The following is a 115,343-nucleotide window of genomic DNA, read 5'->3' as shown; positions in this document are numbered from 1 at the left end:
CATGGGTCATGATTGACTCGGCAGGCGAGCATGTGATCGGAGATATTGGATTCAAAGGGAGACCAGATCCTGAAGGCAACGTAGAGATTGGGTACCATGTGGTTGCTTCAGAAAGAAATTACGGTTATGCTTCTGAAGCCGTTCAAACTCTTTGTGAATGGGCTTTTAACCATCCAGAGGTCGAGGGAATTGAAGCGCAGTGTGATAAAGATAATATTCCTTCACAGAAAGTGTTGATTAATAACGGATTTAATCATACCGGAAGAAGTATGGATATCCTCGTGTTTAAGAAAGAGAAAAAGATTCATCAAAAAGAAAATACGATGAATAAAGAATTTTAAAAACCTGAAGCGTCGCTTCAGGTTTTTTTCTTCTTTATAGTTTGTAATTCCAACGAATGATGCCCGCTTCCTTAGCGGAATTAAAAGCAATGACAACGAGCGGACCTAGGATGAATCCGAGGAGTCCGATTAATTGTAAACCTAAATACATGGCAATCAATGTAGCAAGTGGTGATAACCCGATGTGTCTTCCCATGACCTTCGGTTCGACGGTCCTTCGGATAGCAAGAAGGACAATGGCCAGCAAACCAAGTTTTGTACCAATCGCAATATCACCGACAATAAGCATATACACAGACCATGGACCAAGAATGACAATGGAACCAATAATAGGTATGAAGTCAATCGCCCATATGATCAACGACATGATTAAGGCGACATCGGGAGCGATCCATAATAAACCGATCAATGATACGACGAATATAACAATACTGACAAGAAATTGTGCTTTTAAAAACCCGAACACGACATAGGAAAGACGTGCGTTCATGAATTTCACTTTTTCCGAAGTCGCTTCTGTGAACTGATCGTGCATCTTATCCCTCAGACGTGGTAGTTCAAGCATGAACAGAAATAAGGCGATTAAATACACGAGAAAACTTACGAGCAGTTCTGGTATTTTAGCAGCTGCAGCGGCTATGTTGGACAGCTGCAGCTTTTCAGAAATGGCCGTGGTCGTCCTGTCGATCGCATTCATCATTTCTGTTGTCACTTTATCTACGAATTCTTTAGGCATGGATTGGGAAAAACTAGCCATGTGTTTTTCCCAATCCAACAGCACATTATTGATTTGATTGATGTACTGGGGCGCATTATCTGCCAATTGCACGATTTGAGTGACGGCACGGGTTACAGCGAATGTTCCTAAGAGTCCAAGAAAGACAAGGAACAATAGGAATACAATCGTAACGGACATTTTCCGATTGATACGGAACTTGAACTGAAAGAACCTTACCGCCGGATTTAAAAATAGTGCTGTAACAAAAGCTAATATCAATGGAATAGAGACAGGTAAGATGAAATACCCTGCAATGATGAGTAAAGCGGAGATTAAAATTAAAATCCACTGTTTTTTTGATAGATATCGGAACAATTTATGTACGCGTCTCCTTTCCCCATAGGCCAATCCTAAATGCAGTCTTTACTTCCTTTTAAAAAAGTCGCTCACCATACAATGATGTGCGACTGTTGTTCATCCGGTAAGCGTGGATGATTAATTATATACGGCGATCGGAATCCGTGGACAGTTCTTCGACTTTCTTAAGAACTTCCTCGTTTTCGTTTTCTTCCGCCCATTTTTTCAGCTTGTCCAGGACCACATGTTCAGGCACTTGACTGTGGTATTTTTTCGCAGGTTCGCTTACTTTGGAAACCAATGATTTTGCTTTGGAAATGATACTGTCGGTAAACCCTTCCTGATGACCATATTCCACACCGTGTGGGTAGTAGTGGCGACCTAGAAGCGGTTTCATTAAACGGACAACAGCATCTCCCTTATCTATATCCCCTTCAAGGGCAAATCCCTGAATACGGATATAATAAGTGATGTTTTTTTCTGGAGCGGGTATTTTATAATCGTATGTGACGCGCTCATAATCCCACGATCCTCCGAGGATGAATCCATTACTTTCCATGATTTCTGTCAATGGCTTATAGTCTACAACCAGACCTTCAATCCCAGTACCTTCTAATTTCATTTGTTCCACCTCGCAATTGTTATGTAACTTACCTCATTTTAGTATGAAAAGGTAATGCTTGCAATTTTGACATGACAAATGTCCTGCCATACGTTTAATATCTGTGATTACGTTCTCATTATACTATAAAAGGAAACCGGATGCATGTAATAAATTCGGTAAAAAGGGGACAATAAACATTGATCATGATTAATGAGGAGGATCTTTCATGAAAAGTGTAAAAGATATCATGACAAGCGATGTCTCCATCTGTCATACGAATGACCAGTTGAGTGACGCAGCTTCTATGATGAAAGAAAAGAATGTCGGCGCTATTCCTGTCTGTGATGATCAAGGAAACCTGATGGGTATGGTAACGGACCGTGACTTGGTTATTCGTGGATATGCAGCGAAAAAACCTGATTCCACACCGATTCAACAAGTGATGAGTGATCGCATGTACAGCTGTACACCGGATTGTTCATTAGAAGAGGCGAGCAGAATCATGGCTGAGCACCAGGTACGTCGTCTACCTGTAGTAGAAAACGGGAAACTGTCCGGTATCCTTTCTCTAGGTGACTTATCGACAGAAGAAATGTCCGACCATGCTGCGGGTGTTGCATTGCAGGATATCTCTGAACGTCCAGAGCTTCACTAATTACAATGGCCTGCTTCATTGGGAGCAGGCTTTTTTCTAATGAATGGAATGAATCATCTCTTTCTAATCATAGCCCCCAATCAAGCCGCTTATACATAAAACAAATGGGTCTTTAACGAGGTGTCCGATATGATGAAAAAATCCGTATTCTTATCTTTGGTTATCCTTTTTTCTGTTGGTTTGTTCCTCCTGTTGAATCCTCCTATAGAAAAACAAGTGGTCAAAGAGTTTTCAAAACCGGCCCTAGAAACGATCGGCCAGCCCGAGTCCGGTAATGAAGCGGGATTTTTCTCGTTTCGTGGTTTATCCTCCAGTGCTTTACTGGAGGAAATGGGAGAACCGCTGAGGAAGGATTCCAGTGAATACGGATATGACTGGTGGGTATATGGCTCGGATGAAGAGGTCGACATGCAGTTCGGTATTCAGGACAGAGAAGTGGTGACAGGGGTTTTATTTAAGAAGGATGCGGGGCCCGTTCGTGTCCATGATTCTTATGAAGAGGTCGCTACCTCTTATCCCTTTGAATCTTCCTATCGTCTGGATAGTGAAGGAGCTTATACCTTGGAGCTGACAGAAAAGGATATCGCTGAAAGGCCTGTGATTTCTTTAGGCGATCGCTGGTCAGCTCAGTTATACTTCGACAACGTAACTAAAGAAATCTTTGCGATACGGATGTTGAGAAATGATGTTCTTCTCAAACATCAACCTTACAAAATCGTCTATCGAGGCACTCTTCCTTTACAAGAGGTGTTGGACAAGAAAGCATGGAGCAGAATTGAAGATGGCATGGAAGCACAAATCCTATTGATTACCAATGGCGTCCGTGCTATCCATGATGCCAGTCCACTGTTAGAACATGAAGAAGCCTCTTTCGTTGCTTATGGACATAGTCGGGATATGGATCAGAATAACTACTTTTCTCATTATTCGAAAAATGGAGATGGTCTGAAGGAACGGTTGGGTGAAATCTTATATGTGCGAGCGGGTGAGAACATTGCCTCTCAATACGTAGACGCCACCGCAGCGGTCCATGGGTGGCTGAACAGTCCAGGGCACAGAAAAGCTCTTCTTGATCCTCATTACACACACCTTGGTGTCGGCGTTCACGGTCGGTATTATACTCAGAATTTCTTGACTGTCCCATGAACGCCCGTTTCTTTTCTGCATAGGCTATACTGTAGTTCTTACAGTGAGGTGTAAAAGGGATGAGTACAAATGAATTGCACCCGAGCGTCCAGCAGTTCAAAGCCTTTGTCAACAAACACCCGAAAGTAAAGGGACAGTTGAGGAAAAATCATAAATTGATCCAAAGTTACTACGAGAAGTATATGATCCTCGGCGAAGATGACCCTTTCTGGGATTCCCTTCCATCTGCAAAAAAGGAAAACTCGACAGCGAAGATGGACTGGATCAAACAGCTGGGTGGTCTCATGGAAGACATCAATTGGGAAGAGGTTTCAAGACAAATCGATGAACTGAACGGAGCAATCGGCCAATTTCAACAGCTGATCACCAACGTCAAAAAAGAGTCAGGGAAGAATCAAAAGGAAATGGAGTACCCTTATTACTAAAAAACAGGGCAGGTGGAAAAGATCTTTCATTTCCATCTGCTTTCCTATTTGATAAGATAGAAGATGGAGGTGGACATGTACTATGCTAGCTACAATGGAGATTGTCGATCTGCTGGACCACTCGGAATCGATTGGGCAGATGGTCATGCATTCAGAGACCATGCAAGAATACCAGGACGCTAAATCAGCTCTTGAGAATGATAAAGAGGCGCAAAGGCTCATTAAAAGCTTTGCAGATATGAAAGAACACTATGAGGATGTGCAGCGTTTCGGACGTTATCATCCCGATTACAATACCATCATGAAGAAAGTCCGCTCCGTAAAAAGAGAGATGGACATGCATGAAACGGTAGCTCACTTTAAAAAAGCTGAACGCAATATCCAGAAACTGCTGGATGAAATCAGCGAAAGTGTAGCTTTCAGTGTAAGTGAGCAAATCAAAGTGCCGAAAAATGGCATGGCCCTTACCGACACAGGTTGCAGTGGCGGATGCGGAAGTGGCGGCAGCTGTGGTTGCGCATCTTAAGGATTAGTGAAACGAATACAGTCGTCGCATAAGTTCCCACAGCAGAACATTTTACGCTGGGGAACTAAAAAGCGGACGCGATAAACATAGAGCGCCTGATTCTTGCGTACATAGCTCATCGCAAGGGTCAGGCGTTTTCCTTTCATCGCTTTAGATGCACACCACTTTAAAATCTCTTCTATATCTTTTTTTGTCGTCCCTTCTTCCGGTTGAAGATAGACGAAAGGGATTCCCGCGACCTTTTTTAAAACCACCCCATTGATTTTATCCGATTTTTGTAAGAGCTCTTCAAAAACAAGGGATGCCCGTTCATGGTCTGTGAGCATGAACACCAACCTCCTCATTGCCGTAAGCGGGGATATTTGGTAAACTGACGTTAATCTATTATGTTCGATGGGGAGTAGAGTCAAACAATGATCCGAACTAAACGACAAGGACTAATCGTATATTTTCAACATATGAAAAACATCCGACAGATTAAGAAACATGGACATTTGATTCACGCATCTAAAAAAATGAAGTATGCCTTATTGTATGTGAATCAGGAAGATATCGAGTTTAAAATGGAAAAACTTGAACGCTTACCTTTCGTTTCCCGTGTTGTGCCTTCCTATAAACCGGATGTTCGCACGGAATATGAAGGAGCGAAGCCCGACAAAGCCAAACAGTACGATTATAAGATGGGTATCTGACTTCAAAAAAAAGCGTCCGCTCTAAAACGGACGCTTTTTTTAATTGTGTAAAGTACAGGGTGAACCTGTTTCAGCTTAGTGGTGCAATGAATTTATTCATTCGTAGAATTCCAATTAAATGCTGATAAAAAAGTTCGGTCTCAGGAAAAAGGTTGGAAGGTTTAATAGTGAATTCTGCGATTTCCTTTCCTGCCTGCTCGACCATATCTTTATACATCTCAAAGCGTTGATTCGGCTTTTCGTGCGGGTTGGGGATGCCTTCCCTGCAAATATAAATCGGCTGAAATTTATCATGATACGCAGGTTTCATCACTAAAGATAAGGAAGCGACCGGTTCGCCGTTTTTTTCACTGTAAAAAGCGATGGCATGCTGGATCCGTTCAGGCATCCGCGTCCCAAGGTCGATGAGTTCATAAATATCCGCATAGCCTTCGCCAAGTTCAATAAATTTTTGTATCATAGATATGTACACCCTTTCTAATCAGTTGTGATATTCATTAATTACTAGTTATTCAAGTATATGACAGGAGCGTTGAAGACTCAGTTTCGAGATGTTTTTCGGGGTTCGTTGCTGTATTGGGCGTAAGAGGTGGTTGGAAAGCGAGCTATTCCCCGCAGCCCCCACTCCACTCAACAAAAGTATCGAAACTGAGTCTTCTACAATCGGGAGCTTATCTGCAATAAACATTGAGATATAAGAGAGTAGTCTATTAAACAATCAAATTAAAGGTAGCACGAAAGCTTGTGCATGTAAATTGGAAAAGGAGGGGAGAAGGGTGAAGCTCTTATGGATTCCGCTTACTTTACTTCTCAGTGTGTCCACCCTCATGCTCCTTTATCATTGGGACCGAGCAGAAGCGGGTAGCAAAGACGGCAATAGACCATCAAATTTGGACGTTACCATGACAGTCAAGGAGAATAAGCTCCAGTTTGGCTATACATATGAACATTTAAAGGCAGGGATCTACACGCTCGAGACACCGGAAAAAGCAACAGCAATTGCGTGTTCGCAACAAGGAGGCACATGTCGTATTACGAACCAAGAAAATCCAGAAATGATCTTAGAGAAGGAAGGGGAAGTTCTTGTTGATTATACAATGCCGATGCCTGAGAATGAGGTCATCAACGACTGGATGTTAGTTTTGAAAAAAGAGGGACGTGTGGTGCAGCTTCCCTTTTCATTGACCATTCAGGATTTTGATGCCATGAAAAAACCATGGCTTGTACCTGCCGAAAAGACAAGTGATATTCAGATGGAGAACCTTCGCTATTACAAGTTCTCTTCCATGGACGAATCAATGCCTCTCACAAGAAAAGAGGGAGTCTCCTCATGGGAGGAAGAAGACAGTATAGTTACATATAAAACAGGGACAGAGCTTTCTGCCGAAGTCAAACAGGAGTTGCGAAATTTTCTGGCGTTGACTGATTCCGTTTTGATTCAGCTTGATCAGTCCGCTACTAAAGTATCCGAGAAACTTATGGAGGTTGAAGGAAGAGATGTTAAGGGGATGCGAATGGAATACGGATTGGAACATTTGAGAAATGTCACCGCAGAGGAAAATCCTTGGGAGATAAAGATTCTAAAAGATGTATTTACAAAAAAGAAAACAAAAATGGCGAAGGAAATAGACGCATCGCTGTCAGATGAAGAGTTGGAGGAGTGGGAAATACGGCTGATTCAAGCTGAAAATATAGATGATTTAGGAGTATTTCTTGATGAAGAACTATCCGTTGTATTTGGAGCAGATATCTCCTATTTCCAAAACTATAAGGCGCCTACAAAAGATAAACTGCACTACGCAGAAGCGCAGCGTGTCTTTGAGGATGATCAGTTAGTCACTGATCACTTCGTTCATTATCATGGCTCACCATATCTTTCGTTAACTGATATCAGTCGTAGGATGGGTTTTGAACTTACGGAAATAGAACAAAGGTCGGTTTATCGTGTAGAAGTCCCAGGAAAGGAATATCGCTTTTATGTCGACCAACCGACGTTTGTCGTCAATAAAGAGAGTTTCGGGATGGGAGAGGATTTATTAATCATGGTAGAAGATACTCCCTATATAAAATGGCAGGACCTTCAGCAGTTATTTGATATGAACCTCACGACCCGCTGGAAATAATCGCAAAAAAATAGGGTCGCCCATCACGGGCGACCCTGCTTTTCTGTATCATCAGAGATGAAACAAAAAAGTAAAGGGAGAGGAGAAACCGGAGGAAGAGCTTATGGGGATGTAAGCCTTCTCCGTTTTCAGAAGCAGTATCATCCGCTTCAAGTGCTAGTATGTACCTTGCTGAACCACCTTATTCATTGAATTGAAAAAAATGTTCGAGAAGCGAGGTTGGTGTGTTCTGCCCGCGCACTTCTTCACCCTGTCAAACCGGTTCCAGTGCCCAGACACTCGAGACATAAGCAATTCTGCTCTGTGGGAAAGAGCCCCACTACGCAGCTTTGCTTATGCTTGTCGTGTCTACCGGGGCACTTCCACACCCTATACTTCCCTGCAGTGTTTGTTTTGTGGTAGGATTATGGGGAATGATGACAAGTGAGGTGTACAGGATGCGAGTGATTGCTGGTGAATTTAAGGGACGTCCATTGAAATCTGTCCCTACGCATAAAACCAGACCGACGACAGATAAGGTGAAGGAAGCGGTCTTTCATGGAATTGGGCCTTTTTTCGAGGGCGGTAAAGCGCTGGATCTGTTTGCTGGAAGCGGTGGTCTTGGAATCGAAGCTTTAAGTCGAGGTGTGGAATCGTGTGTGTTCGTCGATCAACAGCAAAAAGCAATTCAGACCATTTATGAAAATATAAAAACGCTTGATATCAATGAGCGGACAGAAGTCTTCAAAACCGATGCTATGCGAGCGATCAAGGCAGCTGGGAAACGGGGATTGACATTTGATTATATTTTCCTGGATCCACCCTATAAGAAGTTCTCATATCAGGACTTAATGGAAGCGCTTTTAGAATTTGACCTGGTGGGAGAACAGGCGATCATCGTTTGTGAACACGATGCTTCAGAAGTAATCCCTGAAGAAGTAGGGCGTATGAAGCGTATGAAAACTGATCATTATGGGAGTAATATCGGTGTATCGATTTTTGAGTAAGGAGAGAAGGGTATGACACGTATTGCGATTTGCCCGGGAAGTTTTGATCCCGTTACATATGGACATTTGGATATTATCCGAAGAGGGGCCAAAGTCTTCGATCACGTCATCGTAGCGGTCTTTAACAATCAGAGTAAAGCTCCTCTATTTGATGTGAACGAACGTACGAAATTATTGGAAGAAGTAACCAAAGATATGGACAATGTTTCCGTGGATGCCTGCAGTGGGCTCTTGATGGATTATGCTGAGGAAAAAGGGGCTCATGCCATCATTCGAGGTTTGAGAGCTGTGAGTGATTTTGAATATGAAATGCAGATCACGTCCATGAACAGGAAGCTGAATGAGGATATTGAAACGTTTTTCGTGATGACGAACAATCAGTACTCTTTCTTGAGTTCAAGCATCGTCAAAGAGGTAGCTAAATACCGGGCCAATATCAGTGACCTTGTTCCACCGCCTGTAGAAAAGGCTCTATCAGAGAAATTTTAAGAAGAAGTAAAACGATCTCTACGGATTACACACGTAGGGATCGTTTTTTGGTTTTCCGCTCACTATTCCATTTTACTGCGATCATCAGCATGATCATGATCAGTGTGATCGGTGGTCCATAATGATTGAAAAATTCGAGAATGGGTGTGGTGAAGTTCTCGTTAGGGTTCCAGATCGGCATGCTTTGTTGCTGAAAGGGACGGTAGATGAAATACAGCACATAAATCAGCCCAGCGGCAACAATCCCATGAGCAATCCTTGCTAATGCATAGGGTTTGAAGCGAATGTCAGTTTCTGCGAGAATGCTTGCGATTTGAGCCTGGATTGAAAATCCATGAAAACCGAGAATGAAGCTTACGATTAAAAGCTGGGCGAGCAATGGTTCATGTGTTTCGGTAATCGCGCCAATGCCGGTTGTTAATTCCAACATGCCAGCTGTAAAAGGAACATGGAAGGTTTCCGGCAATCCTGTATAGAAGAGCAGGTGCGAAAAAATATGAATAGCTCCTGTTTGTTTTAACAATTCCGTGAGTACGGAAAAAAGCATGATAAATCCACCAACCATTAGAAGCGTGTCCACAGATCGAGTGACCGCATCCCCCATCAATTTCCCCAGTGTCCGGCCATCCTCTAATCGGGATTGGTGCATCTTACTGAAGGCATCTTTCCATGAAGCAGAAGCCCGGTCCATGCTTCTTTCCTGATCATTTCTTTTATAATAACGCATGCCGATGCCCACTAAAAAATTCCCTCCATAATGGGCGATGGCAATGATGACACCTAGGCTGGCATCGTGGAAGAATCCTACAGCAATCGCCCCGAAAATGAAAAGCGGACTGGAAGCGTTTGTGAATGCAACAAGTCTTTCAGCTTCAGCGCGGGTCACTTGTCCTTTTTTTCGCAGGTCTGCTGTCCATTTCGCTCCAGACGGATAGCCGCTTGCCATTCCCATTACCCAGACGAATCCACCACATCCGGGTACATTAAACAAGGGTCTCATAAACCGTTCACTAAGAACCCCGAGCCCATGGACCACACCGAATCCGATTAAAAATTCTGCCGTGATAAAAAAAGGTAAGAGAGAAGGGAAGACAATTTCCCACCAAAGATCAAGGCCCCGCAGACTGGCGGATAAGGCATCACGTGGATATAGAATCAAGGAAATCGCAAGCGCTGTAGCGAGGAGCGTCAATGCGACGGTTTTCAATTTGGAAATCGAGAACGCCTCCTTAGAGATGGCTGTTTTCTGTACTTCTCATCATAGGAATAGTAGAATGGGTATAGATTTCGACGCGTAATCACAGGTTGTCTTATTCCATGTGTACGCTCATAAGGGAATGGTTTATTCCATAAAATAAACCACATGTATGAAGGAGGAATGACGAGTGGCGAGACCAAAGATCGGATTGGCTTTAGGTTCTGGAGGGGCGCGGGGTTTTGCCCACTTGGGTGTTCTAAAGGTCCTTCGTGAACATGATATTCCCGTTGATTTCATCGCAGGAAGCAGTATGGGGGCGCTCGTCGGCTCTTTTTTTGCTGCCGGACAAAGAATTGAAGATATGTATAAACTCGCCTTTACGTTCAAACGAAAGTATTATTTGGATTTCACCGTTCCCAAAATGGGATTTGTGGCAGGGAAAAGAATTAAAGAATACATCAGACTTTTCACATTCGGTAAGAACATCGAGGATTTTCAAACACCGATGTCCATAGTCGCAACGGACTTGTATGCCGGAGAGAAAAAAATCTTTACGACAGGTCCTGCCAGTGAAGCGGTCAGAGCCAGCATTGCGATTCCGGGGATTTTTGTCCCTGAAAAAATTAATGATCGTCTTTATATTGATGGAGGGGTCATTGACCGTGTTCCTGTCTCTGTAGTGAAAGATATGGGGGCAGCATTTATTATTGCTGTGGATTGTGCGCATTTTGATTCCGATCCAAACATCAATTCCATCTATGATGTCATCACGCAGAGTATTGATATTATGCAGGATGAATTAGTCACAGCGATCGGCGTATCCTCTGATGCTGATGTGATGATTAAACCGGATGTATCCAAGTTCAGCTCCCGGGCTTTCACCAAAATCCAGGAAATCGTAGAGGCGGGGGAGAAAGCAGCGGAAGAAGTCATAGAAGAAATAAAGAAGAAGCTCGCTGCGTGGAAGGAGCCAAATGACGAATGAAAGCAAATCGTAAACTGATTATCACCGGAATCATAACCGTACTTATCGTGGCATTCCTGGGGGCCTTCCGCCTCCCTTATTATATTTATAAGCCGGGAACAGCGGATGCGCTGAATGACATTGTCAAAGTCGATGGCGGCTTCGACAGTGAAGGGGACATGCACCTTGTCACCGTTCGTGGTGGACAAGCGACACCTGTTCAATGGGTCCTTGCAAAGGTCCGTCCATTCCATCAAATTTACCCGTTAGAAGACATTCGTCCGGAAGGGGTGTCGGAGGAAGAGTACTTTCATGCGCAACTGCAAATGATGGAATCTTCTCAGGAAGCTTCCAAAGTCGTCGCCTATCAAGCAGCCGGCAAAGAAATTGACATCAACTACGAAGGGGTTTATGTCATGAATGTAATCGAAGGGATGCCGGCTGAAGAGATTTTAGAAACCGGCGACCAGATTGTGAAGGTCGACGGCGAGGACATTCAAGAAACGAGCGACCTGATCGACTATGTGAGCAACAAGGGCGAAGGGGAGTCTGTAATGCTCACCATTGTGAGAGATGAGGAAACAATCGATCGGGAGCTTGAACTTGCCCCTTTCCCTGACAATCCTGATAAAGTCGGTGTCGGTATTTCACTTGTGACCGATCGAACGGTGGATGTGAAACCAGAAGTCAAGGTCAAAAGTGGTGAAATCGGTGGTCCAAGTGCAGGGCTGATGTTCTCCCTGGAAATTTACGATCAATTGACAGAACTTGATATCACCAAGGGTTATGAAATTGCAGGTACCGGAGAAATCAACTATGAAGGCCAGGTAGGCAGAATCGGGGGCATTGATAAAAAAGTGGTCGCCGCTTCTGATCATGGGGCTGAAGTTTTCTTTGCTCCAAATGAAGAGGGAAGAGAAGGGTCGAATTATCAAATTGCCAAAGAAACAGCGGAGCAAATCAATACAGATATGAAAGTTGTCCCAGTGGATACATTCCAGGATGCTATAGATTATCTGCAAAACTTAGAACCGAAGAAGGAAGCATAAAGAAAACAGCCGTTCCCATGGAGGAACGGCTGTTTTTTATTATTCTATGGAGAAGTATAAAAAAGAGTCAACCGTCCTGCACTTCGACTTCATCTTTCAACTTCTGGAAGTTCCAATCCTATGTGATGTCAGAGGCAGACAAATGAAGCTTCGTTTAAGCGTGGATGACAGGAGGACCGTATTCCCTGTTCAGTTGCTCCACTCTGCGTTCAGGAGTTAAAACACTGTAATAGGCAGCAGCAGCTCTTGATTCCAAATCCAACATTTCATGATCCAACTGCTGTGGCTGGGTGATGAGTGGAATAGAGGTTTCTTTTTTCACCTTGCGTAAATATTTTTTTCCGGTATCCGACATGCCGAGAATTCTTGCATAAGGAGGGGGGGTCTCTCTTAAAAGAACACGAGCCTCTTGTTTGTCTGTTCCTACAAGGATATGGGCAAGGGTTCGCTGAAGTCTTGTCCACGTGTACCTCTTTGTCTTTAAAGAAGATATAAACTGATGGAACGTTGCCGCCTCCTTGACGGTCCTTTTCAATCGATATTCCAAACCTTCATCCACACCGTGGAAACAGCGGAGGGTACTTTCCTCCATGGTCATGATCTTGTATTGAAGCAGGTGAAAGTAAGCTTCCCAGTCGTGCCAGCGTCCGAGGTTGTCCTTATATTGATGTAAAACATCGACCGTTGAGGGGGGAAGGGAACTTTCAGCCTTCTCTGTCATGTCACTTTCTTTGAATAATTCTTTCCGAATACTTGTGGCGCTTGCAATTTTTCCTTGAATTTCTTCATCGTGGTAGTGATTGTTCTTCCGTAAAACGGTTAGTGGTTCCACATCAGGTGCATAAGTGAGAAGTTGTTTCACGTAACTATAACCAAGAATGTTGTTCGGTTGAGTCAGGTCAATGGAACCGGAGGGAAAAGCAATGGATTCATACCCAAGTCGTGATGCCTCTGGATAGGCATACCCTTCATTCAAATATCTTCTCACGGTCACATCATACTCTTCCTGGTGTTTGTTCATATGCTCAAAGGCCTCTGTGAATGCAGCGATCCTGCCGTTTTCACTCCCGAAACAAACGCTGTCCACTCCGACTTCTGCAAGTGTCTGGATAGCCCCCTGGCTGAAATAATCGCTGTGTTGAACCGCATAAAGGAAAGGAAGCTCAAGTACAAGGTCTGCACCACCACGAAGGGCGGCTTTTGTCCGATGCCATTTATCGATGATAGCAGGCTCTCCTCGCTGTAAAAAGTTCCCGCTCATGATAGCGATCATGCAATCCGCTTCTGCATGTTTTTTCGATTCTTCCAAATGATAAAGATGTCCATTATGAAAAGGATTATATTCAACAACAACTCCGCATGATTTCACAAAAGATCCTCCCATCTGATTCTTTACTATTGAACAAGTGTTTGGTTTATTTTATCATGATACTATGGAAATTTCGCATTCCTGACCGTGAATTATGAGAAACTTATAAAAACCGCACGAGAATAAGGATATGCTGTAAAGAAAAAATATTGACAAATCAGCGAAATCCTTTTACAATAACTCTTGTTGCCATGAGGTGATAACTATGAAATTTCCTCTACAAAAACTCAAACAGACAGGTGATGAGCCGTTCTACTTTGAGGATGACGTAGATATTCGCGAATTAGCACAACTGAACAATGACATTCGCAGGATTTCCCCTGTTCATGTCAAAGGTCAAGCAATGACTCGAGGAAATGATATAACGGTAACTTTTTCAATTGATGGAGAAATGGTGTTGCCTTGTGCCCGAACGTTAGTTGATGTGACTTATCCATTTCACATTGATGCTCTGGAGGCATTTAATCTGTCACCTTACCATACAGAAGAAGATGACTCTGAAGTTCATTCCGTGAATGGAGAAGTGCTTGACTTAACGCCTTATATCAAGGAAAATGTACAGTTGGAGATTCCGACTCGCGTTTTTTCCAATGATGATGAGGCTCATGAAGCAGCCCCCCAGGAAGGGAAGGGCTGGCAGGTGGTTACAGAGGAACCAGAGGAAAAGAAAGTGGATCCTCGAATGGCTAAACTGCAATCATTATTAAATGAAGAAGAGAACGAGTAAAACAATATGTTATGGTTCTCAGAAATCCCTTAAAGGAGGTGTACAACATGGCAGTACCTAAGCGTAAAACGTCTAAGAAAGTCAAAAACCAACGTCGTACTCACAAGAAACTTCACGCACCAGGAATGGTTCAGTGTGATAACTGTGGCGAGTACTCAAAACCACACCATGTTTGCAAATCTTGTGGACAATATAATGGAAAACAAGTGGTGAACGACTAATTTTGAGTTCATCAAAGAAAGGCCTGACATCAGTCAGGTCTTTTTTTATATCCACCTCTTCCACTAACGCTCCCTTTAGTGGAAGACTCAGTTTCGAGACTTTTGTGTAATTCTAGGGGCTCTGGGAAACGATTCGCTTTCCATGGGGCGGGCGGTGAGCCTCCTCAGGCTACGCCTTCCGGGGTCTCACCTGTCCCACTTGTCCCATAGGAGTCTCACCGTTTCCCTCCGCCCCTTTACCTTATAAGTGTCTCGGAACCACTTCTAAAAGGGTCAGCTTGAATGATTGAGGGAAGTGGATGATTCGAACACCTGTATTCATAAACAAGGTTCCAATTCTTCTCCCCTATGCGGGCATATAGTTCGTTCTATCAAGCATTTGCGTATGCTAAACGTCAATGAGATAGAGTTTAAATCATTCACTTCTCATATCCATACAAGCTGATTTTTAAGTAGTGGTTTCGAGAACCATACTTGGTTAAGGGGCGGAGGGGAATAGCGAGACTCCTGCGGGAAAAAAGTGCTTGGTGAGACCCCACAGGACGCAGTCCGAGGAGGCTCACCGCGCTCCCGCGGAAAGCGAGCTATTCCCCGCAGCCCCTATCCACCCACCAGAAGTCTCGAAACTGAGTCTTCCACTAAAGGGAGCTTTAGTGGAGGATGGTTTATTTCTTTTTTAATAGATAAAAGCCAAAAGCGACCAGGGCAAGTGGCCAGAAGCGTTCGATTAATTGGAAAACGCCCTGGATCCATTGAAACCACGTAGGATTTGTAGGAGCGAACATGGCAAACAGTCCGATGCCGAGAAATAAAAGGGCAGGAATCAGTCCATTTTTTGTTTTCCTATAATGCAATAGAAAAGCTACCCCGAGAATAATAAAGTACATACCCCAATGATCGCGCCAAAAAGGAAGATGATCAACGGCCGTGAAATGCAAACCGAAACCAGTTAAAATCACACCAGTGAACAAGGAAGAATGGTCTTTTGTCCAATAACTATGTAATAGGAAGGCGACACCTATGAAAATTACTAGAGTGGGCCATGAGTAAAATGGGGCTAGTATGGGAATATTGAGATGACGAAGGAAATAGTAAACGCCCAACCCGATGAATAATAGTCCAATAAGGGAATTTTGCTTATTCAGTGTAATCACATCCTTTCCTATTTTACAAAAATGTCGGATCCTTGCGATAATGCGTAGGTTTTGGTATATTACAAACGGATTATAATTTAAAGTTTTTCTAAATAAATCGTTATTATTTTCTATACCAACTAATTTCATCCTATCATAAGGGATTCAAAATCTGTTCATATTTCGAACGAAAAATCGATCTGATTTTGTGATATACTAATGGATATGTGATAAGTCTTGAACGTTTAATGGGGGTAGATGAAATGCACATTTTAGCTATCGGTCTTAATTACAGAACAGCCCCTGTGGAAATTCGCGAGAAGCTCACATTTTCTGAGGATAAGCTCACAGAAGCTATGCAGCACCTCAACATACAAAAAAGTGTTTTGGAAAATGTGATTATTTCTACATGCAACCGAACGGAAATCTATGCGGTTGTGGATCAAATCCACACAGGCCGTTATTATATCAAACAGTTTCTGGCCGACTGGTTTGACATCGACAAAGAAGAGTTCTCTCCTTTTCTTTCCATTTATGAAACCGACGGAGCGATTGAACACCTGTTGCGCGTCACGGCAGGACTGGATTCTATGGTTCTTGGAGAAACTCAAATTCTCGGTCAAATGAAGCAGGCATTCCTGCAGGCACAGGAAGCAGGAACAACAGGAACGATCTTCAATCAGTTGTTCCGCCAGGCGGTAACCATGGCGAAAAAAGGCCATAAAGAGACGGAAATCGGTGAAAACGCTGTATCTGTCAGCTATGCGGCGGTAGAGCTTGCTAAGAAGATTTTTGGTGATCTTGTACACAAGCATATCGTTATCCTGGGTGCAGGAAAAATGGGAGAATTAGCAGCTAAGAACCTTCACGGCTCTGGTGTGCGGAAAGTTTCGGTCGTCAATCGCACATTGGCTAAAGCTCAAAACGTAGCTGATCAATTCAATGGACAACCGCACACGATGGACGAGCTTGAAGGTGTGTTGGAAGATGCTGATATCGTCATCAGCTCTACAGGTGCCACAGATTATGTCATTACAAAGGAAAAGATGGACCCTATTCATAAAAAACGAAAAGGGAAGCCTCTCTTCTTTGTAGACATTGCTGTTCCAAGAGATTTAGATCCGGCAATGGAAGCTTTGGAAAGTGTATTCTTGTATGACATTGATGATCTGCAGGGAATCGTAGATGCGAATCTTGCTCTTCGTAAACAGGCAGCAAAAGAAATTGAGATTATGATTGAAGCAGAAATTGTAGAGTTTAAGCAGTGGCTGCAGACGATTGGTGTGGTTCCTGTGATTTCCGCTCTTCGCTCAAAAGCTTTGAATATACAGGCAGAAACGATGAAGAGTATTGAAAGAAAGATGCCCGAGCTTACCGATCGCGAACGGAAAGTGCTAAGTAAGCACACAAAGAGTATCATCAATCAAATGTTGAAAGAACCGATCTCTCAAGCCAAAGAAATGGCAGCTCAGCCGGATTCAGAGGAAACCCTGCGTTTATTCACTCAAATCTTTGGTATTGAAGAGCAGGTGAAAAAAGAGGCGGAAGAACAAGAAAAAAAGAACAGCGTGAAGGTGAAGAACGATACAGAGGCCAGTGATTCCATCTCCATCATCAGCCCTGTAGCCCATTCATAAGGTGGAAATGAAATGCTTGAATTCAAATGGGTTTACGAACTTATCCTTTTTCTATATGGATTGAGTATCATTGGATACTTCATCGACTTTGTACAAAATAACCGGAAGGCGAATATAACTGCCTTCTGGTTACTTAGTATGGTTTGGGTTTTGCAAACCTTCTTTTTACTCTCGCAGGTTTTTGTCAAAGATGACTTTCCAATTATGACGGTTTATGATGGATTATATTTTTATTCGTGGATTTTAGTGACGTTCTCCCTCATCATTAATCGTCTTTTTAAAGTGGACTTTCTTGTATTCTTCACCAATGTGGTCGGTTTTTTGATTATGATCATCCACATTTCTACGAGAGCACAAAATGTCTTGGAAAACAGGGGAGTGGCTCTTGTTAATGAGCTCCTTGTCATCCATGTCAGTTTAGCGATTATTTCTTATGGGTTCTTTACCTTATCATTTATCTTTTCTGTCATGTATTTACTGCAGTACCGTTTATTAAAGAAAAAGAAATGGGATGCCAAACTATTTCGTCTTGGTGATTTGACGAAGTTGGATCACTTCTCTTATGTTTCCATCATATTAGGGGTCCCACTGCTATTAATCGCCATTATTTTAGGGGTTGTTTGGGGATATGTCTCTACGGCCGTGTTTTACTGGTATGATTCTAAGACACTCGGGTCGTTACTTGTACTAGTCGTCTATGTCGTTTATTTGACGCTGAGAGTCATAAAAGGTTATCAGGGACGGACGATCGCCATATTCAATGCAGCAGCATTTCTGTTTCTATTGATCAACTTCTTTTTATTTGGTTCATTATCTAACTTTCATTTTTAGTTTTGAGGAGGAAATGTTTTGAGAAAAATTGTCATTGGATCACGCAAAAGTAATTTAGCGATTACACAAACAGAATGGGTGATCGAACAGTTGAAACAGATCGATCCATCCTATGATTTTGAAATCAAACGGATCTCAACAAAAGGGGACCAAATCCTTGACGTGACCCTTTCTAAAGTAGGCGGCAAGGGGCTCTTCATCAAAGAGATTGAACAGGCGATGTATGATGGTGAAATTGATATGGCTGTTCATAGTATGAAGGACATGCCGGCGGTTGTTGCAGAGGGCTTGATGGTGGCGGCTGTACCGATTCGTGAAGATCACCGGGATGCTTTTGTATCGAATGGCAATGTTGCTCTTAAAGACCTTCCGGCTGGAGCAATCGTTGGAACAAGCAGTTTGAGACGCGGTTCCCAAATCAAGGCTGTACGCCCGGACGTTGAAATTAAATGGATCCGCGGAAATATAGACACACGTCTTCGAAAGTGTAAGGAAGAGGATTACGATGCCATTGTTCTCGCAGCTGCAGGCCTAAAACGTATGGGCTGGGATGATGATGTTGTAACCGAATATTTAGAGCCTGATGTCTGTGTGCCGGCTGTCGGGCAGGGAGCGCTTGCCATTCAATGCCGCGAAAACGATTCAGAACTACGCGATTTCCTAAAAAAATTGAATCATGAGTACACCGAAACCACGGTTTCCGCTGAACGCAAATTCCTCCATGATTTGAATGGAGGCTGTCAAGTTCCGATTGGTGGTTATGCCTACCGTAAGGGAGAGGAAATTGTCTTGACAGCGCTTGTCGGAACGCCTGATGGAAAGACCATCTTGCATGAAACGGTTTCTGGTACAGATCCAATTGAAGTAGGGAAAGAAGCAGCAGATCGTTTGAAAGCTCAAGGGGCTCAGGAAATTGTGGATCGTGCTAAAGAGGAGTATGACCAATAATGCAGCCATTGCAGGGGAAGCGAATTCTCGTGACGAGAGGACAGTCCCAGGCACGCTCATTTATTGACAGAATAGAAGCAGAAGGCGGGTGTGTGTATCATACTCCCCTTCTCTCCTTCCAATTGAATGATTCTGAATCTCATCAAGAGGTTTTGAAACGACTTCACGACTATTCCTGGGTGTTTATCACAAGCGCGAATGGCGTGGAGTTTTTTTTCGAGCTTCTTAAAAAGTACAAGGTGGAGGTTCCGCCGTCCCTTAAATTTTCCATCATTGGATCGAAAACTGAGAACCGTTTAAAAGGTTTTGGAATAAAGGCTGACTTCATCCCTTCTAAATACCATGCGTCTTCGATGGGGAGAGAATTCCTTGCCCGCTACCCTCAACCTGGTCCGATTTTGTACATAAGAGGAAATCGTTCAAGAGACGCTCTTCCCCGCATGTTTGATGACAAGGGTGTATTTTTCCATTCCATGACTGTATATGATACGCTACTAGTGGAAGAAAAAAAGACTCAACTCCTTGCGTGGATTCAGGAACGGAAGATTGATGCATTAACCTTTACAAGTCCGTCGACCGTACGCGCCTTTGTCTCTATGGTCGAGAAAGAAGGGCTTGGGATCCCCTGTTTTTGTATCGGTCCGACGACAGCCAAGGAAGCAGAAAAATGTGGGTTTACGAACGTTCACGTCCCGGAACAGTTCACTATCCCCCATATGTTAAAACAGATGACTTACTATTTTTCTAACGAAGGGAAAAGATAAATATGAAAGATTTGCAGTTCAAACGCCACCGTCGCTTGCGCCGAACGGATTCCATGAGAGCGCTTGTAAGAGAGACTCATCTTCGTACAGAAGATTTAATCTATCCGATTTTTGTGGTAGAAGGAGAAGACATCAAAAATCCAGTGGGTTCGATGCCAGGCGTCCACCAAGTTTCCCTTGATCATTTGAATGAGGAAATGGATGAGCTTGTACGGCTGGACATTAAGTCTGTGATTGTCTTTGGTGTTCCTGCAGAAAAAGATGACGTAGGAAGTCAAGCCTATCACGAGGAGGGGATTGTGCAGCGTGCGATCGGTCAAATTAAAGAAAACTTCCCTTCTCTAACCGTGGTGGCCGATACTTGTCTATGTCAATATACCGATCATGGCCATTGTGGAATTGTCCGTGACGGGGATATTGCCAACGATGAGTCTTTGACTTATATTACAAAAACAGCGGTGACGCAGGCGAAGGCAGGTGCTGATGTCATTGCTCCATCCAACATGATGGATGGTTTTGTTGCAGCTATTCGTCAGGGGCTTGATGAAGAAGGGTTCAGCCACATTCCGGTGATGTCATACGCGGTTAAGTATGCTTCATCTTTTTATGGCCCATTCCGTGATGCAGCTCACAGTTCTCCTCAATTTGGTGACCGCCGTGCCTACCAGATGGATCCAGCGAACCGCCTGGAAGCATTAAGAGAGGCTGAGTCAGATGTAGAAGAAGGGGCAGACTTTTTGATTGTTAAACCCGCACTTGCTTACCTTGACATCATGCGAGAAGTGAAAGATCGTTTTAACTTGCCACTGGTCGCCTACAATGTCAGTGGTGAATATTCGATGATTAAAGCGGCGGCACAAAATGGCTGGGTCAATGAAGAAGAAATCGTACTTGAAAAACTGACCTCTATGAAACGGGCAGGCGCGGATCTAATTATCACTTATTTCGCTAAAGACGCAGCTCGTTGGTTAAATCAATAAAGAGGACAGAAAGGGTGTCGGAGAATGAAAACATTTGATCGTTCAAAACAAGCCTATACGAAGGCAGTAGAATTAATGCCAGGTGGAGTGAACTCTCCAGTACGTGCATTTAAATCTGTCCAAATGGACCCGATTTTTATGGAAAAGGGGGCAGGTTCAAAACTGTATGACCTTGATGGCAATGAATATATCGATTATGTCTTAAGTTTTGGCCCCTTAATTTTAGGTCATGCCGATGAAAGGGTGACAGAAGCTTTAACCAAAGCCACGGCCAATGGAACAAGCTTCGGTGCCCCTACAGAAATGGAAAACGCATTGGCGTCCCTGGTGAGAGAACGGGTGCCTTCTATTGAGATGCTGCGTATGGTGAATTCAGGCACAGAAGCCACGATGAGCGCCCTTCGTGTGGCTCGTGGATACACTGGCCGCGACAAGATTTTGAAATTTGAAGGGAATTACCATGGCCATGGAGACTCCTTGCTGATCAAAGCAGGCTCTGGTGTAGCGACTCTTGGACTGCCAGACTCTCCTGGAGTTCCGGAATCTATTGCACAAAATACGATTACCGTTCCTTATAATGACTTAGAAAGCGTCCGCTATGTCTTTGAAGAATTCGGAGACGATTTAGCTGCTGTCATTATTGAGCCTGTCTCAGGAAACATGGGAGTCGTTCCGCCAAACGAAGGATTCCTGCAAGAGCTAAGAACATTGACGGAAGACAATGGAACGGTTTTGATCTTTGATGAAGTTATGACTGGTTTCCGAGTTGGGTACCACAGTGCCCAGGGTCACTTTGGTGTGACTCCTGACATGACATGCCTTGGAAAAGTAATTGGAGGCGGCCTCCCTGTAGGAGCTTATGGCGGAAAGCGTGAAATCATGGAACGGGTCGCTCCAGTCGGTGACATCTACCAGGCGGGTACGCTTTCAGGGAACCCGCTGGCCATGACAGCCGGTTATGAGACGATTTCGGCTATGACGGAAGAAGCGTATGCTTCCATCAATAAAAAAGTAGACCGTTTAATTGAGGGTTACGAGCAAGCCGCTGAAAAACACAACATTCCACTGACAGTAAACCGCGCAGGTTCAATGGTCGGTTTCTTCTTCACAAACGAACCTGTTACGAACTTTGAGACAGCCAATCAATCGGATTTAGAAATGTTCACGCGTTATTTCCAGGGAATGATAGAAGAAGGTGTGTATTTGCCACCTTCCCAATTTGAAGGATTGTTTTTATCCGTCAAACATACGGATGACGATATCGAGAAAACGATTCAAGCAGCGGAGAAAGTCTTTTCAGAAATTAAATCGAAGTAATAAAAGCGCATGGGGTCTCCTCATGCGCTTTCGTTATGTATATTACTCTAACTTCCGCATAAGGTGATAATAGAGAAAAGTGTTTATTACCTTAGGGAGGGGACCGTACTTTGCAAAACAAACAAAATGTATTCTCATTTTACTTAGATGAATCCATATGGTTCAAGGAAGGACAGGGCGTACGCGAGTTAATTGGCATATCACTAGAGCCTGAAATCACTATTGAAGAACTTGGAGATGAGGTCCGGTTGAAAGGAACGGTCGATCTGGCGGGCGAGTACATTCCTACTGGAAGCGGGGATGCCTTGGATGAAAGTCCTCTTGCCGCTTCTGTACGAACCATGGACTCGGTCGAACCATCTGAAGAAGGGGTTCATACGTTCCAGCATTCTTTCCCAGTGGAAATCACTGTTCCTTTGGAAAGAGTATCGAATTTAGAAGACGTGTTGATCGACATCGAAAGTTTTGATTATGAACTTCCGGCCAATCGTCAACTTCGTCTTCATGCTCATGTGAATATTAACGGCCTGGAAGAAAAACAGCAGGAAGCATCGAATGAACCGAAGTTCGATGAATCAGCAACGATCGGCCCTGTCAATTTCCAAGAACAAAGTCCAAATGAATCGACGGTTCTGCCGGAACGTGAAGCACCTATTTTCCGGATTGAGGAGAAAGAGGATGAAAGTGAGCATGAGGACGACGGCCGCTGGTTTTATAAAAAATCACAAAGCTTCCCGGAATTTTTCGGTCATGCGCAGGAAAATAGTCAGTTAAAACCGGAAGAGCCTTCTTATGATAGTGCGAGTTGGGGAGAAGTCAGTATCGAAGAGTCCAGTAGTGTAGAATCCAGCAGTGAAGAGTCCGATCAAGAGAGTGCTCAGGCACCTGGAGGTATGGACGGGATTAAACAAATCTTCAAACACCTCTTCCCGAACAGAGAGGACACCTATACACAAATGAAAATGTATATCGCCCAGGAAGAAGAAACATTATCCTCGATTGCGGAAAAGTATGACGTATCTGTGAAACAATTAGAACGAGTCAACGATTATAAAGACGATGTTTCTCCTGGGCAGATTGTGTATATTCCGAACTAAATCCATTTATATTTGAAAGCGAGATACAAACCGAGGACCAGGCCGAGGAGGAAGATATCGAAAGTAGTCGGGAAGATGATGGTTCTAAGCGCCTGGAAAATAACGATGGGAAGCAAAGATTTTTCAATAACAAACAACCATGTCCTGCACCAAGGAGGCAGACGGTAACGATACAAACGACTCATTAAGGGCACCTCTTTTCATTGGAGGATATAGGCTCCTGGGCAATCGGCTCAGGGGTTTTCGCCTTTTTCTTTGACGTAGTTGACTAAATGCCTCTTTTTTATATACAATATGTAATATAGTCTTTATACGTGAAATGCTTAGATAGGGAAGAGTACATGAACAATTCCTTCAGAGAGGAAAACAGTCGGTGAGAGTTTTCCAGGAACCCTGTTGATGGAAGGTCGCCCTTGATGCAGCTTCTTTGAACTTAGAGTAGAAGAAGCCGGTTAGAAGCCGTTATTTTTTATTTGAGTGTACAGGAAGAATTTCCTGTAAATTAAAGGTGGTACCACGGAAATGAAACCCTTTCGTCCTTTTTTAGGATGAAAGGGTTTTTTTATATTTATAAAGAGAATAAAAGGAGGAAGATCCAATGAATCAACAAGATCTTTCAATGCCCACTAAGTACGATCCGGCAGCTGTTGAAAAGGACCGCTATCAGTACTGGGTGGATGGTAAATTTTTTGAAGCTACAGGAGATAAAAACAAGGAACCTTATACAATCGTCATTCCACCACCGAACGTAACAGGGAAGCTGCACCTCGGCCATGCGTGGGACACGACATTACAGGATATCCTGACACGTGTAAAGCGGATGCAGGGATATGATGTACTCTGGCTCCCGGGCATGGACCATGCGGGGATTGCTACACAGGCAAAAGTAGACGCAAAACTTCGTGAAGAAGGTATTTCGCGTCATGATCTTGGTCGTGAAAAATTCCTAGAAAAATCCTGGGAGTGGAAGCATGAGTATGCGAAATTCATCCGTGCCCAGTGGGAAAAGCTTGGACTTGGACTTGATTATTCACGCGAACGTTTTACACTTGATGACGGTCTGTCTGAAGCTGTTAAAGAAGTGTTTGTCACTCTTTATGAAAAAGGCCTGATTTATCGTGGGGAATACATTATCAACTGGGATCCTGCCACGCAGACAGCTTTGTCAGATATCGAAGTGGAATATAAAGACGTGCAAGGTGCGTTTTACCACATGCGTTACCCTTTGAAAGATGAGGAAGGAACGATTGAGATTGCGACCACGCGTCCGGAGACGATGCTTGGAGATACAGCCATTGCCGTCCATCCTGAAGACGATCGCTACAAGCATCTGATTGGTAAGAAGGCGATTCTGCCGATTGTTGGCCGTGAAATTGAAATCGTTGCTGACGATTATGTTGATATGGAATTTGGTTCAGGGGCTGTTAAAATCACTCCAGCTCACGACCCTAACGACTTTGAAATTGGAAACCGTCACAAGCTGGAACGAATTCTTGTTATGAATGAAGACGGGACGATGAATGAAAATGCAGGCAAGTATAAGGGTATGGATCGCTTTGAGTGTCGTAAGCAAATCGTAAAGGACCTTCAGGAGAATGGTGTCCTTTTTGAAATTGAAGAACACATGCACTCAGTTGGACATTCTGAGCGAAGCGGAGCGGTTGTTGAACCTTATCTTTCTACTCAATGGTTCGTTGACATGAAGCCACTTGCTGATGCGTCCATCGACTTGCAAAAGGGAGACGATCAAGTACAATTTGTTCCTGATCGATTTGAAAAGCCGTATCTTCACTGGATGGAGAACACCAGAGATTGGTGTATTTCGAGACAACTTTGGTGGGGACATCGTATCCCGGCCTGGTACCATAAAGAAACGGGAGAAATTCATGTCGGTAAAGAAGAGCCGAAAGATCCGGAAAACTGGAAGCAGGATGAAGATGTCCTCGATACTTGGTTCTCGTCCGCCCTTTGGCCTTTCTCTACAATGGGATGGCCTGACGAAAATAGTGAGGATTATAAGCGCTACTTCCCGACAAACGTACTCGTTACAGGGTATGACATAATCGGATTCTGGGTAAGCCGTATGATTTTCCAATCTCTAGAGTTCACTAATGAGCGTCCTTTCAATGATGTCCTTATTCATGGTCTAGTTCGTGATGCTGAAGGTCGTAAGATGAGTAAATCTCTAGGTAATGGTGTCGACCCTATGGATGTCATCGATAAATACGGAGCGGATTCTCTTCGTTACTTCTTATCTACTGGTTCATCTCCTGGTCAGGACTTGCGTTTCCATTGGGAGAAAGTAGAGTCAACGTGGAACTTTGCTAATAAGATTTGGAACGCTTCCCGCTTTGCGTTGATGAACATGGGCGACTTGAAATATGAAGACATTGATATCACAGGTGAAAAATCAGTAGCCGATCAATGGATTCTGACTCGTCTCAACCAGACGATTGAGCAAGTGACGACAAACATTGATAAATATGAATTCGGTGAAGCTGGCCGTCATCTTTACAACTTCATTTGGGATGATTTCTGCGATTGGTATATCGAAATGGCGAAGCTTCCGTTATATGGAGAAGATGAAGCGCGTATCCATACGACACGCTCTATCCTCGCCTATACACTAGATCAGACCATGCGCATGCTTCATCCATTCATGCCATTTATCACGGAAGAAATCTGGCAGCACCTCCCTCATGAAGGAGAATCTATTACACAGGCTTCATGGCCGGTAGTAAGAGAAGATTTCCATAATGAAGAAGCGGTCGAGGAAATGAATCGTCTTGTATCCATTATCCGTTCTGTTCGTAATATCCGTTCAGAAGTCGATACACCAATGTCCAAGGAAATTCAGTTGATGATCCAGGCAAAAGACGATACCATCGTCAAAGAGCTTGAGAAGAACCGCGATTATCTAGAAAGGTTCTGTAACCCAAGTGAACTGACGATTGCCACAGACTTGCAGGCCCCTGAAAAAGCGATGTCAGCCGTTATTACTGGAGCTGAACTATACCTTCCATTAGCAGGCTTGATCAACATCGAAGATGAAATCAAACGTCTTGAGAACGAGTGGAAGAAATGGGATCAGGAAGTCACACGTGTTCAAAAGAAACTTTCCAACGAAGGCTTCGTAAGCAAAGCCCCGGAACATGTCGTTGAAGAAGAACGTAAAAAAGAAACAGATTACCTTGATAAACGTGCTAAAGTAGAAGCGCGAATCAAAGAGTTAAAAGCATAAAGAAAGGGGGAGGGTATTCTACGGAGTACTCTCCTTTTTTGAAAAGAGGGAATGGAAATGGAGTATGAAGAAGCAATTGATTGGATTCACTCTAGAGAGAAATTCAAAGTGAAGCCAGGGTTGAAACGAATGGAGTGGATGATGGAGAGGCTTGATCATCCAGAGAAAAAATTCAGGTCTGTCCATATCGCAGGAACGAACGGGAAAGGCTCTACGCTTTCTTTTCTACGTTATATCCTCCAACAGCAGGGAACGTCTGTAGGAACCTTCACTTCTCCTTACATTGAGAAGTTCAATGAACGAATCAGTGTTGATGGTCAAGCCATTCAAGATGAAGATTTAGCTGAATTCGTGCTTAGAGTTAAACCTCTCTCTGAAGAACTAGGGCAGACGCATTTAGGAGAACCAACGGAATTTGAAATCATAACAGCGGTAGCCATGCTTTATTTTTCCGAGACCCCACTTGATCTTGTGTTGATTGAAACAGGCCTGGGAGGACGATTTGACTCTACCAACATCCTCACACCTGTTCTATCCCTCATCACAAATATCGGACATGACCACATGAATGTTCTGGGTTCTACAATAGGAGAAATTGCGGAAGAAAAAGCGGGCATCATCAAACCTGAAATCCCGGTAGTTACTGGTGTGAAGCAGCAGGAAGCTATAGAAGTAATCACTCAGAAAGCAAAGTCCTGTCATTCGAAGGTGTTCAGACTTGGCCATGACTTTAATTTCACTCATCAATCCAGTAGTGATGATGGAGAAAGTTTTGTTTTTGCAAATGAAACGTTCCATTCTGAAACGTTTGTCAGTCAAATGAAAGGGCCTCACCAGGTAGAAAATGCATCGTTGGCCATTCAGTCTGCTGAAGTATTAAGAGCTCTTGGAATCCAAATAGATCGAAATCTTTATGGAAAAGGGGTTGCGTCTACACGGTGGCCCGCAAGGTTTGAGAAAGTGATGGACGCTCCTTTGACCATTATAGATGGCGCCCACAATGAAGAGGGGACGAGCGCTCTTGTAGAAACAGTGAAACGCCATTACGCGGATCAAAAGGTTGTGCTCGTTTATTCTGCATTAGAAGACAAGCCTGTTAAAAAAATGTTGAAACAACTGGGAAGTGTGGTCGACAAAGCTTATATGACAACTTTTGAATTTCCGAGGGCTCTCAAAGGTCATGAGCTCGCTGAATACTCGGATATCGCCGAAACCGTCGCTATTGAAGATTATAAACAAGCCATACAGCAAGCCTCTGAACAAGTGGGAGAAGACGGCATTCTGCTCATTACAGGCTCCTTGTATTTCATTTCTCGAATAAGGGAATATTTTGAAATTAAAGAAAATTCAAGGTAATATGATGATATTCTGAATATTCTTATGGTAAAATGGTCTTATTCTTGTGAGGGTCTTTAGGGCGGGGGTGGTAGGATGACAAAGCAAAAGAAATATGCAATTTGGTTCGTGTGGGCATCCACTTGGCCTGCTGGTTTGGTTTACTTGTACTTGTGGTTATCCCCTGTATTTGAAGGAAGCAGAATAGAGATCGCAGCATTTATCATCCTTGCTTCGATCGTTGCTTTATTTCCGCTGCAAATCGGAGACCACCCCGTCTTTTTTACGCAGGGGATTGCATTTGCCGTTTTTTTATATTACGGACTTTTCATAGAAATCATCGTTTCCCAAACAGCGATTTTAGCATTGATGGCTAAAATGAGGATTGGAAGAACCAATCTGCACCGTTTACCGATCAATTTGTTTATGTTTCTACTGATTTCCGTAGTATCTGCTGGCCTTTATTATGCTCTTGGGGGCACACACGGCCCTTCCGCTGTGAATGATATAGGTGATGCACTTCCTATTGTGAGTTATGCACTCTCACAAATTATTCTCAACCAGTTTTCCATAACTTTCGTAGCCAAAGTTCTTTATCGTAAAGAGATGAAATGGCTCGATAAAGGTTTTGCCTGGGAAGTGTTAACATCAAGTCTTGTCCTGCCTGTCGGCTTTATCCTTTATATGGTTTTTTCAGAATTTGGTATTAGTGGGATTTTCTTTGTCGGCATTCCTTTTATTTTTATTTCCGGCATGCTGATGCTTTACCATAACAGCAATCAAGTGAATACTTATTTAAAAAAGACGAGTATCATCGGCCATGAACTGGCAGGAAAGCTCGGAGTGAAAGAAGTGCTGGATATTTTCGTCGATCGATTGAGCGAACTCCTTCCGGTGGACTATATCTATGTTTATGATGTGAATAAAAAGAAACGGATGGAGCTGATCCGTTTCTTTGATCGATCGGGAGAAATCGATTTTCCAAACATCCAACTATCCAGGGGACAAAGCATAAGTGGCAACACATGGTTGGAGGGTAAGAGTGTCTTTTATAAAAAGAAATCAGAATGGTCACACTTAGAGAATCAATATACCCCGGATCGTGCTGAAACCGTTTTGTCTGTACCCGTGGAGAGGAATGGGGAAATTGTTGGGATCATTACTATTTATTCCATTAAAAAGCGTGCTTTTTTACAATTTCAGTTCATGATTTTGAATATACTAGGCAACTATTTAGGTGTGGCGATAGATAATGCCAGACACTATGAGAAAACGAAAGCAGAGAGTGAGCGTTGTGCTCTTACTGGCTTATACAATTATCGTTATTTTGAAGACTACATTGTGAACGTCTTTGAAATCAATCAGCGTCAAAAAAATAGACATCCCGTCTCCCTCGTATTATTGGATATTGATCATTTTAAGCGTGTAAACGATACTTACGGACATGAAAGTGGCAATGAGATCCTTGCTTCGCTGGCGGAGAGAATACAAGAGGCGTCAGCTGGACGAGGGACACTTGCGAGGTATGGGGGAGAAGAATTTGTACTGCTTTTGCCGGGTTATTCCGAGAATGAAGCAGTAGAAGTAGCTCATTCCATACGAGCGGGTATTATTGAAAAACCTTTTGATTCATTTGTCCATATGCATGACTCACCAGAACCCGTCTCTATTTCCGTAACGGCGAGTATAGGAGTAGCTACGTGCCCTGACCATTGTGAAGAAGCTATTGATTTAATTCGTCAGGCGGATCGGGCGATGTACATCGGCGCGAAACAGAAAGGCAGAGATCGCGTGGCCAGTTATAAAGAACTGATTCAAACTGTTCAATGATTAGAATTGGACAGTTTTTTTGTGTGATTCGTAGGTAATTTGTCGAATTATCCCAGGACAAAGTCCTATATTTACGATATAATTTTGATAATAGATGCCAATTGGAGGAGAAGGCGGATGCCGGATTTTAGGAAGGAAGAAGCATTTTCGCTAGTAGAAGTGGTCGTAGCTATGGCCTTGCTGCTTGTCATATTCATTGTATCGACACAAATCGTCATGAATACGCTGACACAATCAAATACGATTAATGAGGACTTTACGACGATGGAAATAGCTGATGGGGTACTGAAAGCCTATCAATCTAAATCTCTGGAAGATTTGGACGATAAAAAAGGCAAGGGGGAAATGGTCGTGAACATTCCTGATCTGCTGGAATTGCCATCTGCTGCAAATATCGACCAGTATGAAGGCCGAGTGCTGGTGACAGAACCTGATAAGACTGGTTTGAGTAACTATTTAACGAAAATCGTCGTTACGGTATCGAAAAATCGTAAAGAGACTCAAATAGAAGGATATGTGGAACGATGAACATGAAAAGTGAAAAAGGAATGACTTTAGTAGAGCTCCTTGCAGTCGTCAGTCTCTCAATGATCGTTATGGTGGCCGCTTATCATGCCTTTTACTTTGTCACAGGTGCCGTGGAAACCTCTTCTGCAAAAACTGAAATTAGAAAAGAAGCGAATATACTCCTCTTAAGTTTAGAAGAAAACTTGATTAATGTGGATGAGGTTGAACCCACAAACAATCTGACGGGAACTTTTCAAGCTTTCACCGCCACTTCCACTCGTTTAGGTGACATGGATGAAGATTCAACGTTTACTTACATAGATGAAACAACAGATGTTTCCATTCAGAATGGTCATTTACTTATAGATGAAATTCAGCAAAATAGTGAAGATACGGACTTATCCAATACAACGTTCGAATTGGATGGCAGTAAACTGACCGTCCTTTTAGAAATTTCTAAAGAAAATACAGATGAAACGTACAGTCTGGTTAAAATCTTCCGCTTAGGGACTGAGTGATGTTAATGAGAAACCTTTGTAAAAATGAAGACGGTTATGTTCTTGTTACTGTTCTTATCATGTTCGTCATCTTCAGTATTTTAGGCTTGAGTTTGATGAGCTATACCATTGGTTCTCAACAGTTTTCTTCCGCAAATACTGATTTTATCGAGACGAAAGCGGAAGCTGAAATGACCGTGCAGGAAGCGCAGGCTCAGATTATGAAAGGTATCGATGAAATCAATGATGATCTGACTGAAACGACCCCTGGTCTTGGAGGTGTGATCAGCAGAATCAATCGTGTGATTCATCAGGTGGAGAATGAGTTAGGTGAGGAAGGGCTTATCAGGAAAAAGATTCTCAAAGATGGTCAGAACGGTGTTTTTCTACAAAGGATTGATATAGAGGTGCCTGTAGAAGATTCAAGTAAAACGCTGGTCCGCACATTTACGGTTTCTACGATTGCTGATGTATTCAGGTACGGAGCTGTAACTCCAGGAAACATGCGCTTAAACGGAGCTCCTTTTATTAAAGGGGATGTATTTGTTGGAAATGATTTAAGGTTACATAATCAAGCATATTTCATTTCTGGGTATGGTCGATGGGCGAATACCTCCTACCCATCGATCCAGGGGGACTTGTCGGTAAAGGGACGGTATGAGAGCCCGGGGTGGTTTTGGAATTGGAGACTATCAGAACAGGACTTGGACTCTTACTTTGAGATTAAACCTAGAATAGTAGATGAACACCCTGATGTGGCCGCGTTAGAAGTATTAGGCTACATCAGGGAAAAAAGAAACGATCCAATGGGCGATATCACATCAAGAGCGTATCCTGGCAACATGAATGAGATTGATGGTTATCAGGTTATTAAAAAAGGTTATGAAAGACAGGGGAAATCTCCAAAAGCTCCTGATCAGTTTTATGGCGATACCTATATACGTGGGGATTTAAAATTACACGGCTCCCATTTGAAGGTAGATGGAAATTTAATCGTGGACGGTAATCTCACTATTGAACCGCAAGGAAACGATGCGTCCTCTCTCACCGTTGATGGTTCCATTTATGTCCATGAGAATGCGGACTTAACTGGAACGGTTACATTGCCGGAAGATCGATTCATGTATATTAATGGCTATCCCAAAAACGGGAATTGCAATGGAAATAACTCTCACAATAATAAATGCGGGGTTTACATAAGTGATCTCACCTTTCAGGGAAGTCTTTACACAAATCATGAAGTTGATATAAGGGAAGATTTGAATATGAACGGGACTCTTTATACTCGTTTGGGTGGACGAATAGAAAACTTGTCTAATGAAAGCGGCGGTACACTCGTTGTGGTAAGTGAAGGAGAATTAAGAATTGCCAACAATAATTTGTATAACAGTGAACCGAAAGTTATCAATGCATTCTTTTATACGAATAGTGACTTGGATATCTATGGGGTTGGCTCTAACTTGAAAATTCGTGGAGGTGTATATGGAAGGAATGTAACGTTAAATGCCGTTAAAGGTTCCACCAGTGATGAGTATTTTGCTGGTTCTACTAATTTCTCAAGTAGTAGTGACCCCTTGTATGTAGAGAAGAATCAGGATTCTCTAAGTCCTCAATCATCCAGGTTGACCATAGAGTATGCTCAGGAGCTTATTCTTAACCCGCCTGAAGGTATACCTACGGTCGATAAAGTCACAGTAAAAGAAATCGATCAACACTTTTACAGTCCATGAAGGGAGGAAATAAATGAATGACAGATCTACTTGTATGGTTCGTAACGGTTGGTGTCGCATTGATTGTTTTGCGGTATATTCCTATGAACCTGCCTATGAAGGGTCGGATGATCGTGTGGCTCACAGGATCATTGATTAGTTCATTAGCGCTGTTAGCTACGATCACCTATACGTTCTGGATGGGAATTCTAGCCGCGCTTGTACTTGGGGTTGTGTTTGCCGTATTTCTGCAGGAAAAAGCTCCTCGGGCATTTGCAGTTGGACAAGAGACTACAGAAGAATCATCAGATGAGAAAAAGATTCCTCCTCAAATGGAAGACTATGAGAATCGGTACCGTAACGACAATGATGACGAACACCTTATAGAAGATGACGAGTTATCAGGGAGACAGACGGATAAAGGGCCTGTTCAGGATGAGAATTTCCCACAAGAAAATCTTGAAAAGAAAGAAGAAGGAATTCTTGTTCCTGAAACAACTGAGGTGGAACGTTCAAAATCAAGCGATTCTAAAGATAATTTGGATGAGTATGAAGAGCCCATTCAAGAAGAGGAATCGCATGATGGCTTCTATATAGAAGATGTAAAAATGCAGGGAGATGTGTTCGGATGGGCCGGCGATGATGAATCTTTGTTATTAGATGAAGAACTTTCACGGTTACGAATGGAAGAACAAAGTGTAGTAGATGGAGAGAAATTTGAGGATTCCGAAGATGTTACAGAAGAGGAGTTAATGGCGGAAAGAAATCTCCAATTGGATATGGAAGAACACGGTCCAAAAGATAAAGTTTCCAAGTCTGAAGAGCTTCCACGTGTTAAAGAGGATACACAAGAAAGCATTGTGGAGGATGATTTAGAATCTGAAGAAGAAATCATAAATGAAATCTACGAATCAACAAATTCTGACAATGATATTACCCGGGAAATGAGCGATCAGGACGAAGAAATGGCTGTAGATCATCAGAAATCTATCTTATCCTCACCCATAGATCAAGATTTGGATGCGGATATGGAAGATAATGTGGATAGCCTTTCACTTGAAGAATTGAAAGCCGATGAAGCGTTAAGGAAGCAGCTGCTTGAGTTGATGATTGAGAAAGATGATCTTGATCGCAAGCAGGATGAACTATTGGAAGGGAAACAGGCAACAAAAGATATCGTGAACTCCCAGGGTGAGACCGTTGTCACAGAAGGTGCAGTTTTAACTAAAGACGGAATCGATCAATTGAAGAGGTTCGGTCCGAGTGTCATGGTTGAATTGAGCATGAATGTGAAGTGATTCCGTAGGATTTATAGGAGGTGTTCCTAATTGAAACAAATACCGAACCTTAAATTGATTTCATTGGTAGTTGCTGTTGGGATGAGTATGTTTCTTTTTACGATGGGAAGTTCAGCGGCTATTCAATATGTCACTACCGGAGAACGCCTCCCGGAGAATACCGTTATTGCTTCCGTTAATGTATCAAAGAAAAGTAAAGAAGAAGCGGTACAACTGTTGGATGAAAAAGTACAGCATTGGAAAGATAACCAATCGATTATTGTGAAACTGGATGGAAAAGAACTCGCTGTTGATCCGGGATTGCTCCAATTTAATGTAGTTGAAACGGTTGAACAAGCTATCCAAACAACCAATCGAGATCTGCAAATCACCATTGATGAGTCTTATGTGTCGGACATGAAGTCTCATATGAATGATTCACTGGCTTCTGAATTTTCTCAGGAACAATTCATTGAAACTGTGAAAAGGGATGCAGCACAATTGGATGACTCCCGTTTAGAGTATCTCGCCTATGATTTTGTAAAAGGGGATACAGCTTCGCTCTACGAGAGCATAGGTGAACAGACGCTCGCCGTTCCACAAGAAACGAGCATGGACCGAGCTGTGAAGTTATTTGGCGGAAAAGAGCTTGAAGACGGGGCAGTCTTTTCATTCAACCATTGGTTAAATAATGATGGGGTTTACGATGAAGTTTCCCTAGATGTGCTGGCCTCTGCCATCTATGGAGCTAGTGTGAATGCCGGGATGATCATCCAGGAAAGACATATCAGCCACCGGTTACCAGAATACGCAGAACCTGGCATGGAAGCGAATGTGGATCTTAACCAAGATCAGGATTTGAAAGTGTACAATCCTTTTTCAGGAGACTATCAACTTTCGGTAAGTGTAGAAGCTGGAAATGTGGAGGTTCAATGGATGGGATATCCGACAGCCTCAGATTACCATGTCCAAGTGTTAGAACGTGAAGAAATATCTCCTAAAACAATCATCCAATATTCTTCTCTTGTCCAAAGGGGGACATTCAATCTTTTACAAGAAGGTGAAAATGGCGAGCTTGTCTCGGTCTATCGTGTGGATCGATCTTTATCCGAAGAAGTGAAGGAGTTCATTTCTGAAGACTATTACCCGCCGGTAGCTAGAGTGGAGGAACACCCGCCTGGTATGGAAGAAGGCCTTGGAGACGATCCAGACTCTGTAAAAGAAGAAAGCAGCTCTCATTCAAAAAATGGAAAAAAGGATACCGACAAAGATGATAGTGAACGGGACGCCAAAAATCCCGAATCCTTGCAAAAGAATGAGGATGGCATTTGGGAGGTTGTTCCTAAAGATGAATCTAAGTAATGGACAAAAAGGGTGAGCCGGCCATGATTAAGAGAAAAAGATTAGGTGATTTGTTAAAAGATGCGGGGATTATTGAAGAGAACCAGATTCAAGAAGCGTTGGATAGTAAAAAGCCGGACCAGAAGCTGGGGGATGTTCTTGTAGAAAAGGGTTATGTGACGGAAAAGCAACTGATTGAAGTCTTGGAATTTCAACTGGGGATTCCGCATGTTTCTTTGTTTCATTTTCCCATTGACCCTCATGTGATTACGATCGTAAGCAAAGACTTTGCTATTCGTAACCTCCTGGTTCCTATTCAGCGAAAAGGCGAGGCACTGACAGTAGCTATGGCGGATCCGATGGACTATTTTTCGATTGATGATTTGAAGATTTCCACAGGGTTCAAAATTTCCCCGGTTATTGCGACGAAGCATGAGATCCTTCAGGCGGTTAACCGTCATTACAATTTGAATGATACTAGTCTTGTGGAAAATGCAGAGGATACGGAAGAAGCGCCTGCCATTAAACTAGTGGACCAGTTACTTCAGGCAGGTGTCCAATTGAAATCAAGCGACATCCATATCGATCCCCAGGAATCGCGGGTTTTAATCCGTTACAGAATTGATGGGGTTTTAAGAACAGAACGAACATTACCCAAGTCCTTCCAAAACAGTTTGATTGCCCGTGTGAAAATTATGGCTAACCTCAATATTACAGAAAACCGCCTGCCGCAGGACGGTCGTATCAAGACGAATGTCGATCGGTCTCCCGTTGATTTGAGAATTTCAATCCTGCCTACGGTGTACGGGGAGAAAATCGTGATCCGAATTCTTGATCTTTCAAATGCTTTGAGTTCAATCGAAGACCTCGGATTCAACAAAATGAATGCTCAAAAATATAAACAATTAATTGAACAACCTTCTGGCCTGATCCTGATTACAGGTCCGACGGGTTCTGGGAAATCTTCTACTTTATATGCCTCCTTGAATCGTTTGAATACAGACGATGTCAATATTATTACAGTAGAGGACCCTGTAGAGTATCAAATCGAAGGACTGAACCAAGTGCAGGTGAATACATCTATCGGTCTGACTTTCTCGAAAGGACTCCGTTCGATTTTACGTCAGGACCCTAACGTTGTCATGGTCGGTGAGATCAGGGATTCGGAAACAGCGGAAATTGCCATTCGAGCTTCTTTGACCGGGCATTTGGTTTTAAGTACGTTACATACGAACAGTGCTATTGCTACGATTCCTCGTTTGTTCGATATGGATGTGGAACCTTATCTCGTTGTTTCTTCTCTCTCAGGTGTGGTTGCTCAAAGGTTAGTCAGAAAAATATGCCGTGATTGCAGACGATCCCACGACATTACGGAAATGGAGAAAAAACAGTTTCAAAAACGTGGAATGACGGCAGACACAATATACAAAGGAGCGGGCTGTGACAGCTGTCAAAATACAGGGTATCGAGGTCGGATGGCTATTCAGGAAGTGTTAGTCATTGATGATGAAATCCGTACGATGATGATGAACAACGGAAGTATGGACCAAGTCCGGAGGTACGCATTGAAGCAGGGGATGCTTTTCTTATTGGATGATGGTTTGTTGAAAGTGAAGCAGGGATTGACGACGTTAGAAGAAGTGCTTCGCGTCGCAAAAGTCGACTAGCGAGGTGGTAAGACATGAAAGAAACATTTGATCAGCTCCTGACGGTTGCCAACGAATATGAAGCCTCTGATATTCATTTAACCGTCGGGGTGCCTCCAATTTTTAGAATACATGGTCAGTTAAGGAAGTACGGAAAAAATCCGCTGAAACCGGCAGATACAAACGGGATGGCGGAGGCGATCTTATCTGAGGATTTACATAAACAGTTGATCAGCAACCGTGAAGTGGATGTATCCTACGGGATTGCGGGAGTTTCGAGGTTTCGTATCAATATTTACTATCAAAGAAACTGTCTCTCGATGGCTGTCAGGATTGTACCACGGGAGATTCCTACGATCGAAGATCTGCACATGCCTCAAGTGTTGAAAAAAATAAGCAGCTATGCGCAGGGGCTTGTACTTGTTACAGGGCCTACAGGATCAGGGAAGTCTACAACACTCGCTTCCATGGTTGATTATATAAACCAATCCGCCCGCAAGCACATCATTACCCTGGAAGACCCGATTGAGTACACCCATAATCATAAAAACTGCATTGTGGATCAGCGTGAAGTCGGGTTTGATACGAGGAATTTTGCCAATGGTTTACGCTCTTGTTTACGTCAGGACCCTGATGTCATTCTGGTTGGAGAACTGAGGGATTTTGAGACGATTTCAACTGCCCTGACGGCTGCAGAGACCGGTCATCTTGTATTCGGCACCTTACATACGACCAATGCTCCGGACACCATCGATCGAATCATTGATGTTTTTCCACCAAACCAGCAGGGCCAGGTGAGGGTACAGCTCGCAAATGTTCTGCAGGCGATCGTTTCTCAGCGCTTATTCCGCCGGTTGGATAAAAAAGGGAGACGGGCTGCGGTTGAGATTCTGTTAAATACACCTGCGGTCAAAAATTTGATTCGAAATGAAAAGATTCATCAAATTGAAAATGTCATGCAGACATCCCGGGCACAGCAAATGCAAACCTTGGCGATGTCAATCCAGGAATTGCTGAAAGAGAAAGTCATTGATGAACGGGATGCGGCTCCATATTTAAGAGAAGGGGGCTTATAGCATGCCTTACTATTCCTATCAAGGGCGCAGTCTGCTTGGCAAAGCACAAAAGGGAAGGCTGCGTGCAAATTCCAGGAAAGAAGCCGTCATGTCATTAAAAGACCGTGGCATGACGATCTCGGAAATTAAAGAAATCGATAGTATCTTTCTAAAGGACATCCAAATAGGCAGTCCGGTAAAGTCTAAGGATTTTGTCATTTATCTAAGGCAGTTTTCAACGCTCATGAGAGCCGGAATTTCCTTGCTTGAATCGACTAAAATTCTTGCAAAACAATCCAATAGCCGGGCGTTAAGTGAAGCGCTCTATGATATTAGTGAGCAATTAGAGAGTGGACGTTCTTTTTCTGACGCAGCAGGAGCTCATTCGAAAATCTTTTCAAACTTATTCATCAATATGGTACGGGCGGGTGAAGTTGGTGGGAATCTTGATGATATCCTGGAACGTTTAGCTGTTTATTACGAAAAACAATACGACACAAGGCAGAAAATCATATCTGCTCTAACCTACCCGCTTGTGGTCGGTCTAATAGCGATTGGGATTGTAATTTTTCTATTAACCTTCGTTGTACCAAGGTTTGCAGGCATGTTCGATACGATGGGAGGAGAGCTGCCCTGGATTACTCAGCTCACATTTGGCATGAGCCAGTTTTTCCAGAGCTTCTGGTATGTGGTCATCCTTCTACCTGCGCTTTTCATGATCACTTTTAAACTGGTCGTAGACAGAAATCCAAAGCTGCAGTATACCGTTGATGTTATGAAGCTTAAAATTCCTGTTTTCGGTCCGTTGATTCAAAAAGCCGCTCTAGTTCGAATGACAAGTACATTGAGTTCGTTGATGAACAGCTCCGTCCCTATCTTAAAGTCCCTGCAAGTGACACAAAACGTCGTAGAAAATAAAGTGGTCGAACGAGCAATCATGAATAGCTATCAATCGCTGGAAAAAGGAAACAACCTTTCCGATCCATTGCGGCAATACGCCATTTTCCCGCCCCTGGTCATCCAAATGATGGCTGTAGGTGAGGAAACCGGATCGCTTGATTACATGCTTTCAAAAGTAGCTGAATTCTATGAATCAGAGCTCGAATATACTACGGATCGATTAAAGACGCTGATTGAGCCACTAATGATCTTAGTCCTCGCACTTGTGGTCGGAGGGATTGTAGCGGCAATCGCGGTACCGATGTTTTCGATCTTCGATACCATTAATTAAGAATTTGTAAGAATGTGCAAAAATACTAGTTTGATCACTAAGTATCCTTTATAATGAACATAGGACCTTTTGCTAGTGAAAAAAGTATCACATATCCATTAGCAGAAAATCGAAAGTACTACAAAAAGGAGAGGGAAAATGAAGAAGTTAAGAGAAATGTTGAAGAATGAGAAAGGTTTCACGTTGATTGAGCTTTTGGCTGTTATCGTTATTTTGGGGATAATTGCTGCTATTGCTGTTCCTGCGATAGGAAGTATTATTGGTAATACAGAAGAAGATGCTCATGATGCAAATGCATTATCCCTACTTGAGTCAGCGAGGCTAGCTCATGTAAGTGGCGAGGTTGAAGTTGGAGAAACAGTTACAGCGGTTACTTTAGTTGACCTCGGGTACTTAGATGCAGTTCCTCAAGACCCTGAAGCTGATGGTGTTTATGGAACAGCCCAAGTAGCAGTGGAAGAAGTAACTTCTGAAGAAGAGGGAGTTAATGATCAAGTAAGTTATACCGTTACACTTGGGACTGGTGGAACAGATGGAACAAATTATGTAAGTGGTTTGACAAAAGAAGAACTAAATAGTCAGTAATATGAAGGGGCTGTTAGTTAATACAGAAACAGCCCCAATATAAGCAGGAGTAAAATATGAACATAATCATTTCTTTTTATATATTTTCATTAGGGAGTATCCTTGGCTCCTTTTATAATGTTGTTGGTCTACGCTTACCAAAAAACATCCCATTCACAACCTCGCGCTCTGCTTGCCCACACTGTACCACTCCTTTACAACCAAGAGATCTGATCCCTCTATTCTCTTACCTCATATCCAAAGGTAAATGTAGACATTGTCAGCATTCCATCTCAATTACATACCCACTCACTGAGCTGATTACGGGCTTCCTGTTTTTATTAGCATACATAAACCTGGGTTTATCATTGGAATTTGCAGGCTCAATTCTATTGATCTCTTTAGCGGTTATAGTAACAGTGAGTGACATCAACTATATGCTTATACCAAACAAACTTTTGTTATTCTTCGGCCCAAGCTTTATCATCTTCCGAACACTCCAGCCGTTGCAGCCATGGTATGACTCCGTATATGGCGCTCTAGCCGGCTTTGGGATCATCTTTGTGATTATAGTCCTTAGTAAAGGTGGTATGGGAGCGGGAGATATGAAACTTTTGGGAACGTTAGGGATCCTTTTGGGTTTAAAGTTAACGTTGCTAACTTTATTTTTAGCCACGTTAATTGGTACGGTTGTCAGCTTGACATTGTTGAGCTTCAAAGTGATAGGGAGGAAAGATCCCTTTCCTTTCGGCCCTTCGATTGTGCTGGCTGCGGTCATCAGTTACCTTTTTGGATTTAATTTGCTGCAATTTTATTTTGAAACGTTTTTCTTAGGAGGAGGGGAGACCATTGTTTCGTTTTTTTAATACCAGTGGTCGAGTGAATTTTGTAATCAAAAATCATTGCATTCGCTATGTGTATTCGAAGTCCGGCCATGCGGGTGAAATGGATGATATGGGTGAAATTGTTCTTCCTCCTCACGTGATGGAGGACGGGAAAGTAAAAGATGTCGGTGAGCTTACTAGAATCGTTGACAACTTCGTTGAGAATAAGGGCTGGAGCAAAAAAACACTTTATTTTACGGTGCCGGATCACTCGGTTGTTGTCCGTCCTTATGATGTACCGGTTCATCTGAAGGACGATGAAATCAAAGGGTATTTATATATGCAATTGGGGGAAACCCTCCATCTCCCTTTCGATGACCCTGCCTTTGATTATAGTGTCCTTGGTGAAAAGGGGGAGTATAAAAAGCTGCTTCTGTTCTCTTTTCCGGAAGAGCAGATTCGAATGCTGGATCAGGTGTTCAATGGTGCCAAGCTTAAAACGAAAGCGGCTGATATTAGTGCCCTGTCTATTTATCGTTTGTATGAGTATTTGGAATTGACCTCAGAAGGAGAACACTTACTATTGATTGACTGGAATTTGGATGGGTGTGTGCTGACGGTCTTTAACGAACATGTACCAGCATTTATCAACCACACTAGAAGTCCGCTTACCATGACATTATGGAAAAGGGAAAACGGTCACTATCTTTGGCAGGGAAATGATGAAGGTCCAACTGAATTTACTTACGATCAGATAAACGAAGTGGAAAGAATTATGGACTTTTATCGATTCTCTGTGATGAATGGGGAAGCCTCGGTTTCTAAGGTCCTTCTAACAGGAGATTGGCCGGAGAATGAACGGGTAAAGGATTTGCTTGAAGAAAAAGGGATACAGGTCGCTGCTTTGAAGGATGCAGACGTTTTCCTGGAATCAAACCAAACTTCCAGTGCTGAATATATGGATGCCATTGGTTTAGCGATTAAGCCATAAAGGACAAAGGCAGGGGATGAGAAAATGATAGTGGAAATTAATTTATTGGAACAAAAAGAAAAGAGAAATATTCTGCCATACATAGCTGTCGCTTTCTTCGCTCTCCTTTTATTCATTATGGCTATCGTGTTCCATGCACAAAAGACAACTTTGGTTAATGAATCTTCTAGATTGGATGAACAGATTTTGCAGGTGCAGAGGGAACAGGAAAACTTGGCCGGCCCATCTGAAGGTGACGGGACGGAAAGGGAACAGTTGAAAAGTTCTCTCCAGGAGCTGAAAAGCACGATTGTGCCTACGGTTCCTGTTGTGGAAGGACTTGTATCGCTGCTTCCTGAGCGAGGTTTTTTTGAATCCTTTGCTTTAACCAGTGCTTCGGAAGTTAACGTGAATGTAAGGTTTGACACAATTCAGGATGTGGCGAAATATACCCATACACTCCTTCAACAATCGTTCATCTCTGATGTTGAATTAGCAGGTGTGGAAACAGATGTGGTGGACGATACAGAGGACCTGTATGATTATCAACCACGGTATGTTGCCAGTTATTATATTGTTCTCGAAGAAGGGACGCTTGCAGCTGAGGGGGTGTCTATCCAATGAAAATTGAATGGAATCGCCGGATTTTATGGATCATCATGGCAGGTTTTTTTCTTGTCATTGCGTTTTACATACTCGGTCAAAGAGTTTTTCTGACTCCCTACAAGGAGCAGGTGGCAGAGCAGGAAGACAGTTTAGCGCAGGAACAAAAAATTCTTTCTGCCATAGAGAGTAACAAGGAAGAAAGTAAAAGAGAACAAATCCTCACTTCACGAACGATTCAGCAACAATTACCAGTCGTTCCTCTCATCGACCAATTGTTGATCGGTCTTGACCGGGCAGAGAATGCTTCAACAAGCTTGATCAACAGTATTAGTATTGCTGATTCAGAGTCATCTCTAACGATAAAAGAACCAGAAGATGAGTTCGTAGATAAAGGTGGAAATAACGAGGAGGCAGAAGGTTTAGATACAGAGGTTGATAAGCCCATAGACGATGAGGCGGAGCAACTGATTGAAGGGCTTCATACCCTTCAGTTCACAGTCGATGTGACGTCCGAAAACTATGATGAAATGCTCGGTTTTATGAAAGAGATTCAATCTTTATCACGAGTAGTACAGATTGAGTCGGTGCAGTTTGACACTCCTGAAAATGAGAATGAACTTGGCTATTCCATCGTCATGAATAGCTATTATCAGCCATTATATGCCGAACTCGCTAATGAAGCACCCCAATACCATTATGGGGGGAGTCCGAATAAGGTAGATCCTTTTGCTGTGGAACAATGGGAAAACATGAGTCCATCTGTGTCTAAAAATACAGAGGAAGAAGAGACACCGGTTGAAGAACAGCGGGACTTTGTAGAGGAAGAAGAGGAAGAAACATCTGATTCAGAAGCTGAGAGTCAGTTGTAGCCAAAATTGTCGAAGGGCTACTGACAAATTTCAGCGTCCTTTTTAAAACTGCTGTGATAGGGTTGGAACAAACCTTGCAGGAGTGATCAAACCATGGATTCCAAAAATAAGATCTCCATTTCATTTCGAAACGAACATCAGCAGGAAACGAAAAATGAAGTTGTTCGGACACAAAAGGAGCAAGCCGCTGCCGTAGAGGAAGATAAGGAAGATGAACGTCCCGCTACCCGGGTGTATCACATTCCTTTTAAAAAGAAACGCTTTTCTCAAACTCCAGTCAGGCCGTTGATCACTACAGCTCTGACTGCCCTTTTTGTCAGTCTTGGTCTAGGGTTCCTGCTTCTTCGTATGTTTGTATCTTTAACGGATTCATCCACGACAGGATCGGAAGCCGTACCTGCGTCTGGGGAAGCGAATCCAAACACGGAAGTGGTCACTTCCCAGCAAGAGGCGGTTTCGGAACTCCCGAGTGGTCCTACACAAACGTTTGAGACGTATATCGTTCAAGCGGGTGCCTTTTCAACAGAGGGGAAGGCTGATGAGTGGCAGAGCAAATTAACGGCTCTGCTTGTGCCCTCGATGGTCTGGCAAAGGGATGGTCAATATTTCTTGTTTGTTGGGAGTGCTCCGAATAAACAGGAAGCGGATCAGATTGCTGGGCGTCTTGCCGGAAAAAGCATAGATACTTATGTGAAGCCTTTTGTTGTAACGATTGATAAAGAAATCCCCACAGAGTTGACCACAGCCATTGAAACACATGAAATGACAGGGTTGTCTGAGAAGGAAAGAAAAAAGCTTATGGATGAAGTCGGCGAGAGTACATTACTTGGACAAGCTTTAAAGGAATGGGAATCCCAGGATGATACGAATATCAATTGGTTAAAAGTTGCTCAGTCATTAGAATAAGGAAAACAGCACGTGATATTCTATGAAAAAGAGAGTTTTCTTAATTGAAAGCTCTTTTTTTATATCTTTTTCTTATAGAAAATGATGTTTTCTATAATCCTCGGTTCATTAAAAATCTTGTACTATAGGAAGAGCCCCATGTTTAGAAAGGATGATATTGGAATGATGCGCTTAGTTTTAGGATCACAGTCTCCAAGAAGAAAGGAACTGCTTGAGCTTGCCGGGTATGAGTTTGATATCCGTCCATCCAACGCTGATGAGGTGATTGAGGAAGGGATGTCCCCCGAAGAAGCTGTCCTCCATTTAGCTAGGATGAAGGCTGAAAACGTAGAGGTCGAGGAAAGTGAAGTGCTTCTTACTTCGGATACTGTTGTAGTTAACAATGGCGAAATCCTTGGGAAACCGAAAAGTGAGCAGGAAGCAAGGAAGTATTTAAGTTCTTTAAGTGATACGACCCACGAGGTTTATACAGGGGTTTGCCTAAAGGCAAACCGGACGGTGGATATGTTCCATGTTAAAACAGAAGTCACCTTTTACAAGTTGTCAGAAGAGGAGATCGATGCTTATATCGAGACGGGAGAGGCCTGGGATAAGGCCGGAGGTTACGGCATCCAGGGGAAAGGATCCTTGTTCGTTGAAAAAATCCATGGAGACTATTACAGTGTCGTGGGTCTTCCACTGTCACGAGTCGCACGGGAACTTAAGAGGTTAGGCATCTTCCCTGGTTGATTCCTTCTTTCATGGGGACATAGAAGGAAAGGATGCGAATCATTGACCCAGACGAGTATAATGATCAAAGATGTTCCGAGGGAGGACCGGCCGAGAGAGCGCTTGATTGAGCTCGGAGCTTCCCATCTATCAAATCAGGAATTGTTTGCCATATTGCTAGGAAGCGGAACGAAACGCGAGTCCGTGATGGAGCTCTCCAATCGGCTCCTTGTCCATTTTGAAGGGATCATGCTTCTTAAGGATGCAACCATTGAAGAGCTTACAGCCATCCGTGGGATCGGAGCGGCTAAAGCCGTTCTGCTCCTGGCAGCGATCGAATTAGGCAAACGGATGCAGAAGATGAAACCTGTGGAACGCTATATGATCAGAAGTCCGGAAGATGGGGCGGACTTTATCATGGAAGAAATGAGAGATTTAAAGCAGGAGCACTTCATCTGTTTGTTTTTGAATACGAAGAACCAGGTCCTTCATAGACAAACCATCTTTATCGGCAGCTTGAATGCTTCGATTGTCCACCCGAGAGAGGTGTTCAAAGAAGCGGTAAAGAGGTCTGCCGCCTCTATCATTTGCGCCCATAACCATCCTTCCGGGGACCCCACTCCATCCCAAGAAGATATTCAAGTCACACGCAGGTTGAAAGAATGCGGGAAGATGATTGGCATCGAATTACTGGACCATCTTGTCATCGGTGATCGTAAATTCATTAGTCTTAAAGAAAAAGGCTATTTGTAATACTATCTAATTATGATCAGGAGCCCTCTAACTAGGAATATTTTTATCTTTTCTACACAATAATTACATGAAACCTCACAAAAACCTCACAACTTATTTAAAAATAGCTAAATAGCTTAATAGGTCAGTGAATAATAGTCCTCATTCTTTCAACAAGAAATATGATTTACTTTTTGAGTAATAATAGGTAACTAACTATATTTTGGTTTTGTCCAATCTCAATCATGTAAATGGAATAGTATATATCATCTGTAAAAGAAGGGGATTAAAAAATGAGTGATAAAAAGTTTAGAGCAAGTCAAGCTCGCGATGTTAGGTTGGTAGGGGATAGAGCTCAAATACGTCCTACTACTTGTTGCACGTCTAGAACTGGACCTACAGGTCCGGAGGGTCCAGAAGGCCCCGCAGGTCCTGTAGGTCCCGCAGGTCCCGCAGGTCCTGCAGGTCCTGTAGGTCCAGAAGGCCCCGCGGGTCCAACGGGTCCCGCTGGAGAAACAGGGTTACCTGGAACAGGTTCAATTATTCCTTATGCTTCTGGTCTTCCTGTAGTAATGACTACTGTAGCTGGTGGCTTGGTTGGTACAACTAGTTTAGTTGGATTTGGAAGTAGTGTTACAGGTGTGACTTTACTCGGGAGTGGTCAAATCGATTTGACTGGTGCAGGAGGTACACTTCTAAACTTTGCTTTTTCAGCTCCAAGAGATGGTACTATTACTTCCATTGCTGCCTATTTTAGTGCTACTGCCTCTGTAACTTTAGTTGGAGATACTACAATACAAGCTCAGATGTATGTATCTGAGGACCCTTCCACTAATATTTTCACGCCTATTCCTGATACACTAGTCTCGCTGTCACCGACAATAACGGCTCCTATTACTTTAGGAGATATTGCACGAGGTTCCTTGTCTAACCTAACTGTCCCAGTATCACAAGGGGATAGACTCCTAATGGTATTCTCTGCCACTGTAGAGGGAATAACCCTAGTAGGAACAGTTGCAGGTTACGCAAGTGCTGGTGTAACAATTAATTAAAGAGTGATTTTTCCTAAGATGTTTCCGTACAAATTAGAGATTTGTACAGGAGCATCTTTTTTCATTTTATTTGTAACATGAGTATAAATCTTCATAGTAGTTGTAGTGTCCTCATGGCCAACCCTCTTCATTATTGTTGCCAAGTCCACTTTTGCTTCAGCCAACATACTTACATGTGTGTGTCTGAAAATGTGGGGAGTAGCTCGTTTCTTTATATCTGTGAATTTGAGCAGCCGGTTCTTTCACTTAGGCGCTTTTCTATAATATCTTTTATCTCCAAAGCTTTATTCATTTCCTTTTTGGAAAATAAAACGGAATTTTCGTCATTGGATGCCTTATGAACACCGACTTTTCTATTCCCTTCAAATAAACCAAACTGAATATAACCAGCTCTTATTCCGGGCTTCTTTAATTGGACACTAGAAATGGAGTTAAGTCGTATAGCTTTTTCTCCCCTGAGGCCAGATGCAGAATTCATCATACCCTTCCTGTCTAAATATAAATATTCTTTATCAATTGAAACTGTAGTTTTTCCGCCGTGTTTAAATTCGAAAACTTCCACTCCAGTCCCACCTTCATACTTATTTATTTTCGTCCTCTTTAATGATCTCCCACATTTTCCTTAGTCTTCTTATATCTTCTTCTTTTGACTTAGGAAGTTCTTTTCCCTATTCATACCAGCACAAGAGGAATTTTCGGAGCCTACACCACATCCTGAAAGCTCAGTCGATAAATACGAGCAGCTTGAAAAAATAGGGAAGCTAAAAGAAAAAGGTATCATAACCGATGAAGAATTTCAGACAGAGAAAGAAAAGATACTAAACAATTAGACAAGAGGTGTAACCAACATGGGCACTATTGATTCAAACGGTTTCGTTCACTTCTTAGTTTACGCAGAAGCATCCGATGGTGTAACCTCATCCACTATTGAAACAGATTATGTGGAATTGGAAGTAACATTGAAATCAACCGCAAATCTGATTCAACGCCCGATTTTCAAACGTACCGCAAACTTTGAAGGGAAAGTGGCAGGAAGTACGGTGGAGAATCCGCATATTTTCAAGGCAGACGGTAATGTTGAGTTAGCTTCACCTGATGCAAATAGATATGAAGCTACAAACGTTGATTTAAATGAGGTGAAAAGTTTAGATGGCGTTGTAAGAAATGTCAATAGAACAGAAAACGGACTAATCCCTCAACAGCTCTTTTCCTTCAACGTTGTTGCTGAAATCGAACGCAAGTTAGGGGAAATCCCTGCAAGTGATAAGGTTCAATGGTGTAAAGATAATGTCAATATGAGGTTTACATGGAGTGGAAAAGGAAGTTCACCTATTGGGAATAACGCACATTTGGATTTTTGGTATACAGATACAAGTGAATGGTACTCAAGTAAATACGGTGGAAAAATCAGAACACATTCCAATAGTAGTATAACAACGTTATCTTTTGGGGCAGATTTATTAGCTAAAATAGATTCAAATGGGTTTACTCATTTTCTTGCATACACAGAAGCATCTGACGGAACCGTACCATCAAGTATTGTAACGGATTATGTAGAACTAGAAATCGAATTAAAACCCGATGCCGATCTGATCCATCCGAACGTCCCACTTTATCAAGTCACACAATCGGAATACGATCAGATTCTTGTGGATTGGGACGAACAGGAAGTTATGAAACGTTATCCTTCTGTCACAGGGATGCAACATGTGCAGAATCCGATGTTGACGGTGGAAGGGAAGAATTTGTTACCACCTTTCTATGAGTGGTTTTCTCTACACTCGGAATCCTCAATTAAATCTCCTTATGAGTTAGAAATGGATTATACGGGTTCAGATGGTAATCAAATAAACAATGTTATAGTACCTGTATCACCTAATAAGGAATACACTTTATCTTTCGAGGAAATAAATGGATATTATCAGATAAAAGCCCTTGATGGTAATAAATCGATTATTTCAGTTTTAGATTCAGGACTAGAACTTACTCAAACCGTTACGACTACTGAAGATACTAGATTCCTAGAAATTCTTGTTTACGGGGTTTCTGCTCAATCAGGGGCAACACTTATTTATAAAAACCCTATGCTCAACTTAGGTTCACAACCCAAACCATTCACACCCTACAACCCATCCCACCTTTACGCACAAGCGAAACTTGGTGCTATCGGTGATGTGAAAGATACGTTGTATCAAGATCAGGGACAATGGAAGTTGAGAAAAGTAGTGGAGAAAATTGATTTAGGAAAACTAGAGTGGTCTCCTTACCAAGAAAAGGACGGATTCGCATTAGTTCTCCAAGATGGTGCTTCAGATAACGTCTTAGAAAACCATTACCCGTTAGTTGAAAAATATAATGGTAAAATTTTGTCTTATGGTTCAACAAGTGGAGGTAATGGTTGGACAATGCCCGACTCATCAAACATTAACGGAATGGGTCAACTAGCTATTACTATTTCATATGAAGATGCAACAGGTTACGACATAGCTACAAGTGCAGGAATTAAACAATACTTTGTTGATAACCCTTATAAAATTTCTTACATCCATAAAGAACCTGAAACGTTGGATGTTGTGGATGTATACGGGTCACCAATGGCGAGTCATACTCACATTAAATATTCCCAACAACTAGGAAAACTGGGAGAATATGAAAATGGTATCACGGAAGAGGGCACGTTCTCATCCATCATCAAAGTGGAGAAGATTGACAGGGAAACAGGAGCTGAAACGAACGTAACCGATTCTTGCACACTGAATCCTGATAAGAATGGATTTACTTCGACTGCTCTGAAGAATAGCGATTTAGTGTGGTACGAGCTCGAAGTGGAAAATGCAGCTGGTGGAACTTTAGACTTCATGTATTATGACAGCCGTTATGTTATTGAAGATGACTCCAACGGTAAAGTGTATAAGTATAAAATTACCGCTAGTGATGGAGTTCCTCAAATAAAATTAGTAGAAATTTGATTAAGATGAAAAATAAATGAAATTAAATCCCATTTCTAATTTCCTTTTTGTTATATTGATACAGAATTACTTAATCAATAGGGGGAATTGACATGGAAGTCAGTGTGTTCTTTGCAGTGGTGGTCTTATTAGCGATAGGACTCTCATTCGTAATAATCGGTTTTGGAGTGCATAGAAAAGGCGCGTTAATTATGCAATTGTTGGGTCATATAGCATTGGTAGCGTCAATATTGTGGACTGGGATGGAAGCAGTGGTAAGCGATGTTCAAAGTGAAGAAGAAGTCGTTGAAGGTATCCTTGCACAAATCAGTTATTATAACTACGCGCTGTATGCTTTATCAGCCGTTTTGTTAGCATCAAAAGGGTTACTCGAGTCTTGGTGGGAGCTAAAAGACACATCCAAATAAGAGAAGGAGCCCTGTATAGGCTCCTTTTTTATTATGGATATATTTATGTTAGGTAAGAGATATTGAAGGGAATATGTGACATTAACATCGGAACTAGGAGCTATCTTCTAGTTTTGAAATTGTTTACTTTCTCTAAGGAGGGGTTGGAAATTAACCAAGGAATCTTTAATGCTATTGAACTTTCTCCGGCCGAGGCTGGGGATGCAAAAGGAATAAGGTTACTCAAGGATAACCTTACTGTTTTAGAGTTAGTGATTAGTGAATCAGCTTTGGCGGATCAAAGAAGTGGTATCGACTCGGACAATCTTTATCCTTGGCTATATGATACAGCAGTTTTAATTGCTGAACATAGAGAAGGAAAAGAACCGAAACGTTATATTTTGACATCATATGATGTGAATAGTGGTAATTTAAATACCACTATTGATCAGATTAAGCAGAAAGATATATAAGAGGCACTATTTTTTAAGAGTCCTATGAAGGGACTCTTTTTTATTGGAGATGAGTTTATGTATGTAAGAGATCTCGAGGGGAATGAATTCGCATTCCAAGCCACCACAACAGTGTCTGCGGAGAAAAACGGAAATCAGGAGTTTTCATGTACAGTTTTTCCTAATAAGGTTAACAGGGAATTCATCAATAATTTAACCGAGATGTGGGAAGTGGTCGATCATGACGATGTCCCATACAAAATCATCTATGCTAAGCCCCAGGGCAAAGGCGACTCTCCTAAAGTTCAAATAAAAGCGATCCCCTTGTTCTTCGACACATTTGAACGGCTGCGAATCTATGAAGAATACAACGAGCATATGACAGTCCAAGAATTCTTCGAGGTCGTTTTCTCTGGAACAGGATATGAAGTAGTAATAGTTGATTCGTTTACTGCTATCCAATGGGAAGGACTTGGTAAAGGATCCACCAGGCTTGAAATGTTTAAGGACGGCCTTACTAGATACAAAGCCGAGTTCAGAATCCAAGGCGATACCATATACTTGGAGAGGCAAATCGGCCGAGACACTTCCTTTATGTTTCGCTATAAGCTCAATGCTTCCAACGTTTCAAAGGAGATAGATGCCTCAAACCTTTACACCTATGCCAGAGGATATGGTGACTACGAGGAAAGGTGGTGAAGCTAATGCTGCTTTAACCAGAGAGTACCGTTCTCCTTTGGCAGATATTATTGGAGAACGTCATGCACCTCCCATTTATGATGGAAGAGTTACTCGGGAATCAACGATGGATGCAGCACTTAAAGAGTTGGTCGATAACAGCTTGAAAATAAGTGTATCATCTGACGTTAATGATTTAAGAAGACAAGGATACCCTCTTGCTCAACCGATGTTGGGCGATAGGGTATTTTTAATAGATGAGAGAATTAACTTGAAGGAGGAAGTACGGGTCCAGGCTATGGCAGTCACGAAAGATTGGAGAGGAAACATCATAGATTTGAAAATCACGATGGGTTCTTCTTCTTTATCGAAGCGACATCAATCCAGTATGCGATCCACCATTAGTAATGTTGAAGATATTCTTTCTGGGCGTAAACAGCTACCTTATAATGCGCTGGATGCTGCTGTCCAAAGAGCGACGAAAGCATTACAATCCGCACAAACGGAGCTGGAGTTTGGTCAAGGTGTAATTGCAAGAGACCCTACAAATCCTAATCGAACAGTCATCTTCAATTCTGCCGGTTTGGGAATAAGCATCGATGGAGGAAACTCTTTTGAAGAAGCCATTACTTACCTTGGAATCAACACGAACCTACTTACAGCTGGTCAGATAAAAACAAACAACATTCAAATCATAGGTGAAGACAACCTTTTCTATTGGGATGGAAATGCATTAAGTGCTATTGATGCAGTAGATCCACAGCGAAGAGTGGACTTATCTCCAGGCCTTTTAGATATAAAACACGGGGCTATAAAAATCACTAGACCAGACGGATACACAGTGATTAATGATGGTATTCTGGAAAATGAATTTGCCTTACAGCCGACTTCTCCTTCTTTTACCAGTGGAAATGTTGGAATTGAAAGCTACTACTACACAACAACAAGGGACACTCCACAAGACTGTGACGCTTTTTTCTTCAAACACCAATCAAGATATGCGAAATTCAGAGTCGTACTTTATTGCGACAATGCTGCTGGTGCAAGAATTTCATTGTGGGAAATTGGTAATGGGGGCGCCCTTTTAGCGCAAACAACCCGCTATGGAACAGATGAAACTACAGCTAGAGAAAATTCGGTTACCTTGACCATAGATTTAGGTGTTCCCGATGGAAGCCAAAGGGGAATCTACTTCCGCCTAAATACTCAACCTGGGGACAGCGCGAGGCCGTTTAGTAAAAGCATGGTTGGAGGGATAACATGTGGCAAGTGTTTGTGAATGTTGACGAACAAGGAAATATATTAGTGGAATACAGTGGTAGGAACATAATTGCTGAAGATCAATATGATTACTTTTTCTTGGTCAACGAGGAGGTGGCCATGCATCTAAATGAGTATAAAGTCAGCTTAAATGGATTTAAACCGTCACTTGTTTTGAAGGGGAGCGCCTTGTAGGCGTATTTTTTATGGCGAAAAAAAGGAGTGACTTAGGTAGGTCACTCCTTAAAGGCTCAGATACGAGAAGAGGTTCCAACCTCCATATGGGGCTGAGCTAAATTGATTATGCAGGAAGTAGTTAATTATTACCACTGCTTCTTGTAGTTATTTACAAAACATTTACACTAGGGGGCTAATAATGGACATGATTATCAACTCAGCAAAGGCTTTAACGCTAGGAGTTTCAGTAGTATTCTCTTATTTATTTGGTGAATGGAGCGTCCTCTTGGGGGCGCTTATTTTCTTTGTCACATTTGATTACGTGACGGGAGTGATTGCGGCAGGTTATGAAGGGAAACTAAATGCTCGCGTTGGATTCTGGGGAATCCCAAAGAAAATCATGGTGTTTGGTATGGTTGCTATCGCTCATGTCATCGACAAGGTTTATGTGGAACAGATAGGGGAGCCACTGGCCATTGGGGAGTTTCAGGTAAGTGTAATGGCAGCGACTATTATTTATTACTTGGTCAATGAGTTTATCAGCATCACCGAGAATCTAGGAAAAATGGGGATGCCCGTCCCTACGCCACTGAAGAGAGCAATTGAGGCTTTTAAGGATAATTCTCACAAGCAAAAAGGGGCGTAAGACAGCCTCACCAACTGACGAAATCCGACATAAAGTATACCGTCTGAAAGGGGACAAAAGTATGGCCAAATTATTAAAGCCAAAGAGTAACTGGAACGGAAAACTGGTGGCGTTGGATGATGGACATGGTATGCAGACACCAGGTAAAAGGACACCTTATATCCCGGAACTTGGAAGGTCCATACGAGAAAATGAGTTTAACCGTAAAGTAGTCGCTTTTCTTTCCGACATTTTGTTAGTGCATGGTTTTAGAGTTTTATTGGTTGCACCTACAGATGTAGACACACCGCTGACCTATCGTACAAATGCAGCAAATAATTACAGGGCAGATATCTATGTATCAGTTCACTACAATGCTATGAGCTTTGATTTTGACTACTCAAATGCTAGTGGTATAAGTGTCCATGTGTTTCCTGGAAATATGAAGTACAACTCTGGAAAGTTGGCTCGATCAGTAGGTAAATACCTACAACGAGGAACCAGACAAAACTGGCGAGGCTACAAGGAGGACAACTTCCATGTTCTGCGCGAGACCAATATGCCAGCAATTCTGACAGAGAATGGCTTTATGGATAACCGATCTGAAGCTCTAATGATGCTGAATGAGGACTTCCAAAAGGAAGTAGCCATTGAGCATGCACAAGGGATTTGTGAATATTTCGGTGTTTCATATAAAGGTACGGACTCTCTTTGGGATAAGGGGTATTTGGAGAGAGGTGACTCTGGTGCCCAAGTGAAGCAGCTTCAGGAAGACCTGCTTTTTCTAGGATATGATCTAGGAGGATACGGAGCCGATGGATCTTTTGGACCGGCTACTGAAAAAGCACTTAAGCAATTTCAAAAAGACCAAAAGTTGAAGCAGGATGGCATATATGGTCCGAATACTAAGGCGGCCATGGATGATGCTGTCGCAGCTTATGAAGAAAAACTGAGGGAGGAATTGATCATGGAAAAGAACATCTTTATTGTGAACAGTTTTAAAGATGTAGCTGCCGTTGAAAAAGCCTTAAAGCGTAATGGTGGTGCTCTGAAGTTTAGATACAATGCTGAGCGTGAAGAAGTGAACGCTACAGATAACATTTTTATTGTGGGAGGAGGAAGAAACGGGCTGAAACTTGGGAAGGGAAAAGTTGTAGATCTCTCTGGGGCTACTGCAGAAGAAACGGCTAGTAACCTATACAAGCACTTCAAGCTTTTGTAAATCGTTTGCCAGCCATATAAGAGTGATGATACTATGTAGTCGCTCTGTAGTAAAAAAATATCACGAACAATGTTCTTACAGAGCAGGTCCCACCTTTCTCCGAGGTGGGCCTTTTTTTATTTTTGAATCATGGCTTTAATGAATTTAATCGCCACCCTCAAGAGTGTGAAGCTCTAACCCTTCATTTAAATCTTTAAGCCCCCACTCCCCATCGATTTCTTTATAGTGCTTTTGCATAATTTTAGCCCAGGCTTCTAATTTCTTTGTAGTAGTATCATCCATAAATGAACCTCCTTTTAGCATCTATCTTTATTTGACATATTTTTATAAATTTCCTCTTAATATTTAAAAATTTACTTTCTTTACATTGTGAAAACGGAAGAACGAACCATGCGCGTTTGCGGTGGATAAGAATGAATAGAGCTTTGAATCTGATAGCAGAGAAAATCAAGTAATCAGAAGGGAAAATAAGGGTTACTGTAGAAATAATACTATTAAAGGAGGGATTATCATGACTGCAGAGGTAAGTATTCTTAATAGAGCTGGAGTGGCACTAGCAGCGGATAGCGCTGTAACAATTGGAGCTAGAAAAGTATATAATTCCGCAAACAAGCTCTTCTCTTTATCGAAATTTCATCCTGTCGGAATAATGATATACGGTGGAGCGAGTTTTATGGAAGTGCCATGGGAAACAATTATTAAGTCGTTTAGAAATCATCTTGGGCAGAGGAAATTCGAGAACTTAAAGACATATAAAACAGAGTTTATTGAATACATATTAAAAGATGAACGACTTAAGAATTTAAACCCTGAAAAAGCTGTTGTACGTCGAACGTTCTCAGAAATTTTGAATATCGTAGTAAACGATGTTCAGACTATAGTGGAGGAAGCACTAAAGGTGGGAACTCGACTTTCTGAAGAGGAAGTTAAAGGCCATTTAAACGAAAGGCTTGGTTCGTTTCTAGAAGATTTCAAGGCCAATCACCAGATAATATTAGATATTGAACAAAGTGACTTTCTTAATATTCACCAAGGTGTAATTAGTCATGTGATACAGGATAAAGTTCTCTTTGAAATTGACGGCGATACAGAAGGCTTACTAAAAGAATTAGCTTTTGAAGGTGTTCGGAGGGATTACTTCACTAATGGATCAACTGGAGTAGTCGTTTCTGGATATGGTGAAGACGAATTATTCCCTTGTATTTATGAAATAAAAACAGATGGTTTCATTTTGGGAAAATTGAAATATTCAAACAATAATGAATGTGAAATTTCATTAGACGATGACAAACCTTCTTCAGCCGTAATTCCATTTGCACAAATGGAAATGGTTTACTCGTTTATGAATGGTATGGATCCGATGCTCCAAAACAACATACAGAATCTTTTGGATAATATCTTTACTAACTTGGATAAAATAATCACAGATCACACTAGCATACAGTTGCCAGAGGAAAAAGTTTCTGAATTAAATAATCTGGGAAATGAAATAAAACAACAAGTTTTTCAAGAAATATCCTCGTTTCAGAATAAAAATTATTCATCACCGGTAGTTGAAATAGTTGACTTTCTCCCAAAAGAAGAAATTGCTGAAATGGCTGAAGCATTAGTGAACTTAACTTCATTTAAGAGAAGAATTTCCATTGACACTGAGACAGTGGGGGGACCCATTGATGTTGCGGTCATTACAAAAGGTGATGGGTTTATTTGGATAAAAAGGAAGCATTATTTTTCTCCTGATTTAAATTATGGATTCTTTCAAAATTATCTAAGGAGTGGTGCAAATGATGATACCTATGATGAGTGAGGAAAGTGGTTCTAAAGAGAAATTTTTTAATTTAACCCCTGAAGAAAAATTGTGGTTTGATTTAAAGGAAAAAGAAAAAGAAGAAGAAACTGAGCTTTATAAAAGAGTTGTCGAAGGATTAAATAAATCTAAGGATAGTAATTAAAGGGCCAACTATCGGCTCTTTTTTTATTGATTTAACAAGGTGATTATGAATAGTGGCTGGCAAAAAACTCACAACACCCTCACAAAACGTAAATGAAATCAGGAAGTAAACGAAAGCATGTTCGGTGAATTAGGTCCTTAACTCTTAAAAATCTCCTTGAAAAAGCTGTACGTGGTTGTAAAAAGTTGACCATATGATATTTGTAACACTATCTATTTTTGTGGATTTTTCGTATAATTGAATAGATGAAAAAGAAAAAGCGCCATTTATAGGATTTCCTTATAAATAGGCGCTTCTTCTAATCATGATTCTATATAGATGCCTAACCCCCGTTGATAGGAAAACGGGTTCTAGAAAGGAAGATATTATTGGGGATTTTTGGATTCTCTCAAGATTTAGGAATTGATTTGGGCACTGCCAATACACTTGTCTTTTTGAAAGGTAAAGGGGTCATTGTGCGAGAGCCTTCTGTTGTTGCCAAAAATACACAAACAGGTGACATTGAAGCTGTCGGAAATGATGCGCGGAACATGATCGGGCGAACGCCAGGTTACATAAATGTTATCCGACCGATGAAGGATGGCGTGATTGCTGATTACGATACAACAGCTCAAATGATGAAATATTATATAAAAAAAGCGTTAAAAACGCGTTCCTCTTTTGCAAGTAAACCAAATGTCATGGTCTGTGTACCCTCTGGCATTACGATGGTGGAAGAGCGTGCGGTCATTGATGCAACGAAACAGGCGGGAGCAAAAGAAGCCTATCCGATTGCAGAACCATTTGCGGCTGCCATCGGTGCAGGACTTCCTGTATGGGAACCAACGGGAAGCATGGTCGTTGATATTGGTGGAGGAACAACAGAAGTCGCCATCATCTCTCTTGGTGGAATCGTTACAAGTCAGTCCATTCGCGTTGCAGGGGATGAGATGGATGACAACATCATTCAACATGTACGCAAAAAATACAACTTGATGATTGGTGAGCGTACGGCTGAAGAAGTGAAGATGGAATTAGGTGGAGCAGGAGAAGTCACTGAAGTTGACGAAATGGACATCAGGGGACGAGATTTGCTCAGTGGTTTGCCGAAAACCATTACGATTCAAAGTGACGAAATTGTAAGTGCTATGAAAGATACGATTGATTCAATTATTGAAACGGTCAAAAACACCTTGGAAAAAACACCCCCTGAACTTGCGGCGGATATCATGGAACGCGGGATTGTCCTTACCGGGGGAGGAGCCTTGCTAAGGAATATCGATACAGTCATCAGCGAAGAAACAAACATGCCCGTATTTATTGCCGATAATCCTCTGGATTGTGTGGCGGTTGGAACAGGAAAGTCTTTGGAGTATATCCATCATTTCCGTTCTCAGCCGAATGTAGCAAGCCGGGCGAAAATGGAGTAGTTTAGCTCGTTATGCCTTCGCTATTTCGTAGAAAAAGACTGATGATTGTATTAGTAGGATTTATCGTACTCGTAGCATTAATCGGCTTTTCAATCCGTGACCGTGATTCGTTAAGCACACCTGAAAAATTCCTGCAGGATTCGATCGGTTGGATGCAAACTGTCTTCCATAAACCGGTCAGTCTTGTGGACAATACCTATGAAAATATTCAAGACATGTTCGGTGTTTATGAACAGAACGAAGTATTGAAAGCGAGGCTTTCTGAATACAAGGGTGTCATTCAGGAAAACCAAAGACTTCGCAGTGAAATTGGCGAACTCCAGCAAACGTTGGATAAGTCCGATAGTTTGAGTGATTATTCCCCTGTTCAGGCAACAGTTATAGCAAGAAGTTCAGACCGTTGGTTTGAGCAGATGACGATCAATAAAGGGGAAGAACACGGCGTTGAAAAAGATATGGCCGTCATGACCAGTGATGGTCTGATTGGGAAAATTAAGTCAGTAGGTGCCTTTCATTCAAGGGTTCAACTATTAAGTGGGTTCGATCGTTCCAACAAAATTTCTGCTTGGGTCGTTCGTGAGGACCAGGATGAAGCCTTCGGTCTGATTGAAGGCTATGACGATGAAACCGGGCGCTTATTACTAGAAGAAATCAAGTTGGACGAAGAGCTCAAGCCGGGAGATACTGTCATTTCATCTGGCTTAGGAGGGGTTTTCCCGAGTAACTTGAGAATCGGAACTGTTGAAGAAGTCGTCAATGATCAATTTGGGCTGACACAAACCGCCTATGTAGAACCGTTTGCCGATTTGTTTGATATCAATCATGTGATGGTTGTCGATCGTACAGCAGAAACAGTGGATCCTGAAGCTGAACAGGAGGAAGAAGCATCATGAGTCGATACTTCATTGCACTCCTATGTTTGTTTTTCTTGATCATGCAGGGGATGGCCATGAGTATGCTGCCGGCTAATCTTGTTTACTCTGATTTGCTTATGACCCCTCATTGGATATTGATCTTCCTTTTAATCATTGCCATTTTCTATGACAAGGATGATACGTACAATGCTGTCTGTTATGGCCTTGCTTTCGGATTATTGATCGATGTTGTCTACACAGGCGTGCTCGGGGTATATATGATTACATATACCCTGATTATTTATACGGTGCATGGTTTAAACAAATGGCTGCATTCCAATTTTTTTGCGGCGTCCTTATTGGCGGTTATTGGTGTGGCTTTAGCTGATACGATGTTGTATATCATTTATTCATTCGTACAAATTACATCCATGACTTGGGGAGATTACGCTCTATTGAGGCTGCTGCCGACCCTGGCGGCGAATATGATCTTCTTCATTCTCTTATATCCACTCGTGAAGGAAAAAGTGTATGCCTGGGGTGAAGAAGCGAGCAATATCTAGTCTGATGGAAATGTTTGAGGTTTGAGGTGAAAGAGCCTATGGCTGCTAATGTTCAAAAGGTGATGATTAAAGGAACGAGGGACGGTCTGACATTACATTTGGATGATCAATGTTCCTTCTCAGCCCTTTTAAAAGAATTGCAAAATCAATTGTCTATGAACGGATTGACAGATGAACATCCGATGATTCGTGTGACGATTAAGCTTGGAAACAGGTATTTGAATGAAGAACAAAAAGAAAAGCTCACAGAGGTTGTCCGGGAAAAGCAGAAGCTCGTTGTTGAAAAGATCGAGTCGGATGTTTTGACGAAAAAGGAAGCTCTTGAGTGGAAAGAGAATACGGAAATCACCCCTGTAGCTAAAACTGTGCGGTCGGGACAGTTAGTTGAAGTCAAAGGAGACCTGCTTTTGATCGGTGATGTGAACCCTGGAGGGCAAATCAAAGCCACAGGCAATATTTTTGTCATGGGAAGTTTGCGTGGAATTGCGCATGCAGGGTTTGAAGGGGATACGAATGCAGTGATCGCCTCTTCCTATATGCAGCCGAGTCAACTAAGAATCGCCGATCAGTTGAGCCGCTCCCCTGATTATGAATCAGAGGGTGTCTATATGGAATGTGGATTTATTGATGAGTCCATGGAAAAAATACGTATTGATCGAATACAAGAAGTTGTAAAAAAGAGACCGGATCTGGTTAGTTTTGAAAGGAGAATGATCAATGGGTGAAGCGATAGTGATTACCTCTGGAAAGGGAGGGGTCGGAAAGACCACGACTACTGCGAACCTGGGGACCGCTTTGGCCTTGCAGAAGAAAAAGGTGTGTCTCGTTGATACTGATATCGGTCTCAGAAATTTAGATGTCGTGATGGGGCTTGAAAACCGCATCATCTATGACATTGTCGATGTCGTAAACGAGCGCTGCAAGACAAAACAAGCCTTGATTACGGATAAGCGTTTTGATTGTCTTCATTTGCTTCCTGCCGCTCAAACATCTGATAAATCTGAAGTGACCCCGGAAGCGGTCAAGGCCATTGTGCAGGAGCTGAAGCAAGAGTACGATTATATCGTCATCGATTGTCCGGCGGGGATCGAGCAAGGGTATAAAAATGCGGTCGCTGGTGCGGACAAGGCGATTGTTGTCACAACTCCTGAGAAATCAAGTGTCCGGGATGCGGATCGGATTATTGGTCTGTTGGAACAGGAAGAAATGGAATCTCCGAAACTGGTCATTAACCGCATCCGCAATCATATGATGAAAAATGGGGACATGCTAGATGTTGATGAAATCGTCAATGTCCTGTCTATCGATCTATTGGGAATCGTGATTGATGATGATGCGGTCATTAAAGCATCCAATAGTGGTGAGCCTGTGGCAATGAAGCCGAATTCAAAAGCTTCTCTCGCATACAGAAACATTGCTAGGAGAATTCTTGGCGAAACGGTACCCCTTATGAAGCTCGATGAAGACCGGGGCGTTCTGGCGAAAGTCAAGAAATTCTTCGGCATGCGCACATAACCATCGTTTCACCTGCCACATTCGGTGGCAGGTTTTTTTATTTTCAATTAATAAACCTCCTCCTTGTCCCATAGACTGATAGAAAAAGGCGTAGAGAGGGGTTTGGTTGTGAAGAAGAACATTCATGATGTACGCAAGAATATAGCCGATCGAAAAAAAAGAAAGATGCATCGTCAGGGGACGAGCCCTCCTGGAGTTTTCTCCCCACCTCAAGATGAAGAAATGCATGGCTTTCCCCCTCTGGTTAATGATTACGGTCATAAACCAGTGAAAAAGGAGAATCAGTCAAATGCGACAAGTCGTTTAGGCATGCAAGTATTCTTCGCTATTTTATTGTTTGCCCTCGTAGCTGCGGGGAAAAATACAGACCTGGCTATTGCGAAAGTTCCAAGTGATTGGGCAGTGAGCCAAATGCAGGAAGAATTCCCTTTTGCTAAAGTGACAGCCTGGTACAGTGACCGTTTTGGAGATCCATTACAGGTCATCCAGCCTGAGGGTAGAACGGATCAAGAACCTCTCGCAATGCCTGTGAATGGAACGGTGACGACTCCTTTTCAAAATGATGGCAAAGGGATTATTTTAACAACGGAAAATGGCTCTCAAGTAAAAGCGGTTCGGGAAGGAACCGTCATATTTGCCGGAAATGATCCTGAGTTTGGGAAGGCTGTAGTTTTACAGCATGAGGATGGAACGGAAACCACTTACGGTTATTTATCATCCATTGATGTCCATTTATATGAACATGTCCAATCGCAAAAGGATTTGGGATCCGTGAAAGCGGAAGAGGGGCAGGCAGCGGAATTCTTCTTCGCCATTGAAAAAGACAATACTTTTTTAGATCCAGTACAGGTGATCAAAGTGAATGAAGGTCCTTAAATTCCACGACCATATCCATATCCACCCCCTCTTCTTTTTGCTTGCTTTGTCCGCTCTGCTGACCGGGGCTATTTATGATTTCATCGTTCTGTTTTCCATAGTCATTGCTCATGAACTGGGCCATTTCCTTATGGCAAAACGGTTTGGGTGGCGTGTAGAAAGAATGGAGATTTGGCTGTTCGGGGGGGCTGTCGTGAGTGAAGAGCACAACACCAGGCCTTTTCGAGAGCAAATGCTTGTGGTCATCGCTGGCCCTTTTCAGCATCTATGGATCTTTGTTTTGCTCATGACTCTTCAATCCATAATAGGCGTACATCCTTTATTAGATGCTGCCTTCTTCTATAATGGAGTGATCTTTCTGTTTAACATGCTGCCGGTTTGGCCTTTAGATGGTGGGAAATTGCTTTTTTATCTTTTAAATCGCTTCTTTGCCTTCAGGGTGAGTCTGGCAGTAGCCCTTAGTTTATCCCTTCTGTTTATGATATTTGCTGGATTTTGGATGTTTACAGGCGGGCGCTGGACGTTAGCCGCCATCCTCCTGACCGCCTTTTTATTCATTGAAAACGTTCTCGAATGGAAGCGGAAGTCTTATACGATGATGCGTTATCTTCTATATTGCACGTATCAGAACAGGGAATCATTAAAAACTAAGTATGTAAACGTTCATCAAGAGACGCTCGTTCGTGATGTGCTGAAGAACATCCACTCCAACCGGCGCCATAAGTATGTATTGAAACATACGAATCCTTTCTATATAGTAGATGAACAAGAGTGTCTCCGGGCTTTTTTTGAACAAAAGAAGCCGCATTTAAAAGTAAGGGACATTGCTGAAATCGCTATATGATGAGGGATGACATGAGAAAATTAGTTTTACATACAAAGGCAGCCGAAAAATCGGGAGTGGTCATTGAAAATGGAGAGATCCATGAATATGTTATTGACCGGCCCGGTGCTGAAAAGCTCGCGGGCTCTATTTTTTGGGGGAAAGTCGAACGGGTGGATCAGGGTTTGGGTGCCGCTTTTATTGACATAGGAGAGGAGAAGTCTGGTTTTCTTAGGAAGGAAATGGTTCCCTGGTGTGAAGGTGAATTATCTACAGCATTGAGTACAGGGCAGAAAGTGATTGTACAAGCCGTTAAGGAACCGGTTGGCAACAAAGGGGCTGTACTGACCGCAAATGTGACACTCCCTGGCTTGTACACCATCTATCAGCCTTTTGCTCAAGGGAAACTTTCGATTTCGCGGAAGCTTGACGACGGAAATAAATCAGAGCTTGAAGCGTTGCTGGAACTGGAATTAAACAATTCCGAAGGGTGTATTATACGAACAGCAGCGGGAGCCGTGGACCCCGGGACGATGATGGAAGAATTAAGAGAACTTCGAAATGAGTGGAAAACGATTGAAAAGAGAGAAATTAATAAACCCGGCTCTTTATGGAGTGAGCCGAGTATCCCTGATGCATTCATTCGTAAATTTCCGGCGACAACGATTCAGGAAGTAATCCTTGATGAAGCGAGCACATCAAAGCGTTTGAAGAAAAAATTTCCTTCATTGGCTAACCGCATCCGCTGGGTAAGTGATGTGGAAGGAAAGCTGCCTGTGTCCTTTTCACGTCTCCAGGAGCAAATGATCAATCCTCTTGTGGAAATGGATAATGGTGTGAGCTTGGTCATCGAAGAAACGGAAGCGATGACTGTCATTGATGTGAATAGCCATAAAGTGAAAGGACGGGCCTTTACAAACTCTCAAGCTCTTGATGTCAATACCCTGGCTGCCAGGGAAATTCAAAAGCAGATCCGTTTAAGAAATTTATCTGGAATCATTCTTATTGACTTCATCTCCATGAAGGATGAGAACAAAGAGAAACAACTCGTCGCAGAAATGAGAAAGCTTGTGAAAGAGGACCCCATGAAAACAAACGTGTTTGGAATGACAAGATTAGGACTTTTAGAAATGACGAGAAAAAGGGAAAGTCCCAGCCTGTCTTCTTTATTCACCAAGCCTAAGGAAGTGAAATTCACGGATGAGACGGCTGTATATCGTTTAGAAAGAGAACTTCTGCAAAGGAGAGAGGCGGAGGCCCTGATGGTTGCTGTTCATCCGACGATTGTGGATTGTAAAAAACGATTGCTTTCTGAGTCGATTTCTAGTAAAATTCCACAGGAGCTGTTTGTTAGACAGGATGCTGACATCTCTGACTATCAAATAGAGCTTGAAGGGTCTATAGACATGATCCGGGAAGCTGTTCAGCGTCGCGGATATCATGTTGACAACTTGTTTTGATCTGTGGTAACATTGTTTTGTTATTCTAGTAGCACTCCGTTGCTACAACCGCACAGAACAGGTTTTAAAACCGATTTCCGGTACCTGAATGGCGAGTCTGAGTATATTGAGGAGGTGCAAGTATGTACGCAATTATTGAAACTGGTGGTAAGCAGGTAAAAGTAGAAAAAGGCCAGGAGATCTATGTTGAAAAAATGGACGTAGAAGCTGGTGAGTCTATCACTTTTGACAAAGTTCTTTTCGTAGGTGGAGGCAACACAAAAGTTGGTGCTCCTTACGTTGATGGTGCTTCTGTAACAGCTAAAGTTGAAAAACAAGGCCTTCAGAAGAAATTGACTGTCTTCAAATACAAGCCTAAAAAGAACTACAAGCGCAAACAAGGTCATCGTCAGCCGTACACGAAACTTGTCGTTGAAGAAATCAACGCGTAAGGTTCGTATCGGATGATACAAGTATCGATGTTTCGCTCGCAAGGAGAAATTACAGGCTTTGAAATATCCGGACATGCAGAAAGTGGACCTTATGGTCATGATCTCGTCTGCGCTGCCGTATCGGCTGTTTCGTTCGGTGCTGTCAATGCTGTAATCAGCCTTTGTGAATTCGAACCTGATGTCGAACAAGGTGGTGAAGGTGGTTATTTAAAAATCACTCTTCCTGAAGATTTGGATGAATCCATTCATGTCAAAGCTCAAACCTTATTGGAAGGCATGCAGGTGTCCTTGGAAACGATTGAACAAGAATACGATCAATATATGAAAATATCCCAACGATAAGGAGGTGAAGACTCATGCTACGTCTTGATTTGCAGTTTTTCGCCCAGAAGAAGGGTGTAGGTAGTACAAAAAACGGTCGTGACTCTGAGTCCAAACGTCTTGGAGCTAAACGTGCAGACGGACAACAAGCAACTGCTGGTTCCATCCTTTACCGTCAACGCGGTACAAAGGTGTACCCTGGTGCGAACGTTGGCCGTGGTGGAGACGACACATTGTTCGCGAAAGTGGATGGTGTTGTTAAATTCGAGCGTTACGGACGTAACCGTAAAAAAGTCAGCGTTTATCCTGTAGCACAGGAAGCGTAAGCGAATAGTCCATCAGCAAAAAAGCCGCGCTTTGCTTTTCGCATAAGCGCGGCTTTTTTTATATCCTTTATTTGCTGTTTAGCAAATAGTTGAGAGTAATGAGTCGCTTTTCTCAGGAACGCGTCTAAGCAGCCCGTCTGGATTCCGTTTTGGCATGAGAGCAATGATTCCTAATAGGAACGGAAAACTTATAAAGATCATTTCGTGTATTTTTTCAGTCACTAATCCTATCACGCGAAATCCTCGAAACTGATCTTATGTTTTAAATTTTTTGTTTCCTTGAATTTTTGCTATACTTTTTATTACTATGGGTTGAACGAGGGAGCTGAAACGATGGAAGAAAAAGAAATCATTGAGCTGCTCAGGCATAAGCGTCATGACTGGATGAATCAAATTCAATTGCTTCAAGGTTACGCTACCCTTGGAAAGCAGGATCGCTTGCTGTCACAAATGGAAGAAATAAAAGAAGAGGCAGAAGAAGAACGGAAATTATTGAATAGTCATTCTCTACATTTTTCTTTATGGCTGCTTTCTTTTAATTGGGTACATAAGACTTACCGGCTACGGTATTTCATAAGGGGAGAAGTTGATTTATCCCGTCATGATCATACATTGTTCGCTTATGGAAAACGGATGATTGAAATCATGGATGGACATATTGGAAATGAAGAACTTTATGAAGGTACATGTACCATCTATGTAGGTGGGCAGGATACGCTTGGATTGAGCTGGGAATGGGAAGGGCTATTTCATAAACCGGAACGTTTGAAAGAGACGCTGAATAAAGAAGGATTTATTGCCACGATTTTTGACAGTAAAGAACTTTCTATTGAAATGACAATAGAATGAAGAGGTGAATAGACATGTTTGTCGATCAGGTGAAAGTATTTGTAAAAGGTGGAGACGGTGGAAATGGTCTTGTGGCTTACCGTCGTGAAAAATTTGTACCAAGAGGTGGACCTGCTGGTGGTGATGGTGGAAATGGCGGTGATGTCATTTTTGAAGTCGATGAAGGTCTCAACACGCTGATGGATTTCAGGTATCAACACCACTTTAAAGCAGCCAAAGGTGAAAACGGGATGAATCAGAAGCAGCATGGAAAAAACGCTGATCCACTGGTTGTCAGTGTTCCTCCTGGGACAACGGTGAAAGATGCAGAGACAGATAAAGTCATCGCTGATTTAACGGATCATAAACAAAGAGCGGTCATCGCTAAAGGTGGTCGCGGAGGACGTGGAAATGCCCGTTTCGCTACGGCCAGGAACCCTGCGCCTGAAATCGCTGAAAATGGGGAACCGGGTGCAGAACTCGATGTAGTCGTCGAGTTAAAGCTGTTAGCAGATGTCGGATTAGTTGGTTTTCCGAGTGTCGGTAAATCAACATTCTTATCGGTGGTAACCGCTGCAAAGCCGAAGATTGCGGATTATCACTTCACCACTCTTTCTCCAAACCTTGGGGTAGTGGAAAGTCAGGACCATCGTAGTTTCGTAATGGCCGATCTTCCAGGCCTTATCGAAGGAGCGCATGAAGGGGTAGGGCTTGGTCATCAATTTCTGCGACATGTAGAACGTACACGATTACTGCTCCATGTCATTGATATGTCTGGAATGGAAGGCCGCGATCCTTATGAAGACTATATAACGATCAATAATGAACTATCATCTTATGATCAACGGTTAGAAAATCGTCCTCAAATCATTGTAGCAAATAAAATGGATATTCCTGATTCTAAAGAGAACCTGGAACGGTTCAAGGAGCAGCTTGGCAATGATGACATTCCGATCTTTTCGATCTCTACAGTTACACGGGATGGGTTGGATGAATTGTTGTATGCCGTAGCAGATAAACTGGATCAAATTCCGAAGCAGGAAGAACAAGTCGAGGAAGTGGATGAACGAGTCATCTACAAATTCGAAAAAGAGGAAGCGCCATTTAAGATTACGCGTGATGATGACGGTGCCTATGTCTTATATGGAGAGAAGATTGAATCCCTCTTTAAAAGAACGGACTTCTCTCATGACCAGTCCATCAACCGTTTCGCTCGTCAGATGCGGAGTATGGGTGTGGATGAAGCACTCAGAAAACGCGGGGCGAAAGATGGCGACACGGTAAGATTGATGGATTATGAATTTGAGTTTGTCGATTAAAGGGGAGGATTTTTCATGGCGGATTACAATGAAAAATTTTATTTAGTCCGTAGCGACATTCTTCCTGAAGCTATGATGAAGACCATTGATGCCAAAGAGCTGCTGGAGCGGGGGAAAGTAGAGTCCATTTTCGAAGCAGTCCAGCAAGTGGGCTTATCCCGCAGTGCTTTTTATAAATATAGAGATGCTGTTTTTCCTTTTCAAGCGATGGTTAAAGAGCAGATGATTACGTTGTTCTTCCACCTTGAAGATCGTAAAGGAACGTTGTCGAATTTGTTAATGACGGTTGCTAAGTCCGGTTGTAATGTTTTGACGATTCATCAGACCATTCCTCTTCAAGGCAAAGCCAATGTGACGCTCTCATTGAATACTTCCGGAATGGAAGACAGCATAGAAAAACTATTGCAGCAACTGCACAAGTTAGATTTTGTAGATCGTGTAGAGATCTTAAGTACGGGAGCTTAATTGGAGGGGAAATCATGACGGAACAACGGATTGGATATTTAGGACCAAAGGGTACGTTTACAAAAATGGCAGTGGATGCTTTGTTTGAAGGTGGAGAGTTCGTGGGCTACGAGAACATTCCTGCCTGTCTGGATGCTGTGGAGGATGGGGAAATCAGTACGGCCGTTGTCCCCATTGAAAATGCGATTGAAGGTTCTGTGCACTTGACGGTTGATTATCTTGTCCATCACGTCAACCAATCAATTATTGCAGAACTGACAGTCCCCATCAAACAGCACCTTCTCGTCCATCCTGATCATGATGGGGAAATTAAGAAGGTATATTCTCACAGCCATGCCATTGCCCAGTGTCACCAGTACTTGCACACCAAGTACCCGAATGCTGAAGTGGAATACACCGCATCGACAGGAAAAGCGGCTGAAGTTGTAGCAAGTGAAGGCCCGGGTGTCGCTGCCATTGCCAACCATTTAGCAGCAGAGCAAAACGGTCTGAGGTTTATGGATACGGACATCCATGATTATGACAATAACCATACAAGGTTTGCAGTCGTCCAGAAGGTCCCTACCACTTTGAAAGTAAAGGATCATCCTGTAACCAAGCACAAAACGACGGTTATGGTTACATTGCCTAAAGATTATGTAGGAGCCCTTCATCAAGTACTCGCAGCCTTTGCGTGGAGAAAAATGAACTTATCAAAAATCGAATCAAGGCCGATGAAAACCGGCCTTGGCAACTACTTTTTCTTGATAGATGTCGATCAACCATACGATCACGTGCTTTTTCCTGGTGTGCAGGCAGAACTTGAAGCGTTAGGTTGTCAGCTGAAGGTGCTCGGAACGTATCCAAGTTACCAGATCGATGTGCCGACCCCTGTGAAATAAGCTTGACCCTCATAACCCCTGAACCCCTTTAATAATAGGGATTCAGGGGTTTGTTTATATTTTTCTTCAAATTATTATAGGCTTTTTCATCAATGTTTTGGCTTGTGTTGCATAGAGTGTTATGAAGCTATTATTGCCTTATTGTTTTTACAGAATTACAGGAAGGGAGTTGCAGATGTGAGAATTCACATTGTACAAAAAGGAGATACACTCTGGAACATTGCCAAGAAATATGGGGTCGACTTTGAACAGTTGAAATCCATGAATACCCAGCTTTCCAATCCTGATATGATTATGCCGGGTATGAAGATCAAAGTCCCTCAAGGTACAAAACAAGTGAAAAAAGAGGCTCCTAAAAAAGAGGCCCCTAAACAACAAGCACCAGCACCTAAGAAGGAAATGCCTTCACAACCACCATATAAAGATACAACACCAAAGCCGATTCCGAAAATTAAAGAAGATGAGAAGAAACCGGCACCTAAAGGTGTCATGGAAAAACCGATGAAGCCGATGCAGCCCATTAACATGAATATGCCGATTACAATGCCGAGCATTGATCAACAGATGCAAAATTATTATACAACTTTCCACCTTCCTCAAATGCCGATGCCGCAGCCGAAAGAAGAATCACCTAAGGAGGCTCTAAAAGAAGAAGTAAAAGGAGAAAAAATGGAAGATGTGAAAGGGATGAAGTCTCCGGAACAAGCTCCAATGCCACAGCAGCCGTATTATCAACCGATGCAGCCAATGCAACAGCCGATGCAACAACCGATGCAACAGCCAATGCAACAACCGATGCAGCCGCAGTTGATGCACACCGACTATTATTGCTGCCCTCCTTATCCAGTGATGATGCCGATGCATATGCCGATGTACCAACAACCAATGCCGATGAATCAGCCTATGCATATGATGGGGGATGAATCAAGCGATGATATGGTCCAAGGCGTGCAAGCCGGTGGGGACTGTGGATGCGGAGGAGAAAAAGGACCGCAGCCATATGGACCGATGATGGGGCCATGGGGGCCGTCTCCATATGGCGCTCAGCAGCCATGGGAGCAGGCACCATATGGTGGGATGCAGCAGCCGATGGGTTATGGTCAGCAGCCACCTCACATGGGATGGGGTCAGCCTCAGCAAGGGTGGGGCCAACCATACCCACAGCAAATGGGACAGTGGGATCCCCAACAGATGGGCCAAGGATATCAACAGCCTTGGAGGGAAGATGATTTAGATGAAAGCTGAACACCGAATGGGCGATTCATACACGGATCGCCTTTTTCAATGGATGCAAACAGAGGAAAAGCTTCCCATTGAATATGAACAGACCATCAAACCGAAGGTGTACAAAGTAAGGTATGAAGGCATGCCATTTATTTTGAAGGGGTATCGGAGGTTTCATGTGATTGAAAAACAAGTAGAGTTTTTTGAACACTGGAACTATGCCTACAAAATAGCTGCAAGCCCGTATCCTTTTTATGATCGTGTCTATACGATCAGTAAACTTGGTTGTGATTGGGCTTTATTTGAACGAGTGGAAGGAAGGCACGCAGATTTTAACCGGCATAAGGATCGAAAACAAGCGGTACGTATTCTGCACCATTTTCATCGAACGACGAAAGGTATTGGTGTATTATCCATTCCTAAAGACCCTTTATATGTCAAATGGGAAAGGCGCTTAGAACAATTTGAAGAAACGAAAGATTTATTCACTGAGTTACGGAAGCGGGAAATGTTTCAGGAACTCCATGCTTGCATGAGCAAACGGTTAGAAGACTTTACCGATCATCCCTGGGGAGAGGTGGAGGAGAAAGCCTGGGACCGACACGAATGGCTGCATGGAGATGTGGCTCATCATAATTTCATTGTAGGCACGGATAAGAATATAAAAATGATTGATTTTGATCTTTTGCATACCGGTCCTCGTTTATATGACCACATTCAACTAGCTCAGCGTTTTTTACCATACGTGGAACTTAGGAAATCTACTTTGCTGCCTTATTTTCCTCACGTTTCAGATAAGGACATCTGGTGGAAAGGAGTCCTCGTTCCCGCTGATCTTTTAAGGGAGTGGCTTTATGGATATCGGCTTAGCTTAAGGGAAGAAGCATCAATGACCCGACATATGAGAAAGTTGGAAAAAGCATGGGAAAACCGGAAGAAGTTTGTCCGATATGCTGAGCATATGCTATGATTAGATATCATATGTGTGAAAGGATGAACAATCCGGTGGAACAAAAAGTTGAAAAAATCGTGTCCTGGCTTCAGGAACAAGTGAAAGAAGCAAAAGTGGAAGGATTAGTCGTTGGAGTCAGTGGTGGAATCGATTCCGCTGTCGTAGCTAATCTTATTAAGAAAGCATTCCCTGATCGCTCCCTGGGAGTCATCATGCCTTGTAAAAGTCAATCCGATGACCAAATTCATGCAAAGAGTGTTGTGGAAGCGTGTGACTTACCGGTTATGACAGTTGATTTGACGGAAACACATAAGGTTATGTTCTCAACCATTAAACAGCAATTGAACGATGCTGGATCTTTCAATGAGGAACAGGAAAAATTGGCTGATGCTAATTTAAGAGCCCGTTTACGCATGAGTACCCTCTATACCATCGCCACTAATCATAAATACTTAGTTGTCGGAACAGATAATGCAGCAGAATGGTACACAGGTTACTTCACGAAGTTTGGAGATGGAGGCGTTGATCTGGTACCAATCGCAAACCTTACTAAAGGTGAAGTGCGGGAAATGGCTGAATATTTAGGTGTACCGGATGAAGTCATCCATAAACAACCGAGTGCAGGGTTGTGGGAAGGCCAGACAGATGAGAACGAAATGGGCACAAGTTATGATATGATCGATCGCCACTTGAAGGGTGAGGAAATTCCTGAAGAAGATCGTAATATCATCGAAGCGATGCATAAACGTTCCGCCCACAAGCGCCAGCTGCCTCCTGCACCACCGAAATAAGCCTGGCGAATATTGACAGACTAAAACATTCTTCTTGAACCCATAGTAAGGGTAAAAGGAGAATGTTTTTATGTGGAAAATCGTTAGTATGCTTATGTTGACCACTTTATTCATGTTTGCGTGTCAGGCGGATGAAACGGCTGAACCGAAGGAAGAAGAATCATCCCCTTACCAACCTCTTGGTTATGCTCAAGATGGAGCGATTGAACGCCGAGGGCAAATTCCTACAGGGAAAGATAGTTATTTTAAACGTACAGCAGAGGAAGAATTCAGAAATGCGAAGTATGGTGAAACCAACCGTTCCCACGACAATGATTTCAATAACGAAGATGCCATGGCTGTCGTGGAAAAAGTGAATGAATTGAAGGAAATCACGATGGCTCAAGCTTATTCGACTGATGATCGCATGTATGTGGCGGTCATGATCAATCCATATGATTTGAGAGATGAAACGATTCCGGAAAAGATAGAAGCTAAGGTGAAGCAAGTGTCGGATAAAGATTTGGTTGTCTATACGAATAACAACAGCTGGGATGAAATGAAAAACTTTAACTCAAGAGACAGGGAAGCACCTGATAAAATCAGAGAAAGATTTAAAAACTTTTTTAATCAATAACAGGGGATAACGGTTCGCTTTCAAGAAAAAAGGGGATTGTGATATATTAGAATGTAGAGTCCATTGCTGATGAAAGATACGCTAAGGGACGATAAAGATTTGTTTGGGAGAGGAGAATGTCCAATGGCTGGCCATTCAAAATGGAGTAATATCAAGCATCGAAAAGGTGCTCAAGATGCGAAACGCGGAAAACTCTTCATGAAGCTTGCTCGTGAGATTTTCATGGCGGCGAAACAAGGAGGCGGGGATCAAGAAACCAATCCTGCGCTGCGTATAGCTGTAGATAAAGCAAGATCAAACAATATGCCGAAAGATAACATTGATCGAGCCATTAAAAAAGCGACCGGCGACCTTGAAGGGGTCAATTATGAAGAATATACGTATGAAGGATATGGTCCTGGCGGGGTAGCAGTCATGGTTAAAGTATTGACGGACAATAAAAACCGTACAGCTGCAGATGTCAGACATGCATTCAATAAAAATGATGGGAATTTAGGGGAGAATGGGTGTGTCTCCTTCATGTTCAACCGCTCAGGTTATCTTGTGATCGACCGGGAAACAACAGAGGCGGATGAAGAAGAATTGATGCTTGAAGTCATTGAAGCCGGTGGAGAGGAAATGGAAATTTCAGAAGAACAATTTGAGATTTATACAGATCCTGAATCTTTTTCTGATGTGAAACAGGCCCTGGAAGCAAATGGGTATGCTTTTACCACAAGTGAAGTGACCATGATACCTGAAACCTATACGGAACTTGGCGAAGAAGGCGTAGAAAAAATGTTGAAGCTGATTGATATGCTCGAGGATAACGATGATGTTCAAGAAGTCTATCACAATCTTGATGCTGATGAAGCAATCCTGGAAAAATTATCGTGATCTCCCTTTGCTATGATAATAACTTCTGTTTCTGGACACACTAGAAACAGAAGTTATTTTATTTAGGGGGGATCCTGTTATGAAACGATGGGCCTGGATTGTTGGATTAACTATAGGCGTGACCGTATTGAGTTGGTCGATGATCGATCAAACTCCACAGAAAACCTTTAAAGATAACACGCCTCAAAGAGTCATCCAGGGTAAGCAGGAGCAAATAGAATCCGTGGAGACATTGGTGAAGCCGGAACCTTTGAAACTGACGGTCATTCTAAAGGAGCATTATATAGATGGTGTGACAGAAACAACAAAAAAAGAAGAAATCATATGGTCTATGATGGATTTTTGGGCTTCGTACGAGGGATGGACGGTTGAAGAACAGCAGTTGGACAAAGTGGTTTTTCAGAGAGAAGTCGATGATATCTCTCCTTTGACAAAACAGACGGGGTATTTCGGATTGACAGAGGATGGCGAGCTAGCCGTCTTTCAAGGTCTTCCTGATCAAGGGAAGGTGATAGAATCCTTTAAACCAGTACCCATTAAGCCGTTAGAAACAAAAAGAGAGAATGAATTAAAACAGGGCATAAAAATCAAGGATCATCGACACTTTGAGCAAGTCGTACGTCAATTTTCCAAACAAGATGAAGTATGAAAGACGTTAAAACAGCCACAAATCATTGTGGCTGTTTTATGCCGTTTCAAAGGGGATCCACGGCTTTTTAGCATGGGCGAACATGTGCTTGTATGTTACAATAGGAAGGATAGCAATAAAGGGTAGAGAGGGAATTTTACAATGATTAGTTACGTGAAAGGTCAGTTGACGACACTCGATGAAGGGTCGATCACTATAGAAACAGGCGGCATAGGATACGAAGTGCTGTGCGCGAATCCATATCATTTTCAAGATTCAATGAGCAAGGAAGTCAAAGTACATACGTACCACTATATAAGAGAAGATAATCAATCGCTTTTCGGTTTCAAGAAAAAAGAAGACAAACAGCTTTTTGCTCAGTTACTAAACGTTTCTGGCATTGGACCAAAAGGAGCACTTGCAATCCTTGGAACAGTGAGTGTACCAGAATTCGTATCGGCTATTGAGCAGGAAGACGATAAATACTTAACGAAATTTCCGGGAGTCGGTAAGAAGACTGCTCGTCAGATGATCCTTGATTTAAAAGGGAAGCTGATTGTCTGGCTTCCTGATGAAGACAATGAGGACACTCTATTCTATCAGGATGATCTGACCTCGAAAGAGAAGCGGGCATTCGTGGACGACGCGGTTGAAGCATTAAAAGCCCTGGGTTATACAGAAAAAGAAGTGAAGATGGTTCGTACAGAACTTGAAAAAGCCAACCATGGCAGCGTGGATGATTATGTCAGACAAGGGCTGCAGTTACTTATGAAATCTTAAGGGAAGGAGGGATGAATGTTGGAAGATCGAATGATATCCGGAGAACAACAGAACGCGGACCAGGAGATTGAGCTTAGTTTACGGCCAGAAACTCTGAAACAGTATATTGGTCAGGATCAAGTGAAAAATAACCTTAGCATCTTCATCGAAGCGGCAAAGATGCGGAATGAGCCCCTTGACCATGCACTGTTGTATGGGCCGCCCGGTTTAGGTAAAACAACACTTGCTTCGATCATTGCTAATGAGATGGGGGTCCAGTTTCGAACGACGGCTGGTCCAGCCATTGAGCGAGCCGGGGATTTAGCGGCTATTTTATCTTCTTTGGAACCAGGGGATGTCCTCTTCATTGATGAAATCCATCGCCTTCCACGTTCTGTCGAAGAAGTTCTCTATCCTGCTATGGAAGATTTCTGTCTTGATATTGTCGTAGGAACGGGGCCGAGCGCGCGCTCTGTAAGACTTGATCTTCCACCTTTCACGCTGGTCGGAGCTACAACGCGGGCCGGTTTGCTTTCCGCGCCTCTCAGAGATCGTTTCGGTGTGCACAGCCGTCTGGAATATTACGATACGAAAGCGCTTTGTTCCATCGTAGAACGGACAGCAGAAATCTTTTCTGTTGAAATCGACGGGGCGGCGGCTGTTGAAATCGCGCGTCGTTCGAGAGGAACACCGAGGATTGCCAATCGCCTGTTGAAGCGTGTCCGCGATATTGCTCAGGTGAAAGGGGAGACAGTCATCAGCAAAGCAACGACACAGGAAGCATTGGAAATGCTTCAAGTAGATGCAGAAGGTCTTGATTTTATCGACCACAAATTGCTGAAAGGGATCATGGACAGCTTCCAGGGAGGACCTGTGGGATTGGATACGATAGCCGCAACCATTGGGGAAGAACCTCAAACGATTGAGGATGTTTATGAGCCGTTCTTGCTGCAAATTGGTTATATCCAACGCACGCCAAGAGGCAGGGTGGTCACACCTAAAGCCTACGCTCACTTCAACAGGGAGGTGCCTGGCTCTTGACGGGGTTTGGTAAAATCTTTATTGTAATAGGGATTGTGTTCATACTGATCGGTATAGTATGGAGCATATTTGGAAAATTGCCAGGCGATCTCAGCTTTAAAAAAGGAAACGTCACGTTTTATTTTCCCATTATGACTTCCATTATTGTGAGCATTGTCCTTTCGTTAATTTTCTATTTCATAAGAAAATTTTGACCGATTACACATAGAATAGGGGATTCACATGGATATTAAGCAATACGATTTTGATTTACCGGAGGAGCTGATCGCCCAAGTTCCATTAGAAGATCGCACGGCTTCCCGGCTCATGGTTTGTGATCGTTCAGAACAAACCATTGAACATCGGCATTTTTCTCAAATCACCGATTACTTAGAAAAAGGTGACTGCCTTGTCTTGAATGACACTAAGGTTTTGCCTGCACGGCTGTACGGTTCCAAAGACGGGACCGGTGGGAAAGTAGAGGTCCTGCTTCTTCATCAAACAGCCCAGGATGAATGGGAAGTGCTGGTCAAACCTGCGAAAAAGGTGAAACCCGGTACAAAGATCATATTCGGAGAAGGAAAGCTTGTAGCCGAATGTACCAAATTGCAAGAGCACGGAGGACGCAAGGTGAAATTTAGTTACGAAGGTATTTTCCTTGAAGTACTGGAATCTCTGGGAGAGATGCCTTTGCCGCCATATATCAAAGAGCAATTGTCAGATAGAGACCGGTATCAGACTGTCTATGCAAAGGAAGAAGGTTCAGCCGCTGCCCCAACCGCTGGATTACACTTTACAGAAGAACTGTTAAAGGATTTGCAGTCGAAGGGGATTGAACTTGCGTATTTGACACTCCACGTAGGGCTTGGTACTTTCCGTCCGGTCAGTGTTGATCAAGTGGAGGAACATGATATGCATGCAGAGTTCTACCAGTTGAGTGAAGACACAGCGAATCAGCTCAATGCAGTTAAAGAAAGAGGTGGAAGGATCATATCGGTAGGAACCACTTCCACGAGAACTCTTGAAACCATCATCCGTGATTACGGGACTTTTAAAGAGGCAAGCGGTTGGACGGATATCTTCATTTATCCGCCTCAGAACTTGAAAGCCATCGATGGTTTAATTACAAACTTCCATTTGCCTAAGTCCACATTAATCATGCTTGTCAGTGCCTTTGCAGGCCGAGACTTTATTTTGGAAGCTTACAAACAGGCGGTAGAAGAAAGATATCGTTTCTTTAGTTTTGGAGATGCGATGTTCATAAAATGATCTTTAGGATCAACAGTGAGAAAGGGTAGAAATCATGGCAATCACATATGAATTGATTAAAACATGTAAGCAGACTGGCGCACGTCTGGGAAAGGTCCATACACCACACGGATCTTTTGAAACACCGATGTTTATGCCTGTCGGTACACTAGCAACCGTTAAGACAATGAGTCCGGAAGAGTTGGAGCGGATGGGTGCACAAATCATTCTCTCAAATACGTACCACTTGTGGCTCCGTCCAGGAGAAGACATCATTGAAGAAGCAGGTGGTCTCCACAAGTTCATGAACTGGAACGGATCTATTTTAACGGACTCCGGGGGCTTTCAGGTCTTCAGTTTGAGTGATCTTAGAAAGATTGAAGAAGAGGGTGTCCATTTCCGGAACCATATTAGTGGGGAGAAGCTTTTCTTATCTCCAGAAAAAGCCATGCACATCCAAAACTCCCTTGGTCCGGATATTATGATGGCCTTTGACGAATGTCCTCCATATCCAGCCGAGCATAAATACATGAAGGACTCGGTAGAGCGCACAAGCCGTTGGGCTGAGCGTTGCTTGGAAGCACACAAGCGTCCGCATGATCAGGGGTTGTTTGGAATCATCCAGGGTGGAGAGTATGAAGATTTACGTCGTCAGAGTGCTCGTGACCTGACATCCATGGACTTTCCGGGTTATGCAATCGGAGGGCTTTCTGTTGGTGAACCGAAGGATGTTATGAATCGTGTTCTCGAATTCACCACACCTCTGATGCCTGATCAAAAACCTCGTTATCTCATGGGAGTCGGTTCGCCGGACTCTTTGATTGACGGCAGCATTCGGGGGATTGATATGTTTGACTGTGTGCTCCCAACACGAATTGCAAGGAACGGGACTCTGATGACTTCTGAGGGAAGACTAGTTGTGAGAAATGCGAAATATGCACGTGATTTCCGTCCCATTGACGAAAATTGTGATTGCCACACATGTAGAAATTACAGCCGTGCTTATATCCGCCATTTAGTCAAAGCTAACGAAACATTCGGTTTCAGACTTACGACTTATCATAATCTTTATTTTCTGTTAAACTTAATGAGGCAAGTGCGTGAAGCCATTAGAGAAGATCGACTCGGTGACTTTAGAGAAGAATTCTTTGAAATGTATGGTTTCAACAAACCAAACGCAAAGAACTTTTAGAAAGGGGGAAAATAAATGGATACATTAGTAGGTTTACTTCCAATTATTCTAATGTTTGTCATTTTCTATTTCCTATTGATTCGACCGCAGCAAAAGAAACAGAAGCAAGTACAACAAATGCAGTCGGACCTCCAAAAAGGCGATAGAGTTATAACAATCGGAGGACTTCACGGAACGATTCATGCGATTGATGAAGGTACGCTTGTGATTTCTGTACAAGATGGTACTCAACTTAAATTCGATCGTTCATCCGTGCGTGAAAAATTGAGCTAATCAAATGCAATCCCGCTACATCATCTTGTAGCGGGATTTTACGTACCGTCATCTCCTCACCGTTTTACGTGGCAGGTTGACTCCTATCATTCCACCAAGCCAGGCCGCAAGAACCAACCCTCCGAAATAGCTTAATTGAGGCAGAGATACCCATGAGTTTTCAAAAATGACTTGAAATAAAATCATCGCACTGACGAAGATCAGCCCGGTCATCCCTCCAGAGAGCCAGCCTTTCTGTTCTCCCTTATAAGCTGCCAGCATGCCACCGATGGCGAGAATGCTTATCCCTGCAACTAGAGCTAACTGATTGAGTGTTTCATATTCCATTCCAGTAAACCTTAATAAAAGTGCTAACACGCCTGCAAATACAATCATTAGGATAAAAATAGATCCGACTCCATACCCCAGGACCCCTGACAATAACTTTTTCATCCCATCCCCCCCTTGATATGCTTGTCACTTTTATCTATATGCATGAAAACTCTATAGATAGAAGCAGATATTTTCCTCTGGACTTGAATAAGTATTAATAAAGTCCGTCCAAAAAGGGGAAGATCTATGTCAACTGTACTTGCAATACTCATTTTTGTAGCTAGCTATGTACTGATAATGACGGAGAAGTTAAACCGTGCACTGGTAGCTGTAGCAGGTGGCGTACTTCTTTTAATGACAAAGATTTATGAATGGGAACAGGCTTTTGGATTTATAGACTGGGAAACCGTTGCCCTCCTTTTTTCTATGATGGTGTTAGTGTCCATCACGAAAAAGACAGGGATATTCACTTTTTTAGCTATTTGGTTAGCACAGCTTGTCAAAGGAAGACCTGTGCCGCTTTTACTCGTAACAGCGCTGTTTACAGCGGTAGGGTCTGCTTTTTTAGATAATGTTACAACGGTTCTCTTATTTGTACCTGTCCTTCTGACTCTCGTCGATCGTTTGAAACTTCCAGCATTTCCTTATTTGATCATGACGATTTTCAGCTCTAATATTGGTGGTACGGCTACGCTCATCGGTGACCCGCCGAACATTATGATCGGACAAGCGGTGGACCATTTCAGTTTTGTATCATTCCTTTATCATCTAGGCCCTGTAGTATTCATTATTTTTGTTCTCGTCACGCTAGGCATCATTCTGCTATTCCGCAAAGGGCTTACGTATGATCATGCCTTAGCGGAGGACTTAATGAGTGTAGATGCGAAAGAATATTTGAAAATGTCGCCGTTGCTCTTTCAATCCATCTCCGTCATGCTTCTTACGATCGGCGGTTTCATGATGCATCCATTTATTCATATGGATATAACGACGATCGCTGTCAGCGGAGCACTATTGCTGCTCTTTTTGTCTGAGAAAGAGCTTGAAGTTGAACATGTTTTTCAGGAAGTCGAATGGGTGACGTTGTTTTTCTTTATGGGCTTGTTCATGCTTGTAGGGGGATTAGAGACGGTAGGTGTGATTGATGAATTAGCAAGAGGAATGGTGTGGATCTCAGGTGGAGATATGCCTATCACTTCGATGGTGATGCTTTGGAGTGCAGGAATCCTTTCAGGTGTTGTCGACAACATCCCATTCGTTGCCGCTATGATCCCTGTGGTTCAAGAGTTGCAGGGATATGGAATGATGAACGTCGATCCTGTCTGGTGGTCATTGGCTCTTGGGGCCTGCCTTGGAGGGAACGGTACCCTTGTCGGGGCATCCGCCAATGTAGTTGTGGCGGGCCTTGCAGCCAGTCATAATAAACCCATTCCTTTTATTAAATTTTCACTGTACGGCTTTCCGGTTTTGATCCTTTCTTTAATCGTATCATCCATTTATATTTGGTTCCGCTATTTGCTTCCATTTCTTTAATAAAACAGGAAAAATAGGTGATGTTAACTAAAGGGAAACCTTTAGGAAAGGTTGTGCTCGGAGTGCTTGTATTCAGCATTATCATTCGCACACTTATCACCTATTTAATCATTCTGCTTGTTTTCCGCTTCATGGGGAAAAGAGAAATTGGTGAACTTAGTGTTATGGACTTGGTCGTATTTATCATGCTGGCTGAAATTGCCGTCTTCCTTATCGAGAATCCGGGTGAGGCTATTTGGAAAGCCATCGTGCCTATGGCCGTTCTCCTTGCCATCCAAATTGGTAGTGCATGGATTTCATTGAAAAACCAGCGATTCAGAAACTGGTTTGACGGCAAGCCTTCCATCATCATTAAACACGGAAAAGTAGATGAGAAAGAGATGAAGCGTCAGCGTTATAACTTCAATGATCTGTTGTTGCAATTGCGCGAACATGGCATTCAACAAGTAGGGGATGTCGCTTATGCGATTCTGGAACCATCAGGAAAGCTTTCGGTATTTGAAAAGAAAGACGATGGCAGCTCTGATTATGCCGTTGTTTTAATTGCTGATGGTGAAGTGCAATATAGTGGTCTTCAAACAATCCGGAAAAATAAACAATGGCTCGTAAATGAAGTGCGAAAGCAGGGGTTCCATTCTTTCAATGAAATATCCTTATGTACCATTAACGACCAGGGCGAAGTCCAAATCGACCAAAACAACGAATTTAAATAACCCCATTCTCTCAAAAGAAGAGAATGGGGTTATTCAACTAAATGGCAGGTTTCTTTAAGACTCAGTTTCGAGATGTTTTTGAGTGGATGGGGCTGCGGGGAATAACTCGCTTTCCGCGGGAGCGCGGTGAGCCTCCTCGGACTGCGTCCTGTGGGGTCTCACCATGCACTTTTTTCCCGCAGGAGTCTCGCCATTCCCCTCCGCCCCTTTAACATGGAAGGTTCTCGAAACCACTACTTAAAAATTCAGCTTGTATGGGTATGGAAGTGAATGATATAAACTCTACACCATTGACGTTTAGCATACGCAAATGCAGATACAACGCACTATATGCCTGGAGGAGAAGAATTTAAACCTTACTAATGAATTCAAGCTGCCCCTTTTAGAAGTGGTTTCGAGACACTTATAAGGTAAAGGGGCGGAGGGAAACGGCGAGACTCCTATGGGACGTGTGGGACAGGTGAGACCCCGGAAGGCGTAGCCTGAGGAGGCTCACCGCCAGCCCCATGGAAAGCGAACCTTTTCCCGTAGCCCCTAGAACCACACAATCGTCTTGAAACTGAGTCTTCAACTAAAGGGATAACGGGTTATGAAAATGAACAAGAAGACAAAAAATAACCGCTATCAGGCGGTTATTTTTTGTTGAAGATGCGGTTCCATGGGATCATTTTTAATTCTTCCATCCGGATTAACCGAAAGACGAACAATAGCACAATGTACAAAACGGAAAGTCCCGTACCCATTGTCAACAATTGCGAAAGAGGTTTACTCTCAAGAAGCCACTGATGTTTCCATTGAAATCCAACGACTCCGATGATTCCGATAACAAGTCCGAATCGAAAGAACATCTGTAAAGGGAAGGAGATGACTTTATATTTCATAAGCACCCCTAAATGCAACAGTGTAACGACAACGACACCCACGACGATGGCAAGAGCAACTCCATGAATCCCGAATTCAGGACGAGAACTTAACCCGACAAGGACAATAAACTTGATGATAGCTCCAATCAATGTGTTCCACATGGCCGGACGAGCAAGGTCCAAAGCTTGTAAGGTTGCTTGAAGAGGTGTCTGGATATAATGAAGTAGAAAAAATGGCGCCATGAACTGAAGCATGAAGGAAGCCTGACTTGTCCCATACACAGTGGTTAGGATGACAGCAGGAAAGATCATGAAAATGATCGTGATGACCCCTCCAGAGGCAATGGATAATCGGATCGATTGCATGATGCGATAAGCAATCGTCTCATTTTTACCTTGAGCTGCAGCTTCACTGATGGATGGTACGAGAGCAATAGAAAGCGCGTGAGTCAAAAAAGTCGGTAAAAATAGCAAGGGCAGCACATATCCTGTGAGCTCCCCATATTGTTTGGTAGATTCAATAGCCGTAATTCCTGCAATAGCCAAACTTTGAGCGACGAGTATTGGTTCAAAGAAGTACGTTAAGGAACCAATGAAGCGGCTTCCTGTCGTTGGAAGAGCGATCGTCATCAATTCGTTAAGCGTCTTCTTGCCCTCATGGATATGCTTTTTCCACGATTTTCGAAGCCGAAAGCTTTTGTGTAGATTGAATTGTCTCAGCATGTACATCAAAGAAACGAATTCACCGATGACAGCAGAGACCATGGCTCCTGCGGCTGCATATTGAACGCCGTAAGGGTAAAGCATTTTTGTAAGGACCACGACTGAACCAATTCTGACAATTTGTTCGATCACTTGAGAGATTGCCTGTGGCTTCATATTTTGTCTTCCCTGGAAATAACCCCGGATAACAGATGATATGGCGATGATAGGGATGATAGGGGTTACAGCCAGCAATGGATAAAGGGCTCTTGAATCAGTCAGGAAATAAGTAGCTACAACGGGGGCTAACAGGAAGAGTCCGATTGTAAACAAAATGCTTAATGACCCCGTAATTGCAAGAGAAACTAGTAGAATGCGTTTGATTTTACTTTCGTTCCGAGTCGCTTCTGCTTCTGATACTCTTTTTGAAATGGCCACGGGAAGACCGAATTGGGTGATGGTTATGGCTAAAATTAATGTGGGTAGGGCCATCATGTAGAGCCCCACACCTTCGGGGCCCATTACGCGGGCAACGACGATCCTGTTAATGAAACCTAGTAAACGGGTGATCAGTCCAGCAGCAACCAGAATCAGTGCACCATGTAAAAAAGTTTGTTTTGACATATGATTGATCCGCCTTCTCAAAGAAATGAAATTCCGCTACAATGAAGTATATGCGTAAGGATGGACAAGGCATGACACCCGTTTACGAAAACCTTAGAGTGAGGAGTAACCTGATGGATCAAAAAAAAGTGGTCACAAGCTGGAGAAATGAACTGAGAACAGTTTTGCAAAGCAAAGTAGAAGAGTTTCACTTATTAGGTTATAAACGTGCGACCGAAGAAGAAGTGTGGGATTGTTTGATCAAGAAAGTTTGGAATGGCGAACCTGAAATGAGACTGCACCAGGTAGTCCAGGATATCCTGCATTTGCAGACCCATACATATACGAGTTATCTGACAACAGAGGCATATCAGAATGATGATCTGCTTGCCTCCATTGAGGCATTGAAGGGTCCTTCGGAATATGAATGAGGCTTCATCTCTTTACGGTGATCAGCTTAAAGTTTTTCCTATTGTTGCGAAAGTTTGAAAAAGTAGTAGAATAGGTACGGGGATTATCAAATATTGTCTATAAGCATTTATACATATTAGCCGATGGATCATCGCATGTGTTCGTACATAAAGGAGGAACAGGACAGTATGGTGAAACGAGGGCGGATCGTAGCCTTTTTTATTGTGGTTTTATTACTGGCTGCTATGATTGGAACGACAGTAACAGGGGTTACCAAAGATATTAAATTAGGATTGGACTTACAGGGTGGTTTCGAAATCTTATACGATGTCGAGCCGTTAGATGAGAACCAGGAAGTGAATGATCAGGTTCTCGAGGCTACAGCACGTTCATTGACGGAACGTGTGGATACACTTGGTATAAGTGAAACAAACATTACTATTGAAGATGGGGGAAGAATTCGAGTACAGCTTGCGGGTGTAGAAGACCAGCAGACAGCAAGAGAACTGCTTTCAACAACCGCTGAACTATCTTTCCGTGGTACGGATGGAAAATTGTACATGGATGGTTCAGATCTTGTTGAGGGAAGTGCTCAGCAGTCCTATCACCCAGATACGAATGAACCCATTGTTACACTTAAAGTTAAAAGTGCTTCTAAGTTCTATGACGTTTCAGAAGAAATTTACAACACTCCGAACAATCCAGATACACCATATCCGGACAATCTTTTAGTGATATGGTTGGATTATAATGAAGAAACTTCTTTCGCTGAAGAGTGGGGCAAAGAAGACCCGGCTTATATCTCTGCACCAGGGTTCCAAGACGGACCTGTTCGTAGTAATTCGGTCATGATCAGTGGGGATTTCACTCAGGAATCCGCTAAACAATTGGCAGATATTCTGAATGCAGGATCGCTACCTGTTAATCTAGAAGAAACCTATTCGACATCTGTCGGTGCTCAATTCGGGGAGCAAGCCATGAACAAAACCATCCTGGCAGGCTTCATTGGAATTGCAGCCATCTTCTTGTTCATGATTGCGTATTATCGTTTCCCTGGGATCATTGCAACACTAACGTTGAGTGTGTACATCTATTTAATTCTCGTGGTCTTCGAATTGATGAATGGTGTCTTGACACTGCCTGGTATTGCCGCCTTGATTCTGGGTGTCGGTATGGCCGTAGACGCCAACATTATTACGTATGAAAGAATTAAAGAAGAATTAAAATCAGGTAAATCTCTTTTATCAGCCTATAAGGCAGGAAATAAGCGTTCCTTAGCAACCATCCTTGATGCGAACATTACAACCTTGATTGCAGCCACTGTTCTTTTCATTTTCGGAACAAGTTCAGTCAAAGGTTTTGCAACAATGTTGATTGTGAGTATTCTTGTCAGTTTCATAACAGCCGTGTATGGTACGCGATTATTCATGAGTTTATGGGTCAAGAGCCGCTTCTTGAATAAGCGTCCGAAATGGTTTGGGGTGAAACCAGAGGATATTCATGATATTGCTGAAGGAGAAGAAGTCGAAGCAACCTTCATGAAACGCAAATTCGATTTTGTAGGACTGAGAAAACGATTTTTCTCGATTTCGATTGTCCTCGTGGTGGCGGGAATACTGGCTCTTGCATTCTTCCGCTTGAATCTTGGAATTGACTTCACCAGTGGTTCAAGGGTGTCGATTTTGTCTGATGGCAATATAACATCAGAACAAGTGGAACAAACGTTGGAAGAAGAATTTGATGTCAGCCCGAAACAGGTCATCATTTCAGGGGACAACAGTGAGATTGCAGTCGCTCGTTTTGATGATGAACTGAGTAAAGATAAAATCGGTGAAATTCAAAGCTACTATGAAGAAGAGTTTGGCAATACGCCGAACGTCAGCACTGTATCCCCGATTGTTGGTCAAGAGCTTGCTAAAAACGCAGCGCTGGCTGTTTTATACGCGTCCATCGGGATCATCATCTATGTTACCATTCGCTTTGAAATCTTCTTCGCTTTAACAGCGATTATTGCTTTGCTGCATGATGCTTTCTTCATCGTTGCTTTCTTCAGTTTAACGAGATTGGAATTCGATATTACCATCATTGCAGCGATTCTTACCATTGTCGGTTACTCGGTGAATGACACGATTGTAACGTTCGACCGGATCCGGGAAAACTTGAGGATGAAGAAGAAAGTGAAATCCTTTAAAGAGCTTGCGAAAGTCGTCAATGACAGTTTAATGCAGACGCTTGCCCGCAGCTTCAATACAGTCCTTACTGTCATTTTCGCAGCTGTGATGCTGTTATTCTTCGGAGCCTCATCCATCACGAACTTCTCGTTCGCTCTAGTCATCGGATTATTGGCAGGTACGTACTCATCCCTGTTCATTGCGTCTCAGCTTTGGCTCATATGGCGTGGCCGCAATATTAAAGATAACCCGATCAATTATGTGAAAAAGAAAAAAACGGACGGACCTCAAGTGTAAACTGGAGGACCTTAAAAGAAGACCATCCTCCTGGAGGATGGTCTTCTTTGGTTATTACTCTTTCTTTCCGGGTATATCAAGTATATAAAGAAACCTTTATGAATGAAGGAGTGTTGAACATATGAAAGGACAAAGCTATCTTATCCTGGCTTTCGTTTTTGCATTAGTCATTGCTATTTTTGCCGTCATTAATGTGGACCCTGTTCAGGTTAATTATTTGTTTGGATCAGGTGAAGCACCTCTGATTCTTGTCATTCTAATATCTGTTTTATTAGGTGGGTTAGCCACAGCATCCGTCGGAGCTCTCCGATACTATAAGCTGAAAAGGGAAAACAGCCGGTTGAAGTCCGAGGCTTCTGCGTCCCCTGCAAGCGTCAAGGATGAAGATAGGAACGTTTCCGATGAGAATGAAACGGCAAATGAGGAGGAAAGTTCTTCATCAAAAGTCACATAATTGCGTTTGCTACCCCTGGTCCGCTCTTGTATAATAGATGGGTCAGGGGTGAACTTATGATACAAAGCAAGATGAAATGGAAATTTACATATAGTAATTCGGAAGAAAGTTCTTCAGTCCTTCCTGGAGTTACTCCACTTACTCAGCAGCTTTTAGAAAAAAGAGGTATCCACAATGCTGAAGCAGCGGATCGGTTCTTAAAGCCTTCGATTGATCAGCTTCACGATCCGATGCTTATGGAGGGGATGGACATTGCCGTGGCTCGTGTGAAAGAGGCCATAGCATCTGATCAATCCGTTCTTGTTTTTGGTGATTATGATGCAGACGGAGTAACCTCTACATCTGTCATGGTGGAAGCGCTCAGAAAAGCAGGGGCGGACTGTGACTTCTATATTCCTAATCGTTTCACAGAAGGATATGGTCCAAATAAAGAAGCTTTTCAATTTGCCTATGATTCCGGCTATTCTCTAATCATAACGGTAGATACAGGTATCGCCGCTATGGAAGAAGCATCTTTTGCGAAAGAACTTGGGATTGATCTAATTATTACGGACCACCACGAAGTCCAGGAGGTTCTTCCTGATGCCTATGCCATCATCCACCCTAAGACGTCAGCGGATTATCCATTCCAGGAATTAGCGGGTGTCGGAGTGGCTTTTAAATTTGCTCATGCTCTTCTAGGCCGCTTTCCAAAAGAGTTTCTTGACCTTGTCGTAATTGGTACGATTGCTGATCTTGTCCCCTTAAAAGGCGAAAACAGGGTGCTTGCATCGATCGGTCTTCAGGCGATTTCTCATTCTGCCCGCCCTGGTATCCAGGCGTTGAGAAAAGTGTGCAGCATAGAAGGGGATATGAATGAGGAAACGATCGGTTTTACAATCGGTCCAAGACTCAATGCTGTAGGGAGACTTCAGGATGCTACTCCGGCAGTCGATTTATTGCTATCGGAAGATCTGGAAGAAGCGGAACAAATTGCAACCTTCATTAACCAGTTGAACCAGGAAAGACAGAAAATCGTTGCCTCCATCGCCAAGGAAGCGGAAGAAATGGTTTCTGTTGAAAATGGGGAAGCTGAGAATGTGATTGTGGTTGCTAAAGAGGGCTGGAACCCAGGAGTGCTTGGAATCGTCGCATCCAAACTCGTCCGTCAATTTGACCGTCCGGCTATCGTCCTGGCTATTGATGAAGAAAAAGGGGAAGCCAAAGGGTCAGCAAGGAGCATTGACGCTTTTGATTTATTCTCCAACTGTATGGAGATCCGCCATCGCTTTATACATTTTGGAGGGCATGCCCAAGCAGCCGGTATGACGCTTGCGCTTGACCAAATCGAAGAGTTACGAAGTGATTTAATTTCCCTGGCTGAGGAAAAGCTATCGGATGACGATTATCAACAAGTCCTGGATATTGAAACAACCGTCGAGTTGGAAGATATATCCCTGAAACAAATTGAGGAAGTCAACAAGCTTCGTCCATTTGGAATGGGGAACCCAAAACCATTGTTTCATCTCAAACATACCCCTAAAGAAGTACGGTTGATCGGAAGTAAAAAAAATCACCTGAAATTCCAATTCCAAAGTCAGCAGTCCCGGCTGGATGGCATTGCGTTCGGGATGGGAGATCTTTATCAGCAAATATCCCCACAAGCCGCATTGGATGTAGTAGGAGAACTTGGAATCAATGAATGGAACGGGCGGAAGAACTTACAAGTGATGATCAAGGATCTCCGTGTGATAGAATGGCAGTTATTTGATCACAGAGGTTCAAAGCATATAGAAAAGAATTTGATTATTCCACCTAACCAAACGTTTGCAGCTGTCAGCTTTCAAGGGAAAGATCAGGCCCCTTGCGATGTTCCTGTCCTTCAGGCAGAGTCAGTGGAGCATGGAGATTCCTATGATGGTCTTCTGATTATCGATCTACCTAAACGCATGTCGGAGATGACCGAGCTTTTATCTAAAATTGAAACTCGTAAAGTCTATGCCTGCTATCATATACAAGAGAGTACTTTTCTAAAAACATGGCCTTCAAGGGACCACTTCAAATGGTTTTATGGTATGCTATTGAAGCGTGGTCGGTTCAACCTTCATGAAGAAGCAGATTTACTTGCCAATCGTAAGGGATGGGACAAGTCCATGGTGGAATTTATTTCTGAGGTGTTTTTTGAACTCGACTTTGTTAAAATAAAAGACGGGATCATTACAGCAGAATCCGAACCTTCTCAAAAAGATTTGCGGGAATCTTCGCTTTATCTTCAAAGAGAAGAACAGCTGCAAATTGAACGTACCTTGTATTATTCCACATATAAAGAATTGAAGAGTTGGTTTGACCAATATATGAACCAGCGTTTTAAGCAAGTCAAGGAGGAAGTAACGAATGGATTATAAAGAGCATATTGCAATCGTTGAAGATTGGCCGAAAGAAGGTGTCCAATTTAAGGACATCACTCCTTTAATGGACAATGGTCCTGCATTCAAAGCAGCGGTTGATGAAATTGTAGAGTACGCAAAAGACAAAGAAATCGATATCGTAGTAGGTCCTGAAGCACGCGGATTCATCGTGGGGTGCCCCGTATCGTATGCGTTGGAAATCGGCTTTGCGCCTGTTCGTAAAGAAGGAAAGCTTCCACGCGAGACGATCAAAGTGGATTATGGCCTCGAATACGGAAAAGATGTGTTAACGATTCATAAAGACGCGATTAAGCCAGGTCAACGAGTACTGATTGTCGACGACCTTCTTGCTACAGGTGGTACAATTGAAGCGACCATCGACCTTGTCGAGCAGTTGGGCGGGGAAGTAGCTGGTTGTGCGTTCTTGATTGAACTCACATACTTAGATGGCCGCAGCAAATTGGACGGCCATGACGTCCTTACTTTAATGCAATATTAATGGAAAGAGTGCCCTTTTCAGGGGCGCTCTTTGTTTTACAATTGATGATCGGGCTTTTCCCTTTACAAGAAGAGTCCTTTTTTTGATAATGTTAATCAAATATACTTTGAAAGTTTTAAAGAAACTAGGGTGATTGAATGGCGAAAGATACAGTTCTAACTGCGGAAGAAGTCATAGAACAAGCGAGTCAGTATTTGAATGAGTCAGATCTGGCGTTTATTCGTCGTGCTTATGAATTTGCTGAAAAGGCCCATAGCAACCAGTTCCGAAAGTCGGGAGAGCCTTATATCATCCATCCCATTCAAGTAGCAGGTATTCTTGTGAACCTAGAGATGGATCCTGAAACGATTGCAGGCGGTTTTCTTCACGATGTCGTAGAGGACACAGATGTTTCTCTTAAGGAAATTGAAGAAGCCTTCAATGAAGAAGTCTCCATGCTGGTGGATGGCGTTACGAAATTAGGTAAAATCAAATATAAATCCAAAGAAGCTCAGCAGGCGGAAAACCATCGGAAAATGTTTGTCGCTATGGCGAAAGACATGCGTGTCATCTTAATTAAGCTTGCGGACAGGCTTCACAATATGCGCACATTGAAGCATCTTCCAGCTGAGAAACAACGTCGGATTTCCAATGAAACATTGGAGATTTTTGCACCTCTGGCTCATCGTCTTGGTATTTCTACAATTAAATGGGAGCTTGAAGATACGGCCCTTCGGTATTTGAATCCTCAGCAATACTACAGGATTGTTCATTTGATGAAGCAGAAGAGGAATGAACGTGAGCATTATATCGAAGAAGTCATTGATGAAATTCGTGGCCAATTAAAAGAAGTAAACATTGATGCGGATTTATTTGGACGGCCGAAGCACCTTTACAGTATCTACCGGAAGATGGTACTTCAGAATAAACAATTCAATGAAATTTATGACTTGTTAGCCGTTAGAATTACAGTCAACAGTATCAAAGATTGTTATGCTGTCCTTGGCATCATCCATACGTGTTGGAAACCGATGCCGGGTCGCTTTAAAGATTATATAGCCATGCCGAAACCTAATCTGTATCAATCTCTGCATACGACAGTAATTGGACCTAAAGGAGATCCTCTAGAGGTTCAAATCCGTACACACGAAATGCATGAAATTGCGGAATATGGAATTGCAGCCCATTGGGCATATAAAGAAGGAAAGCAGACCTCCGCTGAACAATCGTTTGAAGAGAAGCTTACATGGTTCCGTGAAATTCTGGAATGGCAAAGTGAAACTCATGATGCCGAAGAGTTTATGGAATCCCTTAAAGTGGATTTATTTTCAGACATGGTCTATGTGTTTACACCAAAAGGAGATGTGATTGAGCTTCCATCTGGTTCAGTGCCTGTGGATTTTGCCTATCGTATTCATACGGAAGTTGGAAATCAAACGATTGGTGCAAAAGTGAACGGGAAGATGGAACCCCTGGATTATGAATTGAAGACCGGGGACATTGTCGATATCATGACTTCTAAGCATGCGTATGGACCCTCCAAAGATTGGATTAAGCTCGCTCAGACATCACAGGCGAAGAATAAGATCAAGCAATTCTTTAAGAAACAACAAAAAGACGAGAACATTTCTAAAGGGAAAGAGCTTGTCGAACGGGAAATTCGTAATTTCGGGATCCAACCAAAAGATGTCTATACGACAGATAATTTGAATCGTGTATCTGAAAAGTTTAATTTTGCAAACGAAGAGGATATGTTTGCCGCTGTTGGATACCAGGGGATTACAGCCGCTCAAATCGCTACTCGATTAACAGAGAAAATCAGGAAGCGGAAGCAGCAGGAACAAGACCTGGAGCAGACACTGGCTGATGTAAATACCACGGAAATTAAAACCCCGGCAAAAACTGGTAAAAAGGATTCAGGAGTACGAGTGGAAGGGGTGGACAATCTTCTTGTCCGTCTATCCAAATGCTGTAACCCAGTACCTGGTGATGAGATTGTCGGTTATATTACTAAAGGACGAGGGGTATCCGTCCACAGAAGCGACTGCCCTAATGTCCATACCGAAGAAGCTCAGACACGCCTATTACCTGTTAAATGGGAGACCTCAGTCACGGATTCCAAGCAGTATCATGTTGACCTTGAGATCTGGGGATATGATCGCCGCGGCCTGCTTAACGAAGTGCTGCAAGCAGTCAATGAAACGAAGACGAATATTACCGCGGTTTCAGGAAAGTCCGACCGTAATAAAATGGCGACTATTCATATTACTATTTTAATCCAGAATACGAACCATTTGAGAAAGATTGTCGAGCGGATTAAACAAATTCAGGAAGTGTACACGGTTCGTCGTGTCATGCAATAGAAGATAAAGGGGAATCTACGATGAAAGCAGTGGTTCAAAGAGCTGTAAACGCCTCTGTCACCGTTGAGGAAAACGACGTAGGTACCATAGATCGGGGACTTGTCGTTTTATTGGGTGTAAATCATGAGGATACAGAAGAAGATGCACGGTATTTAGCCAAAAAGATTCCATACCTGCGCATTTTTGAAGATAAGGATGGAAAAATGAATCATTCATTAGTTGATTTAGGCGGCCAGATGCTATCGATTTCTCAATTCACATTATACGGAGATTGTCGCAAAGGGCGCCGCCCTAACTTCATGCAAGCGGCAAAGCCTAACCAGGCTGAAGAGTTGTATGAATCTTTTAATCAGATGGTGGAGCAGGAAGGTGTGAAAGTGGAAACAGGAGAATTTGGTGCAATGATGGACGTGAAATTGACCAATTCCGGCCCTGTGACATTAATCATCGATAGTAAAGAACGATAAAAAAAAGCTGTACTCATTTTGAGTACAGCTTTTTTGTTTTTCTAAGCGGTGCGATTGAATTGTGAATGACAATCATTTATTTAGTTGAAGTAATGAGTTAAACCTTCTACGATCCCTTGGCTGGCTTTTATCTGATAAGAGCGCGTTTTAATGGTTTGTTCTTCTCTTGCATCTGATAGGAAGCCAAGCTCCAATAGGACAGAAGGCTTGTTATTTTCCCTGATTACGTGGAAATCGCCTTTTTTTGTCCCTCGATCTCGCAGTCCTGTATAAGAAACGATAGATGACTGCAGCGAATCTGCAAGTGCTTTGTCTTTAGAAGAGTAATAATAACTATTAATCCCTCTAGCAACCACATTCAATGGCGCCGCATTGTAATGCAGACTGATGAATGCATCTGCATTGGAACGGTTCGAATGGAAGGTTCTGATCGTAAGGGAGATGTAATGATCGCTCGTCCGAGTCATCAATACTTTGGCACCTTGGCTTTCTAGTTGGCTTTTTAGAAGGTAAGCCGTATCCAGCGTTAATGTCTTCTCGTAGCTTCCGCCTCTCCCTACTGCCCCGGGGTCGCGTCCGCCATGGCCAGCATCAATCATAATGGTTTTCCCTTTAAGGGAATTTGAAGTAGCTGGTGTTGTGGACGTACTTTCTTGATTGGTCTCTTCTACAATCCATCCAGCCACGTAAGCTGTTTTACTTTCGTAGGAGATCTTGTACCATTGCCCTTCTTTGCTTAAGACTTGAAATTGATCGCCTTTGTGGCCACGACCGACGATTTTATAATTCGTAGATGGCCCGGACCTCAAATTCGTGCCGTTATAATTCAAAGATACATAGGTGTTTTTCGAAGCGGGTGTGTTCGTTTGTTCATTGTCTGTTTCATTTACAAGCCAACCGGCGACCCAACCTGTCTTTCCGCTGCTGTACTTTATTTGATACCAGCGGTCTTTCTTCGCTATGTATTCATAGGTTTCACCTTTACGTATTCTTGTAAGAATCCGCCCTCTTGTGGAGTTTTCACTTCTGACGTTTAGAACGGCTGTTCCTACTTTCACTTTTCCTTTTACGGTTGATGATGGATTCTCATCGGCTTTCTCATCTTTCTCAGGTTCTTGCTTTTGTTTCGCTTCTTTTGTCAGATAGTCTCCATGGACCCAGCCATTTGTGTTTCCTTTTTGAATATAGACCCATTTCCCATCCGACTTCTCGGGCTCTACGGCATCACCTTTCATCAGATACCCTTTGATTTTCCCATCCAGATTCGGAGCGGAACGAATCCTCAGATAATCATACTTTGAATAATGACGGTCGGTTATGTGTTGGTCTGCCTTTACTTTTGTGAGCCATTTGGCGACCCAGCCATCCTTCCCGCTTCGTTGAATCTTGAGCCAATTGTCTTTCTCTTCGATAATCTTGTAGGTTTCACCTGTATGCACCTTACCAATACGGTCGTAATTCGTTCCAGGTCCTGTCCTCACATTCAAGTAATCGACCTGAATGACCGCTTTGTCTGCATACGCGGAAGGAGTCTCATAAAAGGTAAGAACTCCTAAAATTAAAATGAAGAAAATTATGCCTTTTTTCAAAAAATATTCCACCTCCTTGTCAGTCTCCATTCATTATTCGACAAATGACGTAAATATCCTTCTCCATAGGAAAAAGTTTGATCTTATAAATTTGTGGAGATAAACTTGACATAAGGTTAACGGAGATTATATGATTATAATCAATTCTAAAATGATTCGAACAAAACCATTGAGGAAAAAAGTAATCAGTTTCCATGCGCACAGAGAACGAATGCCTTAGGCTGAAAGCATTCGGACGTTATATTCTGATGAAAGACGTTTCTTAGGTTCTACATCGAACTAAAAGTAGGTGTAGACGTACACAGGCGTTAACTGTTTTGAGTGGAGGCTCTTAAAGCCTCAAATCAGGGTGGCAACGCGGGTAATCCCGTCCCTTTTTCGCAAGCGCGGAAAAGGGACGGGATTTTTTGTGGTAAAAAATGGTTTATTTCGTTAGGAGGAGTTTGAGATGAGTATGAATGCCCCTCGTGGTACGCAGGATATTCTGCCTGGTACATCTGAAAAATGGCAGTATGTAGAAGAACAATTAGCTGACCTATGCCGTCGCTATCATTATAAAGAAATCAGAACACCGATTTTTGAACATACCGAGCTTTTCCAACGAGGTGTCGGAGATAGTACAGACATCGTCCAGAAGGAAATGTACACGTTTGAAGATCGTGGAGGAAGAAGCATTACCTTACGACCAGAAGGGACAGCTTCTGTCGTTCGTTCTTTTGTCCAGAATAAAGTCTACGGTTTGCCAAATCAGCCGACCAAATACTTCTACATGGGGCCTATGTTCCGTTATGAGCGACCTCAACAGGGAAGAATGAGGCAGTTTGTGCAGTTTGGTATTGAGGCTTTAGGCAGTGATGATCCAGCTATTGATGCAGAGGTGCTTTCTCTTGCTTTAAACTCTTATAAAGAACTAGGGCTGAAGTCGCTGAAACTAGTGGTCAACAGTCTCGGTGATAAAGAAAGCAGGGAAGCGCATCGAGCAGCTTTGGTCCGTCACTTCGATCCACACCGCGAAGAACTTTGTGCAGATTGTCAAGTCCGGCTTGATCAAAATCCGCTTAGAGTTCTGGATTGTAAAAAGGATCGTGAACACCCGGCAATGGAAACAGCACCGTCCATTCTTGAATATTTGAATGATTATTCCAAAGATTACTTTGAACAAGTAAAACAATACTTGGATGTGATGGACATTGATTACTTTGTCGATCCAAACCTTGTACGCGGACTCGATTATTATAACCACACAGCTTTTGAAATTATAAGTGAAGCGGAAGGTTTCGGTGCCATCACGACATTGAGCGGCGGTGGTCGCTACACAGGTCTAGTTCAGGAAGTGGGCGGTCCTGAAACATCAGGAATCGGTTTTGCCATGAGTATCGAGCGGTTGTTGATGGCTTTAGAAGCGGAAAGCGTTGAACTCCCGACTGATGAGGGATTGGATGTGTTTTTTGTTTCCCTTGGTGATGAGGCGAATCGTGCCGCAGTTAAGTTAACAGATGAATTACGGCGTGCCGGCATTCAAGTGGACAAAGATTACTTAGGGAAAAAAATGAAAGCTCAGTTTAAAGCAGCTGATCGTCTTGGTAGTAAATATGTACTTGTTCTCGGAGATCAGGAACTCGAGAACGGGGTCATTAATGTGAAAAACATGACATCAGGAGAGCAGCAAGAGGTTCCTCTTGGTGAGATCATCGACCATATGAAGAAAGAACTGACAGGAGGCAAATAAGATGGAACGAACAAAATGCGGATCTTTGCGTAGAGATCATCTTGAGCAAGAAGTAACACTTAAAGGATGGGTACAAAAACGCCGCGATTTAGGTGGTTTGATTTTCATCGATTTAAGAGATCGATCCGGCTTAGTACAGGTGGTTTTCAATCCTGAGACTTCAGGTGAAGCATTGGAGAAGGCGGAAAATGTGCGCAGTGAATATGTCCTTGAAGTTAAAGGGACTGTTGTGGCCCGTGACGCTCAAACCATTAATACCAACCTTGGCACAGGAGAAATTGAAGTAGCTGCCAAGGAATTGACGATTCTTAACAAAGCGAAGACACCACCATTCATGATTGAAGATCAATCAGAGGTATCCGAAGACCTTCGACTTAAATACCGCTACTTGGATTTGAGAAGAAAAGAAATGCAGGAGACGTTTAAAATGCGTCACCAAACGACCCAGTCGATCCGTAATTTTTTGAATGAAGAAGAATTTTTGGATATGGAAACACCAATGCTGACGAAGAGTACACCGGAAGGGGCGCGTGACTATCTTGTTCCAAGCCGGGTTCATGAAGGTGAATTCTATGCATTGCCTCAATCTCCTCAGCTCTTCAAACAATTGTTGATGATGTCAGGGTTCGAGAAGTATTACCAGATCGTCCGCTGTTTCCGTGATGAAGACTTGCGCGCTGACCGTCAGCCTGAGTTCACGCAAGTGGATGTTGAGACGTCATTCATGTCAACGGAAGAGATCATGTCCTTGACGGAACGTATGATGAAGCGCGTCATGAAAGAAGTGAAAGGCCAGGATATCGAAACCCCATTCCTTCGTATGCCTTATGATGAGGCGATGGAACGGTACGGTTCCGACAAGCCCGATACCCGCTTCGGTCTTGAATTAGTGAATCTTTCTGAAGATGTAAAGGATTCAGGTTTTAAAGTGTTTAGCGGAGCGGTTTCTTCAGGCGGCCAAGTAAGCGCCATTAATGTGGAAGGAAAAGCTGATGAGTTTTCCCGAAAAGATATCGATAAGATGACAGAAGATGTCAAAGTCTATGGAGCAAAAGGGTTGGCATGGTTAAAAGTGAAAGACGGAGAGTTCAATGGACCGATTGCTAAATTCTTCTCTGAAGACGAGGCTTCTTCAATGAAAGAAAAAATGGCAGCAAAAGATGGCGATCTCCTTCTCTTTGTAGCAGACCAGACTTCCGTTGTTCATGACAGTCTTGGAGCTTTACGTCAAAAGCTTGCCCGTCGATTAGACTTGATTGATGAGACGAAGTTCAACTTCCTTTGGGTAACGGACTGGCCTTTATTTGAGTATGATGAAGATGAAGGACGTTATCACGCCGCGCACCATCCGTTTACAATGCCTGCAGGCGGACGTATGGATGAACTGAAGAAAAATCCAAAAGACGTCCGTGCAGAAGCTTATGACATCGTCCTCAACGGGTATGAGCTTGGTGGAGGTTCCCTGCGTATCTTTGAAAAAGAAATGCAGCAGGAAATGTTTGAGGTGCTTGGTTTCAGCCAGGAGGAAGCAAATGAACAGTTTGGGTTCCTTCTTGATGCATTAGAATACGGTACACCGCCTCACGGGGGAATTGCCTTTGGCCTGGACAGGCTCGTCATGCTTTTAGCCGGTCGTACGAATTTGCGTGATACTATTTTGTTCCCTAAAACAGCTTCCGCTCAAGATCCAATGACGAACGCTCCGGGACCTGTAAGTGAAGCGCAGCTGGATGAACTTCACCTTCAGCTGAAGCCATCTAGTCAGTCTGACTCAGATGAATAAAATGTGTGGGTTAATTGTTGATTCTATTTAGGTTATATGCTAAGATTACATTACAAAATTAAAGAGACCAATCCTGATGTGTACGTTGTTCGAATGTACGTTTTGACCGAACATTTTTGATACGGGAGCCTGGTGTTTCTATATGGAATGCACGCCTCATAACCATCACTGATGGGAGGACGCAAGAAATGTAGAACAGGGCACCCACCTGCCTAGAGCGGGTTCAAAACTCATGATACGACGGCACAATTGGGATTGGTTTTTTTAATTGCCATTAATCCAAAAGGATTTTACATATGAATTGAACAAAAAAGCGTTTCCCGGATAGGGAAACGCTTTTTTTCATGGTCCTGTGAATGGTGGAACAAACATGTGTGTAGATATGATTTTTAGGCACATCCTCCAGCCAAAGTGGCCTGACACTCATGCCTCTATTCTATTTAGCGGGCAAGGTTTTCAAGATTTCCGTTTTTCTCCATACGAAATTGAGGTCGGTAAGCATGTTCAGAATCATCAAACATCACCATTTTTCTAGCACGGTCCATGATCTGAATCAAGGCCTGATAATCTTCTGTCATGGCTTCAAGCTGCCCATTTAATTGCTGGTTTTGTTCGATTAACTCTTTATTCTGACGTTCTAGTTCAGAGAGTCGGTTCTGGAGAGATCCTGAACTCTTACTCTCTTGTTTCAAGTTCGTCAAATAAGAAATGATGTCTTCTAAACGAAGCTCAGGCTGAGTTGGATTCTCTTCCTGGGTCTTAGATACGACAGGCTCAGGAAGTAAGTAGTCGTCATCCTCTTGTTCTGCCTGGTACACAACGGGAGCCTGCGGTCTCTGATAGACAGGCTGCTGTTTCGCTTCTTTCCGTTTTTTCTCTTTTCGTTGTTTCTTCGCAAGCTCAACGGCTTGTTCATATTTCTGTCGTACTTCTGCATTCCATCTAAACCCGCAAGCTGCTGAGGTGCGGTTTAATATATCTCCGACTTCATCAAAAGCTTTTAATTGTGTACTTCCTTCACGGATGTGTCTCAGAACGGTTTCCGCTAATAAAAGGTCATCTTCATGAGACCAGGCATCTTGTCTTACTTTAGGCATATTCACCACTCCTAATTTTATCTGTAAAGATAATAGTTTGTCAGATTTAGTAGTAGTGTAGCCAAGAAGAACTGGAATTATACTCAAGTAGACTTTTGCTTTTTGATTTTGCTATAAACCTGTTCAAGCGCCTGTTCGAATTTTCCTGTCCGTTTTGGTTCATAGTATTGGCGTGTTCGGATGAGGTCGGGAAGGTATTGCTGGTCCACCCACGCATTCTCGTAGTTGTGAGGATACTTATAATCGATTCCTCTTCCTAGCTTTTCTGCTCCTTTATAATGAGAGTCTTTTAAATGTTGAGGTACTTCTCCGCTTTTCCCATTTCTGATATCCGAAAGCGCTGCATCAAGTGCTTTGTAGGCACTGTTTGATTTTGGTGAGAGGGCAAGTTCCGTCACAGCTACTGACAATGGAATCCGGGCCTCAGGAAATCCGATTCGCTCAGCGGCTTCCACGGCAGAAAGAGCCCTGGGACCTGCTTGTGGATTGGCGAGTCCAATGTCTTCGTATGCAATGACTACTAATCTTCTAGCGATACTATCAAGGTCTCCCGCCTCGATTAATCGGCCTAAGTAATGTAGGGAAGCGTCTACATCACTGCCTCTGATTGATTTTTGAAAGGCTGAGAGGACATCATAGTGTGCATCACCATCTTTATCATGGGAGAAGCTTTTCTTCTGCATACACTCTTCGGCAACCTCTAAGTTGATCTCCACAAACCCATTGTCATCAGCAGGCGTAGAAAAAGCGGCAAGTTCCAACCCGTTCAATGCGGCCCGAAGATCTCCATTAGAAGATTGAGCGAAGTGGTTAAGTGCTTCGTCAGTCATTTGGATGTTCATTTGACCAAGACCCTTTTCACGATCTTCCAGTGCTCTTTGAATGGCCTGCTTCATGTGGTCATCCTCCAGCCTGTACAGTTCAAATAAATGACAACGGCTGCGAATCGCGGGGTTTATGGAATGGTAGGGGTTACTTGTCGTACAGCCAATCATGGTTAAACGATTACTCTCCAGGTGGGGGAGAAGGAAATCCTGCTTTGCTTTATCCAGCCGGTGAACCTCATCAAGGATCAATACGAGCTGCCCGTGCATCTTTGCTTCTTCCACAGCAATTTCCATATCCTTCTTCTTATCCGTTACCGCATTCAACGTTTTATGAGGGATATTCAAGCTTTTAGCAAGTGCGGTTGCCATTGATGTTTTCCCTGTCCCAGGTGGACCGAATAATATCATCGAGGCCAGACGTTCAGCCTTGATCATACGGTTGATGGTTTTTCCTTCGGCAACGAGGTGGGACTGTCCGATAATTTCATCTATATTGTCTGGTCGCAAGCGAAAAGCGAGGGGTTGCTGACTCATAGAACATTCTCCTTTTGACAGTTATGACTGTAAGCGTAGAATGATTTTCAGGAAAATGCAAGGGACTTGCCATTCATGCTATAATAGCGTTTGGTATAATAGAGAGAGGAAGATGACCATGACTCACGAAAAGGGGAAAAAGCGCGGAAATTTTATTCGCTGGAGCTTTTTCTTTATCGGTTTAGTCATTCTGGGGCTTGGCATTTCAATGACAATGCAGGTGAAAGAGTTTGGAATTGGACCATGGGATGTTTTTCATTATGGTCTGTTTCTTCAACTGGGTCTTACCGTAGGGACCTGGTCGATTATTGCCGGATTGCTGATCGTTCTGATAAGTTCGGTTTTACAAAAAATGTGGCCGCAAGTAGGAACGATATTAAATATGATCCTCATTGGTGTATTTATTGATTTCTTTAATTGGCTTTTGCCAGAACCTGAAACATTGATTATGCAATTATTCATATTTGTATCAGGCACGTTCGTCATTGCACTTGGGATTGGTGTTTACGTTGCCCCCGACATTGGTGCAGGGCCACGTGACAGCCTGATGTTATGGATTACAAAGACTACCGGATGGAAAGTATCGACAGTAAGGAATGGAATTGAGATGATCGTAGCCGTGGCAGGTTTCGCCCTCGGCGGCCCGGTGGGAGCAGGGACGGTATTCATCGCTCTGTTTCTGGGTACATTTGTAGGATACACCTTACCACAGGCGAAAACATGGCTACAGTTTTTATTAATGAAGGGTGACATGTATGAAGATATCTACCAAAGGCCGATACGGGCTAACCATCATGATTGAATTGGCAAGGAAATATGGAGATGGTCCTATCTCTTTGAAACAGATTGCAAGAGACAATAACCTGTCTGAACACTATTTGGAGCAGTTGATTGCTCCATTACGAAACGCAAGCCTCGTGAAAAGTGTGCGTGGTGCCTATGGAGGCTATATGCTAACGAAAGCTCCTCATGAGATTACAGCAGGAGATGTGATCCGCGTTTTAGAAGGGCCAATCACTCCTGTTGAAGGTATTGAAAATGAAGAGCCTGCCAAACAAGCCTTATGGAAAAGGGTCAGAGATGCAGTGAAGGATGTCCTGGATACTACGACCCTTGAAGACCTGAAGGATCATGTAGACGACCAGACTCAGGATGCTTACATGTTTTATATTTAATGGTTGGAGGTGACAAGATGAAGTCAATTTATTTGGACCATGCGGCGACTTCACCCGTCCATCCCAAAGTAATCGAAGAAATGATGCCCGTTTATCAAGAGGTATTCGGTAATCCCTCCAGTGTGCATCAGTATGGAAGGAAAGCGCGTCGGATTCTGGATGAAGGGCGCAGAAGAATTGCTCAGGGGCTAGGTGCGAATGAGAAGGAAATTGTTTTTACAAGTGGAGGAACAGAAGCAGACAATTTAGCGATCATGGGTACGGCTAGAGCCAATCGTTCAAAAGGCAAGCATATCATTACCACTTCGATTGAACATCATGCTACATTACATGCAGTTGAATACTTGGAGTCTCAAGACTTTGAAGTCACTTATCTGCCTGTGGATGAGCATGGAATTGTCAAAGTGACTGATGTGAAAAATGCTCTTCGTGAAGATACGATTCTTGTTTCCGTTATGATGGTGAATAACGAAACGGGAGCGATCCAGCCCATTGAAGAAATAGCCGCTGAGTTAAAGGACCATCAGGCATATTTTCATTCTGATATCGTTCAGGCATACGGTCTGATGGATTTGGATGTTTCACAACTTGGGGTCGATTTGATGGCGGTTTCCGGTCATAAGATCAATGGACCGAAAGGGATCGGCTTTTTGTATATCCGTGAAGGCACGTTAATTGAATCTCTTCAATATGGCGGAGAACAGGAACGAAAAAGACGAGCGGGTACAGAAAACATTCCGGCCGTTCAAGGGCTGAAGACAGCGGTTGAGATTATAGAATCCGAGCGTTCGACTTATAAAGAGAAATACCTTCATTATAAGCAGCTCTTCCTCCAGACCCTTAAGGAGGAAAACGTTCCTTTTGAAGTGAACGGATCCCAGGAAGAATCGATCGAATCAATCGTGAACATCAGTTTTCCCGGGATGAATGTGGAAACTCTGCTCACGAACTTTGATTTATCGGGCATTGCTGCTTCAAGCGGAAGTGCCTGTACGGCAGGTTCTGTAGAACCTTCACATGTTCTTTCCGCGATGTTTGGTTCCGACCATCCGAAGACCACCAATTCAATCCGGTTCAGTTTTGGACTTGCAAATAATGAAGAGAATATAACAGAATCAGCAAGGAGAGTCAGCCAAATTATCAAAAGGCTGTCTTGATAAAGGAAGGTGTAAGAAATGAAAGATCCTAAAGATACAAGGGTAGTCGTTGGGATGAGTGGCGGGGTGGATTCATCTGTCGCGGCTCTTCTATTAAAAGAACAAGGCTATGATGTCGTCGGTATTTTTATGAAGAACTGGGATGATACCGATGAAAATGGTGTCTGTACAGCTACGGAAGATTATGAAGATGTCATCCGTGTGTGTAATCAGTTGGATATTCCGTATTTCGCAGTGAATTTCGAGAAACAATATTGGGATAAAGTGTTCACCTATTTCCTCGATGAGTATAAAAAAGGGCGGACACCGAATCCGGATGTGATGTGCAACAAAGAAATCAAGTTCAAAGCATTCATGGACCATGCGATGTCCCTCGGGGCAGACTATTTGGCAACAGGCCACTATGCACAAGTCCGTGAAAATGAGGGCACCTATGAAATGCTCCGTGGAGTGGATCACAATAAAGATCAAACATACTTCCTGAACCAACTATCACAGGAAGTGCTTTCTAAAGTGATGTTCCCATTAGGTCATCTTGAGAAAAAAGAAGTGCGTGCCATTGCGGAAGAGCATGGTCTGGCTACAGCGAAAAAGAAAGATTCTACAGGAATCTGCTTTATCGGGGAGCGTAACTTCAAAGAGTTCCTAAGTGAATATTTACCTGCGCAACCAGGCAATATGGAAACGTTGGATGGTGAAGTGAAAGGGAAGCATGACGGATTGATGTATTACACATTAGGTCAGCGTCAGGGACTTGGCATAGGAGGCGCTGGAGACCCGTGGTTCGTCGTAGGTAAGAATGTAACGGATAATATTCTCTACGTTGGACAAGGATTCCATCATGATGCACTCTACTCTGACGGTCTAATTGCTTCTGAAGCGACCTGGACAAAAGGGATCGTTCCCACCGAATCTTTCACGTGTACGGCCAAATTCCGTTATCGCCAGGAAGATAGCGGAGTGACCGTGTACCCGATGGAAGATGGAAAGTGGAAAGTCATGTTTGATGAACCAGAACGTGCCATCACGCCAGGACAGGCAGTCGTCTTTTATGATGGAGAGGTTTGCCTTGGCGGAGCGACCATTGATGTCGTGCTCAAAGAAGATGAAGCGATCACTTATGTAGGATAAAATAAAAAAAGTCATGTCCGTATCTTTTGGACATGACTTTTTTATGAGTAATACTCTTACGTTACAAATGACCGTGAGAGAGGACGACTCTTTCTAATAGAAGTGTTAAAAGAGAATAGTGAAAGGAGAGTTTTGAAGAATGGATAAACTAAAACAAGGAATTGAACAAATGCAGAACCATAATTATGAGGAGGCGGCCAAGCTATTTACGGAGGCCATTGATGAGAATCCAAAAGAGCCTGTCGGTTATATCAATTTCGGTAATCTTCTGACACATATGAACGATCATGAAAGAGCCGAGCGTTTCTTTCATCGTGCCATTGAATTGGATGATACGGCAGCAACTGCCTATTATGGTTTAGGGAATGTATACTATGAACAGGAAAAGTACACAAAAGCCCAGGAGCAGTTCATTCAGGCGATCCAGCAAGGGTTGGATGAAGCAGATGTGCACTTTATGTTAGGGATGACGTTCATTCATCAAGAATACGTGAAGCTTGCTCTCCCTTATCTATTAAGAGCATCAGAACTCGCTCCGAAAGACGTTGATGTCCAATTCCAATATGGCTTATGTCTGGCTCAAAATGGACAGATTGATCAGGCTGAACAAGTCATGAACCATGTGCTACAATTAGAAGAACAACACAGTGATGCGCATTATAACCTTGGTGTTGTAGCTCTTCATCAGGAGAACGCCGGGAAAGCTCTGGAGCATTTTTCTAAGGCATTGGAAATCAATCCAGAGCATATGCTGGCAGCTCATGCCAAGGGGCAAGTGGAACAAGCGTTAAACGAGTAGAGGAGTTCGATGATCATGACTCAACAATCGCTCTTTCAAGAATCAAATGAGGAACGTCCGTATGTCAAAGGGGAGTTGAGTCGGATGATTTTTCACAATGAATCCGAGCACTTCTCGATCGCTTCCATTCATGTGAAAGAAACGAATGAAGCCTTCGATGAGAAGTCCCTTGTGATTAAAGGTCATTTTTCCCCTTTGGAAGAAGGCGAAACTTATCTATTTTATGGAGAATTCAAAAACCATAAAAAATTTGGGCTGCAATATGAAGTAGACATGTACAACCGTGTCCTGCCGGAAACGAAAGATGGAATCGTCCTCTACTTATCCAGTGACCTTTTCCATGGCATCGGAAAAAAAACGGCCGAACGGATCGTGGATGAGTTAGGAGAGCAGGCGATATCCAGAATATTGGAAAACCGTGAGGTGTTGGATGCTGTCCCGAAGCTGCCTAAAGAAAAAGCGGATCAGCTATATGAGGCTTTGAAAGAGCATCAAGGGTTCGAGCACGTCATGATTCATTTGTCACAATATGGATTTGGTCTTAAGCTTGCCCAAAAAATCTATGAAGCCTTTAAGGATCAGACGATGGCAATTATTGAAGAGGACCCTTACCAGCTCGTCTTCCATGTGGATGGCTTCGGTTTTCATCGAGCAGACGAAATGGCAAAGATGCAGAATCTTTCGCACGACCATCCTACAAGGATTCGGGCGGCGTGCTTGTATATGATGCAAAAGAGTATGAGCTCTGGACATGTCTATCTACCGACAGAAGAGTGTCTCGTCCAGGTTGAACAATTGTTGAATCAAGGGTCTGAGCCTGCCATTACTTTCGAGCAGCTGTCTGAGCAAATGATTCACCTTGGTGAAGAACGATTTGTGTATATCGAAGATGAACGCGTCTACCTTCCGACGCTATACTTTGCGGAAAATGGTTTTTGTAGCCATCTGGAACGTATTCAGGAAAAAGAGGTGGAGGCAGCCCATACGCAGGCGGATTTGATGAAAATCATCGGGGACTTGGAAGAAGAGGAAGCGATGAGTTATGGGGAAGATCAGTTCAACGCCATTGAAAAAGCTCTTCATTCCAAATTAATGATTTTAACTGGTGGCCCGGGGACGGGGAAAACTACAGTGATCAAAGGAATCATCCATACGTATGCAGAATTGAATGACCATTCTATCGATCCAGGTGATTATGATAGTGACAAGCCCTTTCCATTCGTCCTTGCAGCACCCACAGGAAGAGCAGCAAAAAGGATGACAGAATCCACGGGACTGCCTGCAAGCACCATTCACCGTTTATTAGGGTGGGATGGGCATGACTCCTTTGAACGCAATCAGAATAATCCGCTGGAGGGGAGTGTGTTGATCATTGACGAGTTTTCGATGGTCGATATTTGGCTTGCCAATCAGTTGTTCCGTGCCATTCCTGATGGTATGCAAGTTTTACTGGTGGGAGACGAAGACCAACTCCCTTCAGTAGGGCCTGGTCAGGTGCTTGCTGACCTCCTGGCTTCTAACACGCTTCCTTCCGTGAAGTTGACAGAAGTTTACCGTCAAAAGGAAGGTTCGAAAATCATCCAGCTCGCTCATGAAATAAAAAACGATGCATGCACCTCTGCCTCCCTAGAAAAAGACCATGATTTCAACTTTATCCCAGCAAGAGAACATCAACTAAGTGATCTCGTGACAAACATTGTTCAAAAAGCGTTGGACAAGGGGAATGACTTGAAGGATATTCAAGTGCTTGCTCCCATGTATCGAACAGATGTAGGGATCCACAAGTTGAATGAAAGCATCCAGCAGACGATTAATCCGAAACATAAACAAAAACGTGATTTGAAACATTTTGAGGTTACTTATCGAAAAGGGGATAAGGTCATCCAGTTAGTGAATCAGCCTGAAGATGGGGTTTATAATGGAGATATAGGAGAAATCGTAGCCATTTTTCGAGCGGAAGAAAACGTCGATGGTGTCGAGCAGGTAGTGATTGATTTTGAAGGAAAAGAAGTCGTCTATCCAAAAAAAGACTTGAACAGTATCATGCACGCGTATTGTACATCCATCCATAAATCTCAGGGCAGTGAGTTTTCTATTGTTATTCTGCCAATCGTACGAAGCTATCGCCGGATGCTGAGAAAGAATCTGATTTATACCGCTATCACAAGATCTAAACAGTCTCTTATTATTTGCGGTGATCGGGAAGCTTTCCTTGATGGTGTGCGCACGACCGATACGAATACGAGATACACACAGTTGAAAGAGAAACTGCAGGAAGAATCAGCTCCTGAAGTGAACACAGAAGAAGAGGAAGAACAGTTGTCACCATACGATTTTATGTAGGAGGGAACGTTTTGGCTCATTCTATCGGGATGTCTGGAAGTACCATCTTGTCTAATCGAGACCGTCTTCCAGAGCTGTTTGGTAAAGGTTTGCCTCATGTGGAAATAGGAGAGTTTGGGGACAGGGATTCCTATCTCTCCTTTTTACATCTAGCTAGAGAGAACGAGGTTAGTTTTGGTATTCATGTTCCTCACTTCAGAGAAAACAGCAAGTATGATCTTCTGGAGGAAGTGAAAATGAAACCATCTGCCGCCAGGAAGTTGTTTGTAGAAGAAGTCAGGGAAGCAGCGCGATCAGGGGCTTCCTATGTTCTTGTCCATTTTCCCTATTTCAAAGGTGAGATGGAGGCTGCGGTTGAAAAGATAGAGGAAGGACTGCAGTTTTTAAAGCACTTGCAGGATACATATGGGGTTCCAATCGTTTGTGAACCAAAACTCGGTCAAAATCAATCACCTGCAGGTATTCAGTATTTGTACGACTTCCCTATGAATCTCTGGGGAAAATATGGTCTGAGTATCTGTATTGATATGGGGGATTATAGGATTGCAGTTGAAAACAATTGGAGAAAGTATGTAGAACCGCTTCTTCCATTTACGAAAGTCGTACATATGCATAATGTCCGTTTTACGGAGAAGGGATATATTTGGACTCCGATTCATCCGGACTTTGAAAAGCAGGACACTGCTTTTGACATGGCTCCATTTTTAGAACTGCTGGCAAAGGGCAGGGACAAATATTTTATCCTCGAGCACACGCCACATACCAGCCCTTCTGAAGAACAAGTGGATGAAGGGATTGTGTGGGTGATGGAACAACTCAAGTAATGTATGAATCTCATTTTCGTGGACATACTATTTGGTAAAAAAAGGAGTATGTCCGATGAGATGTCCGAACTGCAATAATAAGAACCTAGGAAAAATTGGTAACGAACAATACTACTGTTGGAATTGCTGCCTGGAGTTAACGATTGAAGATGGGAAAATAAATATCAACCAAATTGAGGAAGATGGCAGTCTAAGCTCTTTGAATGATATTTTTTATCAGCAAGGATCTTGATGATTCATGAGTGATCGCTCCTCGAAATGGTTACGGAGATTCACCATCTTTTTTATCATCTTACTTTCTCTCTTACTGTTAGCCTGGTTGTTCCCTTATTATGACGGTGTGCTAATTGTCATGGGGAAAGTGCTGCTGCCGTTTTTGCTTGCTCTCGTTTTATCCCTTTTGCTGCATCCACTCGTGCACATGATCGAGGACCTTGGCCTGTCCCGCACAGTCAGCATACTTGTCATTTTTGTGCTGTTCTTTTCCTTGACGGCCTTTGGTTTATATAAGGGTATTCCACGTTTGCTGGATCAATTAAAGCTTTTAAATGAGCACTTGCCTTCCTTGGTTGAATCCTATCAGAATTGGACCAAGCAGCTTTATGCGCAAACAGAAAAATTGCCGGATGGTCTGCATCATGAAGTGGATGCACGCTTTGCAAGCTTTGAAGAATGGGTAAGCGGAAGAGTCTTGGCGCTGCTCGCTGGTCTTAGCGGAATCTTTAATATGATTGTTCTGCTAGCTGTTGTGCCTGTGATGACGTTTTATTTTCTCAAAGACTATAAGAGCATCGGGAAAGCTCTGGTTTTACTACTCCCTTCCAAATGGCATGAGGAATCCAAGCGGTTGGTCAGAGAATTGAATGATTCTCTTGGAGGCTATATCCGGGGGCAGCTATTGATTAGTTTATTCGTTGGTGTACTAGCTACCGCGGGGTTTTGGTTCATTGATTTACCTTACCCTTTAGTCTTAGGGTTAATTGCCGGACTTACGAATATCATCCCCTATTTTGGACCTCTTCTTGGAGCGGGTCCTGCGGTCATTGTTGCTCTTACTGTCAGTGTGAATACTCTCCTTTTCACATTAGCTGTCATCCTGGTCATTCAACTGGTCGAAGGAAACCTTCTCTCTCCATACATCATGGGGAAGAGTATCCATATCCACCCCTTGTTCATCATCCTGGCCTTACTGGTTGGCGGAGAAGTGGCAGGGATCCCTGGACTGATTTTAGCCGTTCCTGTGTTGACCTGTTTAAAAGTAGTAGCCTCTGAAATCCGTACAGGAAGGTTAAACATTGACAGATGAAGATCAGTTATCTATAATTACGCTTAGCAAAGACTATAAGGACGAAAGAACACGATGAAGGAAAAAAGTAGGCGATTTTCTCATGTTCAGAGAGGTGCGTTCCAGGCTGAAAAACGCATTGCATGAAGGTTGTTGAAAGCTATTCCAGAGTGCGGTTAATTCCCGCCGGGGTCATGCCACGTTACAGGCATTCAAGCTGATAGACTTGATTGTCTATAACCAGGGTGGTACCGCGGAAACGAAACCCCGTCCCTGCCGAATTAAAGGCAGGGGCGGGGTTTTTTTGTTCCTCTTCGTCTGGAACGGTCTCTATACTATTGAAGTAATTGAGGAGGTTATTAACAAATGAAATCATTAACATCAGCGGAAGTCCGTCAAATGTTTCTTGACTTCTTTAAAGAAAAAGGACATAGCGTAGAACCAAGTGCGTCACTTGTCCCTCACGAAGATCCTACACTTTTATGGATCAATAGTGGAGTGGCCACATTAAAAAAGTATTTTGATGGCCGTGTCATCCCTGAAAATCCTCGAATTGTAAACGCGCAGAAATCTATCCGTACGAATGATATCGAAAACGTAGGATTCACGGCGAGACACCACACTTTCTTTGAGATGCTCGGTAATTTTTCTATTGGAGATTATTTCAAGGAAGAAGCAATGGAATGGGCCTGGGAATTCCTTACGAGTGACCAGTGGATTGGGTTCGACCCGGAAAGGCTGTCTGTTACCGTCCACCCGGAAGATGATGAGGCTTACCAAATCTGGAAAGATAAAATCGGTCTGGATGAAGAGCGCATTATCCGTATTGAGGAAAATTTCTGGGATATCGGAGAAGGACCAAGTGGGCCGAATACAGAGATCTTTTATGACCGTGGAGAGAAATACGGGAATGATACAAGTGATCCGGAATTATACCCTGGCGGAGAAAATGAGCGCTATTTAGAAATCTGGAATCTTGTCTTCTCTCAATTCAATCACAACCCTGATGATACTTATACACCACTTCCTAAGAAAAACATTGATACAGGGATGGGACTTGAGCGTATCGTTTGTGTTATTCAAGAAACAGAAACGAACTTTGAGACAGATTTATTCCTTCCAATTATCAAAGCAACGGAAAAAATGGCGGATAAAAATTATGAAGACAGTTTTGATACAGATGCTTCCTTCAAAGTAATTGCAGACCATATGAGAACCGTGACTTTCGCAGTCAGTGATGGAGCCCTGCCTTCGAATGAAGGACGTGGTTACGTTCTGCGCCGCCTGCTTCGTAGAGCGGTACGCTTTGCCAAGCAGATCGGAATTGACAAACCGTTCATGTATAAGCTGGTTCCTGAAGTCTCTAAAATCATGGTTGACTTTTATCCGGAAGTGAAAGAAAAAGAAGCATTCATTCAAAACGTCATTCAGACAGAAGAAACACGTTTCCACGAAACATTGAATGATGGGTTGCAGATTCTTTCCAGCATCATCAAACAGGAAACAGAGAAGGGAAGTAACGTGTTCCCCGGAACGGAAGTCTTCCGTTTATATGATACGTATGGCTTCCCTAAAGAGTTGACGGAAGAGTATGTAGCGGAAGCTGGCTTCACTATTGATGAAGAAGGTTTCCAAAACGAGATGCAAAAGCAGCGGGAGCGCGCGCGCAGCGCCCGTCAGAAGACGGACTCTATGCAAGTTCAGGATGGTGTGCTGGGTGACGTTCATGTCGACAGTGTATTCGTAGGTTATGATACCCTTCAAGTTGAAACGGAAATTGTGGAACTGATTAAAGGGAAAGAGTTCAATGGATATGCCGAAGAGGGCGACACGGTTTATCTATTCCTATCGCAGACACCTTTCTATGCGGAGAGTGGTGGTCAAATCGCTGACCGTGGTTTCCTAAAAACGGAATCTGCTGTCGTTGAAGTCACCAATGTCCAAAAAGCGCCCAATGGTCAGCATATGCATGAAGCGGTAATTAAACAAGGTTCTATAGAAAAAGGAGCCGCAGTGAAGGCAGAAGTCGAACAAAGTGGACGTTCCTTTATTGTTAAAAACCATACAGCTACTCACCTTCTGCATCAAGCTTTAAAAGATGTGCTTGGCGAACATGTGAATCAAGCCGGTTCTCTCGTAGCTCCAGATCGCCTGCGCTTTGACTTTTCTCACTTTGGTTCTGTAACGAACGAAGAGATGGAGAAAATTGAGGCCATCGTTAATGAAAAAGTATGGCAGTCCATGCCAGTTTCCATTGAGATTAATTCTATTGAAGAAGCCAAAGCCAAGGGAGCGATGGCCTTATTCGGTGAGAAATATGGCGACACAGTCAGAGTTGTGCAGGTTGGCGATTACAGCCTTGAGCTGTGCGGGGGCTGTCATGTTATGAACACCGCCGAGATCGGCTTATTCAAGATTATTTCAGAGTCCGGAATTGGTGCTGGCACCAGAAGGATCGAGGCTGTCACAGCTAAGGATGCGTATATGTATATGAATGGCAAAGAGGCATTGCTGAAAAAAGCCGGTGAGCAGCTGAAGACGAAGCCCGATCAGGTTCCAGAACGAATAGAAGTCCTTCATAAAGAAATGAAAGACCTTCAAAAAGAAAATGAATCGCTAAGTGCGAAACTTTCGAACATGGAAGCCTCCAACATCCTGGATGAAGTGGAGGAAGTTAACGGTGTGAAGGTTCTTGCTAAGCAAGTGGATGTAAAAGATATGAATGCTCTCAGAACCATGGTTGATGATCTGAAACAGAAACTTGACTCCGGAATGATTCTTCTAGCGGCTCCGAATGGAGATAAAGTTCAATTGATTGCAGGAGTATCGAAGGATTTAGTAGAAAAAGGATACCATGCAGGTCAATTGATTAAAGAAGCAGCTACACGATGTGGAGGCGGCGGTGGAGGTCGTCCTGACATGGCCCAAGCGGGAGGTAAAGACGCTTCTAAAATTCCAGAGGCACTTGAATATGCCAAGGAATACGCAAGTCAAAACGCCTAGTTTTTCCTATCGAAGAATTAGGTATATAATAGAGTAAATACTACAAAGTGCGAGGTGACTGTAATGAGTTCAATGGATAAAACGATGAGGTTCAACTTCTCTGAAGAACCGTTTGATCAAGATGTCCGATCCGTACTTCTATCTGTTTACGGAGCATTACAAGAGAAAGGGTACAATCCGATCAACCAGATTGTCGGATATTTGCTTTCAGGCGACCCTGCATACATTCCTCGTCATCAGGATGCCAGAAACTTAATCCGCAAGATTGAGCGGGATGAGTTGATTGAAGAGCTGGTTAAATCTTACATCAAAGAGAATAAAGAGGGCATTGAATGAAAAAAATAGGATTGGATGTGGGCGAAAAAACGATTGGCATCGCCATTTCGGATGCTTTGGGCTGGACGGCCCAAGGCCTCACCACACTCCGTTGGGACGAGCAGGACTACAATACGGCTAAAGAGCCGCTAAGAGAAGTCATACGTGACCATGACGTGACGGAAGCAGTCGTAGGGTTTCCAAAGAATATGAATGGTACGGTCGGCCCAAGAGGAGAAGCGAGCCAGACTTTCGCCTCATGGCTGGAAGAAGAATTTCATCTCCAAACACATCTATGGGATGAGCGCTTAACAACAATGGCAGCTGAACGCGTGCTGCTGGATGCAGATGTCAGCAGAAAAAAACGGAAAAAAGTCATTGATAAAATGGCCGCTGTCATGATCTTGCAAAGTTACTTGGATTCGAAACAATAAGGAGGACGTTTTAATATGGCACTAGAAAAAGAAGAACGTATCATCATTCCTGATGAAAATGGGGAAGAGCATTTATTTGAAGTTTTGTTCACCTTTGATGTAGAACAAACCGGACATTCTTACATTGCAGTGGTCCCTGCTGAACAAAAGGATGGCGAAGAAGTAGAAGTCTTCGCATTCCGTTACGAAGAAAAAGGGAACGAAGAGGATGACCTTGCTCTCTTCCAAATCGAATCCGATGATGAATGGGAAATGGTTGAAGAAATGTTGAACACGTTGACAGATGAAGATTTGACGTAATGCCAAAAGCCTGTAGCGATCAGCTGCAGGCTTTTGTTATACCTTAAGATGGAACACTATATTTCTTCGATTTGACTCACGAACGCTTGTAGTAAAACCTCGGAATACGCTAGTCCTTGTAGAAAATTAAGGGAATATGTAGAAAGATTCTTTCACTTTATAGTATAATGAACCGGATGAAAGGGGGAAGTCCGTTTGTCTAATTCTGACTTTAAAAATCAATATAAAAAAAGATTGAAAAATAGAATAGAGGAAGCAAGTAAAGTGAGGAAAATCGTGTCAATCATTCTCACGGTCCTGATTCTTGCTCTTTTGATCGGCGGAGTTTCTGGCTATTTATACGTGAAGTCTGCTTTAGAGCCTGTAGAGCCAGGGAATGATAAACAAATCAATGTCGATATCCCTTTAGGATCTTCAACATCTTCGATAGCAAGTATCCTTGAAAAGAATGATATCATCAAAAACGACTTGATTTTCCGTTTTTATACAAAATTTAAGAATGAATCTGGTTTCCAAGCGGGAAATTATCAGTTCACATCTTCCATGACACTGAATGAAATTATTGAGACCTTAAAATCAGGTAAGCTGGTGAAAGAACCTGTGTACAAAGTGACTGTCCCTGAAGGGCGTAACCTGGAGCAGATCGCTGAAGTTTACGCAGAAGACTTACCATTTACTAAGGAAGAGTTCATGGAAAAAGTGAATGATGAATCTTATGTGAAAGAAAAGATGTCTGAATATCCTCAGCTATTGACAGAGGATATATTGAATGAAGAAATTCGACACCCATTAGAAGGGTATTTGTTTGCTGCGACCTATGACGTCTATGTCGAAGATCCAACCATCGATCAGGTTGTGAAGAAAATGCTGGATAAGACACAGGCTGTGGTCCTTCCTTACGTCAATCAGATGGGGAACCTTGAAGGGCTTGAGAATGTGCATGACCTCGTCACGATGGCATCTCTTCTCGAAAACGAAGCGCGTACAGAAAAAAGCCGTAAAATGATTTCCGGCGTGTTTCAAAATCGTCTGGGTAAAGATATGAAGCTTCAAACAGACCCCACCGTGCTTTATGCCCATGGCGAACATAAAGACCGTGTCCTGTATGAAGACCTTGAAATCGAATCTCCATATAATACCTATTATATAACCGGACTGCCAGTCGGGCCGATTTCAAACTTCAATGAGAACTCTCTTCAGGCAGCTGCGAAACCAGAAGAGCATGAGTTTTTCTATTTCCTTGCTGATAGCAGTGGAGAGATCCATTACGCGAGTTCACTGGAAGAACATAACCAACTGAAAGATAAGTATATTAATTAACATGTTTTTAGAAGGAATGCAAAAAGATACTCGCATTCCTTCTTTTTTTTATGTTAAAATAGTGGGGTTGTAAACCGGATGTAAAAATGAATGGAAGGGTGAAACTCGGTGAATCAAGAAGAATATTTGCAGTCATTGCTTTCAGAGCCTTCCAAAGATGTAAAGAAAATGGAATCCGAAGCAGAAAAACAGCGCGTACCAATCATGGAACCGTTAGGAATCGATTTTCTCATGCAGCTTCTCAGGATCCACCAACCAAAAAAAATCCTGGAGATTGGCACAGCTATTGGTTATTCAGCGCTTCGAATGCTGGAAGCTTGCCCAGGTAGTCATATAATAACGGTCGAACGTGATGAACAGCGATATAAAGAAGCCTTGAAGAATATTAAGGCTATGAACGCAGAGGAACAGATCCATGTCATACACGGCGATGCGCTAGAGGTAGCATCTACCATTGAAAAAGATGGTCCGTTTGATTTATTATTTATCGATGCAGCGAAGGGGAAGTATGAAGAATTTTTCCATCTGTATTCCCCGATGGTATCCGATCAAGGCGTCATTCTTTCTGATAATGTACTATTTAAAGGGTTAGTGGCTGACGATTCAGAAGCAAGCCCAAGAATGGCGAAGATCGCTGGTAAGATCCGGAGATTTAATGAATGGCTTGTCCAGCATCCTGATTATAATACAACCATTGTGCCCATCGGAGACGGGGTTGCAATTACGAAAAAGAAACATAAGCACAAATAATTAGATAAGAATGAAATGGATGAAAGGAGCACCCAGGAGCATGAGTGATAAACCAGTAGTGATTGGAGTAGCGGGAGGATCAGGATCAGGGAAAACGAGTGTCACTCGTTCGATCATCCAGCGCTTTACAGATAAGACGTTATTAATGCTAGAACAGGATTATTATTATAAAGATCAAAGTGATGTACCGTTCGAGGAGAGGTTACAAACAAACTATGATCATCCTCTAGCTTTCGATAATGACCTTCTCATTGAGCATTTGGAACAATTGCTTGAACAAAAGCCTGTAGAAAAACCGGTCTATGATTATAAGATGCATACCCGTTCAGATGAAACCATTCATGTCGAACCTAAAGAAGTAATTATCGTTGAAGGGATTCTTGTCCTGGAAGATGAACGTCTCAGAGATCTCATGGATATAAAAGTTTTTGTAGATACAGATGCAGACGTAAGAATTATCCGCAGATTAATGAGAGATATTAATGAGAGAGGCCGTTCACTTGACTCTGTCATCGAACAATATATCAACGTCGTTCGTCCTATGCACTTGCAATTCGTAGAACCGACGAAACGGTACTCGGATATTATTATCCCAGAAGGTGGACAAAACCACGTGGCCATTGATCTTATGGCAACGAAGATCCAAACGGTTCTCTACGAAAAAGGACAAACAGTGACGAAAGAAAATAGTTGAAATACTACCAAAAATCTGGCATAGTTTTCACTAGTAGTTCTAAATCATAATGTCCTCGGGTAAAGTATAGTTAATTATCTTTAATGAGCGTACAGTCGTACTGCTCATTTCCTATATTAAGGACATCATTTTTTCTTGTATTTAAAGGAGTGTATTTGGACCATGGCAGAAGAAAAAAGTTATTATATGACGGAAGAAGGTAAACAAAAGTTAGAAGAAGAATTGCATCACTTAAAAACTGAGCGACGTAAAGAAGTAGTCGAACGGATTAAAATCGCTCGTGGTTTCGGAGACCTATCTGAGAACTCAGAGTACGATGCAGCTAAAGATGAACAAGCATTTGTAGAAGCACGCATTACACAAGTGGAAAATATGATTCGAAATGCAGTCATCATTGAAAATGATAATGCGAATCCCGACACAGTGACAATGGGTAAATCTGTAACGTTCCAAGAGCTTCCGGATGGAGATGAAGAAACATACACGATTGTCGGAAGTGCAGAAGCTGACCCTTTCGAAGGCAAAATCTCAAATGACTCTCCAATGGCTCAAAGCTTAATTGGACATGTTGTAGGTGACAAGGTCAAGGTCGCGACACCAGGCGGGGAGATCGACGTAAAAATCATCACAGTCGAATAATAAAAAAGACAGGGGTTTCCCCCTGTCTTTTTTTATGCCTACATACGGCTCATCTTAAAGTATATGGCAGGATTGTGGAAGACTCAGTTTCGAGATGTTTTCGGGTTCCGTTACCTTATTGGGCGTCGGGGATGGCTGGGAAGCTACTCGCTTTCCTGTGGGGGGAGTGGCGAGCTTCCTCGGGCTACGCCCTGCGGGATCTCGCCGATCTCCTTTCTCCCACGGGAGTCTCGCAGCTTCCCAACCACCCCATCAGATGAAGGGGCTAACGAACCCCTTTCCCAAGTAGGATG

123 protein-coding genes, 1 other RNA gene and 3 other annotated features (1 of these 127 running past the window's edge) are annotated in these 115,343 nt (G+C 42.9%); of the genes, 107 read left to right on the top strand and 17 right to left on the bottom strand.

Translation table 11 applies throughout. The features are described from left to right. A protein-coding gene (locus VKA52_RS02965) for a GNAT family N-acetyltransferase (protein ID WP_160912994.1) crosses the window boundary here: on the top strand, positions 1 to 341 show its 3' portion. The gene continues 199 nt to the left of window position 1, outside the view; 341 of the gene's 540 nt are visible here — the last part of the coding sequence; its start codon lies beyond the left edge, outside the window; its stop codon occupies positions 339 to 341. Between the two features lie 34 nt (positions 342 to 375). Here VKA52_RS02965 and ytvI read toward each other — a convergent pair whose 3' ends face one another. Both ytvI and VKA52_RS02955 read right to left on the bottom strand, forming a co-directional pair. Next, positions 376 to 1,434: a sporulation integral membrane protein YtvI gene (ytvI, locus tag VKA52_RS02960; protein WP_160912996.1), complete on the bottom strand. Its 1,059-nt coding sequence runs from the start codon at positions 1,432 to 1,434 to the stop codon at positions 376 to 378. 124 nt (positions 1,435 to 1,558) lie between these two features. Next, positions 1,559 to 2,038 (bottom strand): YugN family protein, encoded by a 480-nt coding sequence (locus VKA52_RS02955; protein WP_160912998.1) that lies wholly within the window; start codon positions 2,036 to 2,038, stop codon positions 1,559 to 1,561. Positions 2,039 to 2,246: 208 nt separating this feature from the next. On the opposite strand from VKA52_RS02955, the gene VKA52_RS02950 reads away from it, so the two are divergent. The 4 genes from VKA52_RS02950 to VKA52_RS02935 all read left to right on the top strand — a co-directional run bounded on the left by VKA52_RS02950 (position 2,247) and on the right by VKA52_RS02935 (position 4,772). Next, complete coding sequence (locus VKA52_RS02950) at positions 2,247 to 2,675, top strand: CBS domain-containing protein (protein WP_160912999.1); 429 nt, start codon at positions 2,247 to 2,249, stop codon at positions 2,673 to 2,675. A gap of 132 nt (positions 2,676 to 2,807) precedes the next feature. Further along, entirely contained in the window at positions 2,808 to 3,821 is a 1,014-nt protein-coding gene (locus VKA52_RS02945; RefSeq protein ID WP_326314130.1) for a CAP domain-containing protein, read from the top strand. A gap of 59 nt (positions 3,822 to 3,880) precedes the next feature. Further along, on the top strand, positions 3,881 to 4,246 hold the full coding sequence (gene ylbD, locus VKA52_RS02940; protein WP_160913001.1) for a spore coat protein YlbD: 366 nt from the start codon (positions 3,881 to 3,883) through the stop codon (positions 4,244 to 4,246). Between the two features lie 82 nt (positions 4,247 to 4,328). Continuing rightward, positions 4,329 to 4,772, top strand: a complete 444-nt coding sequence (locus VKA52_RS02935; RefSeq protein ID WP_160913002.1) for a YlbF family regulator — start codon at positions 4,329 to 4,331, stop codon at positions 4,770 to 4,772. Here the strand turns inward: VKA52_RS02935 and VKA52_RS02930 are convergent. Beyond that, positions 4,769 to 5,098, bottom strand: coding sequence for a hypothetical protein (locus VKA52_RS02930; protein ID WP_326314127.1), 330 nt, complete (start codon positions 5,096 to 5,098; stop codon positions 4,769 to 4,771). The genes VKA52_RS02935 and VKA52_RS02930 overlap by 4 nt on opposite strands. Before the next feature lie 87 nt (positions 5,099 to 5,185). On the opposite strand from VKA52_RS02930, the gene VKA52_RS02925 reads away from it, so the two are divergent. Continuing rightward, positions 5,186 to 5,464 (top strand): YlbG family protein, encoded by a 279-nt coding sequence (locus VKA52_RS02925; RefSeq protein WP_202412414.1) that lies wholly within the window; start codon positions 5,186 to 5,188, stop codon positions 5,462 to 5,464. Between the two features lie 70 nt (positions 5,465 to 5,534). Here VKA52_RS02925 and VKA52_RS02920 read toward each other — a convergent pair whose 3' ends face one another. Then, entirely contained in the window at positions 5,535 to 5,924 is a 390-nt protein-coding gene (locus tag VKA52_RS02920; protein WP_326314126.1) for a DUF7147 family protein, read from the bottom strand. Between the two features lie 316 nt (positions 5,925 to 6,240). Between VKA52_RS02920 and VKA52_RS02915 the strand changes: the two genes are divergently transcribed. From VKA52_RS02915 to coaD, 3 genes are all read left to right on the top strand, one after another. Continuing rightward, a complete protein-coding gene (locus tag VKA52_RS02915; RefSeq protein WP_326314125.1) occupies positions 6,241 to 7,587 on the top strand; it encodes a hypothetical protein in 1,347 nt (448 codons plus the stop codon). 437 nt (positions 7,588 to 8,024) lie between these two features. Further along, on the top strand, positions 8,025 to 8,573 hold the full coding sequence (gene rsmD, locus VKA52_RS02910; protein ID WP_442788819.1) for a 16S rRNA (guanine(966)-N(2))-methyltransferase RsmD: 549 nt from the start codon (positions 8,025 to 8,027) through the stop codon (positions 8,571 to 8,573). A gap of 12 nt (positions 8,574 to 8,585) precedes the next feature. Next, complete coding sequence (gene coaD / locus VKA52_RS02905) at positions 8,586 to 9,062, top strand: pantetheine-phosphate adenylyltransferase (protein ID WP_160913009.1); 477 nt, start codon at positions 8,586 to 8,588, stop codon at positions 9,060 to 9,062. Between the two features lie 25 nt (positions 9,063 to 9,087). Here the strand turns inward: coaD and ylbJ are convergent, their stop codons facing one another. Next, positions 9,088 to 10,269 carry a sporulation integral membrane protein YlbJ gene (gene ylbJ / locus VKA52_RS02900; RefSeq protein ID WP_326314123.1) on the bottom strand — a complete coding sequence of 394 codons (1,182 nt, stop codon included), beginning with the start codon at positions 10,267 to 10,269 and terminating at the stop codon, positions 9,088 to 9,090. A 178-nt stretch (positions 10,270 to 10,447) separates the two neighbouring features. Here ylbJ and VKA52_RS02895 point away from each other — a divergent pair, with 178 nt between their 5' ends. Beyond that, positions 10,448 to 11,245: a patatin-like phospholipase family protein gene (locus VKA52_RS02895; RefSeq protein WP_160913013.1), complete on the top strand. Its 798-nt coding sequence runs from the start codon at positions 10,448 to 10,450 to the stop codon at positions 11,243 to 11,245. Then, positions 11,242 to 12,273 carry a SepM family pheromone-processing serine protease gene (locus tag VKA52_RS02890; RefSeq protein ID WP_326314122.1) on the top strand — a complete coding sequence of 344 codons (1,032 nt, stop codon included), beginning with the start codon at positions 11,242 to 11,244 and terminating at the stop codon, positions 12,271 to 12,273. The genes VKA52_RS02895 and VKA52_RS02890 overlap by 4 nt, the downstream gene beginning before the upstream one ends. Before the next feature lie 154 nt (positions 12,274 to 12,427). Here VKA52_RS02890 and VKA52_RS02885 read toward each other — a convergent pair whose 3' ends face one another. Further along, positions 12,428 to 13,642: a nucleotidyltransferase gene (locus VKA52_RS02885; protein ID WP_326314121.1), complete on the bottom strand. Its 1,215-nt coding sequence runs from the start codon at positions 13,640 to 13,642 to the stop codon at positions 12,428 to 12,430. Between the two features lie 205 nt (positions 13,643 to 13,847). Between VKA52_RS02885 and VKA52_RS02880 the strand changes: the two genes are divergently transcribed. Beyond that, positions 13,848 to 14,369, top strand: coding sequence for a YceD family protein (locus VKA52_RS02880; protein WP_160913018.1), 522 nt, complete (start codon positions 13,848 to 13,850; stop codon positions 14,367 to 14,369). Between the two features lie 47 nt (positions 14,370 to 14,416). Beyond that, positions 14,417 to 14,590: a 50S ribosomal protein L32 gene (rpmF, locus tag VKA52_RS02875; RefSeq protein ID WP_035505553.1), complete on the top strand. Its 174-nt coding sequence runs from the start codon at positions 14,417 to 14,419 to the stop codon at positions 14,588 to 14,590. A gap of 665 nt (positions 14,591 to 15,255) precedes the next feature. Here the strand turns inward: rpmF and VKA52_RS02870 are convergent. Continuing rightward, complete coding sequence (locus VKA52_RS02870; protein ID WP_326314120.1) at positions 15,256 to 15,744, bottom strand: LiaI-LiaF-like domain-containing protein; 489 nt, start codon at positions 15,742 to 15,744, stop codon at positions 15,256 to 15,258. Positions 15,745 to 15,986: 242 nt separating this feature from the next. Here VKA52_RS02870 and hemA point away from each other — a divergent pair, with 242 nt between their 5' ends. The 7 genes from hemA to spoVID all read left to right on the top strand — a co-directional run bounded on the left by hemA (position 15,987) and on the right by spoVID (position 23,297). After that, positions 15,987 to 17,360 carry a glutamyl-tRNA reductase gene (gene hemA / locus VKA52_RS02865; protein ID WP_160915496.1) on the top strand — a complete coding sequence of 458 codons (1,374 nt, stop codon included), beginning with the start codon at positions 15,987 to 15,989 and terminating at the stop codon, positions 17,358 to 17,360. Between the two features lie 12 nt (positions 17,361 to 17,372). Then, positions 17,373 to 18,191 carry a cytochrome c biogenesis protein gene (locus VKA52_RS02860; protein ID WP_160915494.1) on the top strand — a complete coding sequence of 273 codons (819 nt, stop codon included), beginning with the start codon at positions 17,373 to 17,375 and terminating at the stop codon, positions 18,189 to 18,191. Positions 18,192 to 18,209: 18 nt separating this feature from the next. Then, entirely contained in the window at positions 18,210 to 19,139 is a 930-nt protein-coding gene (hemC, locus tag VKA52_RS02855; protein WP_206945837.1) for a hydroxymethylbilane synthase, read from the top strand. Then, positions 19,139 to 19,903, top strand: a complete 765-nt coding sequence (locus tag VKA52_RS02850; RefSeq protein WP_326314119.1) for a uroporphyrinogen-III synthase — start codon at positions 19,139 to 19,141, stop codon at positions 19,901 to 19,903. The genes hemC and VKA52_RS02850 overlap by 1 nt, the downstream gene beginning before the upstream one ends. A 2-nt stretch (positions 19,904 to 19,905) precedes the next feature. Continuing rightward, positions 19,906 to 20,883, top strand: a complete 978-nt coding sequence (gene hemB / locus VKA52_RS02845; protein ID WP_326314118.1) for a porphobilinogen synthase — start codon at positions 19,906 to 19,908, stop codon at positions 20,881 to 20,883. Positions 20,884 to 20,907: 24 nt separating this feature from the next. After that, positions 20,908 to 22,200, top strand: a complete 1,293-nt coding sequence (gene hemL, locus VKA52_RS02840) for a glutamate-1-semialdehyde 2,1-aminomutase (RefSeq protein ID WP_326314117.1) — start codon at positions 20,908 to 20,910, stop codon at positions 22,198 to 22,200. 110 nt (positions 22,201 to 22,310) lie between these two features. Beyond that, positions 22,311 to 23,297, top strand: coding sequence for a stage VI sporulation protein D (gene spoVID, locus VKA52_RS02835; protein WP_160915487.1), 987 nt, complete (start codon positions 22,311 to 22,313; stop codon positions 23,295 to 23,297). Here spoVID and VKA52_RS02830 read toward each other — a convergent pair. Further along, the gene (locus tag VKA52_RS02830) at positions 23,294 to 23,482 is read right to left on the bottom strand and encodes a hypothetical protein (protein WP_089652686.1); all 189 of its coding nucleotides are present in this window, start codon (positions 23,480 to 23,482) and stop codon (positions 23,294 to 23,296) included. The two genes, spoVID and VKA52_RS02830, sit on opposite strands and share 4 nt — an antisense overlap. Positions 23,483 to 23,612: 130 nt before the next feature. Further along, positions 23,613 to 23,841 (top strand) — a binding site (T-box leader). 54 nt (positions 23,842 to 23,895) lie between these two features. On the opposite strand from VKA52_RS02830, the gene VKA52_RS02825 reads away from it, so the two are divergent. The 20 genes from VKA52_RS02825 to VKA52_RS02730 all read left to right on the top strand — a co-directional run bounded on the left by VKA52_RS02825 (position 23,896) and on the right by VKA52_RS02730 (position 46,197). Next, positions 23,896 to 26,538 carry a valine--tRNA ligase gene (locus VKA52_RS02825; protein ID WP_326314116.1) on the top strand — a complete coding sequence of 881 codons (2,643 nt, stop codon included), beginning with the start codon at positions 23,896 to 23,898 and terminating at the stop codon, positions 26,536 to 26,538. A gap of 51 nt (positions 26,539 to 26,589) precedes the next feature. Then, positions 26,590 to 27,894, top strand: coding sequence for a bifunctional folylpolyglutamate synthase/dihydrofolate synthase (locus VKA52_RS02820; RefSeq protein ID WP_326314114.1), 1,305 nt, complete (start codon positions 26,590 to 26,592; stop codon positions 27,892 to 27,894). Between the two features lie 75 nt (positions 27,895 to 27,969). Next, positions 27,970 to 29,703, top strand: a complete 1,734-nt coding sequence (locus VKA52_RS02815; RefSeq protein WP_326314113.1) for a sensor domain-containing diguanylate cyclase — start codon at positions 27,970 to 27,972, stop codon at positions 29,701 to 29,703. A 117-nt stretch (positions 29,704 to 29,820) separates the two neighbouring features. Further along, on the top strand, positions 29,821 to 30,231 hold the full coding sequence (locus VKA52_RS02810; RefSeq protein WP_326314112.1) for a PulJ/GspJ family protein: 411 nt from the start codon (positions 29,821 to 29,823) through the stop codon (positions 30,229 to 30,231). Then, on the top strand, positions 30,228 to 30,728 hold the full coding sequence (locus VKA52_RS02805; protein ID WP_326314111.1) for a PulJ/GspJ family protein: 501 nt from the start codon (positions 30,228 to 30,230) through the stop codon (positions 30,726 to 30,728). Before VKA52_RS02810 ends, VKA52_RS02805 begins: the two co-directional genes overlap by 4 nt. Continuing rightward, positions 30,728 to 32,437 carry a polymer-forming cytoskeletal protein gene (locus tag VKA52_RS02800; RefSeq protein ID WP_326314110.1) on the top strand — a complete coding sequence of 570 codons (1,710 nt, stop codon included), beginning with the start codon at positions 30,728 to 30,730 and terminating at the stop codon, positions 32,435 to 32,437. The genes VKA52_RS02805 and VKA52_RS02800 overlap by 1 nt, the downstream gene beginning before the upstream one ends. Before the next feature lie 17 nt (positions 32,438 to 32,454). Next, positions 32,455 to 33,714, top strand: coding sequence for a hypothetical protein (locus VKA52_RS02795; protein ID WP_326314109.1), 1,260 nt, complete (start codon positions 32,455 to 32,457; stop codon positions 33,712 to 33,714). A gap of 30 nt (positions 33,715 to 33,744) precedes the next feature. Continuing rightward, entirely contained in the window at positions 33,745 to 35,055 is a 1,311-nt protein-coding gene (locus tag VKA52_RS02790) for a VanW family protein (protein WP_326314107.1), read from the top strand. Between the two features lie 23 nt (positions 35,056 to 35,078). Further along, a complete protein-coding gene (locus VKA52_RS02785) occupies positions 35,079 to 36,701 on the top strand; it encodes a GspE/PulE family protein (protein WP_326314106.1) in 1,623 nt (540 codons plus the stop codon). A gap of 14 nt (positions 36,702 to 36,715) precedes the next feature. Then, positions 36,716 to 37,756 carry a type IV pilus twitching motility protein PilT gene (locus VKA52_RS02780; RefSeq protein ID WP_326314104.1) on the top strand — a complete coding sequence of 347 codons (1,041 nt, stop codon included), beginning with the start codon at positions 36,716 to 36,718 and terminating at the stop codon, positions 37,754 to 37,756. 1 nt (position 37,757) lies between these two features. Next, positions 37,758 to 38,966, top strand: a complete 1,209-nt coding sequence (locus VKA52_RS02775; protein ID WP_326314103.1) for a type II secretion system F family protein — start codon at positions 37,758 to 37,760, stop codon at positions 38,964 to 38,966. A gap of 138 nt (positions 38,967 to 39,104) precedes the next feature. After that, positions 39,105 to 39,551 carry a type II secretion system protein gene (locus VKA52_RS02770; RefSeq protein ID WP_326314102.1) on the top strand — a complete coding sequence of 149 codons (447 nt, stop codon included), beginning with the start codon at positions 39,105 to 39,107 and terminating at the stop codon, positions 39,549 to 39,551. A gap of 56 nt (positions 39,552 to 39,607) precedes the next feature. After that, positions 39,608 to 40,396, top strand: coding sequence for a prepilin peptidase (locus tag VKA52_RS02765; RefSeq protein ID WP_326314101.1), 789 nt, complete (start codon positions 39,608 to 39,610; stop codon positions 40,394 to 40,396). Next, a complete protein-coding gene (gene pilM, locus VKA52_RS02760; protein ID WP_326314100.1) occupies positions 40,380 to 41,345 on the top strand; it encodes a type IV pilus biogenesis protein PilM in 966 nt (321 codons plus the stop codon). The genes VKA52_RS02765 and pilM overlap by 17 nt, the downstream gene beginning before the upstream one ends. 24 nt (positions 41,346 to 41,369) lie before the next feature. Next, a complete protein-coding gene (locus VKA52_RS02755) occupies positions 41,370 to 41,948 on the top strand; it encodes a PilN domain-containing protein (protein WP_326314099.1) in 579 nt (192 codons plus the stop codon). Beyond that, complete coding sequence (locus VKA52_RS02750; RefSeq protein WP_326314098.1) at positions 41,945 to 42,799, top strand: hypothetical protein; 855 nt, start codon at positions 41,945 to 41,947, stop codon at positions 42,797 to 42,799. Before VKA52_RS02755 ends, VKA52_RS02750 begins: the two co-directional genes overlap by 4 nt. A 93-nt stretch (positions 42,800 to 42,892) precedes the next feature. Beyond that, complete coding sequence (locus tag VKA52_RS02745) at positions 42,893 to 43,705, top strand: SPOR domain-containing protein (RefSeq protein ID WP_326314097.1); 813 nt, start codon at positions 42,893 to 42,895, stop codon at positions 43,703 to 43,705. Positions 43,706 to 43,843: 138 nt separating this feature from the next. Continuing rightward, complete coding sequence (locus tag VKA52_RS02740; RefSeq protein ID WP_326314096.1) at positions 43,844 to 44,434, top strand: Maf family protein; 591 nt, start codon at positions 43,844 to 43,846, stop codon at positions 44,432 to 44,434. Positions 44,435 to 44,494: 60 nt separating this feature from the next. After that, positions 44,495 to 45,166 (top strand): RadC family protein, encoded by a 672-nt coding sequence (gene radC / locus VKA52_RS02735; RefSeq protein ID WP_160915604.1) that lies wholly within the window; start codon positions 44,495 to 44,497, stop codon positions 45,164 to 45,166. Between the two features lie 317 nt (positions 45,167 to 45,483). Continuing rightward, complete coding sequence (locus VKA52_RS02730) at positions 45,484 to 46,197, top strand: exosporium glycoprotein BclB-related protein (RefSeq protein ID WP_326314094.1); 714 nt, start codon at positions 45,484 to 45,486, stop codon at positions 46,195 to 46,197. On the opposite strand, the gene VKA52_RS02725 is transcribed toward VKA52_RS02730, so the two are convergent. Both VKA52_RS02725 and VKA52_RS02720 read right to left on the bottom strand, forming a co-directional pair. Then, entirely contained in the window at positions 46,194 to 46,388 is a 195-nt protein-coding gene (locus VKA52_RS02725; protein ID WP_442788818.1) for a tyrosine-type recombinase/integrase, read from the bottom strand. The two genes, VKA52_RS02730 and VKA52_RS02725, sit on opposite strands and share 4 nt — an antisense overlap. A 20-nt stretch (positions 46,389 to 46,408) precedes the next feature. After that, positions 46,409 to 46,759, bottom strand: a complete 351-nt coding sequence (locus tag VKA52_RS02720; RefSeq protein WP_326314093.1) for a DUF4429 domain-containing protein — start codon at positions 46,757 to 46,759, stop codon at positions 46,409 to 46,411. 112 nt (positions 46,760 to 46,871) lie between these two features. Here VKA52_RS02720 and VKA52_RS20760 point away from each other — a divergent pair, with 112 nt between their 5' ends. The 9 genes from VKA52_RS20760 (at position 46,872) to VKA52_RS02680 (ending at position 53,966) form a co-directional block, all read left to right on the top strand. Further along, a complete protein-coding gene (locus VKA52_RS20760) occupies positions 46,872 to 47,027 on the top strand; it encodes an SHOCT domain-containing protein (RefSeq protein ID WP_442788817.1) in 156 nt (51 codons plus the stop codon). Positions 47,028 to 47,045: 18 nt separating this feature from the next. Then, positions 47,046 to 49,166, top strand: a complete 2,121-nt coding sequence (locus VKA52_RS02715) for a hypothetical protein (protein ID WP_326314091.1) — start codon at positions 47,046 to 47,048, stop codon at positions 49,164 to 49,166. A 92-nt stretch (positions 49,167 to 49,258) separates the two neighbouring features. Then, on the top strand, positions 49,259 to 49,573 hold the full coding sequence (locus tag VKA52_RS02710) for a hypothetical protein (protein WP_326314090.1): 315 nt from the start codon (positions 49,259 to 49,261) through the stop codon (positions 49,571 to 49,573). Positions 49,574 to 49,716: 143 nt separating this feature from the next. Continuing rightward, the gene (locus tag VKA52_RS02705) at positions 49,717 to 50,025 is read left to right on the top strand and encodes a hypothetical protein (RefSeq protein ID WP_326314089.1); all 309 of its coding nucleotides are present in this window, start codon (positions 49,717 to 49,719) and stop codon (positions 50,023 to 50,025) included. Positions 50,026 to 50,082: 57 nt separating this feature from the next. Then, positions 50,083 to 50,703: a phage tail protein gene (locus VKA52_RS02700; RefSeq protein WP_326314088.1), complete on the top strand. Its 621-nt coding sequence runs from the start codon at positions 50,083 to 50,085 to the stop codon at positions 50,701 to 50,703. Beyond that, a complete protein-coding gene (locus VKA52_RS02695; RefSeq protein ID WP_326314087.1) occupies positions 50,666 to 51,961 on the top strand; it encodes a hypothetical protein in 1,296 nt (431 codons plus the stop codon). The genes VKA52_RS02700 and VKA52_RS02695 overlap by 38 nt, the downstream gene beginning before the upstream one ends. Beyond that, on the top strand, positions 51,943 to 52,137 hold the full coding sequence (locus VKA52_RS02690) for a hypothetical protein (RefSeq protein ID WP_326314086.1): 195 nt from the start codon (positions 51,943 to 51,945) through the stop codon (positions 52,135 to 52,137). The genes VKA52_RS02695 and VKA52_RS02690 overlap by 19 nt, the downstream gene beginning before the upstream one ends. 181 nt (positions 52,138 to 52,318) lie before the next feature. Then, positions 52,319 to 52,765: a phage holin family protein gene (locus VKA52_RS02685; protein ID WP_326314085.1), complete on the top strand. Its 447-nt coding sequence runs from the start codon at positions 52,319 to 52,321 to the stop codon at positions 52,763 to 52,765. 61 nt (positions 52,766 to 52,826) lie between these two features. Continuing rightward, on the top strand, positions 52,827 to 53,966 hold the full coding sequence (locus VKA52_RS02680; RefSeq protein WP_326314084.1) for an N-acetylmuramoyl-L-alanine amidase: 1,140 nt from the start codon (positions 52,827 to 52,829) through the stop codon (positions 53,964 to 53,966). A gap of 144 nt (positions 53,967 to 54,110) precedes the next feature. Here VKA52_RS02680 and VKA52_RS02675 read toward each other — a convergent pair whose 3' ends face one another. Further along, on the bottom strand, positions 54,111 to 54,248 hold the full coding sequence (locus tag VKA52_RS02675; RefSeq protein WP_326314083.1) for a hypothetical protein: 138 nt from the start codon (positions 54,246 to 54,248) through the stop codon (positions 54,111 to 54,113). A gap of 229 nt (positions 54,249 to 54,477) precedes the next feature. Here VKA52_RS02675 and VKA52_RS02670 point away from each other — a divergent pair, with 229 nt between their 5' ends. The 29 genes from VKA52_RS02670 to yajC all read left to right on the top strand — a co-directional run bounded on the left by VKA52_RS02670 (position 54,478) and on the right by yajC (position 77,568). Further along, a complete protein-coding gene (locus tag VKA52_RS02670) occupies positions 54,478 to 55,773 on the top strand; it encodes a hypothetical protein (RefSeq protein ID WP_326314082.1) in 1,296 nt (431 codons plus the stop codon). Continuing rightward, positions 55,751 to 55,918: a hypothetical protein gene (locus VKA52_RS02665; protein ID WP_326314081.1), complete on the top strand. Its 168-nt coding sequence runs from the start codon at positions 55,751 to 55,753 to the stop codon at positions 55,916 to 55,918. Before VKA52_RS02670 ends, VKA52_RS02665 begins: the two co-directional genes overlap by 23 nt. A 368-nt stretch (positions 55,919 to 56,286) precedes the next feature. Continuing rightward, positions 56,287 to 57,327, top strand: a complete 1,041-nt coding sequence (locus tag VKA52_RS02660; RefSeq protein WP_202412529.1) for a rod shape-determining protein — start codon at positions 56,287 to 56,289, stop codon at positions 57,325 to 57,327. Between the two features lie 41 nt (positions 57,328 to 57,368). After that, the gene (gene mreC / locus VKA52_RS02655; protein ID WP_326314080.1) at positions 57,369 to 58,220 is read left to right on the top strand and encodes a rod shape-determining protein MreC; all 852 of its coding nucleotides are present in this window, start codon (positions 57,369 to 57,371) and stop codon (positions 58,218 to 58,220) included. After that, entirely contained in the window at positions 58,217 to 58,744 is a 528-nt protein-coding gene (mreD, locus tag VKA52_RS02650; RefSeq protein ID WP_326314079.1) for a rod shape-determining protein MreD, read from the top strand. The genes mreC and mreD overlap by 4 nt, the downstream gene beginning before the upstream one ends. A gap of 38 nt (positions 58,745 to 58,782) precedes the next feature. Continuing rightward, positions 58,783 to 59,469 (top strand): septum site-determining protein MinC, encoded by a 687-nt coding sequence (gene minC / locus VKA52_RS02645; protein ID WP_160915458.1) that lies wholly within the window; start codon positions 58,783 to 58,785, stop codon positions 59,467 to 59,469. Continuing rightward, positions 59,462 to 60,259 (top strand): septum site-determining protein MinD, encoded by a 798-nt coding sequence (minD, locus tag VKA52_RS02640; protein ID WP_160915456.1) that lies wholly within the window; start codon positions 59,462 to 59,464, stop codon positions 60,257 to 60,259. Before minC ends, minD begins: the two co-directional genes overlap by 8 nt. Positions 60,260 to 60,367: 108 nt before the next feature. After that, complete coding sequence (locus VKA52_RS02635; RefSeq protein WP_326314078.1) at positions 60,368 to 61,135, top strand: M23 family metallopeptidase; 768 nt, start codon at positions 60,368 to 60,370, stop codon at positions 61,133 to 61,135. Then, positions 61,122 to 61,979, top strand: a complete 858-nt coding sequence (locus VKA52_RS02630; protein WP_160915452.1) for a site-2 protease family protein — start codon at positions 61,122 to 61,124, stop codon at positions 61,977 to 61,979. The genes VKA52_RS02635 and VKA52_RS02630 overlap by 14 nt, the downstream gene beginning before the upstream one ends. 11 nt (positions 61,980 to 61,990) lie before the next feature. Next, complete coding sequence (locus VKA52_RS02625) at positions 61,991 to 63,418, top strand: ribonuclease E/G (RefSeq protein ID WP_326314077.1); 1,428 nt, start codon at positions 61,991 to 61,993, stop codon at positions 63,416 to 63,418. A gap of 36 nt (positions 63,419 to 63,454) precedes the next feature. Next, positions 63,455 to 63,527, top strand: a sequence feature (ribosomal protein L21 leader region). A gap of 13 nt (positions 63,528 to 63,540) precedes the next feature. Continuing rightward, the gene (gene rplU, locus VKA52_RS02620) at positions 63,541 to 63,849 is read left to right on the top strand and encodes a 50S ribosomal protein L21 (protein ID WP_160915400.1); all 309 of its coding nucleotides are present in this window, start codon (positions 63,541 to 63,543) and stop codon (positions 63,847 to 63,849) included. A 12-nt stretch (positions 63,850 to 63,861) separates the two neighbouring features. Continuing rightward, complete coding sequence (locus VKA52_RS02615) at positions 63,862 to 64,191, top strand: ribosomal-processing cysteine protease Prp (RefSeq protein WP_326314076.1); 330 nt, start codon at positions 63,862 to 63,864, stop codon at positions 64,189 to 64,191. A gap of 14 nt (positions 64,192 to 64,205) precedes the next feature. After that, positions 64,206 to 64,496 (top strand): 50S ribosomal protein L27, encoded by a 291-nt coding sequence (gene rpmA / locus VKA52_RS02610; RefSeq protein WP_035509352.1) that lies wholly within the window; start codon positions 64,206 to 64,208, stop codon positions 64,494 to 64,496. 333 nt (positions 64,497 to 64,829) lie between these two features. Continuing rightward, positions 64,830 to 65,345, top strand: coding sequence for a Spo0B domain-containing protein (locus VKA52_RS02605; RefSeq protein ID WP_160915446.1), 516 nt, complete (start codon positions 64,830 to 64,832; stop codon positions 65,343 to 65,345). A 14-nt stretch (positions 65,346 to 65,359) separates the two neighbouring features. After that, positions 65,360 to 66,643 carry a GTPase ObgE gene (gene obgE / locus VKA52_RS02600; RefSeq protein ID WP_326314074.1) on the top strand — a complete coding sequence of 428 codons (1,284 nt, stop codon included), beginning with the start codon at positions 65,360 to 65,362 and terminating at the stop codon, positions 66,641 to 66,643. 15 nt (positions 66,644 to 66,658) lie between these two features. Beyond that, positions 66,659 to 67,108 carry an ACT domain-containing protein gene (locus VKA52_RS02595; RefSeq protein WP_160915442.1) on the top strand — a complete coding sequence of 150 codons (450 nt, stop codon included), beginning with the start codon at positions 66,659 to 66,661 and terminating at the stop codon, positions 67,106 to 67,108. A 14-nt stretch (positions 67,109 to 67,122) separates the two neighbouring features. Further along, complete coding sequence (gene pheA, locus VKA52_RS02590; RefSeq protein ID WP_326314073.1) at positions 67,123 to 67,989, top strand: prephenate dehydratase; 867 nt, start codon at positions 67,123 to 67,125, stop codon at positions 67,987 to 67,989. Between the two features lie 177 nt (positions 67,990 to 68,166). After that, positions 68,167 to 69,234: a SafA/ExsA family spore coat assembly protein gene (gene safA / locus VKA52_RS02585; RefSeq protein WP_160915439.1), complete on the top strand. Its 1,068-nt coding sequence runs from the start codon at positions 68,167 to 68,169 to the stop codon at positions 69,232 to 69,234. After that, positions 69,224 to 70,183 (top strand): aminoglycoside phosphotransferase family protein, encoded by a 960-nt coding sequence (locus tag VKA52_RS02580; RefSeq protein WP_326314072.1) that lies wholly within the window; start codon positions 69,224 to 69,226, stop codon positions 70,181 to 70,183. Before safA ends, VKA52_RS02580 begins: the two co-directional genes overlap by 11 nt. A 35-nt stretch (positions 70,184 to 70,218) precedes the next feature. Then, a complete protein-coding gene (nadE, locus tag VKA52_RS02575; RefSeq protein ID WP_160915435.1) occupies positions 70,219 to 70,956 on the top strand; it encodes an NAD(+) synthase in 738 nt (245 codons plus the stop codon). A 70-nt stretch (positions 70,957 to 71,026) separates the two neighbouring features. After that, a complete protein-coding gene (locus VKA52_RS02570; RefSeq protein ID WP_326314071.1) occupies positions 71,027 to 71,572 on the top strand; it encodes a YhcN/YlaJ family sporulation lipoprotein in 546 nt (181 codons plus the stop codon). A 123-nt stretch (positions 71,573 to 71,695) separates the two neighbouring features. Further along, a complete protein-coding gene (locus VKA52_RS02565; RefSeq protein ID WP_326314070.1) occupies positions 71,696 to 72,448 on the top strand; it encodes a YebC/PmpR family DNA-binding transcriptional regulator in 753 nt (250 codons plus the stop codon). Positions 72,449 to 72,527: 79 nt separating this feature from the next. Next, positions 72,528 to 73,097, top strand: a complete 570-nt coding sequence (locus VKA52_RS02560; RefSeq protein WP_326314069.1) for a BofC C-terminal domain-containing protein — start codon at positions 72,528 to 72,530, stop codon at positions 73,095 to 73,097. Positions 73,098 to 73,238: 141 nt separating this feature from the next. Next, positions 73,239 to 73,856: a Holliday junction branch migration protein RuvA gene (gene ruvA, locus VKA52_RS02555; protein ID WP_160915429.1), complete on the top strand. Its 618-nt coding sequence runs from the start codon at positions 73,239 to 73,241 to the stop codon at positions 73,854 to 73,856. Positions 73,857 to 73,874: 18 nt separating this feature from the next. Next, positions 73,875 to 74,876, top strand: coding sequence for a Holliday junction branch migration DNA helicase RuvB (gene ruvB / locus VKA52_RS02550; protein ID WP_160915600.1), 1,002 nt, complete (start codon positions 73,875 to 73,877; stop codon positions 74,874 to 74,876). Continuing rightward, entirely contained in the window at positions 74,873 to 75,070 is a 198-nt protein-coding gene (locus VKA52_RS02545) for a DUF2905 domain-containing protein (RefSeq protein ID WP_160915428.1), read from the top strand. The genes ruvB and VKA52_RS02545 overlap by 4 nt, the downstream gene beginning before the upstream one ends. Positions 75,071 to 75,098: 28 nt before the next feature. After that, positions 75,099 to 76,124 carry a tRNA preQ1(34) S-adenosylmethionine ribosyltransferase-isomerase QueA gene (gene queA, locus VKA52_RS02540; RefSeq protein WP_326314067.1) on the top strand — a complete coding sequence of 342 codons (1,026 nt, stop codon included), beginning with the start codon at positions 75,099 to 75,101 and terminating at the stop codon, positions 76,122 to 76,124. 31 nt (positions 76,125 to 76,155) lie between these two features. Beyond that, positions 76,156 to 77,295, top strand: coding sequence for a tRNA guanosine(34) transglycosylase Tgt (tgt, locus tag VKA52_RS02535; RefSeq protein WP_160915598.1), 1,140 nt, complete (start codon positions 76,156 to 76,158; stop codon positions 77,293 to 77,295). A gap of 15 nt (positions 77,296 to 77,310) precedes the next feature. Then, positions 77,311 to 77,568, top strand: a complete 258-nt coding sequence (gene yajC, locus VKA52_RS02530) for a preprotein translocase subunit YajC (protein ID WP_089652641.1) — start codon at positions 77,311 to 77,313, stop codon at positions 77,566 to 77,568. A 48-nt stretch (positions 77,569 to 77,616) separates the two neighbouring features. Here the strand turns inward: yajC and VKA52_RS02525 are convergent, their stop codons facing one another. After that, complete coding sequence (locus VKA52_RS02525) at positions 77,617 to 78,000, bottom strand: TIGR04086 family membrane protein (RefSeq protein WP_160915426.1); 384 nt, start codon at positions 77,998 to 78,000, stop codon at positions 77,617 to 77,619. Between the two features lie 126 nt (positions 78,001 to 78,126). On the opposite strand from VKA52_RS02525, the gene VKA52_RS02520 reads away from it, so the two are divergent. Then, the gene (locus VKA52_RS02520; RefSeq protein WP_160915425.1) at positions 78,127 to 79,413 is read left to right on the top strand and encodes an ArsB/NhaD family transporter; all 1,287 of its coding nucleotides are present in this window, start codon (positions 78,127 to 78,129) and stop codon (positions 79,411 to 79,413) included. A gap of 20 nt (positions 79,414 to 79,433) precedes the next feature. Then, positions 79,434 to 80,126 carry a DUF421 domain-containing protein gene (locus VKA52_RS02515; RefSeq protein WP_202412525.1) on the top strand — a complete coding sequence of 231 codons (693 nt, stop codon included), beginning with the start codon at positions 79,434 to 79,436 and terminating at the stop codon, positions 80,124 to 80,126. A 632-nt stretch (positions 80,127 to 80,758) separates the two neighbouring features. Here VKA52_RS02515 and spoVB read toward each other — a convergent pair. After that, positions 80,759 to 82,315, bottom strand: coding sequence for a stage V sporulation protein B (gene spoVB / locus VKA52_RS02510; RefSeq protein WP_326314066.1), 1,557 nt, complete (start codon positions 82,313 to 82,315; stop codon positions 80,759 to 80,761). 113 nt (positions 82,316 to 82,428) lie between these two features. Here spoVB and VKA52_RS02505 point away from each other — a divergent pair, with 113 nt between their 5' ends. From VKA52_RS02505 to dtd, 7 genes are all read left to right on the top strand, one after another. Beyond that, a complete protein-coding gene (locus VKA52_RS02505; RefSeq protein WP_206945795.1) occupies positions 82,429 to 82,725 on the top strand; it encodes a post-transcriptional regulator in 297 nt (98 codons plus the stop codon). 168 nt (positions 82,726 to 82,893) lie between these two features. Then, on the top strand, positions 82,894 to 85,173 hold the full coding sequence (gene secDF, locus VKA52_RS02500; protein WP_160915190.1) for a protein translocase subunit SecDF: 2,280 nt from the start codon (positions 82,894 to 82,896) through the stop codon (positions 85,171 to 85,173). A gap of 121 nt (positions 85,174 to 85,294) precedes the next feature. Further along, on the top strand, positions 85,295 to 85,627 hold the full coding sequence (locus tag VKA52_RS02495; RefSeq protein ID WP_326314064.1) for a LapA family protein: 333 nt from the start codon (positions 85,295 to 85,297) through the stop codon (positions 85,625 to 85,627). Positions 85,628 to 85,683: 56 nt separating this feature from the next. Further along, on the top strand, positions 85,684 to 88,011 hold the full coding sequence (gene recJ, locus VKA52_RS02490) for a single-stranded-DNA-specific exonuclease RecJ (protein ID WP_326314062.1): 2,328 nt from the start codon (positions 85,684 to 85,686) through the stop codon (positions 88,009 to 88,011). Beyond that, entirely contained in the window at positions 88,001 to 88,513 is a 513-nt protein-coding gene (locus tag VKA52_RS02485) for an adenine phosphoribosyltransferase (RefSeq protein ID WP_146812750.1), read from the top strand. Before recJ ends, VKA52_RS02485 begins: the two co-directional genes overlap by 11 nt. A gap of 137 nt (positions 88,514 to 88,650) precedes the next feature. After that, positions 88,651 to 90,855 carry a RelA/SpoT family protein gene (locus tag VKA52_RS02480; RefSeq protein WP_160915184.1) on the top strand — a complete coding sequence of 735 codons (2,205 nt, stop codon included), beginning with the start codon at positions 88,651 to 88,653 and terminating at the stop codon, positions 90,853 to 90,855. 20 nt (positions 90,856 to 90,875) lie between these two features. After that, positions 90,876 to 91,322, top strand: coding sequence for a D-aminoacyl-tRNA deacylase (gene dtd, locus VKA52_RS02475; RefSeq protein ID WP_160915182.1), 447 nt, complete (start codon positions 90,876 to 90,878; stop codon positions 91,320 to 91,322). Positions 91,323 to 91,402: 80 nt separating this feature from the next. On the opposite strand, the gene VKA52_RS02470 is transcribed toward dtd, so the two are convergent. Next, the gene (locus VKA52_RS02470; protein ID WP_326314060.1) at positions 91,403 to 92,911 is read right to left on the bottom strand and encodes an SH3 domain-containing protein; all 1,509 of its coding nucleotides are present in this window, start codon (positions 92,909 to 92,911) and stop codon (positions 91,403 to 91,405) included. Between the two features lie 160 nt (positions 92,912 to 93,071). Beyond that, positions 93,072 to 93,289: a binding site (T-box leader), on the top strand. A gap of 70 nt (positions 93,290 to 93,359) precedes the next feature. Here VKA52_RS02470 and hisS point away from each other — a divergent pair. From hisS to ssrS, 3 genes are all read left to right on the top strand, one after another. Then, the gene (gene hisS / locus VKA52_RS02465; protein ID WP_326314058.1) at positions 93,360 to 94,640 is read left to right on the top strand and encodes a histidine--tRNA ligase; all 1,281 of its coding nucleotides are present in this window, start codon (positions 93,360 to 93,362) and stop codon (positions 94,638 to 94,640) included. A 1-nt stretch (position 94,641) separates the two neighbouring features. Next, positions 94,642 to 96,423 carry an aspartate--tRNA ligase gene (gene aspS, locus VKA52_RS02460; protein ID WP_326314057.1) on the top strand — a complete coding sequence of 594 codons (1,782 nt, stop codon included), beginning with the start codon at positions 94,642 to 94,644 and terminating at the stop codon, positions 96,421 to 96,423. 67 nt (positions 96,424 to 96,490) lie between these two features. Next, a non-coding RNA gene (gene ssrS / locus VKA52_RS02455) (6S RNA) lies at positions 96,491 to 96,683 on the top strand. Between the two features lie 180 nt (positions 96,684 to 96,863). On the opposite strand, the gene VKA52_RS02450 is transcribed toward ssrS, so the two are convergent. Next, positions 96,864 to 97,520 (bottom strand): RsfA family transcriptional regulator, encoded by a 657-nt coding sequence (locus VKA52_RS02450; RefSeq protein WP_160915175.1) that lies wholly within the window; start codon positions 97,518 to 97,520, stop codon positions 96,864 to 96,866. A gap of 83 nt (positions 97,521 to 97,603) precedes the next feature. After that, the gene (locus tag VKA52_RS02445; RefSeq protein ID WP_326314056.1) at positions 97,604 to 98,881 is read right to left on the bottom strand and encodes a replication-associated recombination protein A; all 1,278 of its coding nucleotides are present in this window, start codon (positions 98,879 to 98,881) and stop codon (positions 97,604 to 97,606) included. 118 nt (positions 98,882 to 98,999) lie between these two features. Between VKA52_RS02445 and VKA52_RS02440 the strand changes: the two genes are divergently transcribed. The 9 genes from VKA52_RS02440 (at position 99,000) to VKA52_RS02400 (ending at position 107,616) form a co-directional block, all read left to right on the top strand. Then, positions 99,000 to 99,683 carry a YczE/YyaS/YitT family protein gene (locus tag VKA52_RS02440; RefSeq protein ID WP_326314055.1) on the top strand — a complete coding sequence of 228 codons (684 nt, stop codon included), beginning with the start codon at positions 99,000 to 99,002 and terminating at the stop codon, positions 99,681 to 99,683. Continuing rightward, on the top strand, positions 99,637 to 100,056 hold the full coding sequence (gene cymR / locus VKA52_RS02435; protein WP_089652624.1) for a cysteine metabolism transcriptional regulator CymR: 420 nt from the start codon (positions 99,637 to 99,639) through the stop codon (positions 100,054 to 100,056). Before VKA52_RS02440 ends, cymR begins: the two co-directional genes overlap by 47 nt. Before the next feature lie 17 nt (positions 100,057 to 100,073). Then, positions 100,074 to 101,213, top strand: coding sequence for a cysteine desulfurase family protein (locus tag VKA52_RS02430; protein ID WP_326314054.1), 1,140 nt, complete (start codon positions 100,074 to 100,076; stop codon positions 101,211 to 101,213). A gap of 18 nt (positions 101,214 to 101,231) precedes the next feature. After that, entirely contained in the window at positions 101,232 to 102,344 is a 1,113-nt protein-coding gene (mnmA, locus tag VKA52_RS02425) for a tRNA 2-thiouridine(34) synthase MnmA (RefSeq protein ID WP_206945783.1), read from the top strand. A 139-nt stretch (positions 102,345 to 102,483) separates the two neighbouring features. Continuing rightward, positions 102,484 to 103,143: a tetratricopeptide repeat protein gene (locus tag VKA52_RS02420; protein WP_160915165.1), complete on the top strand. Its 660-nt coding sequence runs from the start codon at positions 102,484 to 102,486 to the stop codon at positions 103,141 to 103,143. A 15-nt stretch (positions 103,144 to 103,158) separates the two neighbouring features. Then, the gene (gene recD2, locus VKA52_RS02415) at positions 103,159 to 105,486 is read left to right on the top strand and encodes an SF1B family DNA helicase RecD2 (protein WP_160915163.1); all 2,328 of its coding nucleotides are present in this window, start codon (positions 103,159 to 103,161) and stop codon (positions 105,484 to 105,486) included. A gap of 11 nt (positions 105,487 to 105,497) precedes the next feature. Next, entirely contained in the window at positions 105,498 to 106,310 is an 813-nt protein-coding gene (locus VKA52_RS02410) for a TIM barrel protein (protein ID WP_326314053.1), read from the top strand. 55 nt (positions 106,311 to 106,365) lie between these two features. Next, positions 106,366 to 106,542, top strand: a complete 177-nt coding sequence (locus VKA52_RS02405; protein ID WP_202412508.1) for a hypothetical protein — start codon at positions 106,366 to 106,368, stop codon at positions 106,540 to 106,542. A 6-nt stretch (positions 106,543 to 106,548) separates the two neighbouring features. Then, the gene (locus tag VKA52_RS02400) at positions 106,549 to 107,616 is read left to right on the top strand and encodes an AI-2E family transporter (protein ID WP_326314052.1); all 1,068 of its coding nucleotides are present in this window, start codon (positions 106,549 to 106,551) and stop codon (positions 107,614 to 107,616) included. 181 nt (positions 107,617 to 107,797) lie between these two features. Here VKA52_RS02400 and VKA52_RS02395 read toward each other — a convergent pair whose 3' ends face one another. After that, positions 107,798 to 107,971 (bottom strand): hypothetical protein, encoded by a 174-nt coding sequence (locus tag VKA52_RS02395; RefSeq protein WP_326314050.1) that lies wholly within the window; start codon positions 107,969 to 107,971, stop codon positions 107,798 to 107,800. On the opposite strand from VKA52_RS02395, the gene alaS reads away from it, so the two are divergent. From alaS to greA, 8 genes are all read left to right on the top strand, one after another. Further along, a complete protein-coding gene (gene alaS / locus VKA52_RS02390; protein WP_326314049.1) occupies positions 107,962 to 110,598 on the top strand; it encodes an alanine--tRNA ligase in 2,637 nt (878 codons plus the stop codon). The genes VKA52_RS02395 and alaS overlap by 10 nt on opposite strands. Before the next feature lie 63 nt (positions 110,599 to 110,661). Next, a complete protein-coding gene (locus VKA52_RS02385) occupies positions 110,662 to 110,934 on the top strand; it encodes an IreB family regulatory phosphoprotein (RefSeq protein ID WP_160915156.1) in 273 nt (90 codons plus the stop codon). Then, complete coding sequence (gene ruvX / locus VKA52_RS02380) at positions 110,931 to 111,347, top strand: Holliday junction resolvase RuvX (protein ID WP_146812767.1); 417 nt, start codon at positions 110,931 to 110,933, stop codon at positions 111,345 to 111,347. Before VKA52_RS02385 ends, ruvX begins: the two co-directional genes overlap by 4 nt. A gap of 15 nt (positions 111,348 to 111,362) precedes the next feature. Then, positions 111,363 to 111,647, top strand: a complete 285-nt coding sequence (locus tag VKA52_RS02375) for a DUF1292 domain-containing protein (protein ID WP_089652614.1) — start codon at positions 111,363 to 111,365, stop codon at positions 111,645 to 111,647. 195 nt (positions 111,648 to 111,842) lie between these two features. Continuing rightward, a complete protein-coding gene (mltG, locus tag VKA52_RS02370; RefSeq protein WP_326314047.1) occupies positions 111,843 to 112,967 on the top strand; it encodes an endolytic transglycosylase MltG in 1,125 nt (374 codons plus the stop codon). Positions 112,968 to 113,135: 168 nt separating this feature from the next. Continuing rightward, positions 113,136 to 113,717, top strand: a complete 582-nt coding sequence (locus VKA52_RS02365) for an O-methyltransferase (protein WP_326314141.1) — start codon at positions 113,136 to 113,138, stop codon at positions 113,715 to 113,717. Positions 113,718 to 113,757: 40 nt separating this feature from the next. Beyond that, positions 113,758 to 114,411: a uridine kinase gene (udk, locus tag VKA52_RS02360; protein ID WP_160915150.1), complete on the top strand. Its 654-nt coding sequence runs from the start codon at positions 113,758 to 113,760 to the stop codon at positions 114,409 to 114,411. 162 nt (positions 114,412 to 114,573) lie between these two features. Further along, positions 114,574 to 115,050 (top strand): transcription elongation factor GreA, encoded by a 477-nt coding sequence (gene greA, locus VKA52_RS02355; RefSeq protein ID WP_160915148.1) that lies wholly within the window; start codon positions 114,574 to 114,576, stop codon positions 115,048 to 115,050. Positions 115,051 to 115,343: the final 293 nt, after the last annotated feature.

This window comes from Halobacillus sp. HZG1 (assembly GCF_035818575.1).
GTDB classification, from domain to species: Bacteria; Bacillota; Bacilli; order Bacillales; family Halobacillaceae; genus Halobacillus; species Halobacillus litoralis.
The sequence above is the reverse complement of the archived record's forward strand: the minus strand, read 5'-3'. Positions and strand labels throughout refer to the sequence as shown.

Excerpts from the sequence above, each read along its gene's own strand:
- VKA52_RS02955 (WP_160912998.1), bottom strand. The coding sequence starts at position 2,038 with ATGAAATTAGAAGGTACTGGGATTGAAGGTCTGGTTGTAGACTATAAG.
- VKA52_RS02950 (WP_160912999.1), top strand. The coding sequence starts at position 2,247 with ATGAAAAGTGTAAAAGATATCATGACAAGCGATGTCTCCATCTGTCAT.
- VKA52_RS02945 (WP_326314130.1), top strand. The coding sequence starts at position 2,808 with ATGAAAAAATCCGTATTCTTATCTTTGGTTATCCTTTTTTCTGTTGGT.
- ylbD (WP_160913001.1), top strand. The coding sequence starts at position 3,881 with ATGAGTACAAATGAATTGCACCCGAGCGTCCAGCAGTTCAAAGCCTTT.
- VKA52_RS02935 (WP_160913002.1), top strand. The coding sequence starts at position 4,329 with ATGCTAGCTACAATGGAGATTGTCGATCTGCTGGACCACTCGGAATCG.
- VKA52_RS02930 (WP_326314127.1), bottom strand. The coding sequence starts at position 5,098 with ATGCTCACAGACCATGAACGGGCATCCCTTGTTTTTGAAGAGCTCTTA.
- VKA52_RS02925 (WP_202412414.1), top strand. The coding sequence starts at position 5,186 with ATGATCCGAACTAAACGACAAGGACTAATCGTATATTTTCAACATATG.
- VKA52_RS02920 (WP_326314126.1), bottom strand. The coding sequence starts at position 5,924 with ATGATACAAAAATTTATTGAACTTGGCGAAGGCTATGCGGATATTTAT.
- rsmD (WP_442788819.1), top strand. The coding sequence starts at position 8,025 with ATGCGAGTGATTGCTGGTGAATTTAAGGGACGTCCATTGAAATCTGTC.
- coaD (WP_160913009.1), top strand. The coding sequence starts at position 8,586 with ATGACACGTATTGCGATTTGCCCGGGAAGTTTTGATCCCGTTACATAT.
- VKA52_RS02890 (WP_326314122.1), top strand. The coding sequence starts at position 11,242 with ATGAAAGCAAATCGTAAACTGATTATCACCGGAATCATAACCGTACTT.
- VKA52_RS02880 (WP_160913018.1), top strand. The coding sequence starts at position 13,848 with ATGAAATTTCCTCTACAAAAACTCAAACAGACAGGTGATGAGCCGTTC.
- rpmF (WP_035505553.1), top strand. The coding sequence starts at position 14,417 with ATGGCAGTACCTAAGCGTAAAACGTCTAAGAAAGTCAAAAACCAACGT.
- hemA (WP_160915496.1), top strand. The coding sequence starts at position 15,987 with ATGCACATTTTAGCTATCGGTCTTAATTACAGAACAGCCCCTGTGGAA.
- VKA52_RS02860 (WP_160915494.1), top strand. The coding sequence starts at position 17,373 with ATGCTTGAATTCAAATGGGTTTACGAACTTATCCTTTTTCTATATGGA.
- VKA52_RS02850 (WP_326314119.1), top strand. The coding sequence starts at position 19,139 with ATGCAGCCATTGCAGGGGAAGCGAATTCTCGTGACGAGAGGACAGTCC.
- hemB (WP_326314118.1), top strand. The coding sequence starts at position 19,906 with ATGAAAGATTTGCAGTTCAAACGCCACCGTCGCTTGCGCCGAACGGAT.
- hemL (WP_326314117.1), top strand. The coding sequence starts at position 20,908 with ATGAAAACATTTGATCGTTCAAAACAAGCCTATACGAAGGCAGTAGAA.
- VKA52_RS02830 (WP_089652686.1), bottom strand. The coding sequence starts at position 23,482 with ATGAGTCGTTTGTATCGTTACCGTCTGCCTCCTTGGTGCAGGACATGG.
- VKA52_RS02825 (WP_326314116.1), top strand. The coding sequence starts at position 23,896 with ATGAATCAACAAGATCTTTCAATGCCCACTAAGTACGATCCGGCAGCT.
- VKA52_RS02820 (WP_326314114.1), top strand. The coding sequence starts at position 26,590 with ATGGAAATGGAGTATGAAGAAGCAATTGATTGGATTCACTCTAGAGAG.
- VKA52_RS02815 (WP_326314113.1), top strand. The coding sequence starts at position 27,970 with ATGACAAAGCAAAAGAAATATGCAATTTGGTTCGTGTGGGCATCCACT.
- VKA52_RS02810 (WP_326314112.1), top strand. The coding sequence starts at position 29,821 with ATGCCGGATTTTAGGAAGGAAGAAGCATTTTCGCTAGTAGAAGTGGTC.
- VKA52_RS02805 (WP_326314111.1), top strand. The coding sequence starts at position 30,228 with ATGAACATGAAAAGTGAAAAAGGAATGACTTTAGTAGAGCTCCTTGCA.
- VKA52_RS02800 (WP_326314110.1), top strand. The coding sequence starts at position 30,728 with ATGTTAATGAGAAACCTTTGTAAAAATGAAGACGGTTATGTTCTTGTT.
- VKA52_RS02795 (WP_326314109.1), top strand. The coding sequence starts at position 32,455 with ATGACAGATCTACTTGTATGGTTCGTAACGGTTGGTGTCGCATTGATT.
- VKA52_RS02785 (WP_326314106.1), top strand. The coding sequence starts at position 35,079 with ATGATTAAGAGAAAAAGATTAGGTGATTTGTTAAAAGATGCGGGGATT.
- VKA52_RS02780 (WP_326314104.1), top strand. The coding sequence starts at position 36,716 with ATGAAAGAAACATTTGATCAGCTCCTGACGGTTGCCAACGAATATGAA.
- VKA52_RS02775 (WP_326314103.1), top strand. The coding sequence starts at position 37,758 with ATGCCTTACTATTCCTATCAAGGGCGCAGTCTGCTTGGCAAAGCACAA.
- VKA52_RS02770 (WP_326314102.1), top strand. The coding sequence starts at position 39,105 with ATGAAGAAGTTAAGAGAAATGTTGAAGAATGAGAAAGGTTTCACGTTG.
- VKA52_RS02765 (WP_326314101.1), top strand. The coding sequence starts at position 39,608 with ATGAACATAATCATTTCTTTTTATATATTTTCATTAGGGAGTATCCTT.
- VKA52_RS02755 (WP_326314099.1), top strand. The coding sequence starts at position 41,370 with ATGATAGTGGAAATTAATTTATTGGAACAAAAAGAAAAGAGAAATATT.
- VKA52_RS02750 (WP_326314098.1), top strand. The coding sequence starts at position 41,945 with ATGAAAATTGAATGGAATCGCCGGATTTTATGGATCATCATGGCAGGT.
- VKA52_RS02745 (WP_326314097.1), top strand. The coding sequence starts at position 42,893 with ATGGATTCCAAAAATAAGATCTCCATTTCATTTCGAAACGAACATCAG.
- VKA52_RS02740 (WP_326314096.1), top strand. The coding sequence starts at position 43,844 with ATGTTTAGAAAGGATGATATTGGAATGATGCGCTTAGTTTTAGGATCA.
- radC (WP_160915604.1), top strand. The coding sequence starts at position 44,495 with ATGATCAAAGATGTTCCGAGGGAGGACCGGCCGAGAGAGCGCTTGATT.
- VKA52_RS02715 (WP_326314091.1), top strand. The coding sequence starts at position 47,046 with ATGGGCACTATTGATTCAAACGGTTTCGTTCACTTCTTAGTTTACGCA.
- VKA52_RS02710 (WP_326314090.1), top strand. The coding sequence starts at position 49,259 with ATGGAAGTCAGTGTGTTCTTTGCAGTGGTGGTCTTATTAGCGATAGGA.
- VKA52_RS02700 (WP_326314088.1), top strand. The coding sequence starts at position 50,083 with ATGTATGTAAGAGATCTCGAGGGGAATGAATTCGCATTCCAAGCCACC.
- VKA52_RS02695 (WP_326314087.1), top strand. The coding sequence starts at position 50,666 with ATGCCAGAGGATATGGTGACTACGAGGAAAGGTGGTGAAGCTAATGCT.
- VKA52_RS02690 (WP_326314086.1), top strand. The coding sequence starts at position 51,943 with ATGTGGCAAGTGTTTGTGAATGTTGACGAACAAGGAAATATATTAGTG.
- VKA52_RS02685 (WP_326314085.1), top strand. The coding sequence starts at position 52,319 with ATGGACATGATTATCAACTCAGCAAAGGCTTTAACGCTAGGAGTTTCA.
- VKA52_RS02680 (WP_326314084.1), top strand. The coding sequence starts at position 52,827 with ATGGCCAAATTATTAAAGCCAAAGAGTAACTGGAACGGAAAACTGGTG.
- VKA52_RS02675 (WP_326314083.1), bottom strand. The coding sequence starts at position 54,248 with ATGGATGATACTACTACAAAGAAATTAGAAGCCTGGGCTAAAATTATG.
- VKA52_RS02670 (WP_326314082.1), top strand. The coding sequence starts at position 54,478 with ATGACTGCAGAGGTAAGTATTCTTAATAGAGCTGGAGTGGCACTAGCA.
- VKA52_RS02665 (WP_326314081.1), top strand. The coding sequence starts at position 55,751 with ATGATGATACCTATGATGAGTGAGGAAAGTGGTTCTAAAGAGAAATTT.
- mreC (WP_326314080.1), top strand. The coding sequence starts at position 57,369 with ATGATTGTATTAGTAGGATTTATCGTACTCGTAGCATTAATCGGCTTT.
- mreD (WP_326314079.1), top strand. The coding sequence starts at position 58,217 with ATGAGTCGATACTTCATTGCACTCCTATGTTTGTTTTTCTTGATCATG.
- minC (WP_160915458.1), top strand. The coding sequence starts at position 58,783 with ATGGCTGCTAATGTTCAAAAGGTGATGATTAAAGGAACGAGGGACGGT.
- minD (WP_160915456.1), top strand. The coding sequence starts at position 59,462 with ATGGGTGAAGCGATAGTGATTACCTCTGGAAAGGGAGGGGTCGGAAAG.
- VKA52_RS02630 (WP_160915452.1), top strand. The coding sequence starts at position 61,122 with ATGAAGGTCCTTAAATTCCACGACCATATCCATATCCACCCCCTCTTC.
- VKA52_RS02625 (WP_326314077.1), top strand. The coding sequence starts at position 61,991 with ATGAGAAAATTAGTTTTACATACAAAGGCAGCCGAAAAATCGGGAGTG.
- rplU (WP_160915400.1), top strand. The coding sequence starts at position 63,541 with ATGTACGCAATTATTGAAACTGGTGGTAAGCAGGTAAAAGTAGAAAAA.
- VKA52_RS02615 (WP_326314076.1), top strand. The coding sequence starts at position 63,862 with ATGATACAAGTATCGATGTTTCGCTCGCAAGGAGAAATTACAGGCTTT.
- rpmA (WP_035509352.1), top strand. The coding sequence starts at position 64,206 with ATGCTACGTCTTGATTTGCAGTTTTTCGCCCAGAAGAAGGGTGTAGGT.
- VKA52_RS02605 (WP_160915446.1), top strand. The coding sequence starts at position 64,830 with ATGGAAGAAAAAGAAATCATTGAGCTGCTCAGGCATAAGCGTCATGAC.
- obgE (WP_326314074.1), top strand. The coding sequence starts at position 65,360 with ATGTTTGTCGATCAGGTGAAAGTATTTGTAAAAGGTGGAGACGGTGGA.
- VKA52_RS02595 (WP_160915442.1), top strand. The coding sequence starts at position 66,659 with ATGGCGGATTACAATGAAAAATTTTATTTAGTCCGTAGCGACATTCTT.
- pheA (WP_326314073.1), top strand. The coding sequence starts at position 67,123 with ATGACGGAACAACGGATTGGATATTTAGGACCAAAGGGTACGTTTACA.
- VKA52_RS02580 (WP_326314072.1), top strand. The coding sequence starts at position 69,224 with ATGAAAGCTGAACACCGAATGGGCGATTCATACACGGATCGCCTTTTT.
- VKA52_RS02570 (WP_326314071.1), top strand. The coding sequence starts at position 71,027 with ATGTGGAAAATCGTTAGTATGCTTATGTTGACCACTTTATTCATGTTT.
- VKA52_RS02565 (WP_326314070.1), top strand. The coding sequence starts at position 71,696 with ATGGCTGGCCATTCAAAATGGAGTAATATCAAGCATCGAAAAGGTGCT.
- VKA52_RS02560 (WP_326314069.1), top strand. The coding sequence starts at position 72,528 with ATGAAACGATGGGCCTGGATTGTTGGATTAACTATAGGCGTGACCGTA.
- ruvA (WP_160915429.1), top strand. The coding sequence starts at position 73,239 with ATGATTAGTTACGTGAAAGGTCAGTTGACGACACTCGATGAAGGGTCG.
- queA (WP_326314067.1), top strand. The coding sequence starts at position 75,099 with ATGGATATTAAGCAATACGATTTTGATTTACCGGAGGAGCTGATCGCC.
- yajC (WP_089652641.1), top strand. The coding sequence starts at position 77,311 with ATGGATACATTAGTAGGTTTACTTCCAATTATTCTAATGTTTGTCATT.
- VKA52_RS02525 (WP_160915426.1), bottom strand. The coding sequence starts at position 78,000 with ATGAAAAAGTTATTGTCAGGGGTCCTGGGGTATGGAGTCGGATCTATT.
- VKA52_RS02520 (WP_160915425.1), top strand. The coding sequence starts at position 78,127 with ATGTCAACTGTACTTGCAATACTCATTTTTGTAGCTAGCTATGTACTG.
- VKA52_RS02515 (WP_202412525.1), top strand. The coding sequence starts at position 79,434 with ATGTTAACTAAAGGGAAACCTTTAGGAAAGGTTGTGCTCGGAGTGCTT.
- spoVB (WP_326314066.1), bottom strand. The coding sequence starts at position 82,315 with ATGTCAAAACAAACTTTTTTACATGGTGCACTGATTCTGGTTGCTGCT.
- VKA52_RS02505 (WP_206945795.1), top strand. The coding sequence starts at position 82,429 with ATGGATCAAAAAAAAGTGGTCACAAGCTGGAGAAATGAACTGAGAACA.
- secDF (WP_160915190.1), top strand. The coding sequence starts at position 82,894 with ATGGTGAAACGAGGGCGGATCGTAGCCTTTTTTATTGTGGTTTTATTA.
- VKA52_RS02495 (WP_326314064.1), top strand. The coding sequence starts at position 85,295 with ATGAAAGGACAAAGCTATCTTATCCTGGCTTTCGTTTTTGCATTAGTC.
- recJ (WP_326314062.1), top strand. The coding sequence starts at position 85,684 with ATGATACAAAGCAAGATGAAATGGAAATTTACATATAGTAATTCGGAA.
- VKA52_RS02485 (WP_146812750.1), top strand. The coding sequence starts at position 88,001 with ATGGATTATAAAGAGCATATTGCAATCGTTGAAGATTGGCCGAAAGAA.
- VKA52_RS02480 (WP_160915184.1), top strand. The coding sequence starts at position 88,651 with ATGGCGAAAGATACAGTTCTAACTGCGGAAGAAGTCATAGAACAAGCG.
- dtd (WP_160915182.1), top strand. The coding sequence starts at position 90,876 with ATGAAAGCAGTGGTTCAAAGAGCTGTAAACGCCTCTGTCACCGTTGAG.
- hisS (WP_326314058.1), top strand. The coding sequence starts at position 93,360 with ATGAGTATGAATGCCCCTCGTGGTACGCAGGATATTCTGCCTGGTACA.
- aspS (WP_326314057.1), top strand. The coding sequence starts at position 94,642 with ATGGAACGAACAAAATGCGGATCTTTGCGTAGAGATCATCTTGAGCAA.
- VKA52_RS02450 (WP_160915175.1), bottom strand. The coding sequence starts at position 97,520 with ATGCCTAAAGTAAGACAAGATGCCTGGTCTCATGAAGATGACCTTTTA.
- VKA52_RS02445 (WP_326314056.1), bottom strand. The coding sequence starts at position 98,881 with ATGAGTCAGCAACCCCTCGCTTTTCGCTTGCGACCAGACAATATAGAT.
- VKA52_RS02440 (WP_326314055.1), top strand. The coding sequence starts at position 99,000 with ATGACTCACGAAAAGGGGAAAAAGCGCGGAAATTTTATTCGCTGGAGC.
- cymR (WP_089652624.1), top strand. The coding sequence starts at position 99,637 with ATGAAGATATCTACCAAAGGCCGATACGGGCTAACCATCATGATTGAA.
- VKA52_RS02430 (WP_326314054.1), top strand. The coding sequence starts at position 100,074 with ATGAAGTCAATTTATTTGGACCATGCGGCGACTTCACCCGTCCATCCC.
- mnmA (WP_206945783.1), top strand. The coding sequence starts at position 101,232 with ATGAAAGATCCTAAAGATACAAGGGTAGTCGTTGGGATGAGTGGCGGG.
- VKA52_RS02420 (WP_160915165.1), top strand. The coding sequence starts at position 102,484 with ATGGATAAACTAAAACAAGGAATTGAACAAATGCAGAACCATAATTAT.
- recD2 (WP_160915163.1), top strand. The coding sequence starts at position 103,159 with ATGACTCAACAATCGCTCTTTCAAGAATCAAATGAGGAACGTCCGTAT.
- VKA52_RS02405 (WP_202412508.1), top strand. The coding sequence starts at position 106,366 with ATGAGATGTCCGAACTGCAATAATAAGAACCTAGGAAAAATTGGTAAC.
- VKA52_RS02400 (WP_326314052.1), top strand. The coding sequence starts at position 106,549 with ATGAGTGATCGCTCCTCGAAATGGTTACGGAGATTCACCATCTTTTTT.
- alaS (WP_326314049.1), top strand. The coding sequence starts at position 107,962 with ATGAAATCATTAACATCAGCGGAAGTCCGTCAAATGTTTCTTGACTTC.
- VKA52_RS02395 (WP_326314050.1), bottom strand. The coding sequence starts at position 107,971 with ATGATTTCATTTGTTAATAACCTCCTCAATTACTTCAATAGTATAGAG.
- VKA52_RS02385 (WP_160915156.1), top strand. The coding sequence starts at position 110,662 with ATGAGTTCAATGGATAAAACGATGAGGTTCAACTTCTCTGAAGAACCG.
- ruvX (WP_146812767.1), top strand. The coding sequence starts at position 110,931 with ATGAAAAAAATAGGATTGGATGTGGGCGAAAAAACGATTGGCATCGCC.
- VKA52_RS02375 (WP_089652614.1), top strand. The coding sequence starts at position 111,363 with ATGGCACTAGAAAAAGAAGAACGTATCATCATTCCTGATGAAAATGGG.
- VKA52_RS02365 (WP_326314141.1), top strand. The coding sequence starts at position 113,136 with ATGGAATCCGAAGCAGAAAAACAGCGCGTACCAATCATGGAACCGTTA.
- udk (WP_160915150.1), top strand. The coding sequence starts at position 113,758 with ATGAGTGATAAACCAGTAGTGATTGGAGTAGCGGGAGGATCAGGATCA.
- greA (WP_160915148.1), top strand. The coding sequence starts at position 114,574 with ATGGCAGAAGAAAAAAGTTATTATATGACGGAAGAAGGTAAACAAAAG.